Source organism: Photobacterium frigidiphilum (genome assembly GCF_003025615.1).
In the GTDB taxonomy this organism is placed as follows: domain Bacteria; phylum Pseudomonadota; class Gammaproteobacteria; order Enterobacterales; family Vibrionaceae; genus Photobacterium; species Photobacterium frigidiphilum.
On record NZ_PYMJ01000028.1, the window covers coordinates 1 to 85,294 of the forward strand.

74 protein-coding genes and 1 tRNA gene are annotated in these 85,294 nt (G+C 42.1%); 27 read left to right on the forward strand and 48 right to left on the reverse strand.

What is annotated here, in order from left to right:
- Positions 1–211: 211 nt before the first annotated feature.
- The 6 genes from C9J12_RS21475 to gmhB form a co-directional block, all read right to left on the reverse strand.
- A complete protein-coding gene (locus C9J12_RS21475; protein ID WP_107244571.1) occupies positions 212–1,213 on the reverse strand; it encodes an ABC transporter ATP-binding protein in 1,002 nt (333 codons plus the stop codon).
- Positions 1,213–2,199, reverse strand: coding sequence for an ABC transporter ATP-binding protein (locus C9J12_RS21480; RefSeq protein WP_107244572.1), 987 nt, complete (start codon positions 2,197–2,199; stop codon positions 1,213–1,215). The genes C9J12_RS21475 and C9J12_RS21480 overlap by 1 nt, the downstream gene beginning before the upstream one ends.
- Positions 2,200–2,216: 17 nt before the next feature.
- Positions 2,217–4,043 (reverse strand): extracellular solute-binding protein, encoded by a 1,827-nt coding sequence (locus C9J12_RS21485; RefSeq protein ID WP_107244573.1) that lies wholly within the window; start codon positions 4,041–4,043, stop codon positions 2,217–2,219.
- A 28-nt stretch (positions 4,044–4,071) separates the two neighbouring features.
- A complete protein-coding gene (locus tag C9J12_RS21490; RefSeq protein WP_107244574.1) occupies positions 4,072–5,115 on the reverse strand; it encodes an ABC transporter permease in 1,044 nt (347 codons plus the stop codon).
- Positions 5,116–6,141 carry an ABC transporter permease subunit gene (locus C9J12_RS21495; protein WP_011219540.1) on the reverse strand — a complete coding sequence of 342 codons (1,026 nt, stop codon included), beginning with the start codon at positions 6,139–6,141 and terminating at the stop codon, positions 5,116–5,118.
- 618 nt (positions 6,142–6,759) lie between these two features.
- A complete protein-coding gene (gene gmhB, locus C9J12_RS21500) occupies positions 6,760–7,314 on the reverse strand; it encodes a D-glycero-beta-D-manno-heptose 1,7-bisphosphate 7-phosphatase (RefSeq protein ID WP_107244575.1) in 555 nt (184 codons plus the stop codon).
- Positions 7,315–7,611: 297 nt separating this feature from the next.
- Between gmhB and metN the strand changes: the two genes are divergently transcribed.
- The 3 genes from metN (at position 7,612) to C9J12_RS21515 (ending at position 10,234) form a co-directional block, all read left to right on the forward strand.
- Entirely contained in the window at positions 7,612–8,646 is a 1,035-nt protein-coding gene (metN, locus tag C9J12_RS21505; RefSeq protein ID WP_107244576.1) for a methionine ABC transporter ATP-binding protein MetN, read from the forward strand.
- On the forward strand, positions 8,636–9,322 hold the full coding sequence (locus tag C9J12_RS21510; protein WP_107244577.1) for a methionine ABC transporter permease: 687 nt from the start codon (positions 8,636–8,638) through the stop codon (positions 9,320–9,322). The genes metN and C9J12_RS21510 overlap by 11 nt, the downstream gene beginning before the upstream one ends.
- Positions 9,323–9,418: 96 nt before the next feature.
- Complete coding sequence (locus tag C9J12_RS21515) at positions 9,419–10,234, forward strand: MetQ/NlpA family lipoprotein (RefSeq protein ID WP_107244578.1); 816 nt, start codon at positions 9,419–9,421, stop codon at positions 10,232–10,234.
- Between the two features lie 99 nt (positions 10,235–10,333).
- On the opposite strand, the gene ykgO is transcribed toward C9J12_RS21515, so the two are convergent.
- A complete protein-coding gene (gene ykgO / locus C9J12_RS21520; RefSeq protein ID WP_041394490.1) occupies positions 10,334–10,474 on the reverse strand; it encodes a type B 50S ribosomal protein L36 in 141 nt (46 codons plus the stop codon).
- A 134-nt stretch (positions 10,475–10,608) separates the two neighbouring features.
- Between ykgO and tsaA the strand changes: the two genes are divergently transcribed.
- The 6 genes from tsaA to C9J12_RS21550 all read left to right on the forward strand — a co-directional run bounded on the left by tsaA (position 10,609) and on the right by C9J12_RS21550 (position 16,000).
- Positions 10,609–11,310, forward strand: a complete 702-nt coding sequence (tsaA, locus tag C9J12_RS21525) for a tRNA (N6-threonylcarbamoyladenosine(37)-N6)-methyltransferase TrmO (RefSeq protein ID WP_107244579.1) — start codon at positions 10,609–10,611, stop codon at positions 11,308–11,310.
- A 91-nt stretch (positions 11,311–11,401) separates the two neighbouring features.
- Positions 11,402–13,117, forward strand: a complete 1,716-nt coding sequence (locus C9J12_RS21530; protein WP_107244580.1) for a proline--tRNA ligase — start codon at positions 11,402–11,404, stop codon at positions 13,115–13,117.
- Between the two features lie 285 nt (positions 13,118–13,402).
- Positions 13,403–14,527: a patatin-like phospholipase family protein gene (locus C9J12_RS21535; protein WP_107244581.1), complete on the forward strand. Its 1,125-nt coding sequence runs from the start codon at positions 13,403–13,405 to the stop codon at positions 14,525–14,527.
- A gap of 92 nt (positions 14,528–14,619) precedes the next feature.
- The gene (locus tag C9J12_RS21540; RefSeq protein ID WP_107244582.1) at positions 14,620–15,474 is read left to right on the forward strand and encodes a GGDEF domain-containing protein; all 855 of its coding nucleotides are present in this window, start codon (positions 14,620–14,622) and stop codon (positions 15,472–15,474) included.
- A gap of 131 nt (positions 15,475–15,605) precedes the next feature.
- Positions 15,606–15,809 carry a YaeP family protein gene (locus C9J12_RS21545; RefSeq protein ID WP_006232685.1) on the forward strand — a complete coding sequence of 68 codons (204 nt, stop codon included), beginning with the start codon at positions 15,606–15,608 and terminating at the stop codon, positions 15,807–15,809.
- A 2-nt stretch (positions 15,810–15,811) separates the two neighbouring features.
- Positions 15,812–16,000, forward strand: coding sequence for a DUF4250 domain-containing protein (locus C9J12_RS21550; protein WP_107244583.1), 189 nt, complete (start codon positions 15,812–15,814; stop codon positions 15,998–16,000).
- Positions 16,001–16,083: 83 nt separating this feature from the next.
- Here C9J12_RS21550 and C9J12_RS21555 read toward each other — a convergent pair whose 3' ends face one another.
- The 20 genes from C9J12_RS21555 to rpsB all read right to left on the reverse strand — a co-directional run bounded on the left by C9J12_RS21555 (position 16,084) and on the right by rpsB (position 38,972).
- Positions 16,084–17,433 (reverse strand): sodium-dependent transporter, encoded by a 1,350-nt coding sequence (locus C9J12_RS21555; RefSeq protein ID WP_107244584.1) that lies wholly within the window; start codon positions 17,431–17,433, stop codon positions 16,084–16,086.
- A 225-nt stretch (positions 17,434–17,658) separates the two neighbouring features.
- Positions 17,659–17,970, reverse strand: a complete 312-nt coding sequence (locus tag C9J12_RS21560) for a c-type cytochrome (protein WP_107244585.1) — start codon at positions 17,968–17,970, stop codon at positions 17,659–17,661.
- A 56-nt stretch (positions 17,971–18,026) separates the two neighbouring features.
- Positions 18,027–19,346: a tRNA lysidine(34) synthetase TilS gene (gene tilS, locus C9J12_RS21565; RefSeq protein ID WP_107244586.1), complete on the reverse strand. Its 1,320-nt coding sequence runs from the start codon at positions 19,344–19,346 to the stop codon at positions 18,027–18,029.
- A 131-nt stretch (positions 19,347–19,477) separates the two neighbouring features.
- Positions 19,478–20,437, reverse strand: coding sequence for an acetyl-CoA carboxylase carboxyl transferase subunit alpha (accA, locus tag C9J12_RS21570; protein ID WP_107244587.1), 960 nt, complete (start codon positions 20,435–20,437; stop codon positions 19,478–19,480).
- 96 nt (positions 20,438–20,533) lie between these two features.
- On the reverse strand, positions 20,534–24,010 hold the full coding sequence (gene dnaE, locus C9J12_RS21575; protein WP_107244588.1) for a DNA polymerase III subunit alpha: 3,477 nt from the start codon (positions 24,008–24,010) through the stop codon (positions 20,534–20,536).
- A 113-nt stretch (positions 24,011–24,123) separates the two neighbouring features.
- Positions 24,124–24,729 carry a ribonuclease HII gene (rnhB, locus tag C9J12_RS21580; protein ID WP_107244589.1) on the reverse strand — a complete coding sequence of 202 codons (606 nt, stop codon included), beginning with the start codon at positions 24,727–24,729 and terminating at the stop codon, positions 24,124–24,126.
- A 10-nt stretch (positions 24,730–24,739) separates the two neighbouring features.
- Entirely contained in the window at positions 24,740–25,882 is a 1,143-nt protein-coding gene (lpxB, locus tag C9J12_RS21585; protein WP_107244590.1) for a lipid-A-disaccharide synthase, read from the reverse strand.
- Positions 25,882–26,670, reverse strand: coding sequence for an acyl-ACP--UDP-N-acetylglucosamine O-acyltransferase (gene lpxA, locus C9J12_RS21590; RefSeq protein ID WP_107244591.1), 789 nt, complete (start codon positions 26,668–26,670; stop codon positions 25,882–25,884). The genes lpxB and lpxA overlap by 1 nt, the downstream gene beginning before the upstream one ends.
- Entirely contained in the window at positions 26,670–27,122 is a 453-nt protein-coding gene (fabZ, locus tag C9J12_RS21595) for a 3-hydroxyacyl-ACP dehydratase FabZ (RefSeq protein WP_011219558.1), read from the reverse strand. Before fabZ ends, lpxA begins: the two co-directional genes overlap by 1 nt.
- A 124-nt stretch (positions 27,123–27,246) precedes the next feature.
- Positions 27,247–28,272 (reverse strand): UDP-3-O-(3-hydroxymyristoyl)glucosamine N-acyltransferase, encoded by a 1,026-nt coding sequence (gene lpxD / locus C9J12_RS21600; RefSeq protein WP_107244592.1) that lies wholly within the window; start codon positions 28,270–28,272, stop codon positions 27,247–27,249.
- Positions 28,273–28,352: 80 nt separating this feature from the next.
- On the reverse strand, positions 28,353–28,862 hold the full coding sequence (locus C9J12_RS21605; RefSeq protein WP_006232673.1) for an OmpH family outer membrane protein: 510 nt from the start codon (positions 28,860–28,862) through the stop codon (positions 28,353–28,355).
- Between the two features lie 19 nt (positions 28,863–28,881).
- The gene (gene bamA, locus C9J12_RS21610) at positions 28,882–31,302 is read right to left on the reverse strand and encodes an outer membrane protein assembly factor BamA (protein ID WP_107244593.1); all 2,421 of its coding nucleotides are present in this window, start codon (positions 31,300–31,302) and stop codon (positions 28,882–28,884) included.
- A gap of 37 nt (positions 31,303–31,339) precedes the next feature.
- A complete protein-coding gene (gene rseP / locus C9J12_RS21615) occupies positions 31,340–32,695 on the reverse strand; it encodes a sigma E protease regulator RseP (RefSeq protein WP_107244594.1) in 1,356 nt (451 codons plus the stop codon).
- 2 nt (positions 32,696–32,697) lie between these two features.
- Complete coding sequence (ispC, locus tag C9J12_RS21620; protein WP_107244595.1) at positions 32,698–33,891, reverse strand: 1-deoxy-D-xylulose-5-phosphate reductoisomerase; 1,194 nt, start codon at positions 33,889–33,891, stop codon at positions 32,698–32,700.
- Between the two features lie 62 nt (positions 33,892–33,953).
- Positions 33,954–34,802, reverse strand: coding sequence for a phosphatidate cytidylyltransferase (locus C9J12_RS21625; protein WP_107244596.1), 849 nt, complete (start codon positions 34,800–34,802; stop codon positions 33,954–33,956).
- A gap of 111 nt (positions 34,803–34,913) precedes the next feature.
- Complete coding sequence (locus tag C9J12_RS21630) at positions 34,914–35,678, reverse strand: isoprenyl transferase (RefSeq protein ID WP_107244597.1); 765 nt, start codon at positions 35,676–35,678, stop codon at positions 34,914–34,916.
- Positions 35,679–35,763: 85 nt separating this feature from the next.
- A complete protein-coding gene (frr, locus tag C9J12_RS21635) occupies positions 35,764–36,321 on the reverse strand; it encodes a ribosome recycling factor (RefSeq protein ID WP_107244598.1) in 558 nt (185 codons plus the stop codon).
- A 143-nt stretch (positions 36,322–36,464) separates the two neighbouring features.
- Entirely contained in the window at positions 36,465–37,187 is a 723-nt protein-coding gene (pyrH, locus tag C9J12_RS21640) for a UMP kinase (protein ID WP_107244599.1), read from the reverse strand.
- A 99-nt stretch (positions 37,188–37,286) separates the two neighbouring features.
- A complete protein-coding gene (gene tsf, locus C9J12_RS21645) occupies positions 37,287–38,132 on the reverse strand; it encodes a translation elongation factor Ts (protein WP_107244600.1) in 846 nt (281 codons plus the stop codon).
- A 111-nt stretch (positions 38,133–38,243) separates the two neighbouring features.
- The gene (gene rpsB / locus C9J12_RS21650; RefSeq protein ID WP_107244601.1) at positions 38,244–38,972 is read right to left on the reverse strand and encodes a 30S ribosomal protein S2; all 729 of its coding nucleotides are present in this window, start codon (positions 38,970–38,972) and stop codon (positions 38,244–38,246) included.
- Positions 38,973–39,296: 324 nt separating this feature from the next.
- On the opposite strand from rpsB, the gene map reads away from it, so the two are divergent.
- The 3 genes from map to C9J12_RS21665 all read left to right on the forward strand — a co-directional run bounded on the left by map (position 39,297) and on the right by C9J12_RS21665 (position 43,472).
- Positions 39,297–40,124 (forward strand): type I methionyl aminopeptidase, encoded by an 828-nt coding sequence (map, locus tag C9J12_RS21655; RefSeq protein WP_006232663.1) that lies wholly within the window; start codon positions 39,297–39,299, stop codon positions 40,122–40,124.
- Positions 40,125–40,278: 154 nt separating this feature from the next.
- Positions 40,279–42,903: a bifunctional uridylyltransferase/uridylyl-removing protein GlnD gene (glnD, locus tag C9J12_RS21660; protein ID WP_107244602.1), complete on the forward strand. Its 2,625-nt coding sequence runs from the start codon at positions 40,279–40,281 to the stop codon at positions 42,901–42,903.
- Between the two features lie 188 nt (positions 42,904–43,091).
- Positions 43,092–43,472 (forward strand): DUF3461 family protein, encoded by a 381-nt coding sequence (locus C9J12_RS21665; protein ID WP_011219572.1) that lies wholly within the window; start codon positions 43,092–43,094, stop codon positions 43,470–43,472.
- A 45-nt stretch (positions 43,473–43,517) separates the two neighbouring features.
- Here the strand turns inward: C9J12_RS21665 and C9J12_RS21670 are convergent, their stop codons facing one another.
- From C9J12_RS21670 to C9J12_RS21680, 3 genes are all read right to left on the reverse strand, one after another.
- Entirely contained in the window at positions 43,518–43,973 is a 456-nt protein-coding gene (locus C9J12_RS21670; protein WP_107244603.1) for a flavodoxin, read from the reverse strand.
- A gap of 126 nt (positions 43,974–44,099) precedes the next feature.
- Positions 44,100–44,837, reverse strand: coding sequence for a tRNA pseudouridine(65) synthase TruC (truC, locus tag C9J12_RS21675; RefSeq protein WP_107244604.1), 738 nt, complete (start codon positions 44,835–44,837; stop codon positions 44,100–44,102).
- A gap of 2 nt (positions 44,838–44,839) precedes the next feature.
- Positions 44,840–45,160, reverse strand: a complete 321-nt coding sequence (locus C9J12_RS21680) for a YqcC family protein (protein WP_107244605.1) — start codon at positions 45,158–45,160, stop codon at positions 44,840–44,842.
- Between the two features lie 175 nt (positions 45,161–45,335).
- On the opposite strand from C9J12_RS21680, the gene C9J12_RS21685 reads away from it, so the two are divergent.
- From C9J12_RS21685 to C9J12_RS21715, 4 genes are all read left to right on the forward strand, one after another.
- Positions 45,336–46,382: a DUF3549 family protein gene (locus C9J12_RS21685; RefSeq protein WP_107244606.1), complete on the forward strand. Its 1,047-nt coding sequence runs from the start codon at positions 45,336–45,338 to the stop codon at positions 46,380–46,382.
- Between the two features lie 60 nt (positions 46,383–46,442).
- Positions 46,443–46,757 (forward strand): DUF3301 domain-containing protein, encoded by a 315-nt coding sequence (locus tag C9J12_RS21690; RefSeq protein WP_011219577.1) that lies wholly within the window; start codon positions 46,443–46,445, stop codon positions 46,755–46,757.
- A 2,457-nt stretch (positions 46,758–49,214) separates the two neighbouring features.
- Entirely contained in the window at positions 49,215–49,445 is a 231-nt protein-coding gene (locus tag C9J12_RS21710; RefSeq protein ID WP_011219578.1) for a DUF2789 domain-containing protein, read from the forward strand.
- A 38-nt stretch (positions 49,446–49,483) separates the two neighbouring features.
- Positions 49,484–49,759, forward strand: coding sequence for a hypothetical protein (locus C9J12_RS21715; protein WP_107244609.1), 276 nt, complete (start codon positions 49,484–49,486; stop codon positions 49,757–49,759).
- Positions 49,760–49,876: 117 nt separating this feature from the next.
- Here C9J12_RS21715 and C9J12_RS21720 read toward each other — a convergent pair whose 3' ends face one another.
- Positions 49,877–50,650, reverse strand: a complete 774-nt coding sequence (locus tag C9J12_RS21720) for a Zn-ribbon-containing protein (protein ID WP_006232649.1) — start codon at positions 50,648–50,650, stop codon at positions 49,877–49,879.
- Positions 50,651–50,652: 2 nt separating this feature from the next.
- A complete protein-coding gene (syd, locus tag C9J12_RS21725) occupies positions 50,653–51,207 on the reverse strand; it encodes a SecY-interacting protein (RefSeq protein ID WP_107244610.1) in 555 nt (184 codons plus the stop codon).
- Between the two features lie 156 nt (positions 51,208–51,363).
- On the opposite strand from syd, the gene queF reads away from it, so the two are divergent.
- The 5 genes from queF (at position 51,364) to xni (ending at position 58,836) form a co-directional block, all read left to right on the forward strand.
- Entirely contained in the window at positions 51,364–52,209 is an 846-nt protein-coding gene (queF, locus tag C9J12_RS21730) for an NADPH-dependent 7-cyano-7-deazaguanine reductase QueF (protein ID WP_107244611.1), read from the forward strand.
- Positions 52,210–52,326: 117 nt separating this feature from the next.
- Positions 52,327–54,606, forward strand: coding sequence for a tetratricopeptide repeat protein (locus C9J12_RS21735; RefSeq protein ID WP_107244612.1), 2,280 nt, complete (start codon positions 52,327–52,329; stop codon positions 54,604–54,606).
- Positions 54,607–54,744: 138 nt separating this feature from the next.
- Positions 54,745–56,304: a sensor domain-containing diguanylate cyclase gene (locus tag C9J12_RS21740; protein ID WP_107244613.1), complete on the forward strand. Its 1,560-nt coding sequence runs from the start codon at positions 54,745–54,747 to the stop codon at positions 56,302–56,304.
- A 296-nt stretch (positions 56,305–56,600) separates the two neighbouring features.
- Entirely contained in the window at positions 56,601–57,974 is a 1,374-nt protein-coding gene (gene ppnN / locus C9J12_RS21745; RefSeq protein ID WP_107244614.1) for a nucleotide 5'-monophosphate nucleosidase PpnN, read from the forward strand.
- Positions 57,975–58,059: 85 nt separating this feature from the next.
- Positions 58,060–58,836: a flap endonuclease Xni gene (gene xni / locus C9J12_RS21750; RefSeq protein ID WP_107244615.1), complete on the forward strand. Its 777-nt coding sequence runs from the start codon at positions 58,060–58,062 to the stop codon at positions 58,834–58,836.
- Between the two features lie 125 nt (positions 58,837–58,961).
- Here the strand turns inward: xni and rlmM are convergent, their stop codons facing one another.
- Genes rlmM through C9J12_RS21770 form a run of 4 tightly spaced genes read right to left on the reverse strand, consistent with a single transcriptional unit; the run spans position 58,962 to position 62,029 of the window.
- Complete coding sequence (gene rlmM, locus C9J12_RS21755; RefSeq protein WP_011219587.1) at positions 58,962–60,044, reverse strand: 23S rRNA (cytidine(2498)-2'-O)-methyltransferase RlmM; 1,083 nt, start codon at positions 60,042–60,044, stop codon at positions 58,962–58,964.
- Positions 60,045–60,053: 9 nt separating this feature from the next.
- Positions 60,054–60,428 carry a DUF423 domain-containing protein gene (locus tag C9J12_RS21760; RefSeq protein WP_107244616.1) on the reverse strand — a complete coding sequence of 125 codons (375 nt, stop codon included), beginning with the start codon at positions 60,426–60,428 and terminating at the stop codon, positions 60,054–60,056.
- On the reverse strand, positions 60,418–61,128 hold the full coding sequence (locus tag C9J12_RS21765; protein ID WP_193944695.1) for an alpha/beta family hydrolase: 711 nt from the start codon (positions 61,126–61,128) through the stop codon (positions 60,418–60,420). Before C9J12_RS21765 ends, C9J12_RS21760 begins: the two co-directional genes overlap by 11 nt.
- Positions 61,121–62,029 (reverse strand): transcriptional regulator GcvA, encoded by a 909-nt coding sequence (locus tag C9J12_RS21770; RefSeq protein WP_107244617.1) that lies wholly within the window; start codon positions 62,027–62,029, stop codon positions 61,121–61,123. The genes C9J12_RS21765 and C9J12_RS21770 overlap by 8 nt, the downstream gene beginning before the upstream one ends.
- 438 nt (positions 62,030–62,467) lie before the next feature.
- On the opposite strand from C9J12_RS21770, the gene csdA reads away from it, so the two are divergent.
- Positions 62,468–63,688 (forward strand): cysteine desulfurase CsdA, encoded by a 1,221-nt coding sequence (gene csdA / locus C9J12_RS21775; protein ID WP_107244618.1) that lies wholly within the window; start codon positions 62,468–62,470, stop codon positions 63,686–63,688.
- 14 nt (positions 63,689–63,702) lie between these two features.
- Positions 63,703–64,137, forward strand: coding sequence for a cysteine desulfurase sulfur acceptor subunit CsdE (gene csdE, locus C9J12_RS21780; protein WP_107244619.1), 435 nt, complete (start codon positions 63,703–63,705; stop codon positions 64,135–64,137).
- Positions 64,138–64,272: 135 nt separating this feature from the next.
- Here csdE and tcdA read toward each other — a convergent pair whose 3' ends face one another.
- The 3 genes from tcdA to C9J12_RS21795 form a co-directional block, all read right to left on the reverse strand.
- A complete protein-coding gene (tcdA, locus tag C9J12_RS21785; RefSeq protein ID WP_107244620.1) occupies positions 64,273–65,085 on the reverse strand; it encodes a tRNA cyclic N6-threonylcarbamoyladenosine(37) synthase TcdA in 813 nt (270 codons plus the stop codon).
- A gap of 132 nt (positions 65,086–65,217) precedes the next feature.
- The gene (gene mltA / locus C9J12_RS21790; RefSeq protein WP_107244621.1) at positions 65,218–66,321 is read right to left on the reverse strand and encodes a murein transglycosylase A; all 1,104 of its coding nucleotides are present in this window, start codon (positions 66,319–66,321) and stop codon (positions 65,218–65,220) included.
- Positions 66,322–66,566: 245 nt separating this feature from the next.
- Entirely contained in the window at positions 66,567–66,884 is a 318-nt protein-coding gene (locus C9J12_RS21795) for a DUF2850 domain-containing protein (RefSeq protein WP_227876428.1), read from the reverse strand.
- Positions 66,885–67,128: 244 nt separating this feature from the next.
- Here C9J12_RS21795 and argA point away from each other — a divergent pair, with 244 nt between their 5' ends.
- Positions 67,129–68,454 (forward strand): amino-acid N-acetyltransferase, encoded by a 1,326-nt coding sequence (gene argA / locus C9J12_RS21800; RefSeq protein ID WP_107244623.1) that lies wholly within the window; start codon positions 67,129–67,131, stop codon positions 68,452–68,454.
- Positions 68,455–68,504: 50 nt separating this feature from the next.
- On the opposite strand, the gene recD is transcribed toward argA, so the two are convergent.
- From recD to C9J12_RS21820, 4 genes are all read right to left on the reverse strand, one after another.
- Complete coding sequence (recD, locus tag C9J12_RS21805) at positions 68,505–70,610, reverse strand: exodeoxyribonuclease V subunit alpha (RefSeq protein WP_107244624.1); 2,106 nt, start codon at positions 70,608–70,610, stop codon at positions 68,505–68,507.
- Positions 70,603–74,187 (reverse strand): exodeoxyribonuclease V subunit beta, encoded by a 3,585-nt coding sequence (gene recB, locus C9J12_RS21810; protein ID WP_193944696.1) that lies wholly within the window; start codon positions 74,185–74,187, stop codon positions 70,603–70,605. The genes recD and recB overlap by 8 nt, the downstream gene beginning before the upstream one ends.
- A gap of 520 nt (positions 74,188–74,707) precedes the next feature.
- Entirely contained in the window at positions 74,708–78,187 is a 3,480-nt protein-coding gene (gene recC / locus C9J12_RS21815) for an exodeoxyribonuclease V subunit gamma (RefSeq protein ID WP_107244625.1), read from the reverse strand.
- Between the two features lie 196 nt (positions 78,188–78,383).
- Positions 78,384–79,361 carry a TDT family transporter gene (locus tag C9J12_RS21820; RefSeq protein ID WP_107244626.1) on the reverse strand — a complete coding sequence of 326 codons (978 nt, stop codon included), beginning with the start codon at positions 79,359–79,361 and terminating at the stop codon, positions 78,384–78,386.
- Positions 79,362–79,544: 183 nt separating this feature from the next.
- Between C9J12_RS21820 and C9J12_RS21825 the strand changes: the two genes are divergently transcribed.
- The gene (locus tag C9J12_RS21825) at positions 79,545–80,435 is read left to right on the forward strand and encodes a LysR family transcriptional regulator (protein ID WP_107244627.1); all 891 of its coding nucleotides are present in this window, start codon (positions 79,545–79,547) and stop codon (positions 80,433–80,435) included.
- 17 nt (positions 80,436–80,452) lie between these two features.
- Here C9J12_RS21825 and C9J12_RS21830 read toward each other — a convergent pair whose 3' ends face one another.
- Positions 80,453–81,139, reverse strand: coding sequence for a DNA-3-methyladenine glycosylase I (locus tag C9J12_RS21830; protein WP_107244628.1), 687 nt, complete (start codon positions 81,137–81,139; stop codon positions 80,453–80,455).
- An 83-nt stretch (positions 81,140–81,222) separates the two neighbouring features.
- Here C9J12_RS21830 and C9J12_RS21835 point away from each other — a divergent pair, with 83 nt between their 5' ends.
- Positions 81,223–81,525 (forward strand): YebG family protein, encoded by a 303-nt coding sequence (locus C9J12_RS21835; protein ID WP_107244629.1) that lies wholly within the window; start codon positions 81,223–81,225, stop codon positions 81,523–81,525.
- A gap of 302 nt (positions 81,526–81,827) precedes the next feature.
- The gene (gene dapD / locus C9J12_RS21840) at positions 81,828–82,859 is read left to right on the forward strand and encodes a 2,3,4,5-tetrahydropyridine-2,6-dicarboxylate N-succinyltransferase (RefSeq protein ID WP_107244630.1); all 1,032 of its coding nucleotides are present in this window, start codon (positions 81,828–81,830) and stop codon (positions 82,857–82,859) included.
- A 92-nt stretch (positions 82,860–82,951) separates the two neighbouring features.
- Here dapD and C9J12_RS21845 read toward each other — a convergent pair whose 3' ends face one another.
- The 4 genes from C9J12_RS21845 to C9J12_RS21860 form a co-directional block, all read right to left on the reverse strand.
- The gene (locus C9J12_RS21845; protein ID WP_227876429.1) at positions 82,952–83,275 is read right to left on the reverse strand and encodes a DUF2799 domain-containing protein; all 324 of its coding nucleotides are present in this window, start codon (positions 83,273–83,275) and stop codon (positions 82,952–82,954) included.
- Between the two features lie 99 nt (positions 83,276–83,374).
- A complete protein-coding gene (locus C9J12_RS21850; protein WP_107244632.1) occupies positions 83,375–84,571 on the reverse strand; it encodes a multidrug effflux MFS transporter in 1,197 nt (398 codons plus the stop codon).
- Positions 84,572–84,683: 112 nt separating this feature from the next.
- Positions 84,684–84,986, reverse strand: a complete 303-nt coding sequence (locus C9J12_RS21855; RefSeq protein ID WP_006232622.1) for a hypothetical protein — start codon at positions 84,984–84,986, stop codon at positions 84,684–84,686.
- Positions 84,987–85,212: 226 nt separating this feature from the next.
- Positions 85,213–85,289, reverse strand: a tRNA-Asp gene (locus C9J12_RS21860).
- Positions 85,290–85,294: the final 5 nt, after the last annotated feature.

Genomic DNA, 85,294 nt, shown 5'->3' on the forward strand with positions numbered 1-85,294 from the left:
ATAAATCTTTCGACTTAAAATTTCACGAGTGCCCACACAGATTGCATGGTCAAATTGTTAAAGAACATACTGACTAGGTTGCTGGCTAAGCGCCGTGCTCCGTGTCAGTGAGGTCGCATTATAGGGAAGCCAAAACAATCCGCAAGCATTTATTTAAAAAAAACATCCGACTGCTTTTTTTTTAACCAACGAATAAGAATAAGCTTTTATTTCATGCTAATTGACGGAATTCAGGCTTTGATTGATTCGTTAAAGGGTAGTGACACGCATCTGCATGGTCACCAGCTTTTGCTACTAATAATGGTTTATCCTTTTTACATTTATCGGTCGCATAAGGACAACGTGTATGGAAGTGGCAACCTTTTGGGGGATTAATTGGTGAGGGTAACTCTCCTTTCAACATTATTCGATTTGTATTTCTCTTTCGAGGGTCAGCTATTGGAATCGCGGATAATAAAGCTTGTGTATAAGGGTGACGTGGAGAGTTGTATACCTCAAGTGCATTACCCAGCTCTACAATTTTGCCCAAGTACATTACGGCCACACGATCAGAAATATGTTTGACGACAGATAAGTCATGCGCAATGAAGATCAACGCTAATTTCATTTCTTGTTGAAGCGCTAATAATAAATTTAAGATCTGTGCTTGAACAGAGACATCTAATGCTGAGACCGACTCATCACAAATAATGAGCTTGGGTTTTAATGCAACGGCACGAGCAATCCCAATACGCTGCCTCTGTCCACCTGAAAACTCATGTGGGTAACGCTCTGCAGCACTTTCAGGTAAACCGACTTTAATTAAAAGCTCTTTGACCCATAACTTGCGCTCTACAGGCTTTCCAATACCATGAATAATGAAAGGTTCTTCTATTATCATTCCAACGGTATGGCGAGAATTTAAAGATTCAGTGGGATCTTGAAAGATAATCTGCATTTCTTGACGCAGTGAACGCATTTCTTTGACTGATAAATGAGTAATATCGCGCCCTTCAAAAAATATCTTACCTGCAGTTGGTTCAAACAATTTCAGAATAGAACGTCCCAACGTACTTTTTCCACAGCCCGACTCCCCCACAAGGCCAAGAGTTTCCCCCTGCTTAACAGAAAAACTAACGCCATCGACAGCATGAATAGTGTAGCCCTTGCGAAAGATACCGCCGCCAGAATAGAAGTGCTGTTTAATATTTTCAATGCGTAATAGCTCTGGCATTAATTCACCTCTTTCCAATGATGACAACTTACTTTGTGTTCACCATCGACTTGCGTCCAGACAGGCACAGTATTGCGACACTCATCGGTAGCATAAGCGCATCTAGTACAAAACCGACAACCTGCAGGCATTTCATTTAAATGAGGGACATTACCAGGGATCGTAACTAACATCTGTTTGTGTAACGCACTCAATGTCGGCATCGAATTCAACAAACCCTTAGTATAAGGATGCTTAGGTTTCTCAAACAATGTAAATATATCTGCCGCTTCTACCACTCGACCAGCATACATCACAACAACGTCATCACAGATCTCAGCGACAACACCAAGATCATGAGTGATAAAAATAATAGCCATACCACTTTCACGCTGCAGCTCTCGCATTAGGTCGAGAATCTGAGCTTGAACAGTTACGTCTAATGCTGTAGTCGGCTCATCACAAATTAAAATATCCGGTTTACATGCCAATGCTATCGCGATCATTACCCGCTGACGCATACCGCCAGAAAGGTTGTGTGGATATTCCATTACACGCAATTCTGGCGAGGGAATGCCCACTTTATCTAACATTTTGATGGCGTATTTTAAGCGATCTTTTTTATCGAGATCCTTACGGTGTAATTCAAGCACTTCGCACAATTGTTTTCCAACCGAATGAACAGGGTTTAACGCTGTCATTGGGTCTTGGAATATCATTGAGATACAATTTCCTCGTATCTCATAAAGTTTCTCTGGCGGTAAATCCACTACATTCTTGCCTCGATAGAGGATCTCTCCAGCATATACTCGACCATAAGGATGAGGAAGGAGCCCCATAATTGACATTGCGGTCACACTTTTCCCGCAACCAGACTCCCCTACAATTCCTAAGGTTTGCCCTTTTTTTACATTAAAGGTAACGCCATTAAGTACACGGACAATACCGTCATCAGTTGTAAATTCAGTGCCAAGATTTTTAACTTCAAGTAATACCTCATGGGGCATATTACTTCTCCCATGGTTTATAACTTATAGGTATCATCGATAATGGTGATGGCATCAAATACCTTTCCTTTCTTCATCGCTGCTTTGGTTTCTTTTTTGACGTTTTCATCAATCCAAAATGTTGAGATGCCAATAGGGTCAAACATTGCTTCCGTTAATTTCGTCATTGGTTGGCTTGGCACTTTCAACCAACGCCAGTAACCTTCACGAACATAAGGCACCATATAACCAGGAATGATGACATTGGCATCGGCTACAACCTGCTGTATTTCTCGAGATATAGCTCTTTTCTTTTCGACATCAAATTCGATACGGTACGACATGATTAATTGATCAAGCGCGGGTGAGCTAAAGTTTGTAAAATTATTGGTCTGCGCTTTGTTGGCATTATCAGAATGGAAATACTCCCAATACTGAGGAATATAAGATGTGCCCATATTATGGAAAGACAGCTCATGCTTTTTCTCTAACACATACTTAAATGCAGAAGACCCATCAACTAAGTTCAAGGTTAATTCCAAACCAGCTTCTTTCGCTTGTTCTTTAAGGTAAGCAACCCTTGGGGTATGTGCTGTCGCTGAGTAGGTTATCGCAAAGGATAATCGCGACCCTTTACTATTAACTCTTATGCCATCGGTACCAATTTGTTCAAAACCGGCTTGAGAAAAATATTCCGCCGCTAACGGAGGATCAAATTGATCGGCTTTTATCTCATTATTGGTATATTCGCCATGACCAACACCTAAACCATTCGGCTTACGCATATAATCACCACGTAAAACCTTTTCAATCATGCCATCAAAATCGATCGCATGGGCAACCCCTTTACGTACATTCAAATCATTAAGGTGCGGTTTTGCAGTATTCATCCAGACTCCACCACTGCCCTGAGGCAATTGGTTAAATCCCCAAAACTTATTGATATAGCCATTCTGATACGGTTTGCTATTTGATTTATCGTGCCATAATGAAGGCATCACTAAACCAAATGCGTCAAGATCCCCTTTTTCAAAATGCTTGCGGGCAATATCTTGGTCACGAATAATCTTTATATTAATTTTTTCAACGTTATAACGATTTTTATAATATTTATTTGAATATCCCCACCAATCCTTACCTACATGCTTAAACCTAATCGACTTACCTTTTTTAACTTTTTCGACGTAGTAAGGCCCTGATGATGGCTCAGCTTTAAAATTATAAAGACGAACAAAATTGTCATCAACACCATCATTATTTTTATCGACTTTAGGTTTATAAAAGTGGGCGGGTCTTGGTTGAATATCGTAGAGCGTCGTCATTAAATCTTCTCGGTTTTTAGGCTGAACCGATTTAATCACAATGGTGTGTTTATCTATCTCTGTAACCGAATCAACTTGCTCTGTGTAGTAATTATTATACCAAGGGGCAATAATATCTTTTGAACGCATGAGTTGAAGGGCATATTTAAAGTCATCCACAGTAATGGGCTTGCCATCAGACCATTGCGCTTTCGGGTTTAATCGAAAATAAATACTTTTATTGTCGTTACCATAGGCCCACTCATCAGCTAATTCTGGAATCCATTTATAGGTAATAGGATGTCGTCTTACCAAATTAGGACGAGAATCTAATAACCACTGCCTAAAACTGCCGTTAGAATCGGGGCCAACAATACGAAATGTCTGAGGGAAGCTTTGTAAATACGTTCGAAACGTACCGCCAAATTGCGCGTTTTCAGAAGCAAAAATAGGTTCATCTGCATTTGATATCCATTCAAGATCATTAGGTAGTTGAGCTGCATTAGCCCCCTCCCCTCCCAACATCGATACCATCGCCAATATGGATAGTTTTATTTTCTTCATTATTAACATCCTTGTTTATACGTGAACCTTAAATATAGCGCGTATATTTTTTAGGATCGAAAGCTTCACGAATGCCTTCACCTATAAATGTCACCATGACGAGTACCATAACAATAGCAGCAACGACTGACGATGCTATCCACGGTGAATCTAAGTTTGATTTTCCTTGTTGCAGTAAATCGCCCCAACTTGGTGTGGGGGGCATTAAACCCAGCCCTAAATAATCTAACGCTGTTAATGCGGTAATATTTGCCGCAATGGTAAATGGCGCTAACGTTACAATCATGACCATGGTATTGGGCAAAATGTGCTTAAACAAAATTCGGAATGTTGATGCGCCAAGTGCGCGAGCTGCCACCACATATTCTCGGGCAGATTCTTTATAAGTCATCGTACGCATGTACCAGGTTATTCCCATCCAACCAAAAAGTACGTTAATGGCGACAAATAAAGAGAACGTAGGGCGAGTAATCGAAACCAATATCATGATGACATATAAAAAAGGCACCATTGACCACACTTCAATTAAGCGTTGGGCAATCAAATCAAACTTCCCTCCCCAGAAACCCATCGCACATCCAACAGCAACTCCAATCGCGTATGAACTCACCATCGTCATCAAAGCAAAGCCCATCGCAATTCTAAAGCCATAAACTAAACGCGCTAAAATATCGCGCCCGATGGTGTCTGTTCCAAGGTAATGCTTATCTTCAAAGCTTGGTGCTGTAGGAGGATAATCACCGCTAAAATCTTGCTCATAAGGATTCCAAGGCACTAGCGGTAGCACAACAAAATTATCGTTATCTTGTTGTTCAAACACTTGCTGTAACTCTCGGTAATCCGTTTCTTTTAAATACGAAAGACCAAACGTTGTGCCTTCTCTTACATCACTAATAACCGGGAAGTAAAAATCACCCTCATATTTCACCACCAATGCCTTACTATTAATAAAAACTTCAGCCACCAGCGATAAAAGCAACAAGCAAGATAAGATTAAGAAAGATAAGTACCCACGCTTGATTTCTTTAAAGCGTTTTATTTTTCTCAGTGTAAGAGGATTCAGTTTCATCATTTACACTCCAAACTTTACACGAGGATCGGCAATTGCAACGCAAATATCAGAAAGAATATTTCCGATCATTAAAAGCACGGCATTAATCGCTACAATTCCCATTACAACAGGGTAATCACGCTCCACTATTGATTCGTATCCTAGTAATCCAATGCCATCAATATTAAAGATAACCTCGATCAAAAATGAGCCAGTCATAAAGAAAAGTAAAGAGTTACCAAAGTGACTCGCGACAGGTATTAAACTATTACGTAAAGCATGTTTACGTACCGCGTCTTTAAAAGGTAAGCCTTTGGCTATTGCTGTACGCACATAATCTGACGATAGGTTTTCCATTAGATTATTTTTCATTGTCATTGTTAAGGTTGCAAAATCCCCTATCAAATAACAAATCAAAGGAAGCACGGCATGCCACATAACATCTTTAACTTGTTCATAAACCGTTTCGTAATCATCGAAGTCGTCATCAACAAATCCCCCCATCGGGAACCATTCCAAGTGATAACTAAATAACGTAATCAGTAAAACGCCCACCACATAGCCAGGAAGTGCATAGCCAACAAAAATTAAAATGGATGAACTTGAGTCAAATATCGTTCCATGCCGCATGGCTTTGTAGTAACCCAATGGAATCGAAATAAAGTAACTAATAAAAAAAGTCATTCCACCATAGAATGCGGATACCGGAAAACGTTCGGCTATCATTCCCCATACAGGTTCGTAATATCGGGTTGATTCACCAAAGTCTAACGTTAATAGTTTGCCTAGCCATTGGGTATATGCTTCAACGACAGGTTTATCTAAACCGTAAAAAGCATTCAACTCGGCGATTTGAGTTTCAGAAAGCGCACTGCTTCCCCCCGGGGTAGAAATGGATGCTGCAACATCGCCTTGTGCCTGCATACTTGCCAGCATGCGCTCAACAGGTCCACCAGGTACAAACCGAGTGATTGTAAAGATAAGAAGCGTAATACCGAGAAAGGTTGGGATGACTAACATCATCCGCCGAAGAAAATATGACAACATCTATAGACTAACTCCCTGTCAAACGACGATCACTAAGTACCTATATAGAAAGCACCTATATTAAGTACCTATATAGAAAGATAGCAGGTGAAATTTCTTTCAACGATCTTATACCAATTCCATTAATTATCTGACCATTCAGAATACCACTGGAAGTCGAGTTCAAGGATAGTGTTTGATAGAAGAGTGGTTCTCTTTTGAAATCGCTAGACACAGAAGTTAGCTTCCAGTGGTGTTCCCTTTGGGCGAGTTTAAAATACTTTTATACTGCGTTAATAAATTTCAATTTAGAGCCACTAGATCCTCAATTTATCTCCTTGCCTAAAAGCATTTAACTCTCGCTGAACTGATCAGATAATTAATGGATTTGGTATTACGTATAACCGATCTTCCTGAATGGTTACCGTTATTCTTATGCGCTTAAATACAATTGCGTTTTCAATAGCCTTCATTCATATCGGGAAATTGATTTATATACAATAGAAAACAAGGCATAACGATATCTTTTACTCAAAAGTTAGCTATCTCTTAAATTTGAACTAGCTGACTAAAATTTAAGTACAAAAAAGGCCGCTAATCTGCGACCTTTTTTATACAAGATGTTCAGCTAAACAATTATTAGCGTGCAGCTAACCAAGCTGGAACATCAGCAACACTATCAAGTACAACACTTGCTAATGCTTCACCTTGCTCGGTAATAGGCTTACCTGTACGAACCAGTATTTTAGTACCGATATTCGCCGTCGTTGCTGCTGTCATATCATCGGTTTTATCACCGATCATAATTGAGTTATCCATATCGATGTCAAACTCTTCACATGCAGAAAGTAACATACCCGGTTCAGGTTTGCGGCAATCACAATCTTGTAAATATTCACCTTTACCCTCTGTTGGGTGATGCGGACAATAATAAATGCCGTCAAACTCAACATCATGATCAACGAAGTTCCAATCCATCCACTCCGTTAAACGGGTAAATTCCGCTTCGGTGTACATACCACGCGCAATCCCTGCTTGGTTCGTTACTAAAATAAGCAAGTAGCCCATATCTTTAAGCTTTTTACATGCTTCAAATACACCGTCTATGTATTCAAAGTCATCTACTGTATGAACATAGCCATGATCAACGTTAATCACGCCATCACGATCGATAAAGACTGCTGGATTGGCCAAGAGTTAGCCCTCTATATAGTATTTGCGGCAATATTGCGTATAAGCAGATTATGGCACGGCTTAGAATGTGATTCACCTGTTTATCAGATTCTGAGCTACACACCTGTCATTCAAGGTGCTAGAAAGAGCCTGATTTTTACGTTTAGCCATCTAGACGTAAAAATAGCTATTGACTTAGCCATCTAGACACCCTAGCATCATCACAACAGTTTACGATTGAATGTCACATAAAGAACAAAACAATTACAATGTAAACACAAACAACAGCATTACTTTTATCTAGATTCAGGAAGTTCGATGATAGAAATAAATAGAGTTAATAAAGTGTTCTATCAAGGTGAGCGAGCGATCAATGCGCTTAGCGATATTAACCTGACTATTGAGCAAGGTACTATTTTTGGCGTTATTGGCTCTTCTGGTGCTGGTAAGAGTACGTTAATTCGTTGCGTTAACTTGTTAGAGCGCCCAACAAACGGACATATCATTGTTGACGGTGTTGACCTAACTCAACTTTCCAATAAAGAGTTATCATTAGCACGCCGAAAAATTGGCATGATTTTTCAGCACTTCAATCTTTTATCGTCACGCACTGTTTTCGAAAATGTTGCGCTACCGCTAGAATTAGCAGGCGTATCTAATAATGCTATAAAAGAAAAAGTGGACGGGTTGTTAAAACTTGTTGGTCTTTCGGATAAAAATGATACCTACCCTTGTAACTTAAGTGGTGGTCAAAAACAGCGCGTTGCAATTGCTCGTGCATTAGCGTCAGATCCAAAAGTCTTATTATGTGATGAAGCAACAAGTGCGCTTGATCCTGCAACAACACAATCAATTTTAGAGCTATTACGCGAGATTAATCGCGAATTAAACCTAACGATCTTATTAATCACGCATGAAATGGATGTGGTTAAAAGTATCTGCTCACAAGTTGCCATTATTGGTGATGGCGAGTTAGTCGAAAAAGGCCCTGTCGGTGATATCTTCGCTCACCCTAAAACAGAACTCGCGCGCGAATTTATCCGCTCTACATTAGACTTATCAATCCCTGCGGATTACCAAGCTCGTATGACACCAGAAAGAGTCGCAGGTAGCTACCCTCTTATTCGTTTAGAGTTTACAGGCGCTTCCGTAAATGCCCCTTTGATTAGCCAAGTTGCAAGAGAGTTTAATATCGATATCAGCATTTTAAGTTCTGATATGGATTATGCCGGTGGCGTTAAATTTGGCTTAATGTTGGCAGAATTATTTGGTACAGAACAAGCAGCAGAGCAAGCTATCGCTTTCTTGCGTGATCATAAAGTGAATGTAGAGGTATTAGGTTATGTTGCTTGATTCAATAACCAGTTGGTGGGAAACCAATGAACGATTAACGTATTTATTGGTTGAAGCGCTAGGTCAAACCTTAACGATGGTATTTACATCAGGGCTTATCGGTTTTGCACTCGGTATTCCGCTAGGTGTCGCCTTACACTTAAGTAAAGATGGTGGTCAGCTTGAAAACCGCACCTTAAATAAAGTGCTGGGTACCGTCGTCAATATTGGTCGTTCTATCCCTTTTATCATTTTACTTGTCGCTATTATTCCTTTTACTCGCTTTATCGTGGGTAGCTCAATCGGAACGGCAGCAGCAATTGTTCCATTAACCGTTGGCGCGATTCCATTTATTGCACGATTGGTCGAAGGCGCATTACTGGAAGTACCATCAGGCTTAGTGGAAGCGGCACAAGCGATGGGGGCAACATCTCAACAAATCGTCACTAAAGTCTTATTACCAGAAGCATTGCCGGGCATTATTAATGCCATAACCATTACGCTAGTTACTCTTGTTAGCTATTCTGCAATGGCAGGTACTGTTGGTGGTGGTGGTCTTGGTGATGTGGGTATCCGTTATGGTTACCAACGCTTCGATGGCACCGTTATGATGATTACAGTTGTTATGTTGGTCATCTTAGTACAACTTATTCAATCGTTTGGTGATCACTTAGTTAAACGTTTTGATCATCGATAAATAGAACATTCATAAATACTGCATAGCCATTTTGTAAATACAAGAAAGATATGGCGATTAAGAAATCAGGGAATACCCCAGTTAAGGAGAAGTACCATGGCGTTTAATTTGAAGAATATTTTTGCTGTCGCAGGTCTAGCATCTGCACTTGTATTAACAGGTTGTGGCGAAAAAGAAGCTGTTGTTGATAATAGCAAAATTAAAATTGGGGTAATGGCAGGCGCTGAAGCACAAGTTGCCGAAGTTGCAGCGAAAGAAGCGAAGAAAACATACGGATTAGATGTTGAGTTAATCACTTTTACTGACTACGTTTCACCAAACGCAGCTTTAGAAGAAGGCTCTATTGATATAAATGCATTCCAACATAAGCCTTACCTTGATCAGCAAATGACTGACCGTGGTTACAAGTTTGCCATTGTGGGTAACTCTTTTGTATACCCAATTGCAGCTTACTCAAGCAAAATCAAATCACTTGACGAGCTAAAAGATGGCGACCAAATTGCAGTACCGAATGACCCAACAAACCTTGGTCGTTCTTTACTACTATTGCAACAGCAAGGTCTACTCACGCTGAAAGAAGGCGCAGGTTTAACAGCAACAGTGCTTGATATTGTAAGTAGCCCTAAGAACCTAAAAATTGTTGAGCTTGAAGCTGCACAACTTCCACGTTCTCTAGAAGATGTTCAACTTGCGATTATTAACACAACATACGCAAGCAGCATCAACCTAACACCTGAGCGTGATGGTGTCTTCGTTGAAGACAAAGAATCACCGTATGTGAACCTAATTGTTGCACGTGAAGATAATGTGAATGCTGAAAATGTACAGACATTCTTAAAAGCTTACCAATCTGATGTTGTTTACAACGCAGCGCAAGAAATCTTCCAAGGTGGCGCAGTTAAAGGTTGGTAATTCTTTATCGCAGAATAACTTGCAAGACTAAAAGAACAATATGACAAAACGAAAGAGGCGCCTGATATAGGTGCCTCTTTTTTTGATTTCGTACCATCACTACTTTTTCTTTGCCTTCCCCTGTACCGCTTTAAAGCGTGGATTTGATTTACAAATCACGAATACTCGCCCACGACGTTTAACGACCTGACAATCACGATGACGCAATTTTGCACTTTTTAATGAGCTAACAACTTTCATTCTATTCTCTTCGTTCAAACAAGCTGATATGTTATAACATAACAATATCGTATTTTATCATCGCTGAGTCAAGACGTTTTTTATGGTATGTTCTGCGCTACTTACTCTTTGCTATCTATAACAGGCCTCGCTTTATGTCTTACAGCATTGAACCTATTGGTATTGTTCGGTCGCCTTATAAAGAAAAATTTGCCGTTCCACGTCAACCGGGATTAGTCCCTAGCGCATGTTCAGAAATCATCTTGCAAGGTAGTGCTAATACCATAGAGGCAGTGAGAGGCATTGAACAATTCAGTCATCTTTGGTTGTTATTTTTATTTGACCAAAACCTTGAAGCAGGCTGGCGACCAACAGTAAGACCCCCTCGATTAGGTGGTAACGAACGTATTGGTGTCTTTGCGAGTAGAGCAACATTTCGCCCTAATGGCATTGGAATGTCTGCTGTTGAACTAAAAGGGATACGTCAGAAAGGCAGTGATATTATTATTGAATTAGGTGGCGTTGACTTAGTCGACGGCACACCCATTATCGATATAAAACCTTACGTACCTTATTCAGATAGTTTGTCACAAGCACAGGGGGGGTTTGCAACGGATGAACCAGCTACGTTACCCGTTGTGTTTACAGATACAGCATTAGAACAATTAAAAATGGATGGCAACGCTTACCAGCAAACCGTTATTCGGGAAGTATTAGCTCAAGATCCTCGACCTGCTTATAAAAAAAATAAAATCGACACCAAGGAATATGCTGTCCATTTATTTAATTTCAATGTGAAATTTACCGTACAAGATGGTCTTGTTACCGTTACTACCATTGAAACAACCGTAGAATAAGTGAGATCACGCTTGTTCTCTTTGGTGATTAGCCTTTTGGCTGATAATATAATCCCCTTCACTTAAAATTCTCAACAAACGGATACCATCAATGCGTACCAGTAACTATCTTCTTTCCACGTTGAAGGAGACTCCAAACGACGCAGAAGTCATTAGTCATCAACTAATGCTACGTGCAGGTATGATCCGTAAGCTGGCTTCAGGTCTTTATACCTGGCTACCTACAGGTCTACGTGTACTGCGTAAAGTCGAAAACATTGTTCGTCAAGAGATCGACAATGCAGGTGCCGTTGAAATCTTGATGCCCGTTGTTCAGCCATTTGAACTATGGGAAGAGACAGGCCGTTCAGAGAAAATGGGCCCTGAACTACTTCGCTTTACTGACCGTCACTCTCGTCCGTTTGTTCTTAGCCCAACAGCAGAAGAAGTTGTCACTAGTCTTGTGCGTAACGAAGTAAGTTCGTACAAACAGCTGCCGCTAAATCTGTACCAAATCCAAACTAAATTCCGTGATGAACGTCGCCCTCGTTTCGGCGTAATGCGCGCACGCGAATTCTCAATGATGGATGCGTACAGCTTTGATATCGATAAAGAAGGCCTAGAAAACTCTTACCAAGCTATGCACGATGCATACTGTAAGGCATTTGATCGCATGGGCCTTGAGTACCGTCCAGTATTGGCAGACTCTGGCGCAATCGGCGGCAGCGGCTCTCAAGAATTCCACGTGCTTGCTGAAAGCGGTGAAGACCTAATCGCATTCTCTAGTGACTCTGATTACGCAGCAAACATCGAGAAAGCAGAAGCATTAGCACCAACAACTGAGCTTGCAGCTGCAACTCAAGAGATGGAACTGGTTGATACACCAAACGCTAAAACAATTGCAGAACTTGTAGAGCAGCACGGCCTTGCAATTGAAAAGACAGTTAAAACGCTATTCGTTAAAGCATCTGATGAAGTTGATGCAGACATCATTGCATTGATCATCCGTGGTGATCACGAGCTTAACGAAGTAAAAGCTGAAAACCTTCCGCAGGTTGCCTCTCCATTAGAAATGGCAGAAGAAGCTGAGATCCGTGCACTAATCGGTGCTGGTCCAGGTTCACTTGGTCCTGTTGGTCTTAAGCTACCATTTATCGTAGACCGCACTGTTGCTGTAATGAGCGACTTTGGTGCTGGTGCTAACGTTGATGATAAACACTACTTCGGTATTAACTGGGGGCGTGATGTTGAGCTTGCTCAAGTGGAAGACCTACGTAACGTGGTAGAAGGCGACCTAAGCCCATGTGGTCAAGGCACTATCCAACTGAAACGTGGTATCGAGGTTGGTCACATCTTCCAGCTAGGCACTAACTACTCAGAGAAAATGAACTGTAACGTTCTTGGCCCTGATGGTAAGAGTGTCACTCTAGAAATGGGTTGTTACGGCATTGGTGTATCACGTGTTGTGGCATCAGCTATTGAGCAAAACTACGATGAAAACGGCATTATCTGGCCGACAGCACTTGCACCATTCCAAGTGGCTATCGTACCGATGAACATGGCTAAATCTGAAGAAGTTAAAGCAGCTGCAGAAAGCTTGTATGCTGAATTAACGGCTGCGGGCATCGAAGTGTTATTTGATGATCGTAAAGAGCGCCCAGGTGTAATGTTCAAAGATATCGAGCTAATTGGTATTCCGCATACGATTGTGATCGGTAACCGTAGCCTAGAAAATGGCGAGATGGAATATAAAGACCGTCGCGATGGCAACAAAGTCGCAGTGCCTGTTGCTGATGTTGTAGAAATGATTAAGCAAAAATTAGCTTAATTCAATTCTCGTTTCAGCTATCTTATTAAGCCTCCTTTCTGGAGGCTTTTTTATATATAGTCATCCACAACGCCCATGCTCTATAGCGCACTTTTCATATCCGAGAGAAATATACAATGCCATATCTCAATATTCAGTCTCTGGTACAAAGTCGTAAAAAACGATAAAAGACGGACTCATCAATAAGATCAAACCTTCCAACTCATTATTTTCACGATATAGTTGATATAGTTAATGAAGAGAAAATAATATTTATCATCATCGTTTACGATGTAAGGTAGAAATATGGCAAAGGATAAGCCAAAAATCAGCTTACTCTTAACAGGGGGGGGAGCACGGGCTGCTTATCAAGTTGGCGTGTTAAAAGCCATTGCCGAGTGGTACCCACGCGTTCACCATAGCCCTTTTTCAATATATTGCGGTACATCAGCAGGCGGCATAAATGCAATCGCCATCGCCAGTTACGCGTCATGTTTTCGCCTGGGTGTGAAAAAATTAGAGTGGATTTGGGCACGTTTACATAGCCGCAGAGTCTTTATTGCCAGTCCGTATGGTATGACTAACTACTTGCTTAAACAAGGACTTGCACGCTTACAGGCTGATTATCATGAACGCCCACCTTTTGGCTTACTAAATAATCGTCCCCTTCGTGAGCTACTTAACCAAGTTAATAATTATGAACGACTAGAAAAACAAATCATAGCCGGTAATTTACATGGCATTTCCATCACCGCTTCCAGTTATAAAAGTGGCCGTTCTGTCAGTTTTTTTCAAGGCCAACAAGAACTTTGTGAATGGGATAGAGCAAAATCGAAAGGACGGCGCTCATTAATATCTACAGAGCATTTATTAGCATCAGCAGCAATACCTCTGGTGTTTCCAGCCAGTAGGATTGGTCAAACCTACTATGGGGATGGTTCAATCCACCAATTATCGCCACTGCGTCCATCATTAAAAATGGGGGCTGATAAAATACTGATGATTGATTTAATCAATGAAAAAACAGAAGAAAGGGATCACACCAAAGCACCGGGATTAGCCTCTTTGGGCGGACACTTAATGGATACTATTTTTAGCGATACATTAACAGCCGATCTAGAAAACTTAACACGTACCAATACCATCATTCAGGCACTACCTGAACATGAAAGGCAGCGCTTACAATTAAAAAATGTTGACCATATTCATTTATCCCCTAGCAAATCCTTTGAACCATTAGCCCAAAAATACTACTGCCATCTACCACCAATGACCCGCGCATTAATGCGACTTACTGGGATTAGTCCTAAAGATGACGCCGCTATAACCAGTTACATCTTGTTTGAGCCTGAATATATTCAAGCATTAATAAACCTAGGTTATGAAGATACCACTGAAAAAGAGACGATGATCCGCAAATTTTTGAAATAAAATCATATAATTATTAATAATAAATTACTCTAGATGTTGATTTGAACAAATAATTGCCTATAGTAAACCCCTAATATTTTTATGATGTTTTTATGGATCCAATTCTCTGGGACAAGTTTTTTGCTGATGAACGAAAACCGAGGACAAAACCTCTCGGCGCTGATCAGCGTCTACTGATCTTGCAGAAACTACAAGGCAAACTAGAACTTGGAATATTATTCGAAATATTCACTCGTGAAATCGAAAAACAAATCGATGTAAGCCGTCTTATCTGGGATCTTGACGATACTAGTACCTTAATTCGTCGAGGAAAAGGCACTGAATTCAACCAAACCTTTGTTTTACGCCTTGGTGAAAATGAACTCGGTAAATTAAAGTACACGACCCCTTATAAACTTGATAACGATGAAATTAACTTACTTCATACGTATCACCGCCTTTTCGCAGGCCCCCTTAGTAATGCTATTGAATATCGCCGAGTCAAAAATATGGCTATGCGAGATCATCTATCCGGTTTAGGTAATCGTTCTAGTTTCGAGCAAGATATACAACATTCGATTGCGATGAGCGAACGCCGGGATGTGGGTTTAGTTGTCGTAATCTTTGATTTAGATAATTTCAAACAAGTTAACGACCGCTATGGGCACCTTGATGGTGATAAAGTTATCCGTCGTTTCGCTATTGCGTTAAAACATGCTGTTCGCACCTCTGACCGTTGTTATCGTCTAGGCGGAGATGAGTTCATTATGCTGCTGCAACCAGCAACAGACAAATCCGCACAGAAAGTAGCAGAACGCGTACATCACTTGATTAATGATGACCAAGCATTACGCACTCTTCAGGTTTCATCATCACATGGTTATGCCCAATATCAAAAAGGGGATACCACCCTTTCGCTTATTGATCGCGCTGATCGCCAGTTATATAAACAAAAGCGTAATAAATAGCCATCTCCCCAATTTATCCTTTTTTGATCAATATTCTTTGCTATCTTCAACGTGTATATTGGTGTTTATCACCATAGAATTTATTCCAATACATTCTCTATTCGAATAAATTTTACTTTAGAGGAAATATCATGAAAGTTTACGAATGCTGCGAATTAATCCGTAAGACTTATGCACAAATTGGCGGCGGTGATCTCGGGTATATTCCAAATGCGATTCATTGTGCAGTCAAAACATTTGATTTTATTGCTGCAAATGAAGAGCTACCGAAAGATGTTCGCGAACGTGCGGCTTTTGCTGCTGCAAATTTATTAATGAGTGATTTCGAAGACTAAATATGAATTTATCCAAATATGAAACGATGGATCCAGTCATGTTAATGAGCATCGTTAATATGAAAATTCGTGATGAATTTGAAGACTTGGACAGCTTGATTAACTATTTCGAAATCGATAAAGAAATTTTGATCAACCGCCTCAAACAAGCAGGCTTTGATTACTTGCCTGAAGTAAAACAATTCCGCTAACACATCAAATCAACATATATGAAAGACAAAACGGAAGCCAATGGCTTCCGTTTTTTATATTTCATTGTTGGTTATCAATAACCTTAGCCAAACGAAGCCCAAAGTACTGTGGCCACTAAAATAGGACATACAACTTTTAGGTATAGTGGCCAAACTTTCCAGAACAAACTGTTTTCGATTTCAGGGCAACCTTCGCTCAACTCTTTGAGTTTACTGTTACGAGACCAAATCCAACCACCAAATAAAGTAAACAGTAATGCCGCTACAGGCTGAAAATACTGCGTTGCAATAGTCGCTACTAAACCAAACATCTGACCAAAATTAAAGATAATAACAACACTGAATAAAGCAATTAACGCCCCTAACACCCAGCTTGTCGGCTTACGTTTCGTATTAAAACGTTCACAGACTAAAGACACTGGGCATTCAAGCATTGAGATAGATGATGTTAGTGCAGCGATAGTCATTAGCACAAAGAAAACGAGAGCAAGCAGTTCACCCACAAAACCGAGACTATCAAACAGCATAGGCAGAACAGTAAACACTAACGTATCAGAACTCAGTAGCGAGCCATCGTCTGCGTAAATTGCCACACCTTTTTGCATCGCAACATACATTGCAGGCATTACAACCATACCCGCAACAATGGCAACAGCGGTATCAACCAATGTCACGCTCAGCGCCATTTTCGGTAGGTTTTCTTTCTTACTTAAGTAGGAGCCATAAATAAGCATAGAACAGCCACCAATAGTCAAAGAGAAGAACCCTTGTCCCATTGCGGCTAACAGTAACTGGCGATCAAAGACTTTACTGAAATCAGGAATAAGGAAGTGCTTTAATCCTTCCATTGCGCCATCTTGAGTCATGATATAAACAAACATTAAACCAAATAAAGCAAACAACGCAGGCATTAAACGCGTAGACCACTTTTCGATACCCTGCTTAACACCACTTTGTACAATAAGAATGGTTAATATATAAAATATAATTGCGCCAAAGAGGTTACGACCAATAGAGAAATCTTTTAACCATGCAGACGCCGATTCAAAACCGAAAATATCCGTTACAGCTGCAAACATGAAGGTAATTAACCATCCTGCGACAATGCTATAAAATGCCAACACTAAACAAGGTACGGCTAAACCAATACAACCAACGACTGAGCCTGCTTTTTTAGCTAACGGGTTATCCGATAAACTACGCATGCTATCGATTGGATTCGCTTGGCCATGACGACCAATAGCCATTTCGACCACCAGCATAGGGAAAGCAACGACCAAGATCATAAAGAGGTAAACCAGAACAAACGCCCCTCCTCCATTACTTGCCGCTTGTGTTGGGAATCCCCAAATATTCCCAAGCCCAACAGCAGCACCGGCAGCAGCCAGAATAAACCCTACTTTTGAACCAAAATGTTCTCTACTACCAGCCATTATGCGTACTCATTTACCAATCGACGTATCAGTGTGCTAGTACAATAATGCATACTACTTTCTTTAGCAATAGCAGAGTATCCAACTGAATAAATTATGAGCTAGCAACTGTAAATATCGTGGTACACCAATAATAGACAAAGAAAAACCGCTATCAGTGTTGAGTACTCATAGCGGTTAATGTTGAATATCAATATGCCTATTGAGGTATATTAAATAATAAGCTTATTTTAATTGAGCAAAATACGCAGCAACATTTGCAATGTCGGTATCGTTTAGCATAGAAGCTTGTGGCTGCATTACCATCGCCATTCCCCCCGTGCGTTCTTTATTTTTATATGCTTTCAATGCATTCGCCAAATATTGCTCATTCTGCCCTTTGAGGTTTGGATAGCCTGGGATCATTGCAATTCCATCAACACCATGGCATGCCGCACAAATAGCAGCTTTAGCTTTACCTGCTACGGGGTCGCCTGCAGCCATTACTGATGATGAAAATACAACTGCGAAAATAGTAAGTGCAAAAATTTTATTCATTTTGTCCTCTTATACATTTTTATTATCCTTTCGCAAATTGTGCACTCTTTATGAAGCTATTGCACTTCTCGTGAGTTGCACAGCCAATCTAGATCACAATCCTCACCGAAAAAATCTTCTGTCACAAATAAACCCGCAACAGCAGCAAGCCGATCATTATAAAAAACTAACGGTATACGACGACGATTCCAACTGGGCACTTCATATTCTTGAAATAGCTTTTTTAGTTTACGCTTCCCAATACGTCCTTGAGGTTTCGCCTCTATCCCCTCTGGCTCAAACCGCACAGATACAATTTCATGTTGCTGAGGCAAACGTAATATTCCATTTGCTTTAACCGTTGTTAATACTAATGTGCCAAGCCCTTCTGGCAATGAACAAGCTTGGTTTAACTCACATTTTTGCTGAAAGAGGCTAATATCCGCCCATTGTTTAACAACATACAAGCGTTGTTTATAGCGTCGAATTTGATGGTTATCCCAACATACTTGTGGGTTAGCGTCATCTTGAGCCAAAACGACAGATTGCCATATTTGCTGTAACTGAGCTTGCGATGGCATTAACACCGTAAATAGACTTAGCCACTGACGGATCAGCTGCTTGCCAATCCTCTCAGAACCTAGTTCTACAATTTTTAAACTCTGATCCACATGTAATGCTTTCGATAAATGACTGGCTAATAATTCATTTAATAATGCTTCTTGCTCACCACATAATGCTGCACTACGAGATACCGCTTTACGTATTCCAGGCCAGCGTTGATGTAATAATGGCGTTATTTGATGACGAAGAAAATTACGGTCATAACGTTGATCTTGATTACTTTCATCTTCAACCCACTCTAATTGATGGGCAATACCGTAATCAGTAATACTCTGGCGTGTAACCTGCAACAAAGGTCGAAGATGATAACCAATACCAAACTTAGTGCTCTCTGGCATAGAGGCTAACCCAGCTGGACCACTACCTCGTTTTAACGCGAGTAAAAATGTCTCAAGCTGGTCATCAGCGTGCTGCGCGGTTAATAAGCAGTCACCTTGCTGAACATGCTTACTTAACGCAAGGTAGCGTTGCTCTCGCGCCTGTTGTTCAACACTAACTCGATTACCTAGAACCAAAGTAACGTGTTCAATATGACAGGTTATCTTCTCCTCAAAAGCCCACAACTGGCATTGCTGAGCCCATTTATCCGCATTACCGCTTAAACCATGATGTACATGCACTGCATTACATTGATACTGTGGATTTTCTCGAATAAAACGCCCCATTAAGTGCAGTAATACTCGCGAATCTAGCCCACCACTTAAAGCAATAACAAATCGATTGGAACCAGGAGTATTAGCCAGCAGGCACGAACGAAGCGAAGAATAAAGCATGGGAAATATGAAGCCTGCACAGGGAAGAATAATGTCGCAGTATAATACTTTTTAGTCGTCAAAAAAAAGCGAACCAACTCTTTACTTAGAATTGACTCGCTTCAATGTGCTCTTATTTTGACTAACTCTGCTTAGCAGTAGCCGTAGCTCATCAAACGTTGGTAACGACGCTCAAGCAACTCATCAGTATCTAAAGCTTCAAGTTCAGCTAAGTTAGCGACTAACGTTGCTTTTAATGATGCAGAGATCGCCACTAGATCACGGTGTGCACCACCAAGAGGTTCTTCAATAATGCTATCGATAAGTTCAAGTTCTTTAAGACGGCCAGCCGTCAGTCCCATCGCTTCAGCTGCCTGAGGCGCTTTATTTGAATCTCGCCATAAGATTGATGCACAACCTTCAGGAGAAATAACAGAGTATGTTGAGTACTGAAGCATATTAACGTAGTCACCTACGCCAATCGCTAGTGCGCCACCAGAACCGCCTTCGCCAACAACATTACAAATAACAGGCACTGTTAAGCCCGCCATTGCTTTCAAGTTAGTTGCAATAGCTTCTGATTGACCACGTTCTTCAGCACCAACACCAGGGTATGCACCTGCAGTATCGATAAAGGTAATGATTGGCATTTTAAAACGCTCTGCCATTTTCATTAAACGTAAAGCTTTGCGGTAGCCTTCAGGTTTTGGCATACCAAAATTACGGAATACTTTTTCTTTCGTACCTCGTCCTTTTTGATGGCCAATAACCATAACGGGACGGCCATCAAGACGAGCAATTCCCCCCACTAACGCTTTATCATCAGCGAACGCACGATCGCCCGCTAATGCATCAAACTCAGTGAATATGTGCTCAATATAGTCAAAGACATATGGACGCTCGGGATGACGCGCTAATTGCGCGACTTGCCATGCCCCTAAGTTACTAAAGATTTTTTTAGTCAGCTCAAGGCTTTTCTTTTCGAGTTGTTCGATTTCTTTGTCCAAATCAACCGACGCCGATTCATCACGACGAGAAACATCGCGAAGTGCTTCAATTTTGGCTTCCAACTCTGCAATTGGTTGTTCAAACTCAAGGAAGTTCAGGCTCATACAACTTTAAATCCTTTTGTCTATTATCGCCGTCTTACACTCTATAATGGCTTGTCTAAAGCACCATAAAATGCAGTAGACGACGGATAAACTAAATTAATTAAATTCAAGCTCGACTTGCTTCTCACCTAATAACAACTTGAGATCGAGAATTAACTGATCCGACGGCGTAATACGCCATTCTGTTCCTAAGGTAAGTTTGGCACGTGCATTCGAGCGCTGATAATACACATTAACAGGTACTGTACCTGCTCTGTGGGGCTCCAGTACTTGACTGAAGCGTGCAAAAAACTGTTCATCGACTTGCTGTTCTGTTACCGAGATAGCAAGTCCTCTAAGGTGTTTTTCTCTTGCCTCAGAGATATCCAGTACTTCTCTGGCTGACATTTTAAGGCCACCATTGAAATCATCAAAGCTGACCTGTCCAGAAACAACCACTATTTTGTCTTTTTCAAGCAAATCAAGGTAACGTTCAAGCGCATCAGAGAATAACATGACTTCCATACGACCTGAACGATCATCTAGTGTCATTAAACCAATACGTGTTCCACGCTTTGTTGTCATAACGCGTGCAGCAATCACTAACCCTGCAACAGACGCTACTTTATCACGCCCTGTTGGGTTAGCATCTTTTAAGCGCCAAGTGGTGTAATGCTTTAACTCTGAAATGTAGGCATTTATCGGGTGACCTGTTAAGTACAACCCTAGAGTTTCACGTTCACCTTCCAACCAAATTTTATCTGGCCATTCTGGAATATTGGCATAAGCTTGCTCGACCTCTTCAGGAGCTGCCGTCAATACACCAAACATATCAGCCTGACCAAAGGCTTCTGCTTGATGATGCTGGCCAGCCGCTTTAATGGCATCGTTCAACGTCGCCATCAGAGTGGCACGGTTAGGGCCTAAGCGATCCATCGCACCTGATTTAATCAATTTCTCAAGCACACGCTTATTGACTTTTTTAGTGTCAATACGCGCACAGAAATCGAATAAATCTTTAAAGTGACCACCTTTTTCACGGGCTTCAATCAGATTTTCTATCGGCCCTTCACCAACACCTTTTACTGCACCTATACCGTAAACAATTGCGCCTTGCTCATCAACATTAAATCGATAAAGCCCTTTGTTTACATCAGGCGGCAGCAAAGGTATCTTCATGCGTAAACATTCATCAACCAAACCAATGATTTTATCGGTGTTATCCATATCTGCAGTCATTACCGCAGCCATGAATTCCGCAGGGTAATGCGCTTTTAAATACAGCGTTTGGTACGATACCAATGCATACGCAGCAGAGTGGGATTTGTTAAAACCATAACCGGCAAATTTCTCTACCAAGTCGAAGATCTTCATGGCGAGTTCGCCATCGACCCCGTTATTAACCGCACCTTCTTCAAAGGTGGTGCGCTGCTTGGCCATTTCTTCAGGTTTTTTCTTACCCATCGCACGACGTAACATATCGGCCCCACCCAAGGTGTAGCCAGACAGTACCTGTGCAATTTGCATAACTTGTTCTTGATACAAGATAATGCCGTAAGTAGGTTCGAGAATCTCTTTCAACGATTCATGCTGCCAAGTGGCATCAGGGTATGACACTTCTTCTCGACCATGCTTACGGTCGATAAAGTTATCTACCATACCGGATTGCAAAGGACCGGGACGGAACAATGCTACCAGTGCGATCATATCTTCAAAGCTATCAGGTTGAAGGCGCTTGATCAGATCCTTCATTCCTCGCGATTCTAACTGGAACACTGCTGTCGATTCAGAGCGCTGCAACATCGCAAATGACTTTTTATCGTCCATAGGAATCGAAGCAATATTGATCGGCTCTTTGCCTTCAGCCTCTCGACGAGGGTTAATAAGAGCTAACGCCCAGTCAATGATGGTTAATGTTCGTAGACCCAAGAAGTCAAACTTAACCAAGCCTGCGGTTTCAACATCATTTTTATCAAACTGGGTAACAGGGTTAGCACCTTCTGCATCGCAATACAGTGGTGAGAAATCAGTGATCGTCGTTGGTGAAATTACAACACCACCCGCATGCTTACCCGCATTACGTGTTACACCTTCAAGGATGCGACACATATCAATTAAGGCTTTTACTTCTTCATCGGCATTGTAGGCATCCCCAAGTTGCGGTTCTGCCTCAAAGGCTTTAGCCAATGTCATACCGGGCTCTGCCGGGATCATTTTAGAAAGACGATCAACAAAACCATACGGGTGACCAAGTACTCGCCCTACATCTCGAATAACCGCTTTCGCCGCCATTGTACCAAACGTAATGATCTGAGATACCGCATCACGACCATACATTTCGGCAACATGATCAATAACCAAATCACGTTTGTCCATACAGAAATCGATATCGAAATCGGGCATCGATACACGTTCTGGGTTCAAAAAACGTTCGAACAGTAAGTCAAATTCCAGCGGATCAAGATCGGTAATGTCGAGTGCGTAAGCCACCAATGAACCTGCACCTGAACCACGACCAGGACCAACCGGCACATCATTATCTTTCGACCATTGAATAAACTCCATTACGATCAAGAAATAGCCGGGAAACCCCATCTGATTAATAACTTCAAGTTCAATCTCAAGACGCTCATCATACCCAGCGCGTTGTTCGACACGTACCGCTTCATCCGGAAAAAGGAACGCTAAACGTCGCTCTAAACCTTCGCGAGACTTAACAACTAAAAAGTCTTCAGTACTTAGATCCCCTGTAGGAAAATTAGGCAGGAAGTATTCCCCAAGACGAACCGTTACATTACAACGTTTTGCGATTTCAACACTGTTCGCCAACGCTTCAGGAATATCTGAGAATAACTCACACATTTCCTCTTCAGTACGTAAATACTGTTGTGGGCTGTATAGCTTTGGTCGATTAGGATCAACAATGGTGTAACCATCATGAATGGACACTCGGATTTCGTGCGCGTCAAATTGTTCTGCAGATAAAAAACGCACATCGTTGGTTGCAACAACCGGTAGATCTTCATTCGCAGCAAGCTCAACTGCAAAGTGAATGTATGCATCTTCATCTGGACGCCCTGTTCGGACTAATTCCAAATAAAAGCTATCTTCAAAATGGGTTTTATAGAACTCAACGCAGCGATTGACCAGCGATTGGTTACCTTTTAGTAAGGCTTTACCGACATCGCCACATCGACCCGACAGTAAGATTAGCCCTTTGCCATATTGAACTAACCACTCTTTATCGATGACGGGTTGATGCTGAACATGACCACGCAAATACGCTTTCGAAATCAACATGGTTAAATTTTGATAACCGTCGTTGTCAGTCGCCAAAATGGTGAGATCAGCGAGCTCATTTTCAAGCTCTTCTGAATGCACTTTAAAATCAGCGCCTATGATCGGCTTCATTCCAGCACCATGTGCTGCAAAGTAGAATTTCACTAAACCACACAGGTTAGTAAAGTCGGTTAATGCCATTGCAGGCATACCAATTTCAGCCACTTTTTTAACTAACGGTGAGACTTTTGATAAGCCATCAACCATTGAAAAGTCACTATGAGTATGAAGATGAATAAAGCGAGGATCAGCCATGACAACCAGATTTATTGCGTTCTAATTTGAAGTGATAATTATAGCGTAAAGCATTAGCTATCACCGTATCTCTCTTAACAGCGACAACGCTATTAAGACCAAAAATGATTCAGTTACTCTATACCCAGAATACGTTTTACCGGCTTAAAGCTTTTACGATGCTGCTCAATCGCACCATGTAATTCTAACGCTTCAAAATGCGCTTTGGTTGGGTAACCTTTATGTTTCGCAAAACCGTACTGTGGAAACTGTGCATCAAGCACTTCCATTTCACGATCTCGAGTCACTTTTGCAATGATCGATGCGGCACTAATTTCAGCCACACGTAAATCGCCTTTTACCACCGCTTGGGCAGCCATTGGTAATTGAGGGATTTTATTGCCATCAATCAATACAAAGTCAGGCTGAACGCTTAAGTCCGCGACAGCACGCTGCATAGCAACCATTGTGGCTTGTAAAATATTAAGCTCATCAATTTCCTCTGGCTCACAACGACCCAGAGACCACGCTACTGCTTTTTCTTTAATTTCATCAAACAATACATTGCGCTTCTTTTCGCTCAACTTTTTAGAATCAGTTAATCCCACTATAGGATTATTAGGGTCTAAAATAACAGCGGCAGTCACAACAGCACCAACCAGTGGACCACGTCCAACTTCGTCAACACCTGCAATCAAATTTGCTTTCGGGTATACAAATGGTTCAAAATCTTTCGTCATTATTCTTTGCTCAAGCTTTGTTGATTAATGATAAAACTGCGTGAGCGGCTCGATTATCTGCATCGCACTTTATTGATTGATGCATACGAGAAAATTCACTCAATAGTTCAGTATTATCAGAACTCAAAATTCGATCAACTTCGGCACTTAATTTTTCAGGCACGCAATCTTCTTGCAGTAATTCGGTCACCAACGGTTTGTCGGCCAAAATGTTTGCCAGAGACACATATTTTGTTTTAACCAAACGTCTTATTATCCATGCGGTCAAAGGCTTCACTTTGTAACCCACCACCATCGGACGACCAACAAGCATGCACTCTAATGCAACAGTACCTGATGCCAATAACACCGCATCTGAAGCTGTCATCACATTACGCGCGGTATCATTCACCAATACAAAATCGAGCTCTGGAGCCGTTTCTTGCCATGATTGTTCAAATTGTTCACGGCGCTTTTCATTGACTAAGGCAACAACAAAACCAAGGTCTGGGTGTTTTTGCTTAAGCAATTTACAGGTTTCAATGAAAGGAGCAGCTAACATCCCCATCTCACTGCCACGGCTACCGGGTAATACGGCTAGCCAGCGCTTACTGCCATCAAGGTTCAGTAACGCTTGTGCTGCTGCTTTATCGGTTTTAAGGGGAATAGCGTCAGCCATCGTATGCCCAACAAACTCACAAGGCACATTAAACTTATCATAAAACGCTTTTTCAAAAGGTAAGAAAGCCAACACCAAGTTAGTTGCTGCCTCGATTTTGAAAATCCGCTTTTGGCGCCACGCCCATACCGATGGGCTCACGTAATGAACCGTCTTAATACCATGCTGTTTTAAATCTAGCTCTAGACGCAGATTAAAATCAGGCGCATCAATACCGACGAATACATCCGGTGGGTTTTCAGTAAAGTATTTCACTAACTCAGCTTTAACTTTAAGCAAGCGAGGCAAACGCCCTAATACTTCCACAATTCCCATCACCGCAAGCTCTTCCATATCAAACAGCGCTTCACAGCCTTCTGCTTCCATACGTGGACCTGCGACACCAACAAACTCAGCGTCAGGGTATTGGGCTTTAATCGCACGAATAAAGCCGGCACCTAAAATATCGCCGGAGATTTCCCCAGCGACAATTCCTATTCGAAGTGGCTTCGTCATTAGCGAATAATACCGCGTTCTGTGTTATTCAGAGCATCACATAGTAAACCAACAGATGGCCACTCTTCAGCCATTTCAGCTAATACTGGCTTCACTTCTGCCAATGTTTTTCCTGAACGGTAAATTTCTTTATATGCACGACGCAGAGCATGAAGTTCTGGCTTTTCGAAGCCATTGCGTTGAAGGCCAACCAAGTTCAAACCGAAAGGTGTAGCATGGTTACCTTGCGCTAAGACATATGGAGGTACATCTTGCACAACCGCCGAACAACCACCAACATAGCTATAAGCACCAACAGTACAAAATGGATGGATTGCAGATAGCGCCATTACACCAGCGTGATCACCAACTGTGACATGCCCGCCAAGAATTGAATTATTACCAATATGTGTATGGTCGCCAATCACAACATCATGAGCAACGTGTGCATTAACACACAATAGGTTGTCATTACCAACAGTTGTGACGCCTTTATCTTGCGTGGTACCACGGTGAAGTTGGACGCTTTCACGAATAACATTGCGATCACCGACCACAAGACGTGTGGCTTCACCGCTGTATTTCTTATCTTGGCACTCTTCACCAATCACTGCGAATGGGAAAATACGATTATCTTGACCAATAACCGTAGGGCCTTTGATCACAACGTGTGACATCACTTCTGTGCCGTCACCAATTTCTACATCTGCGCCGATATAAGTAAATGGACCAACGGTAACATTCGCGCCAATTTTAACGCCGTCTTCGACTACAGCCGATGGGTGGATTTTTGCAGTTTCATGGATCATTAGAATTCTCGTCTTGCGCATTTAAGCTCAGCAGAGCAAACAACTTCACCGTCAACTTTTGCGGTGCCATTAAATAGAGCAATACCACGGCGCTCTTTTATAAACTCAACGTTTAAAACAAGCTGGTCGCCAGGAACAACAGGTTTACGGAACTTCGCTTTATCAATGCTTGCAAAGTAATACAGTTCATTTTCAGAGGGAGCACCAAAGCTTTTAAAAGCCAATAAACCAGTAGCTTGAGCCATTGCTTCAAGAATCATCACGCCAGGAAAAATAGGCATCTTAGGGAAATGGCCAGTAAATAAAGGCTCATTTATTGAGACGTTTTTATATGCTGTTAACGTTTGACCTTCTTCGTAATCCGTTACACGATCAATCATTAAAAATGGGTAACGGTGCGGTAAAAGCGCCTGAATTTCTGTGATATTTAATGTTTTCTTTTCGCTCGTCAAAACTACATTCCTGTTCTAAATAGGCAACTTACACCTATAACAATAATTTTCAAAACCATATATATTAAACGCAAAACGGCCTACGCATGCGCAGGCCAGTTCAACGAACTCTGTTGAAGATTAATTAGTTGCTCTCATTCAGCTTTTTTTCAACTGATTTAAGGCGCTTATTCATCTCTTCAATTTTCATCACTCGAGCCGCTGTTTTGCGCCATTCGCGATTAGTCTGCAATGGTATTCCTGATGAGTATACACCAGGCTCACTGATAGCACGCATGACCATTCCCATTCCGGTAATCGTAACACCATCAGTAATTTCTATATGACCATTAATCACAGTTGCACCACCAATAAAGCAATGCTTACCAATCTTTAAGCTACCGGCCATTGTTGTTGCACCAGCAATTGCCGTGTTTTCACCGATAGACACGTTATGGGCAATTTGGCAGTGGTTATCAATAATAACACCATCGGCAATAATGGTATCATCAAGCGCACCACGATCAATCGTAGTACACGCACCAATTTCTACATTATTACCAATATGGACAGAGCCTAGTTGTGGGATTTTGACCCACTTACCACGATCATTAGCATACCCAAAACCATCAGAACCAATTACAGCACCTGATTGTACTAAGCAATCATTCCCTAATGTCACCTTGTGGTAAATAGATACATTCGCCCAAATTTTACTGCCTGCACCAATAACTGCATGCTGTCCAATAAAGCTGCCAGCACCTATTTGTACGTTAGCGCCTATTTGTGCGCCTGATTCAATAACCGCATTATGACCAATAGCAGCACCTTCACCGATTATTGCATCATCAGCAATATATGCCGATGGCGCAACATTTGAAGCAGATTTAGGTGTCGTATCCAATAATTGAGCAAGAAGTGCATACCCTAAATACGGGTCTTTCAGTACCAGTGCATTCCCATCAAAAAACGATAAATCAGCCTCTTTCAGCATGACTGCCGACGCCTGACATTCTGCTAAATGTTTACGGTACTTACTTGCAGATAAGAAGGTAATTTGCCCTTCAGTCGCTTTTTCCATGCCAGCAATTGATTGAATTTCTACAGAACCATCTCCACGAAGTTCTGCACCCAATTTATCTGCTATTTCAGCAAGAGTAATACGTGCCATTGTTAACCTTATTCTTTTATAACTGCTCAGCTCAACGCTATCTTGCTGTTGAGCAAAATAGCGTTAAGAGAATAATCACTTTATTTTACTGCAGTGATAACTTTATTAGATAAGTCATCTTTAGGATCTGCAAACAATACAGCTTGTGCATCAACCACGATATCGTAGCCTTCTTTCTTCGCTACAGTTTGGATTGCTGTACGAATTTTCATCACTAATTTCTGCTCTTCTTCTTGACCACGACGACGCTGGTCTTCTTGAAGTGCTTTAGCCTTTAGCTTGTAAGTAGAATCAAGAGATGCTAATTCACGCTGAATCTTAGTACGATCAGTTGAGCTCATTAACTCACCATCACGCTTCATTTTCTCGACCTTCGTTTTCATTCGGTTTTCTATACCACGAAGCTCATCAATGCGATCTTTGAACTCTTTACGTAGCTTTTCAGACACATTGTAACGCTTAGCTAACTGAGCCATTGCTTGACCCGTTGCAACATAGCCCACTTTTTGTGCCGCTTCAGCAGCCTGCGCATACATTGAAGATGATAAAATAACCAAACTTAAACTTGCTGCTTTAATCCACTGTTTCAAAAGACTTCTCCTCAAAAAATTAGAATGTTCGTCCAATGGTGAATGTGAAGAATTCTTCATCATCACCGTCGTATTTCTTGATCGGACGAGCAACCGAGAATACCAATGGGCCCATAGGTGACATCCACTGTAAAGCAGCACCGTATGACGCACGAATTAATCCCATGTCGGAATAATCTTCAAGATATTTACCGTCAGTATCTTTCAAATCATATTCCGTATCCCACACTGTACCAGCATCAATAAATAGACTAGTACGGATCTGGTTACGAATTTCATCTGATGCAAACGGAGTTGGAACAATAAGCTCCATACTTGCTAATGCAACGGCGTTACCACCTGCCGCATCATCAGTACCAGTTGCACAATTGTTGTTACCACCAATTGAGCTACCCGTACTACAACCACCAACATAAACAGCTTTAGGGCCAACAGTGTTAGAACGGAAACCACGTAGCGTAGTGAAACCACCCGCGTAGAAGTTTTCGTAGAATGGCAGTAATTGATCACTACCATTGTCTGTTGTGCCATAACCATTACCGTAACCTAAGCGACCACGAAGTAATAAGCTAAAATCATGTCCGTCGTTTAACGGGAAGTATTGTCGAACATCGTACTGCGTTTTGAAATACTGAGCATCAGAGCCCGGAATTGTCATACGGAATGATGCACGTTGGTGATTACCCGCTGTCGGGAAATAACCACGGTTCAAGTTGTTACGTGTCCATGAAACCGACCAGTCAAAGTCATCCAGTTCGATCACATTTTGACCTCGGTCGAAGCCATGAATCTTTTTGAATTTTTCAATCTGGTAATATTCTTGGGTATTCGAGATCTTGTTATGATCGTAACCAAGGCCAAATTCGAAGAAGTTTAATTCATCAAACGGGAAACCCCATGTCAAACTTGTACCATAACTTTGGTTGGTATAGTCCGAAATGTTTGCATCCGATGCTTCAAACTCGTTGTAGTAAATTTTACCACCTAAGCTGATACCATCGATCGTGAAATAAGGGTCACGGTATTCTAAGCTGACATTTTTTTGGTAATCATTCATCATCGCATTGATGCCAAAACGGTTACCGGTGCCTAAGAAGTTATCTTGCTGAATACCAGCTTGGAAACTGATACCTGATTCAGTACCATAACCAACACCGAAGTTAATGCTACCGGCATTCGCCTCTTTCACGACATATTTGATGTCGACCTCATCATCAGAACCCGGAACACGAACGGTTTGTACATCGACGGTTTCAAAGAAGCCAGTTCGATTCAAACGACTCTTACCGCTTTCAACAGATTTCGAGTTCAGCCAACTGCCTTCCATTTGACGCATCTCTCGACGTAACACTTCATCTTTCGTCGATGTGTTACCAGAGAACTGGATATTACGTACATAAATACGCTTACCAGATTCAACGTTTACAAGCAGTGAGACTTCATTATTATCGTCATCAAAATCAGGAATGGTTGTTACCTGCGGGTACGCATAACCAGACTCACCTAATGTTCGCTTAACGGCTTCTTCAAGCGCAGTGACTTGTGCACCGTTATAGATATCACCATCTTTGATTGTAACAAGTTCGTTTAGGTCACTATTATCTTTCGATAAATCGCCACGGAACGTTACACCTTTCACTTTATACTGCTCGCCCTCATCAATTTTAAGCGTGATATACACACCTTTTTTATCTGGAGAGATTGAGACTTGAGTTGAGTCTAACTTGTATTTCAAGTAACCATTATTCAAGTATTGCGAGCGTAATATTTCTAAATCACCGGCGAGTACTTGCTTTTGATATTTTTCATCAGCAAGGAAGTTCCACCATGGAATATCAGCCTTCAAGTTAAATTTACTGCTCAGTTCTGCATCAGTAAAAACGTCATTACCAATGAAGTTGATCTGCTGAATTTTTGCCGATACACCTTCAGTGAAGACAAACTTAAGATCCGCACGATTTCGAGGCAATGGGGTAACAACAGCTTGTACGCTGGCGTTATATTTACCTACACTGTAGTAAAAGTCTTCTAGTCCTTTTTCTATTTTACTGAGTGTCGTACGATCAAGTGCTTCACCAATACGAAGATTCGATGAATCTAGATTATCAGTAAGTTGCTCTTCCTTGATCGCCTTATTTCCCGAAAATGTTATGTTGGCAATTGTCGGACGCTCAAGCACTTTGACAACCAGTGCATCACCATCACGAAATACTTTAATATCTTCGAAGTTACCGGAAGCAAAAAGAGCCTGAATAATTTCCGCTACATCACGATCATCAACATTATCGCCTACACGTACTGGCATTTTTAACAATGCAGCCCCCATAGTGACACGTTGAAGTCCTTCAAAACGAATATCGTCAACTACAAATTGTTCCGCGCTCTGCGCAACACTGCTACCGAGTAAGAGTGATGCAATCAACAGTTTTTTTATCGCCATTACTGTTCTAATTATTCCTTGCTAAAAAACGCATTTATTAAAGGCGGGTAAAATCATTGAATAGCGCTACGGCCATTAATGCAACCAAAATGGCTGATCCCACTCTATAGCCAAGATCCTGAACACGCTCAGAAACGGGACGACGGGTTACAGCTTCAATGGCAAAATACATTAAATGTCCACCATCAAGTACCGGAAGCGGTAACAAGTTAACTATCCCTAAGTTCACACTAATCAGAGCTAAAAATCCAAGGAAATACACCAAACCGTAATCGGCGGTCATTCCAGCCCCTTTCGCTATGGATATTGGACCACTTAGATTTTTAAGCGCCACATCACCAGTCACCAACTTCGTCACCATACCAAAGGTCAACGTCACCAACTGCCAGGTTTTTTCTGTTGCTTTTCCTACCGCGTCTATAGGACCAAACTGAAGATTAATACGGTATGACTCAGGCCACGCTTCCACTTCTGGTGCAAAACCTGCGTATCCAATTAATTCATCATTCGCCAATTTTTTCGATTTTGGTGTCAAAGTCACCGAAACACGTTGCCCTTCACGCTCTAAATCAAACAATAACGCTTGTTCAGGATGTGAACGAACAGCATCGACAACCTCTTGCCATTGCGAGATCGGAGTATTATCGATCGCCACAATTTTATCATTTAACCTGAATCCGGCATCAATTGCTGCTCCACCGTCAACAAGTTGTGAGATGGAAAGGGTTATTGCAGGTGAATAGGGTGCAATACCTAGCGTTGTTAAAACACGTTCGCTTTCAGGGTCAAATGACCAAGTGCTTAGGTTTAAAGTACGCTGAACCTCATAGTCATTATTAGGTTCAGTGACTGTAATAACCATTTCTTTATCACCGATATGAGAAATCATCGCCATATTAGCGGATTCCCAATCAGCGGTTTTGATTCCTGAAATAGATTTTAGTTCCATTCCAGAGCTAATTCCTGCTTCCGCCGCTATCGATTGCGGAGCGACGTCACCAATAATAGGACGAACGGCAGGAATACCAATCAGATAAACGACCCAATAAGCAAAGATAGCAAAAATAAAGTTCGCCATGGGTCCGGCAGCAACAATCGCACTACGTTGCCATAGTGGTTTATTATTGAAAGCCATATGTTTTTTATCAGCTGGTACGTCATCAACACGCTCATCGAGCATTTTAACGTAACCACCCAGTGGAATCATAGCCAGCGTATATTCTGTGCCATCTTTACCCACTTTACGCCATAACGACTTACCAAAACCGATGGAAAAGCGTTCAACATAGACACCACAACGTCGAGCGACCCAAAAATGACCGAACTCATGTACTGCGATTAAAATGCCTAAAGCCAGTATAAATGACCCTAGATTCCATAAAATACTCATCATATTCATGCTACCTTACGAATTATGTTGTGAGTCAAAACACGAGCTCGCATATCTAACTCAATCACACTTTCCAAATCCACTGGTGTCGTCATATCGGCAGAATTAAGAATTTGCTCGTTTATTACAGCAATATCGGTAAAACCGATTTCATTATTTAAAAACGCCGCAACCGCTATTTCGTTCGCCGCATTCAATGCCGTTGTAGCGGCTTGACCTTCATAACATGCATCAATAGCAAGTTTCAGACAAGGATAGCGCGAGTAGTCTGGCGGTAAGAAAGTGAATTCACCAATATTACTGAAGTCTAATGGCGCAACACCCGCATCTACTCTATTAGGGTAGGACATTGCACACGCAATGGGCGTTTGCATATCGGGTAACCCCATCTGCGCCAATACTGAGCCATCTTTGTATTGCACCATGGAGTGAATAACGGACTGTGGGTGAATAATCACTTGCAGCTGCTCTCTAGATGCATTGAACAACCACCGAGCCTCAATATATTCAAGCCCTTTGTTCATCATGGTTGCGGAATCAACTGAGATTTTTGGTCCCATAGACCAATTAGGATGTGCGATTGCCATCTGCGGCGTAACCGATGCCAATTCAGATAGATCAGTATACCTAAATGGTCCACCAGAGCCCGTTAGCAAAATTTTACTAATACCGTACTCTTCCAAATCACAACGCCCCATTGCACGTTGAATATCAGCAGGTAGGCATTGGAAAATGGCATTATGCTCACTATCTACAGGTAATAGCTCAGCGCCGTATTGCTCACACGCATCAATAAACATCTGACCAGACATTACCAATGCTTCTTTGTTCGCTAATAAAATGCGTTTACCCGCTTTCACACCAGCCATTGTCGGTAATAAGCCAGCAGCACCAACTATTGCGGCCATGACAGTGTCAACTTCATCAAGTGCCGCGACTTGGCAGAGCCCTGCTTCACCCGCTAAAACTTGGGTACTAATCTCATGCTGTTTCAGTAATGCTGACAATTCCTTCGCAGCCAGCTGAGATGCCATTGCTGCGTATTTTGGTTTCCAGATACGGCATAACTCGAGCATTTTCTGACTATTTGTACCGGCAGCTAAAGCAACAACCTCAAACAATTGCGGGTTCTGTGCTGCAACAGCCAATGTACTACTTCCAATAGAGCCAGTAGCACCAAGAATCGTTAACTTACGCATAAAATCACTTAATTCAGCTATGAAGGGCAGCTTAAGAATCGCTGCCCACTATATGATGTTGCTTACAGTATCCAGAGATACAATAAAGCAAAAACAGGAAGGGCAGCCGTTAAACTGTCAATACGATCAAGGATGCCACCGTGACCAGGTAAAATATTACCACTATCTTTGATGCCAGAAACACGCTTGAACATACTTTCAACCAAGTCACCTAAAACAGATGCAATCACTGTAATAATAGCAATGATGAAAAGGTTGCTTAAGCTAGTAAATGGAATATCCATCAATGTCGCGCCACCCCATGTAATAAGGATCGCTAACAATGCCCCACCGACTAAACCTTCGATAGTTTTATTTGGGCTAACCGCAGGGGCCATTTTAGTTTTACCGAAACGTTTACCAGAGAAGTACGCGCCAGTATCTGCCGCCCACACCAGAAAACAAACCAATAACACAAGTTTTGCACCGTGGTATGGGTTTTCAGCATAGTTAACAGCGCGGAGCATTAAGATGCTCCAAAAAAATGGAATGAGCGTAAGTAACCCAAAGAAGTATTTTAGCCAAGAAGATGTAGACCACAGTTTTACGCTGGATGGATATGTTATTGCTAAGGTAGATGCAATTAACCACCAAATTCCACCCATAAACAGTATGCTATAGTGTGATTCGGTCAGTGTTGATAATGCAGTTACATCGGAAGGTATTACTACTAAGCTTAAGCCTAGGGTCATCGCAGGTACGACCATAGCCACAATCCGCGATTTAGCATCAACAAACTGTGTCCATTCCCAGAAACCAATCAACGTAATCGCAGCAAGAGCAATGACGAAAAAAGAAAATGGTAGTAAAAATATCCCAGCAATCACTAAAGGCGCGAGGATTAGTGCAGTAATAATTCGTTGCTTTAACAAGCGGCGTCCTCTCGTTTGTTATTCATTTTCATTATTCAGGTAAATTATCATGGTTCAATTTTTGTGATATAAGTCAATGCGTTCTATAAAAACGCATTGTTTGAATAATATTTATTCTTGTATTAAAGCTTGAATCTGTTCACCCGTACAACCAAAACGGCGTTCACGGTTAATATACCATGCTATAGCGTTAACAAAGCTTTCTTCATCAAAATCAGGCCAATGCTGCTCTGTGAAGTATAATTCAGCATAAGCTGCCTGCCACAACATAAAATTACTAATACGGCATTCACCACTCGTACGGATCATTAAATCAACATCAGGCAAATCAGCAGTCGACAAGCCAGCAGACAACATATCCTCAGTAATATCTGAAGCCATTAAGCCTTGTTCAGCAATCTGAACGGCTAATTTTTTCGTTGCTTGCAAGATATCCCATTGCCCACCGTAATTGGCAGCAATATTCAAGACTAAACCAGTATTGTTAGCCGTTAACGCTTCCGAGGTTGCTATTTTTCGTTGAAGTCGCTCACTAAAGCCACTTTTGTCACCGATAATACGTAACTGGATATTATTTTTATGAAGACGTTTTACCTCAAGACTCAGTACAGTCATAAACAGTTCCATTAATAATGAAACCTCGTCTTCAGGGCGACGCCAGTTTTCGCTACTAAAAGCAAATAATGTCAAAACCTTAACGCCAAGACGGTTAGCCGTCGAGACACTTTTACGCACGGCTTCAACGCCAGCCTTATGGCCAAACACTCGAGCCTTTCCTTTTGCCTTCGCCCACCGACCATTCCCATCCATAATGACGGCAACATGCTTCGGTAAACATTCAGCAGAAAGTTCAGTTTCGATGGTACGCTCTGCCATGTTTCTCCCTCAAAAAAAAACGCTGTGCTGTACGCACAGCGCTTCAAATATCATAAAGCTAAATCATATTGGAAAGACAAGTGTCTTAAACTTCCATTAACTCTTTTTCTTTCACTTCAAGAACAGTATCAATGTTCTTAACTGCAACATCTGTCAGTTTCTGAATTTCATCTTGTGCACGACGATCATCATCTTCAGAAATGTCTTTGTCTTTTAGCAATGCTTTTAAGTCTGCATTCGCATCACGACGGATGTTACGAATAGCCACACGGCCTTGCTCTGCTTCTTTACGTACAATCTTAACAAGATCACGACGACGCTCTTCCGTTAAAGGAGGCAATGGTACACGAATTACGGTACCTGCAGACATTGGGTTTAGCCCCAAATCTGACATCATGATCGCTTTTTCGATTTTTGGCGTTAGCTCTCGGTCAAAAACCGTAATCGCCAACGTACGTGAATCTTCAGCAACAACATTTGCAAGCTGCTTAAGTGGTGTATTCGCACCGTAGTATTCTACGTAAATTGTATCAAGTAGACTTGGATGCGCACGACCAGTACGGATCTTAACAAGTTGGTTTTTTAGCGCATCAACGCTTTTTCCCATACGCTCTTGCGCATCATTTTGAATTTCATTAATCACGATTTAGTACCCCTGCTTGGTAATGGTCAGGTTATTTAGTCACGGCGGAGGCCTCAAAAGCCTCCATCCTGAATTAGTCGTTTTTATAGTTAATACGTTTTAAAGCTTCACCAACGTGAATACTCATGTTTTTACATTAACTATTAAGAGATCAAAGTGCCTTCTTGCTCACCCATTACTACGCGACGAAGAGAGCCAGGTTTAGTCATGTTAAAAACACGAATCGGCATTTTATGGTCACGAGCAAGTGTAAATGCAGCTAAGTCCATCACTTTTAGCTCTTTTTCAAGAACGTCTTGGAAACCAAGCTTATCACAAAGAATTGCATCTGGGTTCTTAACTGGATCATCAGTGTAAACTCCGTCAACTTTCGTTGCTTTCAATACTATGTCAGCTTCAATCTCAATACCACGAAGGCATGCAGCTGAATCAGTCGTAAAGAACGGATTACCAGTACCAGCAGCGAAGATCACAACGCGACCTTGACGAAGTTGGCTAATAGCTTCAGCCCAGTTGTAGCTGTCACACACACCATTGAGTGGAATTGCGGACATCACTCGAGCGTTCACATAGGCACGGTGTAATGCATCTCGCATTGCCAAACCATTCATCACAGTTGCTAGCATACCCATGTGGTCGCCCACAACTCGGTTCATACCCGCTTCAGCCAAACCAGCACCACGGAACAGGTTACCGCCACCGATAACAAGGCCAACCTGCACACCCAGTTCAACGAGTTCTTTAACTTCTTGTGCCATACGGTCAAGAACTTTTGCATCAATACCGAAACCTTCTGATCCCTGTAGTGCTTCACCACTTAGTTTAAGTAAAATTCGTTGATAAATTGGTTTAGGGTTTGTGGTCATAAGTATTACCTTCCAGGCTAACTAAACTAAAGAGATATGGAGTTGTAAAAAGACCGCAGCCTTGGCTACGGTCTTTAGAGTTCTTTTTGCTGTGAAGGATTAACCCTTCTGAACAGCTGCAACTTCTTCTGCGAAGCTCATTTCTTGTGCTTTCTCGATGCCTTCACCAACTTCAAAACGGATGAAGTTTGTTACTGTAGCACCTTTAGCTTTCAACATTTGACCAACAGTTTGTGCTGGATCCATGATGAATGCTTGACCAGTTAGAGAAACTTCGCCGGTGAATTTCTTCATGCGGCCAACAACCATTTTCTCTGCAATTTCAGCTGGCTTACCAGATTGGATAGCGATATCGATCTGGATTTGCTTCTCTTTAGCAACAACGTCAGCAGGTACATCTTCAGGAGTTACGAACTCAGGCTTAGATGCAGCAACGTGCATAGCTACTTGCTTAATTGTTTCTTGGTCTGCATCAGATGCAACAACAACACCAATACGGTCGCCGTGACGGTAAGAACCAATTTGTGCGCCTTCGATGAACTCAACACGACGAATGCTGATGTTTTCACCGATTTTAGTTACTAGAGCAATGCGCTTCTCTTCGAAAGCAGCTTGAAGTTCAGCAACATCAACACGGCCTGCAAGAGCTGCATCTGCTACTTCATTAGCAAACGCAAGGAAGCTAGCATCTTTAGCAACGAAATCTGTTTGGCAGTTAACTTCTAGAATTGCAGCAACGCCATCAACTTCTTTGATGATGATTGTGCCTTCAGCTGCAATGTTGCCCGATTTTTTAGCAGCCTTAGCAGCACCGCTCTTACGCATGTTATCAATTGCTAGCTCGATGTCGCCATCTGCTTCAACAAGCGCTTTTTTACAATCCATCATGCCTGCAGCTGTACGCTCACGCAGTTCTTTAACTAGGGCAGCTGTAACTGTTGCCATTGTCATATCCTCGGTTTGAATTCTTGATATAAAAATCAGGGGCCGAAATAGGCCCCTGTTAACCATTCTTAGTTTACACTAGGTAAGCTAAGAAACTCAAAAGAGCGGCTATTAAGCTTCTGCTACGAAACCATCTTGTTCAGCTTGAACAACGATGTCTTGGTTACGAGCTTCAGTTACAGTTTGTGCTACAGCACCAGTGTAAAGCTGAATTGAACGGATTGCATCATCGTTACCAGGGATAACGAAGTCAACGCCGTCTGGGTTAGAGTTAGTATCTACAATAGAGAATACTGGGATACCCAGGTTGTTAGCTTCTTTAATAGCGATGTGTTCGTGATCAGCATCAATTACAAACATTGCGTCAGGAAGACCGCCCATGTTCTTGATACCGCCTAGAGACTTTTCAAGTTTCTCCATTTCACGAGTACGCATTAGCGCTTCTTTCTTTGTTAGCTTTTCGAACGTACCGTCAGCAGACTGAACTTCTAGCTCTTTCAGACGTTTGATTGACTGACGAACAGTTTTCCAGTTAGTCAGCATACCACCCAACCAACGGTTGTTTACGTAGTACTGATCACAGCTGATAGCTGATTCTTTAACAGATTCGCTGGCTGCACGCTTAGTACCAACGAAAAGCACCTTACCTTTACGAGCTGCAATCTTGTTGATTTCAGCTAGTGCGTCGTTGAACATTGGTACAGTTTTCTCAAGGTTGATGATGTGTACCTTGTTACGAGCACCGAAAATGAATGGCTTCATTTTTGGGTTCCAGTAACGAGTTTGGTGACCAAAGTGTACACCAGCCTTAAGCATGTCGCGCATTGATACAGTTGCCATTGAATAATTCCTCTATGGGGTTAGGCGTCCACATATCCCATCCTACCGACCCTCTATCCATTTTACCTAAGTCCATAATGGGCTTATTAAAAATGGCGGGCACCCCGGAGCATGTGTCGATATGTGTGAGTGATTAATAAAAGTATGTGTAATTTAACTAATAGAGTCGAAACCAAACTAGCTAATTACGGCGCGTTTTATACCATATTTTCATAGCAATAATCCAGACTAAGTTTAGTTGATGTATCTAAACTTGGTTTCCATCGCACCTCCTCACTGTTAACATATGATTAATAGCAAACAGTAAAATATAGAGAATATTGTATGAGCATTAAGATCAAAACGGCTGATGAAATAGAAAAAATGCGCGTAGCCGGCCGTTTGGCTGCTGATGTGCTAGAGATGATTGAACCCCATGTAAAGGCAGGTGTAACGACAGAAGAGATCGATCGAATCTGTCACGATTTCATCACAAAAGAGCAGAACGCAATTCCTGCGCCGCTCAACTATCACGGTTTCCCTAAATCGGTTTGTACATCTATCAATCACGTTGTTTGCCACGGCATTCCAGCTGAAAAAGATGAAGACGTTAATGGTTCTTACAACAAACCAGCAGTATTAAAAGATGGCGACATCCTTAATATCGACATCACTGTTATTAAAGATGGCTACCACGGTGACACCTCTAAGATGTTTGAGATCGGTGAAGTATCACTGGATGACAAACGCCTATGCCGTGTTGCACAAGAAAGCCTTTACCTTGCGATTAAGAAGGTAAAACCTGGCACTAAGCTAGGTGAAATTGGTACTGCGATTCAGAAATTCATCAAAACTGGTAACAGCCGCTTTTCTATTGTTAAAGATTACTGTGGTCATGGTATTGGTAACGAATTTCATGAAGAACCTCAGGTTGTTCATTACAAAAACAACGACCGTACCGTGTTAAAAGCGGGTATGTGTTTTACTATCGAACCAATGATCAATGCTGGTAAATTTGGCTGTGTATCTGACGATAATGATGGCTGGACGGTATATACCGTTGATGGCAAAAAATCAGCACAGTGGGAACATACACTACTTGTAACTGAAACAGGTTGTGAAGTGCTTACATTACGAAAAGATGAAACACTACCTCGTATCATCAAAGCATAATATTGAGAAAGTCGGCCATGTGCCGACTTTTCCTTAGTACGAACTCCCCTCAATACTCTCCCCCAACAGTTAGCAACCTATCGATAACTACTACCCATTTATTACGATCCAGTTATAGTAAGACTAAGCACTACATCACAGGGCATGGACCGCGATGATTGACACCTCTACGATAACTAACCCTCAAACACTTCCTGTTGAAGCGATTACTCAAGAAAACTTGCGTAACACGCTTGAACAATTTGCTGAACAGCAAAAACAACAATTTATCCAGCATCGTCCAGTAACCGATTTGGTACTGTCTCGCTCGACTTTCATTGATAAATTATTAATTCGTCTATGGGAACATTATGGCGTAAATCAGTATCCTGATATCGCATTAATCGCTGTAGGTGGGTATGGTCGGGGTGAGTTACATCCATTATCAGATGTCGATATTCTAATCTTAAGCGCTCAACCACTAAGTGATGAAACAGGAAGAATCGTCAGTGAGTTTTTAACCTTTTTATGGGATCTGCGTTTAGAGGTCGGTCATAGTGTACGGACTATCGATGACTGTATTGAAATTGGCAGCGATGATTTAACGGTTGCCACTAATCTAACAGAAGCACGCATACTCTGCGGAAGCAACGATGCATTTCAGTGCTTACAAGAACGCATTAATGCAGGTAATTTTTGGCCGAGTGAAGACTTTTATCGGGCTAAATTAGAAGAACAAAAAACACGCCATGCCCGTTATCACGACACCACATATAATCTAGAACCTGATATCAAATCAAGCCCTGGCGGATTACGAGATATTCATACCTTAAGCTGGGTTGCACGCCGTCATTTTGGGGCGACCAGTTTGTTAGAAATGAGTCGATTTGGCTTTTTAACTGATGCGGAATACCGTGAATTAGTTGAATGCCAAGATTCACTGTGGCGCATTCGCTTTGCCCTACACATTGAGTTACGCCGCTACGATAACCGCCTCACGTTTTCACACCAACCATCCGTTGCTGAGAATTTAGGCTACACCGGAGAAGGCAATCGCGGTGTCGAAATGATGATGAAAGAGTTTTATCGCACATTACGTCGCGTACTTGAACTCAATAAAATGTTACTTCAATTATTTGATCAAGCGATTCTCGATAACGGAAAAACGGTTGAAACTATACAGCTTAGTGATGACTTTCAAATTCGCGGGCATTTAATTGAAGCAACCAAACCGGCATTATTCCAAGCCCGCCCTGAAACGATCCTTGATATGTTTTTGCACATAGCACAAAACGGTGACATTGAAGGTATAGCGGCTCCGACACTTCGCCAACTACGTACAGCTCGACGACGTTTAAACGTGTTTTTAGTTGATATTCCCGAGGCCCGTGAAAAATTCATGGAATTGGTTCGTCAGCCAAATACTTTACAAAAAGCATTTCGCTTAATGCACCGTCATGGCGTTTTATCGGCATATTTACCTCAATGGAGCCAGATTGTAGGTCAGATGCAATTTGATTTATTCCATGTATACACGGTCGATGAACACAGTGTTCGCCTCATCAAGAATCTCAATAAATTTAATGACCCAGAGAACCGTGAACGTCACCCTATTTGCTGTGAAGTCTATCCAAGAATAATCAAAAAGGAATTACTCACCATTGCGGCTATTTTCCATGATATAGCTAAAGGCCGTGGCGGGGATCACTCTGAACTTGGTGCTATTGAAGCTCGTAAATTCTGTATCCAACACGGTTTGTCACGCCCAGAAACTAACCTCATCGCTTGGTTGGTTCAAAAGCACCTCCTGATGTCAGTTACTGCTCAGCGCCGAGACATCTATGATCCAGAGGTTGTCGCTGAATTTGCCAAAGAAGTGCGTGATGAAGAACGCCTCGATTATTTGATTTGCCTAACCGTGGCTGATATTTGCGCTACAAACCAAGAATTATGGAACAGCTGGAAACGCACTCTGCTCGCAGAGCTCTATTACTCGACTCAAAAAGCGTTGCGCCGTGGATTAGAAAACACCCCTGATGTTCGTGACCGTATCCGCCACAACCAACAGCTATCTTCTGCTATTTTGCGCGGAAAAGGCTTCGCACCTCGTGAAATAGAAGTGCTGTGGCAACGTTTTAAAGCTGACTATTTCTTGCGTCATACACACAAGCAATTAGCCTGGCATGCCGAAGCACTACTCACGCATGATCATGACAAGCCACTAATACTACTCAGTAAAAAAGCAACCAGAGGGGGGACGGAGGTTTTTGTTTATAACAAAGACAAAGCCAAGTTATTTGCGATTGTCGTATCAGAACTGGATAAGAAAAACCTCAGTGTTCACGATGCCCAAGTCATGAACAGTAAAGACGGTTACACACTTGATACATTTATGGTGCTAGACCCGAGCGGAAAAGCCATACCAGAAAATCGCCACAATACGATTCGACGCGCACTCGTCAACGCACTAACAAAAATGAAATCAGAGCGTAAAAATAAACGCGCCCCACGTAAATTAATGCATTTTAACGTTAAAACCCAAGTGGATTTTTTGCCAACTAAAACGGGTAAAAAAACAACAATGGAGCTCATCGCATTAGACACGCCGGGTCTGCTCGCTCGAATTGGTGCTGTATTTGCCAAACAAAAAGTCAGCCTACAAGCCGCCAAAATTACCACCATTGGTGAGCGTGCAGAAGATTTCTTTATTTTGGTCAATGAGCACGGTAGTCCGTTAACGGAAGAGCATCAGCAAGCATTGAAAGAGGCGTTAATCAGCAAGCTGACCCCTCAAGATTAAGGCTTGAGTATGACTACCTGATTCACTCGAATACCTTATTAATACGCATTCTTTACGCTAAATATTTTTTACTTAAAGGATGCGCGATCTTCACCACATTCTGGCTCGACTATCAGGACGTTATGATAGGTTCTTGCTACAGTTATTTTATTGCTCGTAAAATATAAGAACATTAAGCAGAGGCCCTTATGTATCCACACCTCACCAGTATTGGTATTGAACAACCAGAAGCAATTGAACGTTACAGCCTGCGTCAAGAAGCCGCCAATGACATTCTAAAAGTCTATTTTGCAAAAAATAAAGGTGAGCTGTTCGCGAAGAGTGTGAAATTTAAATTTCCTCGTCAGCGTAAATCCGTCTTAGTGAATAGCGGCAGCCGTGAATACAAAGAAATTACTGAAATAAATCGAACACTGACTCATATTATTGATGAGCTCGATATCATCACTAAAAGAAAGCATACAGAAGTGGATATTAAGAAGAAAATTTTAGGTGACTTACGTCATTTAGAGCGCGTTGTAAGCCACAAAATATCAGAAATTGAAGCAGATTTAGAAAAATTAAAATAAACATCATTGATTTCTGCTCTCTTCTTGAAGAGCAGAAATCATCATCTAAACGATTTGCTTCAAAAAACGGCTTAACCAAGGAAGCGTCGCTTCTAATGCATCAAAGCTAACGCATGCATCAATATCTAATCGCTCTGCAACAGGCTTAGCCTGCAGTTGTTGTAGCATCTCATCAAACTGACGCCCAGCACCACAATAACGATCTTCGCCATAACTTGAATCCCCCATTGAAATCACGCCATAACTTAACTTAGGCACCAATGGAAATTGATCATTTAGCGCAACATATAGCGGTAAAAGGTTATCAGGTACTTCCCCCTGCCCCGTTGTCGAGGTAATAACGACAATGGTGTCATTTTGATATGCTAAAAAATCATCAAGTTGAGGATCTAAATACAGCTGAGCCGTATGCCCATTACTGCTTAACTGGGTAATTACATCTTGGGCAACATCTTCAGCGCCGCCAAATACAGAACCAACAAACACACCAATTTTAGCCATAACGTCCTAGCCTTTATTTTCAGAGAGTCCAAAAATAAATTTGGCTTTTTATATCCGAAGATGCAAATAAGATAACTCGACAACGAGAGCTTCCTCATTAAAAAAAGGCGTGATGATAATTTATGACTATTCTGAGTTTAACAGTTCAGTCGACCAATTAAATTCAGACATCACCCGTAACCATGTTTCATCAATTGATGCACGAATATCTAGCGCTTGCTTTGTTACTGGGTGAAGAAATTGCAAGCGAGATGCATGCAGCATCAAACGGTGGCAATCATAATTTTCACGGAACATACGATTGTGGCGACCATCACCATGATTTACGTCACCAATAATGTGATGGTTTAAATGATGCATATGGCGACGCAGCTGGTGTTTACGGCCCGTTTCAGGTTTCATTTCAACTAAGCAATAACGGCTAGTTGCATAGCGACCTACTGGAATATTGGTTTCTATGGTGGCAAGTGGACTATAGGCTGTCACTGCTTCTTGGGCTTCTTGTTCTTCTGCTGCGTTTTTATCCGCTATTTTATCAAGCTCTTTTTTCAACGGGTAATCGAGTACTGCAGCGTCTTTGATCCAACCACGAACAACAGCGTGATACGTTTTATGTATATCTCGCCCAGAAAATACAGGCATCATTTGCGATGCAATTTCACTCGATAAACCAAATAATAACACCCCAGATGTAGGGCGATCTAACCGATGAAGTGGAAATACATGCTGACCAATTTGGTCACGTAATGTTTGCATTACAAATACCGTTTCATGGCGATCAAGCCAAGAGCGGTGAACCAACATGCCAGAGGGCTTATTAACCGCAACTAAGTATTCATCTTGAAAAAGAATGTCTAATTCCACAATTATTGAGCCTTAAATAAGTTATCTAACTCACGTGTTACGCCAAGAATAATATTTATCCCACTATCGTGCTTCATTGCTTCTTCAACATAAGGGGAAAGTTCAAAATGTTGAGGTAACGGTTGTTTCAACGCGATAAGCTGGGTCATTCTCGGAATAAAAATCCATTGCAACCATTGACTACAAGATAGCGTATCCACAGCAAAAGGTTCCGTGCTCGCAAGTGCTGTGTTGCTTGGTGGTACACTTTCCCACCGTTCAGCATTGCGTAAGGCAGCCTCAAGCTTTTCTAGTAACAACATGCTATGACGATATTTATCCATGCAACAGATCCTCATGAAATTGGCGCGCTAGAATACCATTTCATCCCCCGACACCCAACAACGGATACACCTTACAATCAAGATTCAGGTACTTAATGACATGATTTACGCAATTGAATAGTCAGTTAATTACTGTCTTTGATATACTCACGAATCAGATTTAGGAGCAATAACTATGTCCATGGATAAATTTCATACCCTTACCCAATTACTTGATAATGCCGGTTGTCAGTACAAGATTTTCGACCTTGGTCGCCGTGTTTGCGAGATTGATATCGAGCAATTCAAAGCTGTAGAAGAAAATCGTCAGCCTTATCCATGGCCATTGCAGCAGCATGCGCACCTTTCTATCTCTTTTTGGCAGAACAATAATGCACCTTGGGTTTGGTTCTTACGTTTACCATTAGACGAGCGTGGGTTATTAAAGCAAGCTGCTGTGGGCGATTTTATCAAGTATGTTATCGAAGCCATGGGCGCAACGCTCAATGCTGAGCCGACAGAAGAGGAACAAGAGAAGTTAGCCGCTAACCCATACACATTTAAGCCTAATGACGACAAAATGGCGATTTTTCATGCCCAATTACGTCAAGTTCTCTCATTATCGACCAGTCAGTATTATGAGCATGCTCAGCTATTTCTAAGTGGTGATCTCGGCTGGGATCAATGGCAAGGTATCGGTCTGCAAGGTTTGGCTGATATCTGTGCAAGAATAAAGCAAGAAAATAACAGCACGTTACTAAGAAAAGCAGTGAACAACCTGCCAATGACCCCTCTTTATGCATTACTGGGTTGTTTAGAGCATTGTGATATTCCAGAAACACTGAGCAAGCGTTTAGAAGAAAGATTACACACAGAAATGGCATCTTCAGAGCCAGATCTCTTCTTACTAGCCGCTATTATCCGTTCGCTTGCAGGTAGCAACGCTGTCACGCTTACAGAGCAGCTTAATGCCTTGTTACAACACACAGAGCTTTGTCATCCTGAAGTCTTAGTCGCGATTGCAGGGCGCTGTTGGTATGGTTTAGCGAACACAGACACCGCAAGCCTATTCTTATTACGCCTTGCTGAAACAAAAGATCAAACGCTATTTAATCAGCTATTTACAGATCTTGTCATGTTACCTTTACTTCGCGGAATTATACTTCAGGTTCTTCACAGTCAAGCAAACCCTGCATTAGTTGAAGCGATAACCCAACTTCAGCAGCATGCTCGCAGTAAATAGTCAGTGTTATTTAAACGGTATTAGGTCTGTTGATCTTTATGAAGGATAAATTTATTTGTTATGGATAACTTAATCGCAATCTTGCTGGTCGCATTTGGCGCATATTTATTTTGGCAGCAACGGCGCCAAACTGAATTCGCCGAAAAATTCATTATACAACGCTGTAAAAACCTTGGTTTGCAATTACTCAGCACTGCAAGAGGTTCCCATAAGCTAAAAGACAATAAGGGCAATTGGGGATGGCGAACGGTGTACTTGTTTGAATTCTCAGCCAATGGTCATGACTATTATGAAGGGTTTGTCGAAATGAAAGGGTTTAGACCCATGACGTTCTATGTACCTGCTCATCATATCCCAGACGTTGAAATGGATTAATGATAATGAAGGCAGATGCTCGTTAACGGTAGGATAAAGCGCGATAGCAAAACACTGAATGTTAGATAGCAGACATAAAAGAGCGGGCGCGACTTGCGTCGCGCCCTTAGGTCTTACTTGCAGCAATCCGGCTACTATGGTGCTCCCTGCATCATTCCATTGACTGCTGTAATCCGTCAGCATTGTCCTTTTATCTTCGTCCTGAAGAGATCCTTTGGCTTTCCTTAACCCGTCGATACATCCTATATCAACTCTCATCTCCTTCCTGGAGGTGTCCTTTACTTCAACCCTGAAGTGTTCCTTTATGCCTCTATCCTAGAGGTGTCCCTAACTTCGTCCTGAAGTGGTCCTTTTGTCGTCCTGACCAGTAAACATCCTGCTTACTGTTACCGAATCCTTCGGTGGTCCTTTTACTATCCATGTTCGATATATCATCCTGATACACCGGTCTCATCCTGAGACTACCAAATCCTTGGCTTTTTCCTGTTCCGTTCCGTCAGTTCCTTCCGACACCAATAAGATTACGCTGAATCCTTAAAAAAAGAACCACCTAGCAAAAAATACCGTATAGCAAAATAGAAAAAACGAACCAATTAAAACAAAACCACAATATAAACAATAACTTAAATAATATCATGTAGTTTTAGCTTACCTAAAATCACATGATTTCCCACAACTTTGTAAGAGATCTCGCACAAGGCAGGTAGATATAAGAGATTAACCATCAACAACACGAACAATTCGAAAATTACAGAAACGAGAAAAGGCGTGACTTTCGTCACGCCTTTAGATCTCACTTGCAGCAATCCTGCTACTACCATGCTCCCTGCATCATTCCATGATGTGCTTCTTCCTAAAGCATAATTCCCCACTCTATCCTAGAGTGTCCTACGGTATTCCCTGACCCGTTGAATAATCCAGTTTCAACTCTCTCTTCAATCCTGAAGGTGTCCCTAACTTCATCCTGAAGTGAATCCTTTGAGCCTCTGTCCTAGAGGTGTCCCTGACTTCATCCTGAAGCAAATCCTTTAAGCCTCTGTCCTAGAGGTGTCCCTGACTTCATCCTGAAGCAAATCCTTTAAGCCTCTGTCCTAGAGGTGTCCCTGACTTCGTCCTGAAGCAAATCCTTTAAGCCTCTGTCCTAGAGGTGTCCCTGACTTCATCCTGAAGTGGTCCTTTGTCATCCTGACCAGCAAACATCCTGTTTACTGTTGCTAAATCCTTTGCTTATCCTTTCACTATCCATGTTCGATATATCATCCTGATACACCGGTCTCTTCCTGAGACGACCAAATCCTTGGCTTGTTCCTGTTCCATTCCGTCAGTTCCTTCCGACAAGAGAGATATTACTCGATATACATACTTTAGACATGAACAAGAAAAAACATGATGGGAATAAAAAATATAACAACCTCACAACAACAAGATAATAGATTGAATTTAAAGAACTTAATATTACGGATTACGTAATAGCCGCAAGTTGAAATATAGTTTTCCCACGCGCTTGTAAGAGATCTCTCACGCCTGAAATAAACAATATCCAGTAATCGATTTCATTTAAGGTAAACAGAACGAATTACAACAATAATTCAACACATCACTCTAAAGATTCCAGTGAATACATTGATTTGAAAATACAAAAGGGAGAGATAGATAAGAGTAGTTTTATAGCAGACATAAAAGAGCGGGCGCGACTTGCGTCGCGCCCTTAGGTCTTACTTGCAGCAATCCGGCTACTATGGTGCTCCCTGCATCATTCCATTGACTGCTGTAATCCGTCAGCATTGTCCTTTTATCTTCGTCCTGAAGAGATCCTTTGGCTTTCCTTAACCCGTCGATACATCCTATATCAACTCTCATCTCCTTCCTGGAGGTGTCCTTTACTTCAACCCTGAAGTGTTCCTTTATGCCTCTATCCTAGAGGTGTCCCTAACTTCATCCTGAAGTGGTCCATTTGTCATCCTGACCAGTAAACATCCTGCTTACTGTTACCGAATCCTTCGGTGGTCCTTTTACTATCCATGTTCGATATATCATCCTGATACACCGGTCTCATCCTGAGACTACCAAATCCTTGGCTTTTTCCTGTTCCGTTCCGTCAGTTCCTTCCGACACCAATAAGATTACGCTTTTAGATTTTTTGAGCAAGGTAGGCAAAGCGGACTTCAATCACAGTTCTCACCACAATATTTACCACAAAAACACAAGAGCAATAAAAACAACAACTTATAATCATAGTTAATCTTAAGTCTGATAACATTAACTTAAAAGGCGCACGTATTTGTAAGAGATCTCTTACAAGCCAAGTAGAGATATCTCGCCAGACTCCCACTACACTTTATCTCGTTAACGCAAATCACCATCAAAAATTGGTATTAATAGCCAAACTTATCCTACATTCATAACAGGTGCGCGAGTTTCATATTCAATAATAATCGACTTAAAAGGGATATAGCCATGGAAACATTCAACCATAATTTATCAAACCTTTTCAGCCAGTTAGGGCTAAATAACTCTCAATCATTCATTGAATCATTCCTTTGTGAACATCACCTTGAACAAAATGAGACGTTAACCGAAGCCAGTTTTTGGCAGCCCGCTCAGAAACGATTTTTAAAAGAATCCCAAGAACAGGATGCTGATTGGAGTGAAGTCATTGATCAATTAGATACTTTGCTACGAAAATAGCGTGTATCTTCATATCAAACACGATTTCAGGAAGTACTATGTCGACGATTACCCTCGCGCTAGAACAGGCGATTACCTCTCTTATTACTGAAGGCAAAGAACCTTCCGTTGCATTAATTAAAGCACGATTAACTGAACCGCTGCCGATGCCCCTTATTATAAAGGCACTACAGGCCTGGAAGAAAAATGCAAAAATACCAAAAATTGAGAGAACAGAACCCAGCATCTCCAATGAAGAACGTATCAAACAGCTTGAACAACAAGTTGCGGATCTAACGGCCCGTCTTACCCAGTTAGAAAATGTTAGTAATTAGTTCAAGATGAAGTGGGCATTATCATGATCGACAATGAACTTGATACTGAAAGCCGCTGATAGTTCAAAGGCACCATACGGTGCCCTTTTATCAATAGAGGATCATACAGTAAGCAGATTACTGAAAGTCGTAAGATAAATTCGAAACGATCCGGCATTCATCGCACTTGTAGTGAAACAAGTTATGCAATGGTTCATCCAGACGCCAATCACCATTACATTTAGGGCACTTACGCTCGAGTTCTGCCGCTAAACTGTCACCACCAACACGATATTGATAATAGTATGTGGGTATCTTCGTTAAAAATTCAATACGCCCACGCAGATCCCATCCACGACGAAACAGATCACTATCAACATCACGAATTTCATGCAGAGTTGCATGTTCGGCTTTGCACCCACCTGCCATTTGAATTTCATCACAAGCTTGCCATTCTGTTTGCCACTTCAAGATAGCTTTATGATCACCGTTAGATGTAGGACCAATACGGTAAAGTGGAATCGGCATTAACGTTTCGCCACAACGTAATGGCGAACAGGTATGAACAAAGGTGGTATAAATAACTTGCCAAGACGGCGTTAAATTTTCAGCGGCTGCTTCTGAATTAATATCACGCCCAAGCAGTTTAATCTTAGGCGCTAGTAAACAGGCATTGTTCAAGCGCTTGATATGCGCATTGACATTTTCACTGTTAAATTGCGAGTGCAAACCATCTTGCTCTGGACATACAGCTCTAACACGGAAAATACCGTCGTCCATTACAATGGGAAATTCTCGACCAAGCACTTGACCGTTATAACGTAATGCATCCATCAAGCCGTTGATTGCAGCATCAACAGCGGATATTGTGGTGTTATCAAAACACTCAAATTGCAGCTCTACAACGTACATCTTTAAGCCTCTCGTACTACGGGCACTAACTGCTGTAAAAAGCTAGTCACATCTTTTGCTAACACATCGCGTTCATTTTTACCCAAGGTTTCAAGTATGACCTCGCCTGTTAGATTACAAATAGCGATCACTTTATCGGCACTATCAATAACACCAATGAAAACTGTTGGCTTTAATTTTAGACGACGTTGCGTCACAAGGTGCCCTAGAATATTTTCTTGTAAACGTACGCCATCTTGTTCACTAAACACTTGCAATAGGTCTAATTCAATCTCACCAAATTTTGCCGCCATATCACCACTAAACTGGGTGCTATAAAAATCAATAATATCTTTATGTAGCTCAATCTCAATACCCTTCTCAACTCCAGCTAGATCCCCCTGAGGTTGACGAGTAATGGGTTTCCATGTCACTTCATCACCAGAATCATGTTCAACACACGGTGACTCAAGCCCAACTAAATCTTCGCTACGTGGAAAACCGTGACCTGCATCACGCCAAGCTTGTAAAAAAAGAGAAGAAAAGTCAGATAAAGCGACAGCAACAGGATGATTCATTCGCAACCTCATTAAAGATTAAGTAAACTTTGCACTATAGTATTTTTAATATAAATCAGTGACGCTTCAACTTATCCCCTACTAACGTGAATACAGCGTTATGAGGCTATAAGCAGAATCGCACACATATTCTAATCCAAGAGTGTCAAATACAGTATGAGCAAATATAAAGATGCTAAAGAATTAGCGGGTTTAACACTAGGGCAAAAAACCGATTATATCGATCAGTACGATGCCTCTTTACTGCAACCAGTACCTCGAAGTCTAAATCGCAGTGACTTAAACCTTGGCGAAAGCTTACCATTTACTGGCTATGATATCTGGACACTCTATGAGCTATCATGGCTAAACAGCAAAGGGTTACCTCAAGTTGCAATTGGTGAAGTGCGTTTACCCGCTTCTAGCCCTAACCTAATTGAGTCAAAATCGTTTAAGTTGTATCTCAACAGCTTTAATCAAACGCGTTATGATAGCTGGCAGCAAATTGCCGATACATTACAGAAAGACCTGACAGCTTGTGCGGGACAAGAAGTAGATGTCACGATTCAGCCATTAGAAGATTTCACTGATCAAACGGTAATCAATTTTGCTGGCAATTGTATTGATGATCAAGATATTGAAATCAACAATTACGACTTTGATGCACAATACCTTAAAGATGCTGCAGAAGGTGAGATTGTGACGGAAGACCTTCACAGCCATTTGCTGAAATCTAACTGCTTAATCACCAATCAGCCAGATTGGGGCAGCGTGAAAATTTCTTACAAAGGTAAACAAATCAACCACGAGAAATTACTACGTTACTTAGTGTCTTTCCGTAACCACAATGAATTCCATGAACAATGCGTAGAACGTATCTTTACTGATATCATGAAGTTCTGCCAACCAGAATTATTAACGGTTTATGCACGCTATACACGTCGTGGCGGGTTAGATATTAACCCATATCGTACAAACCAAGGCAAAACACCGAGTGATAACTTCCGCCTAGCGCGCCAGTAATCTTAATAATTCCAACACATTGAATAATAAGTCCAGTAAAAAGGTTTACTTTGCTGGACTTGATTCACCAAGCCAGTAATATTAGACAACTGTGTTTATTGTGGTTTAAGAGATGATATGAGTTTTCGCTGCGGGTTGATAAGTGTAATAGTGATTCTGATTGCTTCCTTTAGCGCGAGTGCAAAAGTATACACTACCCCTATTTTGGCAGATGCAAACGAGCTATTACAAACTAGCCCAGAAAAATCATTAGAAATCTCTGATCGTTACATTAAACAACGCCGCCTCACTGAAAAAAAAGGCGCCTCTCGTGTTCATGCTAACGATGAAACCGATCACACTGTTCGTACTCCATTAAATACAATTAATGCCCTACAAATTAAAGCACAAGCGTATTCACTATTGAGTGACTCTGAACAGGCATTAAACACGATAAAATTAGCAGAAAAGTTGGCCGTTGAAAATGGGCTCACCTATACCATCTTAGAAACGCGCTTATTGCATGCTAAATTTTATTGGGAAAACCTCAAAAATAGCGCAACCGCATTAAAAATGTTAGACAACATTGATGCCGAAATAGAACAGACACAATCACTCAAGCGCACTAAGCAAGTGACATTTTTACAATATTGGTCATTGATGCAGCGAGCTGTCATTGAGTCAAAATTGAATAATGATAATCAAGCAGAAAAACTGTTTATCAAAGCCAAACAATTGCTCATCAGCATTGATGACTTATCAGAAAAAATCATCTATCAACTCACTTTAGGGCGGCATTACCTGCGTCATAGTCATTATGATTTAGCCTTAGATCGTCTTCTAAGTGGTTACTGGCTAGCGGTTGAAAATGAAGACAACGCCCAAATAGCCTCAGCAAATTACATGCTAGCGAATTTATTTGAACAACGAAAAGTGTTTGATAAAGCATTAGAGCATGCCACTCAAGCGGGTGAATTTTACGAACGCTATCAACGTAGCCGGCCTTTAGCTAAAGCATTGACACTAATAGCTTCTATTTATGAACAGCAAAATCGCTATAACTTGGCGTTAGTGCATTATTTTAATGCGCTCGACCAAGAAAGTGAATTAAAGCACGTTGTTCGTTCAGCTCAGCTACGCCTTAATATTGCAAGAGTCTACTTACAACTTTACAACTACCCAAAATCTGAACAATATTTACAACAAGCACGCCTTCTTGCACAGCAAACAGGTAATGATGTCATTTCGGCTGAAACACAGATCTTAGAAGGTAAACTTGAATTAGCTGAAGGCCGTATAGATAAATCAATTACGACACTGCAAGCGGGGCTCATCGCTTCAAGTCGTATCGGCAAAATAAACCTGCAGTTAATGGGTGAATCGATTCTATCTCAAGCATTTGAAAAACAGAATGATTACTACAATGCCCTATTAAGTCAGCGTCGCTACGAACAACTATTTGCTAGCCAACAAGAAAAACAAAGAAAAAGTAACGTTGAGGTATTTAAACAACAACAACGCATGCTTGAACGATCTCTTCGCCTAGAAGAAATGGAACGCCAACAGTTTGAAAATGAAAAATCGATCTATAAACAGCAAAAAATCAGTCTGTTTCTAATCAGTGTTATCGTTCTTCTCATCACTTTTTTAGTGCGTCGCCATACTGTTGCCAAACAACTGCAAAGTCGTCTTTCTCACTTACGTAGCGAACTCTACACTCACCCACGTAGCGGTTTACGTAACTTACGGATGCTTAATGCTCGCCTACCCAATTCTTTACAACAAAGTAGTGCCAACTTCGAGCAATGGCATTTAGGCGAAATCATCAATGAACCATTAAGTGATCGACTACGTTTTGGTTTGTTTGAAGCGACCTTCCTCAAACATATTTATTTGCAGCAAGGTTATCAGCAAGGCTTAGAAATTGAGCGTCAATTCGGTGAATACTTAAAAGAACAAGTCTGTAAACCTGCACGGCTTTATCATTTTTCCGATGCGATGTTTTTATACATTGAGCCGAACTCTCGCCTTAACGGTGAACCTAAGCAACTGGCTGACTCGATTCAACAATTAATGAGTAACTTCTTAAAAGAGCATCAATTAGATGCCGCTGTATGTATTGGCATGGCGGAATACCCTTTTCTACCACGTGCATACACTGCGATTAACGATCAAGAACTGATTGATATTCTGCTGATGGCGACCAATGCTGCTCGCCTAAATAGCAAACAAGAGCCAGGCAGCCAATGGGTACACTTAAGCGCTATTGATGCAGCCCCTGCGGCCAGTTTCGCATGCGATAATATTCGAAAAGCTTGTATTCAGGGTATTGATAACGGTTTAGTGAAAGTACAAAGCTCTTCATCAATAGAGTTCAATTGGAATCCTGATCACGATTTTGATAAAAATGTTATTTAATCGATTCCAGTTATCAATTTATGTGCCGATATTCTTAAATGACTAGATTTTTTTTGCTAATATGACTGGAATGTGTCTTTAGTAAACCTATGATAAAAAAAGGGTTAATCATATGAGCTTAGGTAAGCAATATACAGCGTGAGTGATATTAGCGCTGTTGTTTCTGAAGTGAGTAAATTGAAACAACGTTTAGATCAAGCTCAACTCTCTTACCGCGATGCTTCACTGAAGTCTCGGCGAGAAATTGTAATATTAAAACGTCTAATTACTCGCCTATCTGTTGCATGCCGAGGGTTAGATGAAGAGCTAGATACTAAGCTTACAGAGCTACGCTGTGAGCTTGAGCAACCCAAAGATATCAGCAAGCTTATTCCCCGCCTTGCAATCATAGAAAGGCTGGTGACTCGACAAGCAGGCATCACCGAAAAAGAAAACCTACGAATAGAAAATCAAATCCATCAAAGCGGCGAAACACTCAAACGTGTTCGCGGTTTACCTGCACAACTTAAACGTGATCTGCGTAATTTACTGAACAACACATCGAGCTCACTAACCCACAGCCATCAACGTATTATTGCATTGGTTGAACTCTATGAAAGATCGCTAAAGTTGCTTTCTGTATCCACTGAAAATGTGGAGCTTAAAGATATGTTAGATCATGACATACAGCATCAATTAACCAATGAGCTGCAACACCTTATCTCTGAACTCGACTTTGACGGTGAATCAGGCGATAAGCTTCTGACAATACGTAACCGTCTTTTGATTGGTGTTCCTCCGCAAGCTTTACTGGAGTTGGCACTCGAAGTGATTCGTTTAGTGTTAGATTCTACACATCAGGAGCGTCGGTCTTCACAAAAGTTTCTTGATGGGGTCAATGGTGATTTAGCCACACTACAAAAAACGACGAATCAATATGTAGGCCAATCATCGGCACTATATGAACACCGTGGTGGACTAAATAATGAATTATCAACTATCGTTACCACGGTAAAAAAAGGGCTAAACGAGCACAAAAATCTCGAAACATGGCGCCCACAAATCACCGAGTTAACCAAAGAGCTGCAGGTACTAACAGATCGTAATCGCGCACTCGAAAAGCGCGAAAAGGCCCTTATTGAACAGCTAAGTTACAACGAAAATAAAATCACGACACTCTTTGAACAAACTCAAGACTACCGTCAGCGCTTAAATGATCAAGAACGTAAGATGTTCCTCGATCATTTAACGAAGGTATATAACTGTGCTGCATTGAATGATCGCCTTGAACATGAATATCGTCGCTGGTTGCGTTATCAACACCCACTGTGTGTCGCATTAATTGATATCGATAATTTTAAAGAAATTAATGATAGTTATGGCCATGTCGCGGGTGATAAGGCATTAAAAATCATAGCCAGAACCATTCACCAATGCCTTGAAGAAACCGATTTTATTGCTCGTTATAAAAGTGATGAATTCATGATTATCATGCCTGATATTAATGAAGATAATCGCACTAAAAATTTAAATAAAATCCGAGAAACCATCGCGCAATTACCGTTTAGATTTAAAGAACAAAATGTCAGTATAACGATTTCTATTGGCGCCACATTATTCGAAGGTAACGATACCCCTGCCGATATTACCGAACGCACCGGTAAAGCCCTCGATAATGCCAAGAATAGTGGACGTAACCGTTTTATCTGGATTTATTAAGACTCTTCAGCTTTCTCTATCATTATTACTATCAATTCATTATAGACGGCAGCCTCAACTTCCTTATTCATATCTGGTAAAACGATATTTCACTGTGTATGGTGAAATAACAAGCTGATTTTAAAGAGTCTGCTACTGTTAAATATACGGATAAATAGTTAATCTAATCAATACGAATAACTCCTCAAGTTTTTCAATTACGGATATGTCCGCCAACGTATTTATGTTTGGATACAATCAATAAATACCACAATGCTTGCGAACTATACCGTTTCATCGTAACCAGGGAGGTCACTATGATTACACATATCAGTCCAGTCGGTTCTATGGAGCTACTTTCACAATTGGAAGTTGATCGCCTTAAAGCGACCGCATCAAGCGACTTATACCGTTTATATCGAAACTGTTCTTTAGCGGTTTTAAATTCAGGTAGCCACACTGATAATTCCAAAGAATTATTAGAAAAAAATAAAAGTTTCGATGTGCATGTAATGCGCCGTGAACGGGGCATAAAATTAGAACTGATCAATCCACCAGAACATGCCTTTGTTGATGGTCGTATCATCCGTGGTATTCAAGAACATATGTTTTCAGTACTGCGTGATATTGTGTACGTAAACATGCATGTACAGCAACGTAACGACCTTAACTTAACCAGCGCCACCCATATTACTAACTTTGTTTTCAGTATTCTGCGTAATGCTCAAACTCTCCGCTCAGGTGAAGATCCAAACATCGTTGTATGTTGGGGAGGGCACTCAATTAACCCTATAGAGTATCAATATACGCGCGAAGTAGGTCATGAGCTGGGGTTACGAGAGTTAAATATATGTACAGGGTGCGGCCCGGGTGCCATGGAAGGGCCAATGAAAGGCGCAGCTATCGGCCATGCCAAACAACGTTACAACCAAAGTCGCTTCCTTGGTCTCACAGAACCATCCATTATTGCTGCTGAGCCACCTAACCCTATTGTGAATGAATTAGTTATTTTCCCTGATATCGAAAAACGTCTAGAAGGGTTTATTCGCGTGGGTCACGGTATTATCATTTTCCCAGGTGGAGCGGGTACTGCTGAAGAGTTACTGTACATTTTAGGTATTTTGATGCACCCGGATAATGCGGCACAGCCTTTACCGTTAGTCTTAACGGGGCCTAAAGAAAGTGAACCGTATTTCCGTACTCTTGATTCCTTTATAAAAGATACCCTTGGCGAACCAGCCACTCAGTACTATCAAATTATCATTGATGACCCCAAAAAAGTCGCTCAAGTAATGAAGTCAGCAATGCCTTTAATTAAAGAGCATCGGTTAGCCACTGGTGATTCATACAGCTTTAATTGGTCGTTGAAGATCCCACCAGAATTTCAACTTCCTTTCGAACCTACGCATGAATCAATGACCAGCTTAGATTTACACCTGAATCAACGCCCAGAAAACCTTGCTGCTAACTTGCGCCGAGCATTCTCTGGTATTGTCGCAGGTAATGTAAAAGAAGAAGGCATTCGTGAAATAGAACGCAACGGGCGTTTTAAAATAAATGGTGATCTAACGTTGATGAAGCGTATGGATAAACTCCTACAAAATTTCGTCGAACAGCAGCGAATGAAATTGCCCGGCACCCAGTACGAACCCTGCTATGAAATCATGACGGCACAAGAAAACGTCAAATAATCATATGTAAGGGTGACACCTTCACATGGCTATGCGTACAATAAGGGCTGAAAGGCCCTTTTTTTATTCCAATAGAACTGTTGCTATGACTATCCATCTTGTTGTTATTGATGCCTTAAATCTTATTCGTCGTGTTCATGCCGCTCAACCTGGTGAACCAGACGTAAAAAATACCGCTCGTGTTTGCTGTCAGGCATTAAGCAAGATCATTAAGTTCAGCGAACCGTCTCATATTGTGGCTGTTTTTGATCATCATGGTGATGACCGAGGATGGCGAGCAAAATTATTACCGCACTATAAAGAAGGTCGTAAACCTATGCCGCCAGAACTTCAGGCTGGCATGGAAATAATTCAAGATGCTTTTATGGATCTCGGCATCGACTCTTTATTGTCTGATGGTGATGAAGCCGACGATTTAGTCGCAACGCTTGCGCTTAAAGTCGCCTCTCGTCACCAACAGGTTACTATCATCTCAACCGACAAAGGGTATTGTCAGCTACTTAGCCCAACCCTAAGAGTGCGTGATTATTTCCAGCAGCGTTGGTTAGACAGCCCCTTCGTTGAAAAAGAATACGGCGTGAAACCTGAACAATTGCCAGATTACTGGGGGTTGGCAGGGATAAGCTCGAGTAAAATACCGGGCATACCTGGCATTGGGCCTAAAGCTGCGCTGGAACTTTTATCGTTATATCCAGATCTTGATACCATTTTACAGGCTGAAGATTTACCCACTAAATGGCAAAAGAAAATAACCGAGCACCGAGAATCGGCAGAAGCGAGTAAGAAAGTCGCGTCATTAAAAACCGACCTAGCGCTCGGCTTTAACTTACAAGACATTCGCTACCTAGCACCTAGCACCTAGCACCTAGCAAATAATACGGGTAAGCATCGTTATCCACATACAAAAAAACGCCATCAATTCGATGGCGTTTTTTATGTGTTCACGGCTACATTTTACGGCGCATTATCGAGGATAACGCCCTGTGATTAGTGCGGAGAACGATTATCTAAGCAACGTACATGTACAGTTATTTCTTCACGGTCATGGTAAAGATGTTTAGCCTGTAGCTCGAACTTCATTCCATTTTTAATGAAGTATTGCTTTAGGTTTTCAATATCTTGAAGTACTTCATCATAACGACCTTTCATTGGCAGTTTAAGGTTGAAGATAGCTTCTTTTGCCCATGCTTTAACCAGCCACTCACCCATTAAGTGAGCAACACGTGCAGGCTTTTCGATCATGTCACATACGATCCATGTTACGTTTTTACGCGCAGGTTCAAACTTAAAACCATCTACAGCGTGATATTTAACTTGGCCTGTATCCATTAGGCTTTGCGCCATTTGACCATTATCAATCGCATGCACAAACATAGAACGTTTTACTAACTGATACGTCCAACCGCCTGGGCAAGCACCCAGATCAACGCCCCACATACCAGGTGCTAAACGTTCATCCCACTCATCGCGAGGAATAAATACATGGAAAGCTTCTTCCAGTTTTAGGGTTGAACGGCTTGGCGCATCTGATGGGAATTTCAAACGAGGGATACCCATGAAGAACTGCGAATTATTATTTGTGTAAGAATAACCCACGAAACAACAACCCGGTGCGATAAAACAGACGTGAAGCACTGGCTTCCACGTACTATCTTGTGCGTACAACACATCTTTCTTACGCATTGCTTGGCGAAGAGGCACGGTAAACTTACGACAGAATTTTAATAACTCTTTCGCTTCATTTGTGTCTGGCGTTTCAATACGTAGTTCACCACAACGTGGGAAACCTTTTACAGCTTCAAGGATCGGTGAAATACGATCTTCTTGCGGTAAGTCTGTTAGCAGTTTCGTTGCTGCGAACATTTGACGTGCAAAAATTAATGAAGAAAAAGGCTGTAATTTAATGAATTTATCGGCATCACCCTGCTGATGAAATTCAAATACCACATAACCGGTATTGTTTTTCGTCCGAGGAAAACCAAATAACTCCAGTTTGTTCGCTTTATCTTGAACTTCACCGGCACATTCTTTTTCAAAGCCTGGACGACAATACAATATAACGTGATTCACTTTGAATCCTCAAGCTGAGCGCCAGGCAGCCATTGCAAGCGCTACCCAACCAATAATAAAACAAATGCCCCCCAGCGGAGTGATGGGGCCAAACCATTTTATCCCTGTTAATGCCAGCGCATATAAGCTGCCACTAAAGAGTAAAATTCCTGCTGCAAAAAACAGGGCTGCGTATAATACCGCTTTTGTCGGCATAATGCGTGCCCATAATCCACATCCGAGCAAAGCAAGTGTATGCCAAGCTTGATATTGCACGCCGGTATTAAACACGTCGAGTAAATATGGCGGCAATTGCGATTTCAATCCGTGCGCGGCAAATGCACCAAGAGCTACCATCACCACACCACTTAAGGCTGCGAAAAGTAAGATGTTTCTAGAGTGCACTCACGCTCTCCTTAATAAAACCAACCAAATATTTCACCGTCTTTTCTCGGTTTTCTTGCTCGGTATAACCTGATTTTTTTCTCGGTTTTAAACTATGATCGCCATCAGGTAAAAATTTCACCGAAACCGAATCAGCATACTGCCAACCTTCAACTTCTGGGCGCGTACCAAACGTATCACGCTCACCTTGCAGAATTAATGTTGGTAAAGTGGCAACCTTTAAATGCTCCCCTCGAAAATTTTCTGGTTTTCCCGGCGGGTGAAAAGGAAAACCTAAACACGCAACACCCTGTACTTTCGCCGCACAATTTTCGACATCTGGCGATTCATTAGCAACATCACTCACAATCAAGCTCGCCATACGCCCGCCCATCGATTTACCACCAATCACTAATTTACCATCAGCGAATTGATCAATGTGATGCTGCAGATCGAGTAACAGCTTAGGTTGACGATCAGGTGGGCGTTTTTTACCGTCTTCCTGACGTTTAATCATGTAAGGAAAGTTAAAACGAATTACCCGAATGCTATGCGCGGCAATACCTTGAGCAATTGCCGTCATAAACTCATGATCCATGCCGGCCCCTGCGCCATGGGCAAACAGAAACGTCGCTATTGCCTCTTCATCACATTTAGGGCCATCCACAAGGTAGGTAGGCAATGCAGGCTTCTCGTTAGCTTCTACATCAGAATTAAGCATCCGTAATATCTTCCTGTTCTCTTGCCGCTTTTGCCAACACCCAATCACGGAAGGCTTGAATACGGCCAGTTTCAGCTTGTCGCTCCTGACAAACTAAATAAAACGCATTTTTACTCATTAATATTTCATCAAACGGACACACTAAGCGACCAGCATCTAATTCAGGCTGAGCAAGCACATTATTGCCTAATGCAATTCCCTGCCCATGTACAGCCGCCTGTAATACCATGGTGGAGTGGCTAAAGATCGGGCCTTGATTTACATTGATGTCACTCAGCTCATAGTGACGAACATAGTTTTTCCATTCTTTCCGCGACGTATCGTGTAAGAGAGTATGTAATTTTAAATCACTTAAGGTGCGTAACGGTTTAATGCCAGCGAGTAACATCGGTGAGCAAACTGGTAATAAATATTCTTGATACAGCTTGTCGGCACGCAGTCCTGTCCAATTACCACGACCATAATAAATCGCGACATCGACATCATCCGTTAACGATCCCTCATCTAAATCAACCGCCTTAATACGCACATCAATCTCAGGATGTTGCTCATTAAAATCAGCTAAACGAGGCACCAACCATTGAATCGCAAAACTAGGAGGTAAACTAATGGTTAACGCACCTTTCGCCCCCCTTTCTAGCACTTTATCTGTAGCTTCAGATATCGCTGAAAAAACATCTTTTATATCGAGAAAGTAACTTTGCCCCTCTTCTGTCAGCAACAATGAACGGTTGCGACGACGGAATAATTTAAGCCCAAGAAATTCTTCAAGCGCTTTAATTTGGTGGCTTACAGCAGCTTGTGTGACAAATAATTCTTCCGCTGCTCGCGTAAAACTTAAGTGCCGTGCGGCTGCTTCAAAAACCTTCAATGAGTTAAGCGGTGGTAATCGTCTAGACATAGTTTTCCGATGCTGGCTGATGCATTAGTTTTTTTAATGGTGAGTATTATAAATTGTCCATTGTTCAAGAGCTACATAAACCCTATGATTCATGTCGCAACGTAGGCTTAAGCGTCTGATATTCTGCCCTCTGGCATTATCGGTTAAGTCAATGTTGCGATGTTGTGTTTGCATATTGTCCGAGTTGTGTCGGACAGGTAGTGAATCTACCATTTACTTCTTTTTTGTTTGACCTGTCTGTCAAAGTTTGATTCTTAGCACTGCGCCCCAACGCAGTGCTTTTTTTTATCTGTACCTTTCTTATCGGCAAAACACACGCCCTGTAAGTATAATTACTCAAAGAATAGAGAAATTATTTAAGGAATAGGGATATCTACTTGCCCTTGCCGTAAATAATTAGCATGATCGCTCCCTTAAATTTACGCAATGTGACTCACCATGACTGCTCAATTCGATATCAATCAAGTTTATCAACAGTTTCCAGCCTTACAACAAAACTGTAATGGCCAGCCGCTTGTCTATCTCGATAGTGCAGCAACGGCACAAAAACCACTCGTGGTTATTGAAACGATCCAGCAGTATTACAGTGGTCACAATGCTAACGTTCACCGTGGCAGTCATAGCCTAACAGCATCCGCGACTGCAAAATTTGAACAAGCTCGCCAAACCGTTCAACAATTTATTCATGCTCAACATAGTTGTGAGATCATTTGGACCCGTGGCGCGACAGAAGCGTTAAATCTTATCGCCCAGACATATGCTCGCCAAACGTTACAACCGGGTGATGAAATTTTAGTCAGTGAACTAGAACACCACGCGAACATAGTGCCTTGGCAAATCGTCGCCGAGCAAACGGGCGCAAACGTGGTTAAAATACCCATGCTTCCCGATTGCACGCTAGACATGGATGCATTCCACCAGCTATTAACCAATAAAACCAAAATTGTCGCAATTGCCCATATCACCAATGTGACAGGCACGCGTAACCCTATCGAAGCAATAACGACTGCTGCCCATTATTACAATGCGGTTGTTGTTGTTGATGGTGCTCAAGGTATTGTTCATGAGGCGGTAGATGTTCAAACGCTGGATGCCGACTTTTATGTTTTTTCTGGGCATAAACTCTATGCACCTGCGGGTATAGGTGTACTTTATGGCAAGAAAGCACTGCTCGAGGCGATGCCTCCTTGGCACGGTGGTGGCAAGATGGTTGAGAAAGTATCATTCTCTGGTACTACATTTTCAGCCTTGCCTGGTAAATTTGAAGCTGGCACCCCTAATGTCGCCGGTAGCCTTGCATTAGCGACAGCCATTGAATGGTTAGAAAGCTTAGATCGTCATGGTGCCGAAAAGCACATTGCACAGCTTCGTCAAAAAGCCATTGAGGGTATTCGCGAAATTGATGATTTACGTATCATCGGCCTGCAAGAGCATGCGAGTTTATTTTCATTTGTAGTTGATGGCGTACACCACCAAGATATTGCTACCCTACTCGACCAACAAGGCATAGCATTACGAGCTGGGCATCATTGTGCTCATCCGATGCTTGATGCATTAGGATTAACGGGAACGTTGCGCGTATCATTGGCCCTATACAACACAGAACAAGACGTCGAGCGCTTTATTGCTGCGCTCCATAAAGCCTGTAGTTTGCTGTAAAAAGAGAGAAAATCATGACTGACGCGACACTGCCTCAACATCCATTCGGAACAGAAATTACCGCGAACGATATCGTTGAGCAGATGCAAGCTGCGAATGGCTGGGAAGATAGATACCGCACAGTGATTCAATTAGGGAAAAAACTGCCCGTATTACCTGAAACATTTAAGCACGAAGAATTGAAAGTGAGTGGCTGCGAAAGCCTAGTGTGGTTAGCGCATGAGACGCAAGATGGTCAGTTTCATTTTATGGCAGATTCAGATGCGCGCATTGTACGCGGTCTGATTACGTTAGTGCTTGCTGCTTACGAAGGTAAAAATGCGGAAGAAATTCGAGCATTTGATATTGATACCTATTTTGAACAACTTGGTTTGATTGCCCACCTTAGCCCATCACGTGGCAATGGTTTAAAAGCCATTGTGGAACAAATTAAAGCGCTTGCTAACTAGTGTCATCTTTTTGAATAAACGATCGTTTGTTTGAATTCTAAAAAGGAGAGCTTCGGCTCTCCTTTTTATCGCAAAAACAATTTATCGAAAAAATAATATACATAAATCAGCGGCTATCGACTCGCCGAGATAACATTATTTCTGTAAATGCTTTTCAACTATTTTTTGAATAATACGAGAAACAGCGACAAAGCCGAATGTTGCCGTCACCATCGTTGCGGCACCAAAACCACTCGCACAATCCATTTTTTTAGGCCCTTCAGCCGATGCTTTGACATTGCATACCGAACCATCTGCTTGTGGGTACTTTAATTGCTCGGTAGAAAACACACAATCAATACCAAATTTACGTTTCGGGTTTTTACTGAAGTTATGAAAGCGGCGTAACGTATCACGCAGTTTCTTTGCCAGCGGATCTTGGATTGTTTTCGTTAAATCTGTAATTTGAATCTGAGTTGGATCAGTCTGGCCACCCGCACCACCTGTAGTGATCACTTTTAGCTTATTGCTCTTACAATATGCCAGCAGCGCAGCTTTAGGCTTCATGCTATCAATCGCATCAAGAATGTAGTCATAACGTGCATCAATATACTCTGCGATATTCTCGGGAGTAATAAAATCATCGATCAAATTGACCTTACACTCAGGGTTAATCAATTTAATACGTGCTGCCATGACTTCAATCTTGCTCTGACCAATGGTACCTGTCATCGCATGGATCTGACGATTGATATTGGTAACACAGATGTCATCCATATCAATTAACGTTAATTCACCCACACCTGAACGAGCAAGCGCTTCTGCAGCCCAAGAACCTACACCACCAATGCCTATCACACACACATGCGCAGCACGTAATATTTCAACTTCGCTGTTGCCATATAGACGGCGTGTGCCACCAAAACGTTGGTTATAACTCTCTGAGGCTGGGGTTTCTAATTCGCGCATAAATTATTCACTGATAGCTAAGGATCGTTCAGATAAAGAATGAGCGCGTTTTATACGCGCTCTGGTAGAGATTGTCCAGTATCCCACAAATTGTAGGTGAAGGTGATATAGCTTAAAGCACTCGACTCAGGCTTACTTTTCAGCGGCTGGCATTAACCACGGATCTTCAGTGGCACTGCCTTGAAGCCCAAGCTTCCACACCCGACCAAAATGTTTGTAGTGACCAGCATCCGTTCCTGCCTGTTTTCCCATGCCATGGTATAAATCAAGGTGATTCTTCTTCACTGCGCCGCCTGTATCAAGCGCCATTAGCAACTTCAAGACATGCTGACCGTTCCAGTTACCCGCCTCATCTAATTGAGGGACTTCAGCTAAGATAACACTGCCCATTGGTAAGTATTCTCGATCTGCGGCCACGGAAGCATGCGCCAGTAATGGAATACCCGCCGTTCCCATCACATCTAAAGATTCTTTAGGCTGGAAGAAAACATACGATGGGTTTTGCTCTAACAACTCACGAACCGTCGCTTCGTCATTCGCATTAACCCATTCTTCAATCGCTTTCAGTGACATTTTTTCACGGGGTACTTCGCCACGATCAATCAACACTCGTCCAATACTGACATAACGATGACCATTTTTACCTTTGTATGCGAAGTACTGTAATTCACCATCATCGTCGAAATGCACAAAACCGCTGCCTTGTACTTCCATCATAAAGACATCAAGCATCGATGCACTGTAACCGAGCTCTAATCCTTGGCCGTCTAATGCACCTTGGTAAATCTCTTCACGGCTAGGGCAACGTTCTTCACACGTTGGCATGCCATAAACAGGATAACGGTATGTCTCATCAGGTTGGTGGCGCAGCTCAATCACGGGTGAGTAATAACCCGTAAACATTACATTTCCTTTACTATCTCCGCCCCCCATTTGAGCCACTTGGATACCATAATTCCCCAACTGGCGAGGGTTACCGTTTTGTTCAGCCCAATTTTCTATCTGTCGATAAAGCGATTCATACTTTTTAGCCATTGACGGTGAACGCTCAATAACCCTTTCCATCTGCTCTGAAAAAGCACTGTAATCTTGAGGTTGTTCAGACTCTACCGCTGGTACTTCATTCAAGACTTGTTCAAAGTCACCGTCTAAATATTGTTGTCCACGATTTGTAGGCAACTGCGAGCACCCAGCTAAACCAATGATGACCATTGCAATTGTTATATTACGAAACACGGTAAAGACCTATATTAATAAAATGATGAGCATAATTATTATACCGCGGTAGCACGGTACATTACGAATGTAAGCAAATACTTACTTCATAAATATGTGAATAATTATTTTAGCGGTAAACCGTTTCAATGTGTCATGGTTTTGTTTTTAATGCGATTGAAAACCAATGGATTCGCAACCTAGCAAGTGATTGTAAATGAAGAAGACATAACGATGACTAAATCAAGTAGGATGTCACTGTCGGATTACCCTTTTTGGGTGCGGGCAAAAGTTGAAATATAATGAGCGGGTTGTTGGCGTACTAAACGGTTAGATAAATAGTTATACAGATACACTTCATCGCCAAGACGATAACTGAGTGTATTACCATCCCATTGATAGTGAGTGCTAATTTGTCGTCCATTCACAAAAACACCCGATGCACGTAGTTCAAAGCTATCAGCAGCATAATGTGCGACCTCTTGCTCTGTCCATATACCATAAATATTCACGAGGGGTTTAGGGGCAAACCAATCAACTTTGACCATTCCAGTTGCCATCATGATCGCTGAAATTAGTGTCATAACAATAATTGAAACGAGAAATGTACTTTGGAATCTTTTGATATTTGTACTATTCATTACCTGTCATACACAACGAAATACATGTCGTAATATACCTAATTCAAAAAGGAATATTGCGCTAAAACCTTTCGCTTATTGAAGAATGGGATCTTGAATCAAAAAAAATATTACAATACTGACTGTACAATTCCGCCAATTCATTTACTTTGAGTGAATAAGCATTTCCTTACATGGATGTAATACATTGAAACTTCGTAGTACTGCCCTCGTAAAAGGCTTTAGGCAATCAGCCCCCTACGTGAATGCACACTCAGGTAAAACGGTTGTCATTATGTTAGGCGGCGAAGCCATTGCTGATCCTAACTTTGCAAATATTGTTAACGATATCGCGCTGTTAAACAGCCTTGGGTTACAGATTGTTGTGGTATATGGCGCTCGCCCGCAAATATCACACTTATTAACCTCACAGGGCTACACAACGCCTTACCATAAAGGTATTCGGGTTACCGACGCACGCGCGCTAGAGCTAGTAAAACAAGCGGCGGGGCAATTACAGCTCGATATTACGGCACGATTTTCGATGGGGCTCAACAACACACCAATGGCAGGGGCGCAGATAAATGTCATAAGTGGCAATTTCATTATCGCCCAGCCACTTGGTATTGATGACGGTATCGATTATTACCATACTGGCCGTATTCGCCGTATTGATATCGATGGTATTCAGCGCCAACTCAATCAACATTCAATTGTATTGCTCGGCCCAGTGGCCAGCTCAGTCACCGGCGAATGCTTTAACCTTACCTCAGAAGAAGTCGCAACTCAGCTAGCCATAAGATTAAAGGCCGATAAGTTAATTGGTTTTTGCTCGGAACAAGGTGTTATTGACCTTGATGGTGAAGTGGCATCAGAGATGTTGCCCAACGAAGCAGAAACGGCTCTACAACGTTTAATCGAAGCACAAGAAGATGATTGTGGTACTGCTCGTTTCTTACGAGGGGCCGTTAGTGCATGTCGTGCTGGCGTACCACGAAGCCATCTGATTAGTTATAAAGAAGACGGGGCTTTAATCCAAGAGCTCTTCTCGCTTGATGGTATTGGTACCCAAATCGTAATGGCAAGTGCTGAAAAAGTGCGTGGTGCAGGCATTGATGACATTGGTGGTATTCTCGACCTTATCTACCCTCTCGAACAAGAAGGCATTTTAGTACGTCGCTCTCGTGAACAACTCGAACAAGAAATCGAACAGTTCACCATTATTGAACGCGATGGGCTGATTATTGCTTGCGCTGCACTGTATCCATTTCCTGATGAAAAAATTGCCGAGATGGCATGTGTTGCTGTTCACCCTGATTTTAGAGACGGGGATCGTGGTGTCATACTGCTTAATCGCCTTCGTCAGCAAGCCAAAGAACAGCGCCTAAAACACATTTTTGTCTTAACCACTCGCAGCGTACATTGGTTCCTAGAGCAAGGCTTTATCGAGTCCGATGTAGAACAATTACCGATGGCTAAAAAAGCGTTATATAACTTCCAACGTCGATCCAAGATTTTAGTGTTGGCTGTCTAGACAAACGCCTGCAATAGCAGGCATTTATTATCATTTACAGCCCTTAAAGCCTATCCTAATAAACAGGCTAATCCACTTGCTCTTTCCGTTCGTAGTCTTACAGCACGAGCTATCACATCTGGTTGAGCGAACAGATATAAGCGGGTTTTCGCTCGTGTAACACCTGTATAAATCAGTTCTCGCGTTAAAATGGGCGTGAAGTCTGCAGGCAATACCATTAAGGTGTCTTCAAATTCAGACCCTTGCGATTTATGGATCGTCATCGCATACACGGTTTCATGTTCAGGTAACCGGCTTGGCAATACGCTACGAATAGACCCGTCTGGCATTTCAAAAAAGACGCGCAGATGCGGTTTATTGGGATCGACTTTTTCATCAATCATGGCGATACCAATATCACCATTATAGAGCCCTAAACCATGATCATTTCGAGTGATCATGACAGGTCGACCTTCATACCAAGTATCATCGGTTTGGCTTATTTTTCCAATTCGTACCAGTTCACGTTCTATGCGCTGATTCAAACCAACCACACCAAAATCACCTTCCCGTAATGCACATAATAACCGTACGCTAGAAAAGGCTTTCAATACCACTTCCGGTTCTTGCTTATGTTCAATGGCATCTAAATAATCACGGTAGAAGGTTACCGTTCGATTAATCATCTTTTGGTAGTTTTCAGCACTCAGTGGGTAATGATTAATGTCTTTGAAATCGTGTTGGCAAACTTTTTCAACATCATACGGTTTTCCATCATTAATCGCTTTCGCCAACTTACCAATACCCGACTCGGCATGAAAACGGTAACTTTTTTGCAGCATGCACAAGCTATCTGCAATCGGGCTAACACTGTTATCTTCATGCGTACCACTATGAATACCAGAGACATTAAACCCTGTTAACTGGCTAAGCACTTGATCTTGCTGCGGGCTGTACCCCTGACTGGCAAAAGCACAAATATCCCCCAGCACAGCGCCAGCTTCAACAGAGGCAAGCTGATCACGATCACCTAACAGAATCAATTTTGCATGGGGTGGTAATGCATCAAGCAAACGCGCCATCATTGGTAAATCGACCATCGATGCTTCATCAACCACCAGCACGTCAAGGTGTAATGGGTTATCACGGTGATGACGAAAATCAACTTGATTAGGTACTGAACCTAATAAGCGGTGAATGGTACTTGATTGCGTTGGGATGCGCAGACGCACATCAGGGTCAACAGGTAGCGACTGTACCGCTAAACCAATCGACTCAGTCAAACGGGCAGCAGCTTTCCCTGTGGGTGCTACTAGCTTAATGTTCGGTGTAATGACCTCATCACCGCTATTAGCATCATCGGCTTGCATCACTAACGCAGCAAGTAACTTGGCGACGGTCGTTGTTTTACCAGTACCCGGCCCACCTGATATAACCGAAAATTGACGTGTAATCGCCATCGCGGCTGCTACTTTCTGCCAGTTAAGGCACACAGACTGTGGCACCAAATCATCCAATACAGATAACTCTTCCGCTTTATTTGCCGAGGTTAATGCCACATCAATGGCTTGCCAATCCAGTTCAGCAGCTTGAACCACATCTAACTTATCACACACTTCTTTCTGGCGACGCTCAGCACTGTCACCAGCATCAGATGTTGATGACGGCCCTTTTTTTAACTGCTGTAAGGCTTGATACAAATAGGTATAAGTACGAGGAAATAGCGTATTCAGCACCGATGGCATAACAGCTGCAGGCGCTATCGATTGCGCAGCATGCAACAATTTGTTTGCCACCAGCTGCTCAAAATGCCAGTAACGGTGCAAATATAAACGACCGTCTTGAAGTACTAGCGGTGTGGCATGCTGTTCACCTTGCGCCATGTTTGAAATAACTGATAAACCACTTAGCTCAGCTTCCCAATTTTTAGGCTCTGGTAAACCATCTAGTAAGGTAACTGACACACGGCTAGATAGGCCAAATAATGATTGAGTATTCAGATCATCTAGCCTTAAACAGACGTGCCCTTTGCCTAATTCATGACTGACAAGAGCAGTAATCAAAGCCACTAATGAGGAATGCGATTCAGGGCAACGCAACGCAACGAATTTAGCAAACTGATAATCAAGCTGACGCAATGCACCTTGCTTTGTGAGTTCTTGCAAACGCTTAAGCATCGATCTGCTCTCCATCAATTAATTGTTCTAGTTCAAGCAGTAAGGCTTCACTTGGCCGCGCATGGAAAATGCCACTGTCGCTGCCTGCTTCCATGCCACGTAGAAACAAGTAAAACACGCCACCAAAGTGGGTTTCGTAATCATAATTAGGCATGCGGCTGCGCAGAAAGCGCTGTAATGCAAGGGCATAGATTTGGTATTGCAAATCATAACGGTGATCACGCATGGCTTCGACTAGCTGTGCGCCACGGTACACACTAGGGTCATCCCCTAAATGGTTCGATTTCCAATCGAGTACATAGTATTTTCCATCATGCTCAAACACTAAATCGATGAAGCCTTTCAGCATGCCACTGACCGTCGCAAAGCCCAGCTCACCGGCTTTGGCTGATACTGTGTCATGCTTTGCTATTACCTTATTCAACATTCTCGATGACAATAAGGTGATTGGCAGTAGAAACTCCATTTCCGTTAGTCGCTGTGACGGGTTCTTATCGACTAATTTCATGCCCTGCCCGTCTAATGAGCAGTTCAATACATCTTTAATCAATTGTTGTAATACTGGTAACCACACCAGATCATAATTTTCTTTTTGCAACAAATCGGTCAAGGTTACCACGGTTTCAGGGCTGTCGACGGGCGCTGTAAATTCAATCTCTTCAAACACGGTATGCAAGAATGTACCGGGACGCGCACCACGCGGAAAAGTATAAATTGAATATTCAGGCTCAAGTTCAAGCAGATTACCGTCATGATCAACGCTGGCTTCGCCCTCAATCGCCGTTTCAACCGCTGATTCAATATCAAACCCCGGCAAATCTAAGCTACTGTCATGGTAGGCTTGGTGTCCTTGCTTCACTAGGCTGGAATAACTAGTCATCCACCAATTACGCTCAAGCGACATCGTAAAATGATTAGGCGATAGCTCTGCATCGTCTTGCGCTAGTGGCTGCCACTTTTCTTCAGGTAAAACAGGTGGTTCGATAACGGTAATCGCAGGTTGGCTTTCTGCTAATTTCGCTAAGGCTAGTTCCAAATCAGCAATGGTGCCTTCTTTGCCATTTTGAATTAAATGCCCCATTGCTGAGTGATGTAATCCGGTCGGTTCTTTGGTACTCCGACCATTACGAATCGGAGCCATACCTATATAACAACCATACACCGCACGCGTTAGGGCAACGTAAATAAGACGAAGATCTTCTGCTAGGCGCTCTTTATCAGCTTTTTCAATCGAATCTGCTTGCTTGGCTATATCTAATACTGTGATGTTTTCTGCTTCATCGTGGTATTTCACTTCACCTTTACTATCAACTTCACGATAGCTACACACAAACGGCATAAAGACGAGGTCATATTCTAGCCCTTTCGATTTGTGAATAGTGACGATTTGTACCAAGTTACGCTCTGATTCCAAACGTAAAACCTGATCTTCAGCATTGCCGTTCGGCTCTGCTACATGCTCGGCTAACCAACGTAATAAACCGTAATCACTGTCTAAGGTTTGACTCGCTTCTTGCAGTAACTCAGCAATATGCAGTAAATCGGTTAAACGGCGCTCGCCGCCTTCTTCTGCTAATAGGTTTTCAGCCATTTTTTCTTTTGCCATCACGCTACGTATCATTGCCATTACGCCACGTGTTAGCCATTGTTTGCGGTACTCTTTGAAGTTATTGATTGCCGCTTCCCATGCATTCTCACTATTGTTGAGTTCATCAAGTTCAACGGCTGTTAATGCAAATAGGCTAGAGGCCAATGCCGCACGTAATGCACGATCATCTTCAGGGGTGAGTACTGCTTGTAATAAACGTTGAATATCTGCCGCTTCAGCTGTTGAAAATACGCTATCACGGTTTGATAGATACACACTGGCAATGCCTTGTTCTGACAATGCCTTTCGCACTAATTTACCTTCATTACCAGTACGTACTAGCACTGCAACATCACTGGCTTGAATTGCTTTCTTGTTGTCTTTGTCTTGGAAAAAAGCACTGCCTTGTTCTGATTGAGTCAGTACATTCTGAATTTGTGCCGCGGTCGCATTCGCCATGGCTTCTTGATAACTGCCTTTCGTGACGGGCTTACCGTCAAAGCTGTCTTGATGCCAGAACGTCAAGGCGTGTTGAGCTTGATTATCTAACCACCAGCTACGGTCTGGGGCTTTAGGGCTATGGTTAACCGATAAAAATTGAATATCTTGATCGTAAATGAACGGGCTCTCGGGTCGAGCAAAAACACTGTTCACCGACGCAATCATATCTGCTGTTGAACGCCAGTTAGTATCGAGCGTGTAATGATCGTGTACCTGACGACGAGCTTGAATGTACGTGAAAATATCTGCGCCTCGGAAGGCATAAATCGCCTGCTTAGGATCGCCGATCATAAACAAACCGCATTCCGGTTGATCTCGATAAATATTACTGAAAATACTGTATTGCTGTGGATCGGTATCTTGGAATTCATCAATCATTGCGACCGGATACTGATTTCGTATACGCCCAGCCAGCAGATCATCTTGATCGTTATCGATCGCAGCAGATAATTGGGTTAACAAGTCATCAAACGATAACCACCCTTTACGCTCTTTTGCTTGCGCCAATAACACACGACACTGTTCGATGGCATGCGCCATTAAAGGATCATGTAAGTTAGCCGGATTATCGAGCAACTCACCAATGGCGACAAATACCGCATGCTCAGGCGCTTCACCCTTCGCGGTTTTTTCGATTAATGTGTGCTGATGAAAGCGATCCAATTTATCGGGCAGTTCATAGTTATCGGTGGGTTGTGCTGCCCACTGGCTCACCTGTGCCAGCCAAGTCGGTAAGCTTTTTTTGGTATAACTGCGCTTATTAACCCCTGAATTGGCGATCAGAGGTTCAAGGTCTGTTTCATGCTCACGCCATAGTGCTTTAATCGCATCGATACGTTGCATGTTTTGCTGATGCAAATCAGCCAACGAATCGCTCATTGCCGCAACTGACAACTTCACAGGAGCGCCTGTTAAGCTGCCCCCGATGTCTTTTAACAATGCCGCCGGAGATGACCAAATATTGCGGACTTCATTGGCTAACGCATGAGGTAGGTGGTAAAAATTTCGACGCCAATAATCGGCAGCTACCAAGCTTTTCAACTGGCTTTCATCGGTAACAAATTCATTATTAAAGCGACTACCCGATTCAAACGCATTTTGGGTAAGCATTCGCTGGCAGAAACCGTGAATGGTATAAATGGCCGCTTCATCCATTTGGCGTTCTGCATTCAACAGAATTTGTGCCGCCGCTTTATGATCACTAATGGCGGTTAATAGCGGTTCAATAACCGGATCGTTACTAAAGCCACGACAAAATGCGATTTGAGCATCATGAATTCGCGCACGAATACGATCTCTTAATTCGGCAGTTGCCGCTTCAGTAAACGTCACCACCAAAATCTGATCAACAGTCAGCTCTGATGCATGGCGCGTTTCAGCGTTACCGTGCCCCAACAACAAACGTAAATATAAACTCGCAATGGTAAAAGTCTTTCCTGTACCAGCAGATGCTTCAATTAAACGCGCACCATGCAGTGGGAAAGTCATCGGCTGCAATTTAGTGGGTGTATTCGCACTACCCGTTGGTTGATTATTCAAGTCTGACGGGTTATCCAAGCCTGATTGCACATTCAAATCTGGTTGCATGATATTGCCAAAGCCTTTTGTTGTTGGCGTATCAGATATGCCGTTATTGAGACATTCACCATCCAATACCCATGATATAAATACGTGTTTTACAAACCATTTCTAAATAAAGTGAGAGCCGAATAACGCCCCTATCGTTCACTTCAGTGATAGTGATCACATTTACATTGTGATCAATCACTTATAAACACTTTTTGATTTGTAAAATACCATTATGCTTTAATGATGTGAGAGCTTACTCACTGTTTAGCGTCAGAGGTTTAGCTAGTATCGCCCGCAAGAAACGTGGTCTACCTCTGGACCTGTGGTCGTACAGCGAACACCCTACAAATAAAAAATGATTTGCTGGCGACCACGCTACACCTCTTTACTCCACACCTTTTTATTCCACATCTTGTACTCAACAGCCAGTCACTTACTCTCAGTCATCTTCTACAACATCACTGTTTAAGATCGCAGCCTGTAAAACACGACTCGCTAATTGTGAGGCTTCAGCAGCAAGCTCATCATTCCATTGTGGCCATACTCGTGCGATGTAGCTATCTGCACCTTCCCCAGGAAATAAGTACCCATCATTAAAGCAATCAGCCATCTTTTTCAGTGACTTATCAATGGTTTCTTCATCATCTTTCCAGCTACCATCACGGCCGATACATGCCTGAATACCCGCTTGCGCTGTTTTAGGAAAGTAAGGCAAAGGCTGATTCAAGCCGTGGTAATACAGCGCCATCACATCTTGCAGGTAAGCCTTGGCTTGATCCGGTTCGATAATAGATAACACAAGGTGTTTATCGGTACCGATTAGGTGAGTCTGTTGACCACAGTGGCTTGCTGATAAACATAGATGATCAAACCAAGCCGTTAAGTGATCTTGCGCGCGAACTTTACCGCTACGGTAACGCACCAAACCGGATTGATAACGCTGTTTTAACCACCCTTGCAGGTTCACATCATGACCAGCAACTTGGAAAATAAGATCAACTTCATGATCATCCAGTGGGCGATTAACGAGCGGCACAATTTTATCGGCTAATGACACAACTTCAGTACGTGTCATGGCTAAATCTAGCTCACCAAATGCCGCGACAGGTAACCCACCAGCCGCTTTTTGTTCAGCAGAAAATGCAGCAAAGACGGCATCCTCATTCTTGTTGCTCACCTTAGCATCAAGCAGCAATGCCAATAGTTCATCACGTAGCAAGTAGCTTTCTAAGCCATTCAATATGAACGGCTCATCATCTTCCATCACACCCATCGGTGGTTCAAAGAAAACTTTCAAACGACGATTAAAAAAGTAACGTACCGGTAAACGCCAGAATCGCTGCAACTCCGCCAATTCTAAGACCAATTCCTGATCACTAACCATGGGTTCTGCATCTAATGCTGTAAGCTGAAATGCTTTGTTTGCCTCACCGTGTCGCGCCGCGGCTGGTAACCATTCAGCAGCAAAACTCGGTTTCTCACCAATAAAGGCGGTTGGGCTAAAAGGTACTAGAGGATGGTGATGAACTAACAGTTCTTCTTTCAATCGTTTGGCTGATTGATCTACAGGTAAGACTTCATCGCCTTCTAGGCAGTAACCTTGCTGGCAGTATTCCACCAGCTCACTGACTAATACTGATGGCACTTTTTCAGCATTATCTTGAATCGAACGGCCCACATAACTGATGTACAAGGTTTCTTGTGCCGATTGAATGGCTTCAAGGAACAGGTAGCGGTCGTCATCACGGCGTGAACGGTCACCAGCTTTGGTGCGGCCATTCATTAAATCAAAGCCTTCTGGCGCGATATTTCGCGGGTAAGCCCCATCGTTCATCCCCAGCAAACATACTACTTTGAAGGGAATTGAACGCATTGGCATCAAGGTACAGAAGTTGACCTGCCCTGCTAAGAAGCGTTGACTTACCCGCTCACCAGACAGCTTATCTTGCAAGTACTGCGTCAATACAGCAGGTGAGATCAATGACTGATAACCCGCATCTGCAAGCTGTTCATGCAAGCGATGTAGGTTATCGCGAATCGATTTCAGTACCAGCTCGCCGTCTAATTCAACGGCTAAGAAATCGTCTAGTAATTGATTAAGCAGATCGGTCCAAGACGATACGCATTGAGGCTGTGCCAACTGCTCACGATAAGAGATCAAGCTATCAATAAACCCTGCAAGTTGCCCTGCTAGCTCCGCATCTAAACCTTGAACCTGCTCATAGGCTGAGATGCCATCAAATAAGCCCGCATCATGAGGCATGGCATAGCCCAACAACATTCGCTGAATACCGAATAGCCACGTATTTTGATTTTGTTCTGGCAGCTCAAATTGGCAAGCGGTTTTCTCATCCAGCCCCCACCGAACACCTGCTTCTTCTATCCAACGTTTAATTTTTTCGAAGCTATTACTATCAAAGCCAAACTTGTTCATAACAGCCGGAACTTCTAACAGTTCCAGTAACTCAGAGGCATTACAACGGCTTTCAGGCAAAGTCAGTAAACGCATGAATGCCAGCAAGATAGGGTTTTCTTGCTCGGCAGTTCGATCTGAAATCGAGAAGGGGATATAACGATTACCCGGCGCATTGCCGAAAACGGATTGAATAGCCGCGCTATACGCATTGATGTCGGCCACCATTACGATCACATCGCGTGGTTTTAGCCCTTTGGCTGTTTCGGCTTCAAACATAGCGAGCAAATTATCATGCAATACTTCCACTTCACGCATCGGGCTGTGGCAAGCATGGATCGATAATGACATATCGCCATCGCTGATCGGAAACTTGTGGTCGCTGGAATCCAGAATCTGATCGTTCTGACGATCTTCTAGATTTAAAATATCGGCCTGAATCGCGTGCAGTAACGAGTCAGGTTCAATATCAACAAAACCCGCATCCACTTCGTTGACCTGCATCTCTGACAATAAATACATATTGTCACGCCCCAACTTACCCATAGAGGCCAGTAAGCTATTGCCCACAACATCATTATGCATGTCATCATCATAATGATTTTCATCGGTATCTTTCAGCACAGCGACATTTTCATCGCTGGCATTTTCATCACCATGTAGCGTGTCATCACTTGAAACATTCAGTTGCTTGATAGTCACTCGTTGATTGGCAGCCAATCGAGCCAAATGCTTACGATCGCGAATATCACCCCAGTAATAACGACAAGGGTTAGTAAACATCAGATGTACATCAATGTGCTCACCCAATGCCGCTAATGCGTCAAGATAACGAGGCGGTAATGATGAAATACCAAACACAAATAATCGTTTCGGTAAATTAGCAGGCAGTGTTCCGCTACTGGCATAATTATCTAACGTATCAATGAAATGTTCATACAGATTGGCACGATGATAAGGCGACTGCCCCAATGCCAATGTTTGATCGTACAACGCTTGCCATAAAATAGGCTGCCAAGGGTGTTCATCACCTAACTCTGCAACAATTTCACCGGCTTCCCATTGTTGAATCCACTCTGGGCGATACACTAAATATTGGTCGAAGATATCTGCAATTTTCTCAGCCAATTGATAAATTTTGAGGCTTTCTGGGTCATTCTCTAAATAGCGTTTTAATGGTTCAAATTCAGGCAAACCCAACTGCTTTGGTAGCACTTCCATCAACTTCCACGTCATCGCCTCTTTATTGAACGCACTGCGCTCGGGCACGTCTGCTAATACCTGAGTAAACATTTTCCAGATATAAGTCGCAGGCAGTGGAAACTCAAGATTTGCCGCTATCCCAAATGATGTCGCCAATTCCATTTTTAACCACTGCGACATTCCTGGGCTTTGCACCAAAATTTGCTCTGGTTCAAAAGGGTTATCTAGAGGGTTAAGGCGGATCAATTCGACTAGCAGTGACTTCAACAAATCCAGTTGATTGGAGTGATAAACAGTAAACACGCAGATATCTCACAAAAAGAGAAAGTTGCATTGATTGTCTACCATCAACTTGCTGGCTGCAAACCTAAATTACAAATACAAAAAAGCCCGGTATCACCGGGCAAAACACATAACATCAAAATATAACGCTTACAAAAAGCACACTCAAAACAATACGGTACACATGAGATTATGCTGAGTAATGCCTAGCGTGATATTAAGCATTATGTGGAACAGGATTGAATAATCGTGAAATTGGACGATAGAACGCTAAGTATCGAATCGCGACATAAGATACCACTGCCGTTGAGACATAAAGCTCGATAGTTGCAAGGCTAAATACTTGCTGAACATATTCAGGAGCAAAGCCATATGCTGCCATCCAAACTGCTGTTTTATAAAGCGCTGTTGCACCAATCACCATTGGGAATGTAAATGCAGCATAGCCAGGACTGAAATCAAGACGTAATAAGCGAAAGAAAGCCACATAGATAACAAAAGTCATTAATACTGCAATACCAGCAAGTAAGCCAATAATCACTGGCGATGGATTTTGTACCACCGTTAAATAACCCGCTAGCGATAAACTCGCAGGCGCTGCCATTATCGCAATTGTTGGTTTGGCTGCATCTGGAATTTCATGGCTAAAAATCAAACGGTAAATCATGATAGGTAACATGACCGCATACACACCCATACCAAATACTAATAGCGCTTCAGCTATTGGACGTAAAGCCCCACCAGGGAAAGCCACATCAGCCACAATTAGACCAATCGGTGGCACAAACCAACTTGGTACCATGTGATGTAATTTAAACTCAATTACACGATGGTAAACAAACAATGCCAAGAAAACCAAATGTAGTATAACGGCAAATAACCACAGTACCTGTGCAGCATACGGCGCATAAATGCCCACCGCTTTTGATACTGCCATCAAAGCCATTGCAAATGTTGGCACAACACTACCCACCACATGGTGTGTTAAGTCGTTCCACAGTGACTTAGGATGAAAAAGAAACTTTGTAGTAAGAATCACTAACAATATTGACGCAATCACAGCACCTGTAACCTGTCCTGCACCATTAAGATCGGCGGCATTTTCCCAGCACCAGCCAAGACTTGCGATACCTAATGCTAAACCCGCCATAGGGGTTGGTGCGCCTGCTACTTTATTTTTAGTTGCTCTAATCATTTTGACCTCTCTAATTTCCCCCCAAATCTCATGTGTCATGGTAAAAACCATTTTGGGCTGAAAACATTAATCTCTGAACACGAAATGATTGTATAAAATTTGAATGATTTATAATAATTGAATATATTGAATACAATATTAAGTTTTGCTTAACGAAGATAACAACCACTAAGAAGGGGCAGTATGAACATTGCGCTGAAGCAATTAAAAGTTTTCGTCACCGTTGCACAAGAACGGACCATTACGGCAGCAGCTGACAAACTATTTTTATCTAAGCCTGCTGTCAGCATGGCGTTATCAGAACTCGAAAAACAACTCGACCATAAACTTTTTGATCGCAATAATAATCGTCTTATCATTAATGAACAAGGCAAGCGATTGCTTCCTCTAGCCGATGAATTACTGTCGCGTAGTCATTCTATTGAGAATTTATTTGATCAAACTGGCCCCGTCACAGGTAACCTGAAGATTGGCTCGAGTGATACGGTAGGTAATCAAGTTACCCCATTTTTATTGAGAGATTTTCGCGAAAGCTCACAGCACTATAATCAATCACTGTTTATTTCGAATACCGCCCAGATTTGTCACAAATTGAGTGAATTTGAACTCGATATCGGTTTAGTCGAAGGTAAAGTACAGCAAAATGATCTTGTGACTGAACCTTGGCTCGATGATGAAATGGTTGTAGTTTGCCACCCAAGTCATCCGTTAACCTTGATTAATAACCTGCGCTTGGCCGATTTAGAAAATTCTGAGTGGGTACTAAGAGAACCAGGGTCTGGCACGCGTGAATTCTTCTTAAATCGCATATCACCTCGATTGGAAAAATGGCATCAAGCATTTGAACTCAACACCACCGAAGCGATCATCAATTGTGTGGCTGCAAACTTAGGTATCACTTGCCTATCAAAGTTAGCCATTCAACATGCCGTGAACGACAATCGGTTGGTGATTCTTGAATTACCCTTAGATATGCGTCGTCAATATTGGTTACTTTTTCATAAAGAAAAATACCAAAGCCCACTTCTTAAACTATTTCTGAATTTTTGCCAGAAGTGGGATTTAAAACGATAGGTCTAAGCTAGGGTTCTCTATATCCGGTTGTCACCGCAACTGAACGAAATGATCTGGCTGATCTGAGACAATGGACGGCCAGTTTCTTGCTGCCAATCATTAAACGCATGTTGCGTCGCTAATAATGACTTTTGAGTATCTCGCCCCCCGTCAATAACCCCGGTATTACGTAAATAAGACTCCATATCTTGAGTCAATAAAAACGTATCTTTACCCATTACACGCAATGTATAAGGGCCAGTATTTCCACCAAGACGTTTGCCATTTTTTTTCATGTAACGCCATAAGCCAATAATGTCACTTTCCGGCCAGTCAGCGACCATTGCCGCAAAAGAACCATACTCAAGTGCTGCCTCATGGATCATTTGTGCATTCGCAGGAATAGTCATAACTTTAGTAAGATGACGAATAATCGCAGGATCAGTCGCTTTTCGTTCCCACATATCTGTTGGCATCAGCAGCATTTTTTCAATATTAAACTGAAAAAAGACCTCTTCGAAATTTGGCCACTTACTGCGTACCACTTTCCAACTAATACCGCATTGAAACACCTTCTGTGAAAACGCAGCTAGCCATCGATCATCAGGAATTGTTTTAATTTCCTGAGCGCTTAAAGGGACTGACAGTAAACTTTCCAGTTCATCATCTCCCCCTTTTCTTTCAGACGCTCGAGTATAAATTTGAGCAAATTTTTCTTTCACCATCACATTAACACGCTTATCACTGGACAGAAGACGTCATACTACTGTATAAGCAGCCAGTAAATCAATTTCTGGAGAGGGTGACCATGGCTGTTATCGTCAAATATGTAGTTGAGCGCAACGGAGAAGAAAAGATGACTTTCACCTCTAAGTCCGAAGCTGACGCATACGACAAAATGCTTGATATGGCTGATGAAATGTTTACTTTGCTTACTGCTAGTGAACTTTTTGAAGATGAAGCTAAACAAGAAGAATTATCATTATTTTTAGCGCAAAAGCGTGAAGAAGTATTGATTGCTCTAGGTGCTAAAAAAGCAAAACCAGCACCTAAAAAGAAAGCTGAATCTGCTAAAATTGTTGAAGAGCAATCACAAGATGAAGCGGCTTAATCATTAATAATGATTTCAGAGGCAAACAATAACTGAGCTTAATCCTTCATTTTTTATTGCCTCTAAATGAATAAACCTCCTATCTAGGGGGTTTTTTTATGCATACTCAAATATTGTCTTACTATTATTCACGTCATATTACTGTCATTTTTGACTGATTGCTTATTCAGCCCTTCTATATCGCTTCAAGTGTCTTTATGATGGTTTTAATGTAATACCAATTTATACAAATTCAGCGACGAGCTTTTTAATGATCAAACTGATCCAGCTCTGAAAATATTTGAAATGGAGAACAATTAATAATGGCTAGCTTTTCAATTGCCTTAGGTACTGCGACTAAAAACCGTGACGGAAAAATCATCGAAGCATTTTTCCCAACACCTACGCTTAACCCTTCAGAAAAACTTGTTAAAGCAGTCGCTGCCGTTGTTTCTTATAAAGAAGGCAACCAGTCTATCGAAGTGACTCCAGCTCAATGCGCTGATCTTACGGTTATATTTCAAGCTGCTGGTGATGAAAAAAGCGCACAATTTGCAGCGAAAGCATCACAATCTTCACAGACATTGATTCTTGTCATTCTGGCGACAGATGCAGCGCCAACATCTGTTTCTGAAGGCTTCTTAAAGCTTCAACTTATCTCGCACCGCCTAGTAAAACCTCATGGCGTAGTACTTGATGGCATCTTCGGCCTGCTACATAACATCGCATGGACCAATAAAGGACCTATCGATTTACCAGAGCTTGCAGAACGTCAAATGGATGCTCGCTTGAATGGTGAAGTTATCATCGTCGATTGTGTCGATAAATTCCCTAAAATGGTTGATTACATCGTACCTACTGGTATTCGTATTGCTGATACTTCTCGTGTTCGTTTAGGCGCACATGTTGGCGAAGGCACAACGGTAATGCATGAAGGCTTCATCAACTTCAATGCCGGAACAACTGGTGTGAGCATGGTTGAAGGTCGTATTTCTGCTGGCGTAATGGTTGGCGAAGGCTCTGATATTGGCGGCGGCGCTTCTATCATGGGTACGTTGTCTGGTGGCGGTAAGATGGTTATCTCTATCGGCGAAAACTGCCTATTAGGCGCAAACGCTGGCTTGGGCTTCCCAATGGGCGATCGTTGTACTATTGAATCAGGCCTGTATGTAACAGCGGGTACTAAGGTTCGCATGCTTGATAACGAAGGCAAAGAAGTTGAAATCGCCAAAGCACGCGATCTTGCGGGTAAAGCTGACCTACTATTCCGTCGTAACTCAATCACCGGTCAGATTGAATGTTTGACGAATAAGTCTGCGATTGAGCTTAACAGTGAGCTTCACAGCAACAACTAAGCTAATTGCTTGGTAGATATGTGAATGTAAATATCACGCATTAAAAAGGCTACCTCGGTAGCCTTTTTTGTCTCTAACTGAGGGAGTGAAACTCAGTATCCACGCTCAATCACACTGTAGCTACTGCGCCCTTGTTTCGGGGTAGCACAATCATCGGGGTAGCCTTGATTAATCACTGTTGTCACTGTTTTTCTTCCTGAACAGTAATCAAACCGCCCTTTTAGGTAACCGGCTCGGTAAGATTCATATTCAGTTTCCGATAACGCACCAAGGTTATTTAGTTTCTTTTCATTTAATTCACGATAACCTTGCTCACCATGATAAGTACCAAGCTGCTGCCACTCTTTATTTTCAGAGAGATCTGCTTCGTACTGCGCAGCACAACCAGACAAGATGATCAGGACAATAAACACCATTAACCTCACCATACTTATTACCTCAACCTATAATGTTTCATTTTCAACTACTGACAGTCGTATCATTAGGTAAGTATGGTTCAGTGTCTCTATTTCGGATTAATTTAATGCGGCAGCTGCTTGTTTACCACTTTCGCTTTTTGCACCAATACGCACCAGTATCAGCCCCAAGCCTGCTGCAACTAACAATACTAGCCCTAAATGCCACGCTTGGCTCATGCCTAATCGCAGTAAAAAACCACTGATTAATGATGCAAATACCATTTGGCAAGCTCCAGATAAGGCAGAAACCGTCCCTGCTCGGCTGCCATACGGAATCAATAACATTGATTGTGCACACGGAAAAGCCATGCCATTTGCCATCGCTAGTAAGAAGTGACCCGCACTGATCCACTGTGGAGTCATCGGAGAAAAGAACAGTACAATACCAGCAATTAAATGAAGAAAAGGCGCAATCTGCAACACTTTTTGCGTGCCGAAAATAGGACGTATTCGCTGGCATAACAAGCCACCAGAAAGCATACCGAATGCAGGGATCATCGCCCATAATGCGTACTGTTCAGAACTCATGCCGATTTGTACTTGCATAATAAACGGCATTAATGAGATAGAAATCACCACTAATGAAAAGTTGATCCAACCGATCCCAGCAAAACTAAGAAAGTGGCGCTCACGCATCAACGAGAAATAAGACACCACCAATTTACCGACAGATTCAGGCTTATTAGTTTGATTAAGCGTTTCCGTAAAGGCAAATAACAGCACAAGCCAAATCAAACCGATATAGGCCAATAAAATAATAAATACCGTCAGCCAACCCAAATAATGGTTAACTAGCCCACCAATCACTGGCGCAACAATGGGCGTAAAAGCAGCAACAATAGCGACCCATGTCATCGCTTTTACAAAATTTTGATTTTGATAGGAATCACGCAAGGTGGCTCTTGCTAACACAGCAACACTACCTGCCCCCAAGCCTTGGATAAAGCGTCCGGCTAACAGCCATGAAAATGAATCAGCATGCGTAACAGCAAGAATTAAACCGAGCAGGGCAATTAATAAGCCAGACAATAAAACAGGTCGACGGCCCAACACATCCGAAAGTGGACCATATACTAATTGCGAAGGACCAAAACCCAGAAGATAAACAGAGACTAATAATTGGGCTTGGTCAGCACTGACATTAAGATCTTGTGCTATCCACGGTAAGGATGGGAATACTAACCCTAGGCTTAATTGTCCAATGCTGACCATTAAACACGCTAGTAATAAAGGTTTCCAGTTGAACCTTTCCATGTTTCTCCTTCTTAATTCGACGTACCCTCCATTATGCACGTTATTAACAAAACGATAAGCAGCATAAAAACAAGGCATAATTTCCCACTGGGAATGAATGCCTTGTTTGATATTAGTGCTTTTTAATTGTATATGTCAGTGGGTTTTTAAGTGAAAACTTACTGCCTGTAGTTTCAGCTTTACGCTGCTTCATTCCCAGTAATACTTCTTTCTGTACACGTATAATAGAGAAGAAACGGATAACCATAAAGGCGATGAAGATCGGCATAATGAACTGTGCTATAGGCGCAGATTTCAGAACCAAATCATTTATTAGCCATACAGCGATCATCAATAACATAATGAAAAAAGAATGAGGCTTCAGAACAATTTTAACTTCGTCTTCATTTTCTGTTCTCTCATAAAAAAACTTCATGCATGTACCTATTTCTTGGACCTTAAAAAATTGCCCTAACCCTCTCATAATCACCAAGCCGGTGACAAGTGCTTATTGAACTCGATTCTAAGTCAGTTGTAACAATTCATTGAAAGCAGTGTAAGCCGAGCGAATGTTAGTACAAGAGAATGTCTATTCCGTTCTAGTTTCCATTTTCTATAGACGTAAAAAAGCCCTAATCTTTCGATTAGGGCTTCTTCAATAATGGCGGAGTGGACGGGACTCGAACCCGCGACCCCCGGCGTGACAGGCCGGTATTCTAACCAACTGAACTACCACTCCGCAGT

Coding starts and splice junctions, on each gene's coding strand:
- C9J12_RS21475 (WP_107244571.1), bottom strand. CDS start 1,213: ATGCCAGAGCTATTACGCATTGAAAATATTAAACAGCACTTCTATTCT.
- C9J12_RS21480 (WP_107244572.1), bottom strand. CDS start 2,199: ATGCCCCATGAGGTATTACTTGAAGTTAAAAATCTTGGCACTGAATTT.
- C9J12_RS21485 (WP_107244573.1), bottom strand. CDS start 4,043: ATGAAGAAAATAAAACTATCCATATTGGCGATGGTATCGATGTTGGGA.
- C9J12_RS21490 (WP_107244574.1), bottom strand. CDS start 5,115: ATGATGAAACTGAATCCTCTTACACTGAGAAAAATAAAACGCTTTAAA.
- C9J12_RS21495 (WP_011219540.1), bottom strand. CDS start 6,141: ATGTTGTCATATTTTCTTCGGCGGATGATGTTAGTCATCCCAACCTTT.
- metN (WP_107244576.1), top strand. CDS start 7,612: ATGATAGAAATAAATAGAGTTAATAAAGTGTTCTATCAAGGTGAGCGA.
- C9J12_RS21510 (WP_107244577.1), top strand. CDS start 8,636: ATGTTGCTTGATTCAATAACCAGTTGGTGGGAAACCAATGAACGATTA.
- C9J12_RS21515 (WP_107244578.1), top strand. CDS start 9,419: ATGGCGTTTAATTTGAAGAATATTTTTGCTGTCGCAGGTCTAGCATCT.
- ykgO (WP_041394490.1), bottom strand. CDS start 10,474: ATGAAAGTTGTTAGCTCATTAAAAAGTGCAAAATTGCGTCATCGTGAT.
- tsaA (WP_107244579.1), top strand. CDS start 10,609: ATGTCTTACAGCATTGAACCTATTGGTATTGTTCGGTCGCCTTATAAA.
- C9J12_RS21530 (WP_107244580.1), top strand. CDS start 11,402: ATGCGTACCAGTAACTATCTTCTTTCCACGTTGAAGGAGACTCCAAAC.
- C9J12_RS21535 (WP_107244581.1), top strand. CDS start 13,403: ATGGCAAAGGATAAGCCAAAAATCAGCTTACTCTTAACAGGGGGGGGA.
- C9J12_RS21540 (WP_107244582.1), top strand. CDS start 14,620: ATGGATCCAATTCTCTGGGACAAGTTTTTTGCTGATGAACGAAAACCG.
- C9J12_RS21545 (WP_006232685.1), top strand. CDS start 15,606: ATGAAAGTTTACGAATGCTGCGAATTAATCCGTAAGACTTATGCACAA.
- C9J12_RS21550 (WP_107244583.1), top strand. CDS start 15,812: ATGAATTTATCCAAATATGAAACGATGGATCCAGTCATGTTAATGAGC.
- C9J12_RS21555 (WP_107244584.1), bottom strand. CDS start 17,433: ATGGCTGGTAGTAGAGAACATTTTGGTTCAAAAGTAGGGTTTATTCTG.
- C9J12_RS21560 (WP_107244585.1), bottom strand. CDS start 17,970: ATGAATAAAATTTTTGCACTTACTATTTTCGCAGTTGTATTTTCATCA.
- tilS (WP_107244586.1), bottom strand. CDS start 19,346: ATGCTTTATTCTTCGCTTCGTTCGTGCCTGCTGGCTAATACTCCTGGT.
- accA (WP_107244587.1), bottom strand. CDS start 20,437: ATGAGCCTGAACTTCCTTGAGTTTGAACAACCAATTGCAGAGTTGGAA.
- dnaE (WP_107244588.1), bottom strand. CDS start 24,010: ATGGCTGATCCTCGCTTTATTCATCTTCATACTCATAGTGACTTTTCA.
- rnhB (WP_107244589.1), bottom strand. CDS start 24,729: ATGACGAAAGATTTTGAACCATTTGTATACCCGAAAGCAAATTTGATT.
- lpxB (WP_107244590.1), bottom strand. CDS start 25,882: ATGACGAAGCCACTTCGAATAGGAATTGTCGCTGGGGAAATCTCCGGC.
- lpxA (WP_107244591.1), bottom strand. CDS start 26,670: ATGATCCATGAAACTGCAAAAATCCACCCATCGGCTGTAGTCGAAGAC.
- lpxD (WP_107244592.1), bottom strand. CDS start 28,272: ATGGCACGTATTACTCTTGCTGAAATAGCAGATAAATTGGGTGCAGAA.
- bamA (WP_107244593.1), bottom strand. CDS start 31,302: ATGGCGATAAAAAAACTGTTGATTGCATCACTCTTACTCGGTAGCAGT.
- rseP (WP_107244594.1), bottom strand. CDS start 32,695: ATGATGAGTATTTTATGGAATCTAGGGTCATTTATACTGGCTTTAGGC.
- ispC (WP_107244595.1), bottom strand. CDS start 33,891: ATGCGTAAGTTAACGATTCTTGGTGCTACTGGCTCTATTGGAAGTAGT.
- C9J12_RS21630 (WP_107244597.1), bottom strand. CDS start 35,678: ATGGCAGAGCGTACCATCGAAACTGAACTTTCTGCTGAATGTTTACCG.
- pyrH (WP_107244599.1), bottom strand. CDS start 37,187: ATGACCACAAACCCTAAACCAATTTATCAACGAATTTTACTTAAACTA.
- tsf (WP_107244600.1), bottom strand. CDS start 38,132: ATGGCAACAGTTACAGCTGCCCTAGTTAAAGAACTGCGTGAGCGTACA.
- rpsB (WP_107244601.1), bottom strand. CDS start 38,972: ATGGCAACTGTATCAATGCGCGACATGCTTAAGGCTGGTGTACACTTT.
- map (WP_006232663.1), top strand. CDS start 39,297: ATGAGCATTAAGATCAAAACGGCTGATGAAATAGAAAAAATGCGCGTA.
- glnD (WP_107244602.1), top strand. CDS start 40,279: ATGATTGACACCTCTACGATAACTAACCCTCAAACACTTCCTGTTGAA.
- C9J12_RS21665 (WP_011219572.1), top strand. CDS start 43,092: ATGTATCCACACCTCACCAGTATTGGTATTGAACAACCAGAAGCAATT.
- C9J12_RS21670 (WP_107244603.1), bottom strand. CDS start 43,973: ATGGCTAAAATTGGTGTGTTTGTTGGTTCTGTATTTGGCGGCGCTGAA.
- C9J12_RS21680 (WP_107244605.1), bottom strand. CDS start 45,160: ATGGATAAATATCGTCATAGCATGTTGTTACTAGAAAAGCTTGAGGCT.
- C9J12_RS21685 (WP_107244606.1), top strand. CDS start 45,336: ATGTCCATGGATAAATTTCATACCCTTACCCAATTACTTGATAATGCC.
- C9J12_RS21690 (WP_011219577.1), top strand. CDS start 46,443: ATGGATAACTTAATCGCAATCTTGCTGGTCGCATTTGGCGCATATTTA.
- C9J12_RS21710 (WP_011219578.1), top strand. CDS start 49,215: ATGGAAACATTCAACCATAATTTATCAAACCTTTTCAGCCAGTTAGGG.
- C9J12_RS21715 (WP_107244609.1), top strand. CDS start 49,484: ATGTCGACGATTACCCTCGCGCTAGAACAGGCGATTACCTCTCTTATT.
- C9J12_RS21720 (WP_006232649.1), bottom strand. CDS start 50,650: ATGTACGTTGTAGAGCTGCAATTTGAGTGTTTTGATAACACCACAATA.
- syd (WP_107244610.1), bottom strand. CDS start 51,207: ATGAATCATCCTGTTGCTGTCGCTTTATCTGACTTTTCTTCTCTTTTT.
- queF (WP_107244611.1), top strand. CDS start 51,364: ATGAGCAAATATAAAGATGCTAAAGAATTAGCGGGTTTAACACTAGGG.
- C9J12_RS21735 (WP_107244612.1), top strand. CDS start 52,327: ATGAGTTTTCGCTGCGGGTTGATAAGTGTAATAGTGATTCTGATTGCT.
- ppnN (WP_107244614.1), top strand. CDS start 56,601: ATGATTACACATATCAGTCCAGTCGGTTCTATGGAGCTACTTTCACAA.
- xni (WP_107244615.1), top strand. CDS start 58,060: ATGACTATCCATCTTGTTGTTATTGATGCCTTAAATCTTATTCGTCGT.
- C9J12_RS21765 (WP_193944695.1), bottom strand. CDS start 61,128: ATGCTTAATTCTGATGTAGAAGCTAACGAGAAGCCTGCATTGCCTACC.
- C9J12_RS21770 (WP_107244617.1), bottom strand. CDS start 62,029: ATGTCTAGACGATTACCACCGCTTAACTCATTGAAGGTTTTTGAAGCA.
- csdA (WP_107244618.1), top strand. CDS start 62,468: ATGACTGCTCAATTCGATATCAATCAAGTTTATCAACAGTTTCCAGCC.
- csdE (WP_107244619.1), top strand. CDS start 63,703: ATGACTGACGCGACACTGCCTCAACATCCATTCGGAACAGAAATTACC.
- tcdA (WP_107244620.1), bottom strand. CDS start 65,085: ATGCGCGAATTAGAAACCCCAGCCTCAGAGAGTTATAACCAACGTTTT.
- C9J12_RS21795 (WP_227876428.1), bottom strand. CDS start 66,884: ATGACACTAATTTCAGCGATCATGATGGCAACTGGAATGGTCAAAGTT.
- recD (WP_107244624.1), bottom strand. CDS start 70,610: ATGCTTAAGCGTTTGCAAGAACTCACAAAGCAAGGTGCATTGCGTCAG.
- recB (WP_193944696.1), bottom strand. CDS start 74,187: ATGACTTTCCCACTGCATGGTGCGCGTTTAATTGAAGCATCTGCTGGT.
- C9J12_RS21820 (WP_107244626.1), bottom strand. CDS start 79,361: ATGATTAGAGCAACTAAAAATAAAGTAGCAGGCGCACCAACCCCTATG.
- C9J12_RS21825 (WP_107244627.1), top strand. CDS start 79,545: ATGAACATTGCGCTGAAGCAATTAAAAGTTTTCGTCACCGTTGCACAA.
- C9J12_RS21830 (WP_107244628.1), bottom strand. CDS start 81,139: ATGGTGAAAGAAAAATTTGCTCAAATTTATACTCGAGCGTCTGAAAGA.
- C9J12_RS21835 (WP_107244629.1), top strand. CDS start 81,223: ATGGCTGTTATCGTCAAATATGTAGTTGAGCGCAACGGAGAAGAAAAG.
- dapD (WP_107244630.1), top strand. CDS start 81,828: ATGGCTAGCTTTTCAATTGCCTTAGGTACTGCGACTAAAAACCGTGAC.
- C9J12_RS21845 (WP_227876429.1), bottom strand. CDS start 83,275: ATGGTGTTTATTGTCCTGATCATCTTGTCTGGTTGTGCTGCGCAGTAC.
- C9J12_RS21850 (WP_107244632.1), bottom strand. CDS start 84,571: ATGGAAAGGTTCAACTGGAAACCTTTATTACTAGCGTGTTTAATGGTC.
- C9J12_RS21855 (WP_006232622.1), bottom strand. CDS start 84,986: ATGAAGTTTTTTTATGAGAGAACAGAAAATGAAGACGAAGTTAAAATT.